We start from the raw sequence: 111,173 nt of genomic DNA on the forward strand, positions 1-111,173 counted from the left end.
TCTCGCTCAAGCCCGGGTCCATCCAGTCCTTCAACCACCTGGACCAGTCGAAGACGTACGACGTGGATGCGACCGCGGACAAGGCGGACGCCGACGGCTACGACGCGCTCGTGCTCCCCGGAGGCGTCGCGAACCCGGACTTCCTGCGGAGCGACCCGGACGCGGTGCGGTTCGTGAAGGCGTTCTTCGAAGCGGGCAAGCCGGTCGGGGTGATCTGTCACGGTCCGTGGACCCTGATCGAGGCGGACGTGGTGCGCGGCCGACGGATCACGTCGTGGCCCAGCCTGCGTACCGACCTGACGAATGCCGGCGCCACCTGGGTCGACGAGGAGTGCGTCACCGACGGCAACCTGACCAGCAGCCGCAACCCCGACGACCTCCCCGCCTTCTGCGAAAAGATCACCAAAACCTTCGCCTAACCCCCCTTTGCCTCGGTGATCAAGAGGTTTGCGTCAGCCTGGGCCGCGAAAATGACGCAAACCTCTTGATCACCGCTGTTGAGGGCGGGGGAAGGGTCCGCTGGGGTGGGTTTTTGGTGGGGTGGGCGCATGTTCTGCGGTGTGCGGGATAGAAGGCCACATGACCACCGAAGCCTCCGCCGCGCCGGTGCTGAATCGTCAGCAGATCCGGCTGCTCATGTTCGGCCTGATGACCGGAATGCTGTTGGCCGCACTCGACCAGACCATCGTCGGTACGGCCCTGCCCACCATCGTGGGCGAGTTGGGCGGGATCAACCACTACTCGTGGGTGGTCACCGCGTACCTGCTCGCCTCGACGGCGTCGACGCCGCTCTACGGCAAGATGGCCGACCTGTACGGCCGCCGTCCGGTCTTCCTCTTCTCGATCGGCACGTTCCTGGTCGGGTCGCTGCTGGCCGGGCTGTCGCAGAACATGACCCAGTTGATCATCACCCGGGGCATCCAGGGTCTCGGCGCCGGCGGTCTGCTGACGCTCGCGTTCACCATCATCTCGGACGTGGTGTCACCCCGGGAACGCGGGCGCTACCAGGGTCTCTTCGGTGCGGTCTTCGGGATCTCGTCGGTGGCCGGGCCACTGGTCGGCGGGTACTTCGCGGAGACCGACTGGCGGTGGATCTTCTACATCAACGTGCCGCTGGCGATCCTGGCCATCGTGGTCTGCTACCACGTGATGCGGCTGATCCCGTTCGAACGGCGGGACCACTCGATCGACTGGCTCGGTGCCGGGCTGCTGGTCGCCGGGGTGAGTTCGCTGCTGCTCGCGCTGAGCTGGGGTGGCAACGAGTACGCCTGGGGATCGGGTGTGATCATCACGCTCTTCGTCGTCGGTGCGGTGCTGGGGGTGCTCTTCGTCCTTCAGGAGGCCCGGGTGGCCGAGCCCATCCTGCCGCTGCGGCTGTTCCGCAGCGCCACCTTCGCCCTGGCCAACTCGGCGCTTCTGGTCATCGGTCTGGTGATGTTCGGTTCGATCATCTTCATCCCGCTGTACCTGCAGATCGTCAAGGGCGCCTCGCCGACCCGCAGTGGTCTGCTGATGCTGCCGATGATGGCCGGCATCATCATCACCTCGATCCTGACCGGTCGCGCGATGACCCGGATCGGTCGGTACAAGTGGTTCCCGGTGGCCGGGTCGGTGACGCTGCTGGTCGGCATGTTCCTGTTCACCCGGCTGGAGGTGAGCACCTCCCTCTGGGTGGCGTTCGGGTTCATGGTGGTGATCGGCATCGGTCTGGGTCTGTGTATGCAGTCGCTGATCCTGGCGGTGCAGAACGCGGTGTCCGTCCGCGACCTGGGCGCCGGCACATCCTCGGCGACCTTCTTCCGGTCGCTGGGTGGTTCGTTCGGTGTGGCGATCCTCGGCACGGTGCTCTCGTCCCGGCTGGCCAGCGGGCTCGGTGACCGGCTGCCCGGCGCGATCGCGCAACTGCCGCCGCAGGAGCAGGCCGCCGTGGCGGCCAGTGGCGGCACCAACATCTCGATCAACGATCCGGCCACCATCCTGGCCCTGCCGGGGCCGGTGCGCGCGGCCATCCAGGGCGCCTTCGTCGACGCGCTGGACATGGTCTTCCTGACGGCTGGCCTGATCGCCATCGTGGCGGTGGTGGTCACCCTGGCGTTGCCCAACACGCAGCTGCGCGGGGCCGGGCCGAAGGGCGCCACCGGTGGTGCCGACCCGCTCGGCGGTGAGGCCCCGGCTCCCGGCGGCAAGCCGTTGACCCGCGAGTCCAAGGAGGAGGCCGCCGCCGACATGGAGGCCAAGTCCCAGACGATGATCTGAGCGTCTCGACACCGACCGCCCCGGACTGCTCCGGGGCGGTCGGCGTCAGCCGGCCACGAGGCGGAGCGGCTGCGGGTGTCGACTGTCGAGGCGGTCGAGCGCGTCGGAGGTCGCCGTATCGGCGGGCAGGTACACGATCAGACGCTGGTCGTCGTCCGCCGGGAGTTCGAGGGTCTCGTACGCGAGCCGGAGCAGACCCGCCTCGGGATGGGCCAGCCGGACGATGCCGCTGGCCTTCGGCAGGCTGGGCACTGTGTCGACGCGCCGGGTGAAGGCGTCGCCCGCCGTGATGGTCAGCTCGTCGGCCAGGGCGGCCATCGGCGGGTAGGCCCGGAACGGACCCTGCTTGAGGGCGGCGACCTGCTCGTCGGCCAGGTGGTCCCAGTCGGGGTACGCGCTGCGAGCCCGGGCGTCGCCGAGGATGAACCGGGCGAGGTTGGCCGGCGTCGCGTCCAGCAGACCGATCGGACCGACCAGCCGCACGTACCCGGCGGTGTGGGCGAGGACGTCGCTGAGCCGGTTGAGCAGCACCGCCGGTGCGGGTCCGAGACGGTCGAGCAGCGCCCGCACGGTCGGACGTACCTCGCCGCTCGGGGGGATGCGGCCCCGGCAGGTGTAGCTGGGATCGGCGGCCTTGGTGAGGTGGTGCAGGTGGGCCCGTTCGTGCCAGTTCAACCGGAGTGCGTTCGCGAGCGCGGCGAGCACCTGCGGGGACGGTCGACGGTCGCGGCCCTGTTCGAGTCGCGTGACGTATTCGACGCTCACGTCGGCGAGGGCCGCCACCTCGGATCGGCGTAGCCCCGGGGCGCGACGGCGCGGCCCGGCGGGGAGCCCCACCTCGGCCGGTGTCACCGCTTCCCGGTGGAGGCGCAGGAACAACCCAAGCTCGTTGTCGCTCACCATCCGAAGGTAACAACGCCGGCCGATCGGATGGTGTCCCTGCCACTACCAGCCTTGGTCCGGTCTCCCTGGGCTCCCGCCGACTGACGACCGTGCAGGGAGGCGCTCGACAGCTGTCGGGCGGAAGTTCTGGTGGGTTGGAGTTGGGTCATGAGTCGTACGGTTGCGGTCGTCGGCGGCGGCTACGGGGGTACGGCGGTCGCCAAGGCGCTGGAGTCGGTGGCCGATGTCGTCCTCATTGATCCTCGGGACGCGTTCGTCAACGTCGCCGGGGCGCTGCGGGCGCTGGTCCGGCCCGAGTGGGCAGGCAACATCTTCTTTCCCTTCGACACGGTGCTCACGCGGGGCACGGTGATCCGGGATCGAGCGGTCTCGGTGGATCCCGGTGGTGTCACGCTGGCCTCGGGTCAGCGTGTCGCGGCGGACTATCTGGTGCTGGCCACCGGTTCCAGCTACGCCTACCCGGCCAGGCCCACCGCCGACTCCGTCGACGCGGCGCTCGACGACCTGCGTCAGACCAACAAGGAGTTGGCCAGCGCCGAACGGGTCCTGATCCTCGGCGCCGGGCCGGTCGGACTGGAGTTGTCCGGTGAGATCAAGGAGGTCTGGCCGGACAAGCACGTCACCCTCGTCGATCCGGCCGAGCAGCTGCTGCCCGGCTTCGCGCCCGAGATGCGCGATGACCTGCACCGGCAACTCGACGAGTTGGGCATCCAGGTGCGGCTGGGCACCAGCCTGGCCGCACCGTTGACGACCGACGCCAATCGGGCCGCGACCGTCACGGTCACCACCACCGACGGCGACAAGATCACCGCCGACATCTGGTTCCGTGCCTTTGGTCTGCGGACCAACAGTGACTACCTCGGCGACGGCCGACTGACGACGCTCACCTCGCAGGGGCAGGTGGCCGTCACGGAAACCCTCAACGTCCGCGGGTCCGACGACATCCTCGAACACGTCTACGCGATCGGCGACCTCACCGATGTCGCGGAGGACAAGATGGCCGCGTACGCGTTGCAGCACGCCGAGGTCGTGGCGCAGAACATCACCGCGCAGTTGGGTGGCGGGCTGCCGACGGCCACCTACCAACCGAAGCCCCATCCCATGATCCTGATCCCGCTCGGATCGCGACACGGTGTCGGCCAGATGCCCACGCCCGACGGCCCGGCCGTCGTCCCCGCCGCGACGGTCGCCGAGTACAAGGGCGTGGACCTGTTCACCGGGCGCTTCACCGAACAGTTCGGTCCGACCGCCGCCTGAGGCCGGCCCGCGCCCTTGATCAACACGAGATCACGGAAGTCGGGGCGTCCTTCGCAGTGGGACACCCCGACTTCAGTGAACACGAGTCGATCAGGGCCTTACGGGTCACCAGTTGCCGTCGGTCTCCGAGATCGGCGAGATCTACAACGTCGCACGCTCGACGGCCTATCGCGCCGTGAAAGAGCTGCACGACCGAAACCTGGTCTATGGCCAGCAGGGCCAGGGCGTGTTCGTGGCGGAAGCGGACTAGTTCGGCCCTGTGCTAGAGGGGTTGTCGGGAGAAGCCGAGCGACCAGCGCCAGGTATCAGGCGCCAGACGAGAGGTGACGCCCGTCAGGCGGGGCGGCGGTAGACGCCGTACCACCAGGTCGCGGCCAACTCCCGGGCGGCCGCCGCGTCGGTCTCGGGGTCGGCCGAGGTGGCGCTGACGTGCTCGGCGAGGAAGCGGTCACCGCCGATCACGATCAACCGGCTCGCGGTCTCCGCGTGCATGCCCGCGGGGGTGCGCCCGGCCTCCTGCTCGGCGCGCAGCGCCTGCGCGGTGCGGGTGACGAACTGCTCCAACCCCGTCGCCCAGTACTCCCGGACCACCTCGTCGTACGCGGCGACCTCGCTGATCGCCGCCAGCACCGGGGCATACGTCCGGTATATCCGGATCACGTCGGCGAAGATCTCGGTGAGCACCGCGAGCGGGTCGCGGGGGTCGCCGGGGTGCCACTCGCCGGTGCGCCCGAATGCGCTCTCCCGCATGGTGCCGGCGAGGCGCATGAGCAGCTCGCTCTTGTCCCGGAAGTGGGTGTAGAAGGTCGACCGCGCCACCCCGGCCTCGGCGGCGATCCGCTGGACGCCGAGGTCGGTGAAGCGAGCCCCCTGCTGGAGCAGTCGCTCGGTGGCCGCCAGCACCCGCGCCTCGACGGCGGCTCGTCCGTCGGGGTTGCTCGGGCGGCGGCGGGTGATGGAGGGCATAGCCGGAATCCTAGGTGGCCGGGGGTCGGATCGGCGACGTACGCTCGGCGCCGGACACACTGTCCGACACTATGACCACGGAGTGCCTGACCTCGGCCTCCGAACCCCGCATCACGAGGAGCGACACGTGAAGTACCGACTGCTGGGCACCACCGGGGTGTACGTCTCGGAGATCTCGCTCGGCGCGATGACCTTCGGCGGCAACGGGCACCCGATCTACGGGGGTCTGGGCGGGCTGGCGCTGCCCGAGGCGCAGCGAATGGTGGACACCGCGTTGGACGCCGGGGTCAACTTCGTCGACACCGCCGACGGCTACAGCGACGGCGAGAGCGAGGAACTGCTCGGCAGGGCGCTCGGCAGGCGACGTCGCGACGTGGTGCTGGCCACCAAGGTCCACTCCCGGACCGGCCCCGGCCCGAACGACGTCGGCACCTCCCGACTGCACATCATGCAGAACCTCGAGGACAGCCTGCGGCGGCTCGGCACCGATCACATCGACCTGTACCAGATCCACAACTTCGACCAGGTCACTCCCATGGAGGAGATGCTGCACGCGCTCGACGACGCGGTCCGGCAGGGCAAGGTCCGCTACATCGGCGCCGCCAACTTCGCCGCCTGGCAGTTGTCCAAGGCGCTGGGCATCTCCGCCCGGGAGAAGTTGGCCGGCTTCGTCTCGGTGCAGGAGTACTACTCCCTGCTGGGTCGCGACGTCGAGCGCGACGTGGTGCCGATGGCACTCGACGCGGGCATCGGGCTGACCGTGTGGAGCCCACTCGCCGGCGGTTTCCTCTCCGGCAAGGTCAGCCGGGACGGCGCCGTCGCCGACAGTGGCGCCCGTAGCGCCCAGCCCGGCTACGCCAGCTTCACGCCGTTCGACCCCGAGACCGCCTTCGGCGTGGTCGACGTGCTCAAGGGCGTCGCGGAGCGGCACGAGGTGAGCCCGGCCCGGGTGGCGGTCGCCTGGCTGCTGTCCCGGCCGGCCGTGACCAGCGTGATCGTCGGTGCCCGCAAGCACGAGCAGTTGGTGGACAACATCGCCGCCGCGGACCTCACGCTCACCGCGCAGGATCTCAGCGAGCTGGACGAGGTCAGCAAGCTGCCGGTCGCGTACCCGAACTGGATCCAGGAGGGGTTCTTCGCCGGGATGCGCTACCCGCAGTGAGGCAACGCCCTACTTGAGGATGAGCCGGTTGGTCTGCTCGAAGACGTCCAGGTCGGCGAGGGTCTCGGTGACCGAGGTGGAGAGCGGGGCGGGGAAGCGGTCGCGGGGAAAGAAGCCGGCGTCGGTGGTCTCGTCGGTGACCCGGGCGAGCTGCCCGTCCCACTCCTCCACCCGGAAGGCCGTGGTGAAGACCTGGTAGGTGTGCCCGTACATGTTGGTGCTCGTCCGGTCCGGGCCGGTGTAGAGGGCGAACGCGCAGACCCGCAGCGCACGGAGCCCGGTCTCCTCGCGGACCTCGCGGACCGCGCAGTCGGCGATCGACTCGCCCAACTCCATCGCCCCGGCCGGCATGGCCCACTGGCCGTTGTCCGAGCGTTGGATCAGCAGGATGCGTCCCGCGTTGTCGCTGACCACGGCGCGGGCACCGACGAACATCAGCGTCCGATCCCCGGCGAGCGCGCGCAACTGCCCCACGTACGAGTCGGCCCAGGAAATGCTCACCTGCGACAATTTACGGGGGTTCCCAACGTGTGACCGCCGACACTAGCTTGTTACCCATGCGTAGCACGATGATGGACGCCCCTCTGCAGGTCTCCCGGATCCTCGATCACGGCGCAGGAGTGCACGGCTCTGCCGAGGTGGTCACCTGGACGGGCGCCGAGCCCCGCCGGATGACGTACGCCGAGGTGGGTCGCACCGCCGCCCGGCTGGCACACGCGCTGCGCGACCAGTGTGAGGTGACCGGCGACGAGCGGGTCGCCACCTTCATGTGGAACAACAACGAGCACCTGGTCGCCTACTTCGCGGTGCCGAGCATGGGTGCGGTGCTGCACACGCTCAACATCCGGCTCTTTCCCGACCAGGTCGTCTACATCGCCAACCACGCCGAGGACCGGGTGGTGCTCGTCGACAGCACGCTCATCCCGCTGCTGGCCCGGGTGATCGGTGAGCTGACCACGGTGCGGCACGTGGTGGTGGTCGGTGGCGGCGACCCCGCGCCGCTGGTGGCGGCGGCCGGTGACCGGATCACCGTGCACCACTGGGACGCGCTGCTCGCCGACCGGCCCGAGGTGTACGACTGGCCCGAGGTGGACGAGCACGACGCCGCGGCGCTCTGCTACACCTCCGGCACCACCGGCAACCCGAAGGGCGTGGCCTACTCGCACCGGTCGATCTACCTGCACTCGTTGCAGGTCTGCATGCCGGAGGGCTTCGGTCTCGCGCCGACCGACCGGGAGCTGGCCATCGTGCCGATGTTCCACGCCATGTCGTGGGGTCTGCCGTACGCGGCGTTCCTCTCCGGCGCGTCGCTGATCATGCCGGACCGGTTCCTCCAGGCCGCGCCGATCGCCGAGATGATCGCCGCCGAGCGGCCCACCCTGGCCGGCGCGGTCCCGACCATCTGGACGGATCTGCTGGCCTACCTGGACACCCACGACGTGGACACGTCCTCGCTCACCGAGGTGATCGTCGGCGGCTCGGCGTGCCCGCCGGCGCTGATGCACGCGTTCGACGAGCGGCACGGAATCGACGTCATCCACGCCTGGGGGATGACCGAGATGTCCCCGCTGGGGTCGGTCTCGCGCCCGCCGGCCGGTGCGACCGGTGAAGAAGCGTGGCGCTACCGCTACACGCAGGGGCGGGTGCCGGCGGGCGTGCGGGCGCGGATCGTCGGCCCGTCCGGCGACCCGATGCCCGCCGACGGCACGGCCGTGGGCGAGTTGGAGGTCCGTGGGCCGTGGGTGACCGCCCGGTACGTCGGTGAGGACGCCCCGGACGAGGAGAAGTTCCGCGACGGCTGGTTGCGCACCGGTGATGTGGGCACGCTCTCGCCGGACGGCTACATCACCCTGACCGACCGCGCCAAGGACGTGATCAAGTCCGGCGGTGAGTGGATCTCCTCGGTTGAGTTGGAAAACGCGCTGATGGGCCACCCGGCGGTGCTGGAGGCGTGCGTGGTGGGTGTGCCGGACGAGCGGTGGGACGAACGCCCGCTGGCCACGGTGGTGGTCCGGGAGGGCGCCTCGGTGACCGCCGAGGACCTGCGGGACTTCCTGGCCGGCTCGGTGGCGCGCTGGCAGCTGCCCGAGCGCTGGGCGTTCATCGACACGGTGCCGAAGACCAGCGTGGGCAAGTTCGACAAGAAGGTCGTCCGTTCGCGGTACGCCGACGGCGAGCTGACTGTCCGGGAGCTGACAGCGCCGTAACGTTTCCCCCGGCACTGTCGCAGGGCGGCGTGGAGTGCCAGTCGACATTCCTCGCAGGGGCGGCCCCGGCGTTCGCACCGCGCCGGGGCCGCCCGTTCCACGCGGGGTGACCCGCATAGCCATTGTTGCGAAACTTGTTCGCCTCTGTCCTGATGACGGGGAAATCAGGTGGTCAGCGACCCGATCAGGCGTCGCTCGTGGCGATGAGCACCTTGCCCACCGTCGAATCCTCCACCGCCTGGTGCGCTGCGGCCGTCTCGGCCAGGGAGTAGCGGTGTAGCGGCAGGCCGGCATCGGCGCCGACCCGCAGACCGCCCTGGTTGGCCGCCGCCGCCACGTCCTTGACGCCCTGCGCCTTGGCCGCCTTCGGCTCGGTGTAGACCAGCACGAACTGCCACCTGGCGTTCGGCACCATCATCGCCCGGATCGGGATGCTCACCTCGTCGCCGCCGTCGTCGGCGTACATGCAGACCGCGCCGCCATGCCGCAGCACCTGAGCGTCGATCGCGGCGTTGGCCGAAGGGGAGACCTCCACGATCGTGTGCACCCCGTCGGGAGCGATCTTGCGGACCTCCTCGACCACGTCCTGCTCGCGGTAGTTGACCACGTAGGAGGCACCGGCAGCCGCCGCGAGCTGTGCCTTCTCGGCGCTGCTCACCGTGGCGACCACCGTGGCGTCGGCCCAGCGGGCGAGCTGGATCGCGGCGTTGCCCACCGCGCCCGCCCCGCCCTGCACCAGCACCGTGTGGTCGGCCAGCGCACCGGCACGCAGCGTGTCCGGCATGAACTCGCCGGCGGTCAGGCAGCGGTGCGCGGTGAGGAACGGAATGCCCAGCGCGGCCCCCAGCTCGAACGGGGCGTCGCCGAGGCGTACCGCCTGTCGGACCGGCACCAGCGTGTATTCCGCCGCCGTGCCCCACGGCCGCTGCCAGGCGGCTTCCCAGATCCAGACGCGCTCACCGATCAGGTCAGGGTCGACCCCGTCGCCGACCGCCTCCACCACCCCCGCGCCGTCCTGCCCGGGAATCTGCCAACCCTTCGGCGCGGAGGAGCGCCGGGACTTCCAGTCGGTCGGGTTGACCCCCGACACCGCCATCCGGACCAGGACCTCACCAGCCCCCGGCTCGGGCACCGGCCGATCGACCAGCTCCAGCACCGAAGGGTCGCCGGTCTGCTCGTACACGATCGCTTTCATCCGTGGTCTCTACCCCTCTCGACTGGCGTCAACCCAGGCTCTCCACCAGCTCCGGGGTCAGCTCCCCGATCGCCCCCAGTGTCACCACGGCGAGCCGCGCGGCGTCCGGGTCGAGCGGGTACGACAGGTGCGGCACCGCCACCACCCGCATCCCCGCCGCGGCGGCCGAACGCACCCCGTTCGACGAGTCCTCCACCGCCACACAGCGGGCCGGGTCGACGCCGAGGCGCTCAGCGACGCTCAGGTAGACGTCCGGTGCCGGCTTGCCCCGCTCGGTCTGCTCGGTGGAGAGGGTCGCCCCGAACGCGTCGGTCAGACCGGTGGCGGCCAGCGCCGCCTCGATCAGCCGGGTCGGCGACGAACTGGCCAACCCCAGCGGCCACCGTACGGCCAACCGGCGGACGACCTCATCGGCGCCGGCGATGAGGGGTACGTGGTCCCGGTAGCGTCGGGTCATCTCCTCGACCACCTCGACGGCGACCTGCTCGGCGGTGCGGCCGACGCCCAGCTCGCCGCTGAGATAGTGGGCCCACTCGCCGGTGCTCATCCCCATCAGCCGACGTTGCGTGTCCGGCTGCCACGTCCCGCTGTGCGTCGCCACGTACGCCCGGCGGACCTCCTCCCACACCGGCTCGGAATCCACGATCACGCCGTCCAGGTCGAAGACCACCGCATCAGTCACGCGCCCATCCTGCCCGATCGGCGGGTGCCCGGTCAGCCGGGCAGCGCGGGCAGGGCGAGCGGGCTGCCCGCGGGGAGCAGGGTGTGGCCGGACCTGGCGATCGGCTCCAGCAACTCCCGGAGCCGGTCCGTGCCGTCCGGGCCGAGCGCCTGCCACGGGTGGGCAGCCGCCCGGTCGGTGGCGTCCTCGATGGCCTGGAACCCGGCCCGGGCGTGGTCGGTGGCCGCGCCTTCCCCGGTCAGCCAACCTCGCTCGGTGAGCCGCTTCCGGGCGGCGTGCCACTGTTCCTCGGACCAGCCCCGGCCCAGCAGGTACTGCGGCGACGAACCGTCCAGAGCGACCCGCCCGGTCAGCGTCTCCACCGGGTCCAGGCCGGCGGCCACCAGCGCCGCGACGTGCCCGTCCCCCCGGTGCTCACGAAGCGTGGTCGCGGCCTGCCAGAGCCGGGCCAGCGGGTATTCCCCGACCGGCAGCGCCGCGTTGACCGCGCCGAGCACCCGACCGGCGGTCTGCGCCGCCGAGGCGGCCCGTTCCAGCAGGTCGGCGGCCTCCGCCAGGTGCGACTCCGGTAGCTCGTAGGTCAGCTCGGCCAGCGCCTGCACGGCACCGGTCAGGCGGGCGCGCAGCGCCTCCTGCGGGGTGGCCAACCGCCACACCGCCGGCAGCGCGCGGGCCACCATCGGCGGCGCGAACGTGAAGAAGGCGGCGATCACCGGGGCCGCCTCGGCGGCTCCCAGCGGCGCGGCCCGACCGGCGAAGTAACCGCGCCAGTAGCCGCGCAGCCCGACCGCCTCGTACGCGGCCCGGGCCCGAGGGTGCAGATAGGTGACCGCGTGCACCGGCTCGAAGTACGCCCACGTCGACCGGGCGGTCCGCCCCGGCTCGTCCAGCGCCGTCATCTGCACCTCCGCGTCGGAGTCCCGGATCACCCCGGGCGGCGAACCGCCCGGGGTGACGCCGAACCTACTGCCGCTGGGTGACGGGCCGAAAGCCCCATGTGAACAACTCCATCGCGGCCCGGCGACAACCGGGGCGATCCGGACGGGGTCACTGGGCGGCGAGCACGTCCACCACGAAGCGCAGCGGGCCGGTCGGGCGTCCACCGGCCTTGGCGGCGTCGTTGCCGTACGCCAGCTCGCCCGGGATGTCGAGCTGCACCCGGCTGCCCACGGTCACGCCGACCAGGCCCTGGTCCCAGCCGGGGATGACCTGGCCCACGCCGATCGGGAAGGTGGCCGGCTGCCCGGACTGCCAGGAGGAGTCGAACTCCTTGCCGTCCTTGAAGAACACCCCCACGTAGTTGGTGGTGATGTTCTGGCCCTGCTTCACGGCCGGGCCGGTCCCCTTGATCAGCGGGGTGACCGCGAGCTTCTTGAGCTCGCCCGTGCCCGGCTTCACCGTCGGCTTGCTGCCCAGCGCCGGGTCGGCGCCGGCCGGCAACTGCGGAGCGGGGGGCGCGGCGGGCTCGTCGGGGGCCGGGACGGTCGCGGACGGGGTCGCGTCAGCCTGGTTCTTGGGCTTGTCGTCGCTCCCGCCGCCGATCGTCACGAAGACGGTGATCAGCACCCCGACCACGGCGACGGCGGCGAGGCCACTGGCCCACGCGTTGCGCTTACGCTTCCGGTCGGCCGCCTTCTTCGCCGCCAACTGGGCGGCCAGCCGGCGCCCCGACTTGGTCGCCGGGCTCTGGTCCTGGTCCGCCGGCCGGTTCTGCTGCGTCCGCTCGCTCACGTCGTCGACTCCCTGCTGCGAAGTGTGGCCGGCACCCGGTGCCGGGGGGAAAGCCGACGCACACGGTACCCGCACCACGGCCCACCGTGCCGGCCACGGACACCTCGGATCGCCCAGCGCGGCAGTTCCGGGGCGTTCCCGGGCGGTTATCCCGGGATGACCATGAAGTCGGTCACGAACGAGGTGACCCGGCCGTCGGCGGTACGCCCGATCCAGGTGCCGTAGCAGCCGTCCCCCCAACCGGTGGCCACGGTGACGACGTTGGCCCCGCTGGCCTCGTCCAGGACGGCGGTGATCAGCCTCGGGACCGGGGACGAGGGTAGGTCGTCGGGCATGAAGGCCTGCTCGACCCGGTCGTGGTCCCAGCCTTCCAGCACACCGAGCGCGGTCGGGTCGGCGAGGGTGCCGGTGCCGGCGTCCACCCCGTACCCGAAGTAGTCGTCCGCGCCGAGCGTGGCGACGTCCTGGTCCCCTGCGACTGCCGGCTCCCACCGGGTGGTCGGCTCGGCGGAGACGACCAACTCCAGTGCGGCCACCCGCCGGTCGACCTCGGCGTCCTCCCGGAGCACCACGGCCACCCAGGCGCGGGCGGGATAACGCCCCGGCGGCACGGTCACCGTGAACGGCTCGGCGTCCGGGCAGACCAGCGGGTCACACCCGACCACCTGCCCGGTGGGCAGCACCACGTCGTCCACCGGGTGGACCTCGATCAGGTACGCGCCGTGCTGGTCGGTGAAGCGGGCGCCGGGCGTCAACAACCGGTCCAGGTCAGGGGTGTACGGCATAGGGGCTCCTCCGGTGGCCAGCGGCCGGCGGAGCGTACCCGGCCCGCCGGACATCGCCGTCGCTGCCGTACCTCCTCAGGCGCTCTTGCGGGGTGCGCTCTTGCGGGCGGCCGTCTTCTTCGCCGGCTCCGTCTTCTTCGCGGCGGTCTTCTTCGCCGGCTCGGCCTTCTTCGCGGCGGTCTTCTTCTCAGCCGGCTTCTTCGCCGCGGTCTTCTTCGCGGGGGCCTTGGCGGCCTTCTCCGCCGCCTTCTCCGCCGCCTTCTGCGCCGACCGGGCCGACGAGATGGGTGTCGGCTCGCCGCCACCACCGCCACCACGGGCGGGTTGCTCGCCGCGGGCCGCCTTGGCCCGCTCCACCGAGGCCTTCAACGCGGCCATCAGGTCCACCGCCGCGGCCGGGGCCTCCTCGACCTCCTCCGGCTGGACGACCTCCCGACCCTCCACCTTGGCGTCGATGACCTCCTGCAACGCGGCCCGGTAGTCGTCGGTGAAGACGTCCGGCTCGAACTCGCCGGTCATCGAGTCGATCAGGGAACTGGCCATCGCCAACTCCGGTGGGCGCACCTTGAGGTCCTCGTCGAGGAAACCGAAGTCCGGGGTACGGATCTCGTCCGGCCAGAGCATCGTGTTGAGCAGCAGCACACCCTCGCGGACCCGCAGGGTGGCGAGCTGCTCCCGCTGGCGCAGCGCCACCTTGACGATGGCCACCCGCTCCGAGTCGATGAGCGCGTCGCGCAGCAGCACGTACGGCTTGGTGGCCGTGCCCTCCGGCTCGAGAAAATACGCCTTGTTGTAGAGGATCGGGTCGACCTGCTCGGCCGGCACGAACTCCAGCACGTCGATCGCGCGGGAACTGGTCAACGGCAGGTCGGCGAAGTCCTCGTCGGTGAGGATCACCATCTCGCCGCCGCCGATGTCGTAGCCCTTGGCGATGTCGTCGTAGGTGACCTCCTCGCCGCAGACCGAGCAGGTGCGCTTGTAGCGGATCCGGCCACCGTCCTCACGGTGCACCTGGTGGAACCGGATGTCCTTCTCCTCGGTCGCGGAGTAGAGCTTCACCCCGATCGAGACGAGCCCGAACGACACGGCTCCCTTCCAGATGGCACGCATCCTGCGCTCCCTTCCCCGGTATCGACCATGCTCGCATCCGAAAGAACATGACGCGAGGTGTTCGGCCTGCTACTACAGTCGGGTCGTGCCCGGCGCGCCGCTCAAGCCGATGCTCGCGATGACCGGGCCGCTCCCGGCGGGTGACGGCTGGGCGTACGAGTTCAAGTGGGACGGGGTCCGCGCGCTCGCCGACATCTCCGGCGGCGACCAGCACCTGTACGCCCGCTCCGGCGTGGAGATCACCGCCGCGTACCCCGAGCTGGCCACTCTTCCGGAGCAGGTCGACGACGCGCTGCTCGACGGCGAGGTGGTGCTGCTCGGTCAGGGCGGGCAGCCGTCGTTCACGGCGTTGGCCGAGCGGATGCACGTGCGGGACCGGGCCAAGGCGGCCCGATTGGCGGCGGTCATGCCAGTGACGTACATGATCTTCGACCTGCTGCGGCTGAACGGGGACGACCTGACCGGCTGGCCGTACGAGCGCCGCCGGGAGGCTCTGGACGCGCTCGCCCTCGGTGGTCTCCGGTGGGCGGTGCCGCCGATGTTCGCCGACGGCCCGGCCACCTACGAGGCGGCCGGTGAGCACGGCCTGGAGGGAGTGATGGCCAAGCGGGTCGGGGCCGTCTACCGCCCGGGGGTGCGCTCGCCGGACTGGGTGAAGGTCAAGCTGGAGGTGACCGGCGACTTCGTCATCGGCGGCTGGCGACCGGGCGCGCGTCGGATCGGCGGGCTGTTGGTCGGGGTGCCCGGTCCGGACGGCCGGCTGATCTACCGGGGTCGGGTCGGCGGCGGGATCGGGGCGGCCATCGAGCGGCAACTCCTCGCCGAGTTGGAGCCGCTGCGCTCCGGCGTGTCACCGTTCGCACCGGGTGTGCCGCGCGAGGATGCCCGGGGTGCCATCTGGGTAGCACCTCGGGTGGTGGTGGAGGTGAAGTACGGCCAGCGCACCCCGGAGGGCCGGCTGCGCTTCCCCCGGGTGCTGCGGTTGCGCCCGGACAAGCCGCCGGAGGAGGTCGACGATGCCGGCTGAGCGGCTACGGGTGGACGTCGAGGGCCGCCCGCTGGAGCTTTCCAACCTGGACAAGGTGCTCTACCCGGCGGCCGGTTTCACCAAGGGTGAGGTGATCGACTACTACACGCGGATCTCGCCGGTGCTGCTGCCGCACCTGCGCGACCGGCCGGTGACCCGGATCCGCTTCCCCAACGGGGTCGACGACAAGTCGTTCTTCGAGAAGAACACTCCGGCCGCGACCCCGGACTGGGTGCGGGTGGAGAACCTGCCCGCGCCCGGGTCGACGAAGGGCCGGGAGACCATCGACTACGTGGTCGCCGACGACCTGCCCACCCTGGTGTGGCTGGCCAACCTGGCCGCGTTGGAGCTGCACACGCCGCAGTGGAAGGTCGGCGAGCACCCGGACATGATGGTCGTCGACCTGGACCCGGGGCCGCCGGCCGGGCTCGCCGAGTGTTGTCCGGTGGCGGTGTTGATGCGCGACCGGCTCGCCGACGACGGCATCGACTCGTACCCGAAGACGTCCGGCAAGAAGGGCATGCAGCTCTGCTGTCCGATCGCGGGCACGCAGTCGTCCGACGACGTCTCCGCCTACGCCCGGCGGATCGCCCAGGAGTTGGAGCGGGAGCACCCGAAGCTGATCGTGTCGAAGATGGCGAAGAACCTGCGCCCGGGGAAGGTATTCATCGACTGGAGTCAGAACAACGCGGCGAAGACCACTGTCGCGCCGTACTCGTTGCGGGCGCAGTCGGTGCCGTCGGTGTCGACGCCGCTGACCTGGGACGAGGTGGAGGCCGGCGCCCGTGGCAGCAAGCCGGCCGTCCGCCAGTTCACCGCTGCCGAGGTCCTGGCCCGGGTCGAGGAGTACGACGACCTGCTCGCCCCGCTGCTCGACGGCGGCCCGGAACTGCCCGCCAGGAGCTAGGCCCGCCACCACCGGCGGTAGCTACGGACGACGAGGAGCACCACGACGGGCAGCAGCCACGCGTACTGGGCGGCGGCCGTACTGACGAACGCGATCGGGATCGAGATCGCGAAGGCGAGCACCGGGACCGCGATGGCTCGCGCGGTGCCCGGCACCGTTCCCGGCGCGGCGTCCGAGCGGAACAGTTCGGCGCGGTGGAGCTGCCAGAGCAGCAGGAGCAGGCTGACGCCGACGGCGACGACCACCGTGGCGTACACGACGACCCCTACCTGCTCAGCGCCCTCCTCGCGGTGCAGCCGGGTGGCGAGTGGCAGGACGACGATGGTGAACAGGAAGAACAGGTTCAGCCAGGCGATTCCTGGGCCCAGCCGGGCCACCCGCTGGAAGAGCCGGTGGTGGACCAACCAGAAGGCCCCGATCACCACGAAGCTGAGCAGGAACGACAGATACTCCCCGGTGAGCAACTCGCCGAGAGAGCGCCAGCGGGCGTCGTCGTCGTCGCCCTCCGGCAGTGGCAGCTCGATCGCGAGCAACGTCATCGCGATCGCGATGACCGCGTCGGAGAAGAAGACCAGGCGTTCCAGCCCTCGGTCCGTGCCCTCGGTCTCGCTCGACGGGGCACTGTCGCGGGTCACTGCCGTCACGGCGCTCAGTCTGCCACCCGGGCGCCGCCGGTCCCGGCTGGGCTGACGGGCGCCGACAACGTCCGGGAGACGTGACAACCTTCGGCGATGCTGCCGCGTGTAAGGCGCGTGACCGACCAACAGAAACCACTGTCCGCGGCGGACCGGTCCTACGTCGCGTTCGTCGAGGTGGCGTGGCAGCGACACATCCGGCTGGCCATGCTGCTCAGCGGCGACCGGTGGCGGGCCGAAGAGCTGCTCCAGGACAGCCTGGTCAAGGTCTACGAGCGGTGGCGGCGGCTGTCCCGGCTCGGCGACCCGCACGCCTACCTACGCCGGGCCCTGGTCAACAACCACACCTCGGTTTGGCGGCGGCGTCGCCGCGAGAGTCTCTTCGCGGACCTCCCCGACCGGGCCACCCCGGCGGACGTCATCGGCCCGGACGCCGTCGTGCTGCGCCGGGCGCTGATGTCGCTGCCGGCCAAGCAGCGGGCGGTGGTGGTGCTCCGCCACTACGAGGACCTGAGCGAGCGCGAGGTCGCCCAGGTATTGGGTTGCTCGCTCGGCACCGTCAAGAGCCAGAACGCCCGCGCGCTGGGCAAACTGCGCCACCTCCTTGAGGGATCCTTCGACTCGGTAAGCAGGTGATAGTCATGAACAACATCGATGACCGTCTCGCCCATCGACTGCACGACATCGTCGACGGTGAGACGGACTCCGTACCCCCGGTGGGTGCGCTGATCGAGCGCGGCCGGCGGGCCCGGCGGCGCCGGACCACCGTGCTGGTCGGTAGCACGTGCGCGCTGCTCGCGCTGGGCGTCGGCACCGCCGTGACCCTGCCGGCCAACTCTCCGTCGGGTCGGTCCGGCGTAACCACGCAGGCCGCACGACCGGAGCCGGTCTCACCGGCGATGCGGCTCGTCTCGGCCGCTGCCGCCAGCGAGAACATCAGCTACCGGCTGCGGCTGACCAACTCGGGCCCGGGCGGGCTGAAATACGAGGGTGCGTTCGACCCGAGGACCGCGACCGGCTACGTCCGCGCGCCGCAGGACGATTCGGTCATGACCGAGCTGCTGATCAACGGCACCAGGTACCAGGGCGGCGAACGCCCGCTGGGCCCGCTGCCGGCCGACAAGGGCCCGGGCGAGACGTACGGCCGGTACGGGCAGTACCCGGGCACGTACGACCGGCTCTCCCTGCACGGCGCCGGGAACGACGTGCTGGGTTCCGCCGAGCCCGACCCGGCCGCCCTGTTCGCGGCGTTGAAGCGGCAGAACGCGACAGTCACCGAGAACTCGGACGGCTCGCTGCACTTCAGCTACGCCGAAACCGGCAGGGACGGGTCGAGCAGCACGACCGGTGACGTCACGCTGGATCGCGACGGTCGGATCGCGACGGTGGCGCTCACCTTCACCTGGCAGTCGACGGCGAAGGGCCGCCTCGACACGGGGACGTCCAACTCGACCCTCGAGTTGTTCGACTACGGCACCGCAGTGACCGTCGAACGCCCGACCGACGTCGTGATGGTCAAGGAGTAGGAACCGCGCGGCCCGGCGTCCAGAAGTGTGGACGCCGGGCCGGGTCGGCTGGTGGATCAGCGGCGGCCGAAGATCTTTCGGCTGGAGCCGAGCCGCAGCAGTACCGTCTCGCCGGTGGCGTCCTGCACCCCGTCGTTGTCGGTGATCGCGTACACCTCGCCGTCGCCGGCCACGGTCAGACCCTCCAGCTTCTCCTGCGTCCAGCCGTTCGTGGCGCGCAGCGCGGGCAGCACGTCGACGGCGAGCGTTTTCGGCAGCACGGTCAGCGGGCCGGTCGCCGCCGCGCCGGGCAGCGGCACCGTGTAGATCCGCTTGACCGTGGCGGCCGGACCGTTCAGCTTGTCCCGCTCGATGACCGCGAGCCGGTCGCCGACCACGGTGATCTCGGAGAGGCCCATCCAGTCGCCGGAGACGGAGGTGGTGTTCAGTTGGTAGCCGAACCAGCTCCAGGTGCCCGCGGTGACGTCGTAGCGGCCGAGCCGGACCACGCCGGCCGGGTCGGTGCTCAGCTCCCGCTGCACGGCCACCCAGACGATCTCCCGGCCCTGCCGGTCGGTGGTCGCGGTGACGCCCTCCAGGCCCTGCTTGCCGAGACCTGCGGCGACCTCCGCGGGCAGTGCGACGGTCTGCCGGGTCACCCCGGCGGCGTTGAGCCGGACCAGCTTGTTCTCCGCGCCCTTGGCACCCTCGACGGCGAGCCAGAAGCCACCCTGCGGGCGGGCGAAGATGCCCTCCGCGTCGTACCCGACGGGTGTGCCGGCGGCGTCCCGCACCGGCAGCGCGTCGGTGATCACGGCGGGCGTCCGCTTCGCGTCGATGGTGAGGATGCGGGTCTGGCTGTATGCCGCGTCGGTGACGCTGTAGAGCTGGTCCCGCTTGCCCGGCACCGCGCTCAACGCGCCGAGCGCGCCCCAAGCGATCGAAGCGCCGGTGCGGTCGGTGTCGGACACGATGCTCGGGAACGCCGGGGTGGCCTTGCCCAACTGGAAGAGCGACACCGACGCGCGGACGTTCACCGACGCGTCGTCCTCCTCACTGGAGACCGCGAGCAACCCGCGCGACGGGATGGGCAGTAGCCCCTCCGGCCCGTTGGTGGTCGGCAGGACCTGCCGGAACACCGGCTTGGTGGGGTTGCACAGGTCGTAGACCGCGACGAAGTTGCTGCGCTCCGAGCCGACGAACGCGTACCGCACGCCGTCGTACTCGGCGACCGCCACGCCCTCCGGCTCGGTGCCCTTCTTGCCGGCCCGGTCCTCGTTGTGCAGGCCGTAGGTGACGGCGAGCCGTTCGAAGGTGTTGTCGGCGTCCCAGGCGACCCGGCCGGTGCGGCTGTCGAAGATTGACCAGCCGCGGCTGCCGCCGTGCCAGTCACCCTCGTTGGCCGTGGCCAGGTAACGGTCGTCCACCCAGGCCACCGCGTCCGGCTCGCGGGGGACGTCGGTGATGCTGCCGGTCAGGTCGATGACCCCGTCCTTCACGGTGTCGATCCCGCTGATCGTGGCGGTGCCGGCGCTGAACACCCCGGTGATCCGCCCGGTGGGCAGGTCGACGAGGACGATGCCGTTGTTCTCCTGGAGCGTCACGGCCAACTGGTTGCGGCTGTTGATCGAGACGTACTCCGGCTCCGGGTCGGTCGGCGCGGCGGGGCCGGCCTGGACCAACGCGGGCAGCGCGCCGCCGTCCGCACCGGTCAGCGCGACCGGGCGCAGCCGCCAACCGGCCGGGGACTTCCCGGTCAGGTCGACGATCTGCACGAAACCGGCGGGCGCCTGGGGCAGGTCGCCCTCCTCGCCACCGGGCGGGGTGGCCTCCTCGTCGCGCTCGTTCTCGATGGCGATCGCGGCGTACCGCTTGTCCTTGCTGATCGCGATCGAGTCGGGCTGACCACCGAGGTCGAAGCTGGCCACCCGCTCGCGGCTGGCCAGCTCGATCACGTCGAGCCGACCCGACGGCTCGGTGAAGCTGGCGCTGGTGTTGACCACCACCAGCACGTACCGACCGACCACCGCGACCGAGGTGGGCTCGTCCTCGGCGTCGCCGAGCTGCGCCAGGGAGAGCGTGCCGAGGCCGCGCGGCCGGTCGGCGCGGGAGATGTCCAGGAAGCCGATGCGCTTGGCCAGCGCGTCGGTGTGGATGAGGGTGCGGCCGTCCTCGCTGACCGCCGAGATCTCGGCGACCGTCGCGGTCGCCGGGTCCTCGCCGGCCGGGCGGTTCTGGAACACCGGATACGTGGCAACCCGGTCGAAGGCCAGCGACGGGTGGTGGTGCCCGCCGGCCGACACGGGGGTGGCCCCGGTCAGGCTGGCGGCGGCGACACCGGCTGCGGTCAGCACGGTGAATGCTCTTCTGAGTGTCAAGGACTTCCTCCGTCAGTTCGTACCCGCACGGAGGCTGACAGTTGTGGGGGAGCGTCAGCTTGCGCCGACATGAACAGTCGGCGAAGCCCGTCGCAGCCGCCACCAGGCACCGCCGACCAGGGCGACCGTGACGACGGTGACCGCGATGTCGCCGGCCAGGGCCGCCGCCGGGCTCGCCGGGGAGTACGGCGGCACCACGTACGCGAACGCGGCGGCCATTACCAGTCCCGCGCTGCCGGCGACAAGCACGTGCCGCTGCCCCCAACCGCTGCGCGACGACAGGTAGGCGATCAACCCGCCGGCGGCGGCCGCGAGCGCCAGCGCGATTGCCACCCCCGCCCAGCCGGGCATCAGGTCGGAGCCGAGGCGGACGAGGACGACCGGCAGACCAACCCAGAGCGGATGCGGCGCCCGACGGGCCCGGTGCGGGTGGGGACGGCGCCAGCGGGGCAGCAGCGCCGTTGCGACGAGCGCGAGGACCGCCACGGCGGTGACTGTCAGTTGGAGCGGGCTGGCCAGGAAGCCCTTGTCCTCCTTGATGTTGAAGAAGATGAACAGGCTGCCGAGCAGGTAGATCAGACCGACGACGAGGAGACCGGGTCGGCCCAGCCACGGCCGGAGCCGGCGGTCCGGCCCGAGGAACGACTCGATCAGCACGATCGGGGCGCAGATCGTCAGCACGATGTGGTTGCCCACGTAGTCGAGGGCCTGCCGGAGGCTGAATTCGAGCCCGGGCACCAGCGTCGCCTCGGCGGCGGCCCGGGTGTCGGCGTACTGGGTGTCGTCGAGGAAGTCGGGGTTGAACAGCGACTGGTCGACCAGCCCGGCCTGGAGCACCCCGAACGCGGCGGCGAGCAGCACGATGGTCGGCCAGCTCGCGCCGAGGTGCCGGGCGGTCTCCCGGATGAGGATCGCCGCGCCGCCGTACATCGGGCCCAGGAAGATCAACACCGGGAGGAAGTCGTCGATGGCGAAGCCGCCCCACGAGCACTCGGCCGCCCAGGGCGCGAGCAGCAGCAACGCGATCACCGGCAGGAGCCGCCGGCGCAGCGGCAGCCGCGTGGTGGCGACCGGCTGGTCAGCGGCGGCCGGGTGGTCGGCGGTGGCGGGGTGGTCGGCGGTGGCGGGGTGGTCAGCGCCGGCCGGGCGGTCGGCGCTCGCGGGCCGGTGGGTGGTGGCGGTGCTGTCGGCGGGGTCGGGTCCGGTGGGCACGGGCGCTCCTCGGCGTCTCGGGGTCACCTCGTACCGTGCGCCGGCCACTTGGTCACCCGATACGGCCATCGGCCGACGACCGGCGCGACCAAAGTCGTTGAGTAGGGTGGTGCCGACGTCGCACTCGGGGAGCCTGGAATGCAGCCAACCGGCACGGCCGAAGCCGACTACCCGCTGCTCAGTTACCGCGACGAGGCGACCGGCGAGCGCGTCGACCTGACCGCACAGCAGGTCGGCTCCTGGGCGGCGCGCAGCGCGAGCCTGCTGCGCGACGGTTGCGGTCTCGGCCCCGGCAGCCGCGTGGCGGTGCTGCTGCCGCCGCACTGGCGTACCGCCGCGGTGTTGTTGGGCGCCTGGGCCTCGGGCCTGGCGGTGTCGTTCCGACCGCGCGCCACCGCGGGCCTGGCGGTGCTGGAACCGGGCGGCGACCGGCCGTTCGACGCGGTCCTGGTGACCCCGCAGCGGCAGGACGACTGGCTGGAGGACGTCCCGGACGCACCGCACCGCTACCTCGTCGGCACCGGCCCGGGGCGGTTGAACGACGTGCCGCTGGGTTGGTTGGACTGGTCCGCCGAGGTGCTTCGGCACGGCGAGGCGACGCCCGAGCACACCGCCATCCACCCGTCGGACCCGGCCACCGCCGACGGCACCACCTACGGGCAGTGGGGCGCGATCGCCCAGGAGTACGCGAAGATGCTGGGCCTGCGCACCGGTGATCGGCTGCTGGTCGACGCCGCCGAGCACGAGGAGCCGTTGAAGTGGCTGCTCGCGCCCCTCTCGGCCGGCGCGTCCGTGGTGATCAGCGCCAACCTCGACCCAACGCGGCGGGACGCGGTCGTCGCCGCCGAACGAGTGACCCGCGTCCTCTGATCAACTCGGCTTTGGTAAAACCGGGGCATCAACCTGTCCCGGACGCCGCGACTTCCTGAAAACCGAGTCGATCAAGGCCGTGTCACCCGTCCGGTGGAGGCCATCAGTTCCGCCCGCTCTCACGTTTTTCCTGCTCCTACGCTTCGCCGAAGGCACGCGCGTGGTCAGTGCGCCGGCCACTGTGCGCGTTGGCGGAGGGGGACATGGCGTCGAGGCGTACCCGTCGGACTGTGGTTTCGGCAGTGGCCGGCGGCCTGTTCGCCCTCGGGATGATCGCGCCGGGTCCGGCGGCGGCGCCGCTGCCCCGCGTGGCCCAGGCCGACGGCTCCACCGCCCCCGACCCGCGCGAGCCGCGCCCGCCGCTGCTGCCCGCCGACTTCCAGGGCACCGGCCGGTACATCGTGCGGGACCTCGGCATCGAGGTGCCATTCAGCTGGCAGGGCCGCAACGGCAACAGTCAGATGATCGCCGGCGGCCCGGAACATCCGATCTGGTTCACCAACCTGATCTACGAGAACACCCTCTACACGCTCACCTACAAGTGGCCGAACATCCCGCTCTTTCCGCCCCGCGCCTGTAGCAAGGTTCCGGGGTTCTTGAACCGGCAGATCTTCAACGACAAGCTGAAGACCGCGCGGTACGTGGGGCCGGAGATTCTGCAGGGTGACCAGGACCGGCACGTCGACCACTGGCGGGTCGGCGTCGTCGGGGGTTCCACCGTGCCGGGGGAGTTCTTCCGGTTCCCGCTCGCGCTCGGCGACATCTACGTTGACCAGCGGGACCCGACCCGCTGGTGGCAGGTGTTGCAGTTCGGCCTGCAGAACCTCTTCGACCCGGAGTTGGACGAGTGGTTCACGCTCGACGTCTTCGACCTCCGCCCCGGCGATGTCGCTCTCCCCGACCGCTGCCCACCACCCACGTCGTAACCCATCGACTGTGTTGATCAAGAAGTTTGCGTCATCGATCGGCCTGATGATGACGCAAACCTCTTGATCAACACAGTCGATGGGTTTGGGGAGGGGTCGGTTACAGGGCGAAAAGCAGGACGGCGTTCAGGAGGACGACGAGGGCGGTGGCGAAGTGGATGCCGAATGCCACAGCTTTCGTCCCACCGTTCCGTAGCACGATGACTGTGTCGCCCAGCGGGACGAGCGCGACGATCAGCATGAACCACGCGACCGCGTCGGCGGTGGTGAAGGCGATCAGGGCGAGGCCGAGCAGCCCGAACGTGAGGTCCTTCAACCCTTTGACCGTCAGGTAGGCGGGGTCACCGTCCGGGCGGGCCGGTACGCCGTATCCGGCGGCCGCGGCCTGCGGCACCAGCAGGAACCGCGCGCCGATGAAGGCGACGAAGAGGCTGAGTACGACGGCGAGCCCGTAGGCGAGGGGGGTCAGCATGAGTCTGCTCCATTCCTAGCGGTGCTAGATATGTGAGCGACGCTAGCAGAGCACTGACAGGATCGCTAGCGGTGCTAGGATCGCTGCCATGTCGACACAGGTGCGCCGGGAGCGTGAGCGGGCTGAGCGGGAGCAGGCGATCATCACCGCGGCACGGGACCTGGCGTTGGCCGAAGGCTGGGACGCGGTAACCACCCGCCGGCTCGCCGCCGAGATCGAGTACAGCCAGCCGGTCCTCTACAGCCACTTCAAGGGCAAGGACGCCATCATGGCGGCGGTCGCCGTCGAGGGCTTCGCCGAGCTGGCCACCGCGCTCGCCTCGGCCCGCGCCTCGGCCGCTGATCCCCGCCAGGCGGTTGCCGACGTGGCAGCCGCGTACGTCGCGTTCGCCGAGCGGCGTCCCGCGCTCTACGACGCGATGTTCACCCTCGCCGTGGACCTGCCGTTCGCCAGCCAGAGCGTCCCGACCGACCTGGCCCGAGGCTTCGCCGAGCTGGCCGAGACGGTGCGCCCGGCCGCCGGGGACGACGACCTGGAGACGTTCACCGAGACGTTCTGGAGCGGTCTGCACGGTCTGGTCACGCTGATGCGCAGCGGCCGGCTCCGCCGCGCCGGCCACCAGCAGCGGCTGGCCGTGCTCGTGCGCGGCTTCTGCCGCTGAGCGGTCTGGCTAGGTGTCAGGTGCCTGCGTCGAAGTGGCTCATCGGTTGGAAAAGTTGCGGGAGGAGGTCGTGCTGGTCGGCCGTCCGGGGCGCGCAGGCGGCGACGGCTTCCCGCTTCTGCATGAATCCGGCCGCTGTGCCCGTGCTGGCGCTGGCGCTGTCGCTCGCAGCCTTCCTCGGGGCCAACCGCGAGACACGCTGTGGCGAGATGCCGAGGAGTGCACCCGCGTCGCGGACCGTGTAGCCCTTCGTCAGGAGTGCCTGTGCGGCGGCGGCAACCGCCTCCTCGGCGGACCTCTCGGCCTTGCGCAGGGCGCTTCGGGCTCTGCGGGCGCGGGTTACCTCTTGCGGCAGGTCGGGCGCCACCTCGACGTCGAAGCTGTGTGGCTCGACGTCGAGCATCAGCGCAATGGCCGCACGTGTCGTCGCCTCTACCTGATCGAGGCGACGTGCCTGGGAGACAACACCCTTGATCTCCGGCACGGTGATGGCCCACCAGTGACCTGCACGTACGCACTGCGCGGTGTACTTCATCGGCGAGCGACCCCTAACTCAAGCCCAGGCTGCGGAGGATACCCCGCCCCGTCAATGCGTTGATCTCCTTGGGACGAGGTCGCCGCCCGCACGGCGCGAGGTGGTCGACCGGCAGGGCGCACCGCGCGCCGTGCGGGCAGCGGCCGGTCACCGAACACCCAATGTCGTACGCCCTGCTGGTCCTCCGCCGAGACGGTCACCCCGCCGGGCTCGACCCGCGCACTGAGCCGGGCCAGCACCCGAGCTGCGGTACGCGCGAAGATCCGGGCGCGCAGCAGGTCCGGCGCGGTGATCGGCAGGTGGATCACCCAACGCTCGCTCATCGGTGACTGCCCTTCGTCGGATGGGATCGATGTGCAGGGCGGCCTCCGACATCAGCTCCATGGCGAGCGCGAGAGACACGCCGCGCATGGCCCAGGACGGGGCGTTGATCGACTCGGCTTTCATGAAGTCGGGGCATCAGCCTGCCCTGGACACCCCGACTTCCTGCAAACCGAGTCGATCATGAGCGCCGAGCGCCGAGCGCCGAGCGCCGAGCGCCGAGCGCCGAGCGCCGAGCGCCGAGCGCCGAGCGCCGAGCGCCGAGCGGCGTGCGGTCAGTCGAAGGTCGGCAGGGACGGGCCGAGCACGTCGTCGGCGTCGACGATCGTGTACGCGTACCCCTGCTCGGCGAGGAAGCGCTGCCGGTGCGCCGCGTACTCGGTGTCGATCGTGTCCCGGGACACCACCGTGTAGAAGTGCGCCTGCCGCCCGTCGGCCTTCGGCCGGAGCACCCGCCCCAACCGCTGCGCCTCCTCCTGCCGCGACCCGAACGTCCCCGACACCTGAATCGCCACCGCCGCCTCGGGCAGGTCGATCGAAAAGTTGCCGACCTTCGAGATCACCAGGGTCCGCAGCGAGCCGGACCGGAACGCGTCGAACAGCCGTTCCCGCTCCTTGTTCGTGGTCGAACCCTGGATGATCGGCGCGTCGAGATATTCGCCGAGCTGGTGCAGTTGGTCGATGTAGGCCCCGATCACCAGCACCTGGTCGTCCGGGTGCCGGTCGACGAGCGCCTTCACCACCGGCAGCTTCGTGCGGGCGGTCGCCGCCATCCGGTAGCGCTCCTCGGCCTCCGCCGTCGCGTACGACATCCGCTCCGCGTCGGTCAGGGTCACCCGGACCTCGGTGCACTCGGCCGGAGCGATCCAGCCCTGCGACTCGATGTCCTTCCACGGCGCGTCGTACCGCTTCGGGCCGATCAGGCTGAACACGTCACCCTCGCGGCCGTCCTCGCGGACCAGGGTCGCGGTGAGGCCCAGCCGGCGGCGGGCCTGAAGGTCCGCGGTGAACCGGAAGATCGGCGCGGGCAGCAGGTGCACCTCGTCGTAGACGACCAGGCCCCAGTCGCGGGCCCCGAACAGGTCCAGGTGGGTGAACGCGCCGCCGCGCCGCGAGGTGAGCACCTGGTACGTGGCGATGGTGACCGGGCGGATCTCCTTGCGCTCCCCGGAGTACTCCCCGATCTCCTCCTCGGTCAGCGACGTGCGGGCGATCAGCTCCCGCTTCCACTGCCGGCCCGCCACCGTGTTGGTGACCAGGATCAGCGTGGTCGCCTTCGCCTCGGCCATTGCCGCCGCGCCGACCAGGGTCTTGCCGGCGCCGCACGGCAGCACCACCACACCCGACCCGCCGGCCCAGAACGCCTCGACGGCCTCCCGTTGGTACGACCGCAGCGTCCACGGCTTGCGCCCGTCCTTGCCGGCCTCGGCCAGCTCGATCGGGTGCGCCTCACCGTCCACGTAGCCGGCCAGGTCCTCCGCCGGCCAGCCCAGCTTGAGTAGCGCCTGCTTGAGCCGGCCCCGCTCGGACGGGTGCACCCGGATCGTGTCGTCGTCGATCTTGTCGCCGAGCATCCCGGCGAGCTTCTTGCTCTTGGCCACCTCGATCAGCACCAGCCGGTCCAGTGCGCGCAGCACCAACCCGTACGCGGGGTCGTTGGCGAGTTGGAGTCGCCCGTACCGGTCCATCGTGTCGGCCACGTCCACCAGCAGCGCGTGCGGCACGGGATAACGGGAGTACTTGAGCAGCGAGTCGACGACGCCCTCCGCGTCGTGCCCCGCCGCCCGGGCGTTCCACAGGCCCAGCGGGGTCAGCCGGTAGGTGTGCACGTGTTCCGGGGAGCGCTCCAGCTCGGCGAACGGCGCGATCGCCATCCGGCAGGCCTGCGCGTCGGGGTGGTCGATCTCCAGCAGCAGCGTCTTGTCCGACTGCACGATCAGTGGTCCACCGCTCACGCCAGCGTCCTCTCCTCGGTTGGTCGCCCGGCTGGAACGGGTGCATACCCGCCGCTGGCCGACCATCCAGTGTTGCACGATGTGGGATCCCCGAAGAAAGATGCGCACCGGCCGCAACCGTGACGGCACTCACGAACGTCTAGTAAAGGGACGATGGCTGGGGAGGTTCCAATGCAACGAGTCCGGATCACCTCCCGACTGGTCGCCCTGACGGTGGTTGTGCTGGTCGGCGCCGGTGCGTGCGCGTTCGATCCGCAGTCCGGTGGGAGTGGTGGCGGGGGAGCCGCCCCAGCCGGTGCTGCGGAACAGGCAACGGGGGCGAGCGCCACGCCCGGCCCGGACCAGCGCGGCCGGCCCACACCGGCCGCACCCAGCCCGACGCCGAGGGCAACCCGGCCCCCGGCGCCGAAACCCACAGGCAGCGCGACGCCGAAGCCGACGACCACCGGCACCGGTACGCCGGCGGTGGCCGGCTGCCCCCAGGGGCAGCACCAGCGCGAGGTGGAGACCTACCTGGCCCGGCTGGGCGGATTCGGGGCGGTGACCGTGGACGGGCGGCAGTCCGCTGCCGACTGCGCCGCGATCAAGAAGTTCCAGAAGAGGTACGGCATTCGCCCGGTCGAGGGTCGCGCCGGACCAACCACGTACGACGTGGCCCAGCGCCTCGCCACCACCGACCCGACGCGGTGCAAGGCCGGCACGGGCACCACGTTCTGCGTGGACCTGACCCGGCAGACCGTCTGGGCGGTCCGTGGCGGCAAGGTGATCATGCCGCCGACGGTGACCCGCACCGGGATGTCCGGCTATCGCACCCCGGCCGGCACGTTCACCGTCAACTTCCGCAACCCGAAGGAGTGGTCCGACCCGTACGAGGTGTGGCTGCCGTACTGGCAGCACTTCACCCAGGGCATGGGCTTCCACGAAACCACCACCTACCTGCACGACAAGTCGATCGGCTCGCACGGCTGTCTCAACCTGCTGCACGCCGACGCCGTCCGGATGTGGGAGTTGGGCAGCGTCGGCACCCGGGTGGTGCTGATCGGCCGCCGGCCCGGCACCTGACCGACGCCTGGCGAATCACGGGGGACAACCCCCTGTCCGACCTGTCCAACGAGTGTCACGCTGGGAGGCCAGGGCCGGATCGGGCGGGGAGGCTGGGCATGACGGTCGACCGTGAGGTGATCCCGGAGCACGAACACGCTCCACCCGACGAGGTGTCCCGTGCGACAGTGCTCGCCTATTCCGTCGCCGCGACGCTCCTCGTCGGGTGGTTCCTCTTCGGCTGGCTGGTGCTGCGCCAGGGCTTCGTCGACTCGGTCGGGGAGTCCGCCGGCGCCGGCTTCGCGCTGCTGCTGGTCATCTCGGTGGTCGGCACCGTACGCCGCAGCCGCCGCTGACCGACCAGCCCAACGACCTCGCCCCGCTCAGTCCGCCAGCACCGCCGCGGTGATCCGGTGCAACGCGAACGTGTGCAGCATCTCGGTCCGTTCGTCCTCGGCGCGTAGGTAGCCCGCACCGATCGACACCGGTTTGACCAGCCGGGACGCGGTCGCCCCGTGCGCGTCGACGTAACCGACCCAGACCAGCGCCTTGTCGCGGACCGCCTGCTGGAGCACCGCCAGAGCCTCGCTGTGCGTGTGCGCCGGCACCGGGCCGCCGCCCAGCCCCGCCGCCCCGCCCCGCACCACAGCCGGTGCCCGCCGGGCCGCCCGCGCCGCCGCGTCACCCCGCCGGATGTGCTCCACCACCCCGAGCAGTCGGGGCATGGGCAGCTTCGGGACGGCCAGCGGATCGAGTGTCCGGGTGGTCATCGACACCCGGGCCGGGGCCCGGCGGATCCGCGGCCGGGCCAGCACGGTGCTGCCGGTGCCGTCCTCCTGCACCGGGGCGAACCCGGCGTCGCGCAGCGCGCCCAACAACCGACCAACCTGGTACGGCGTGCACAGCACCGTCGGCGCGAGCCGGCGCAGAGCCAGCGACTCCAACCGGCGGTCGGCCAGCACCTCACTGATCAGCGTCTCGTCGTCGCTGCGCAGGTACGCACCGGCCAGCCCCACCCGTAGCCCACCGTGCTTACGGGCCACGTCGTCCACCAGGTAGGTGAGCCCCTGCGGCACCGGGGTACGCGACCGTCGCCGGAAAACGTCGTGCAGGTCGTCGGCCGTGTAGCCGGAATCCAGGGCGCGCCGCACGCTCGCCGTGGTGACCCGGTGCACGCTGGCCCCACCTGCCGATTCGAGTTCGGTCATCGCCTCCAGCTCGGCGGCGAGCGCCGGCTCGGGTGGGCCGGGCACCACCACGGTCAGGTCGGCCTGCACCAGGAAGTGGTCGACCGGGGCGGGCAGCAGCCTGTCCAGGGCGCGGGCGGTACTGGACGGGTCACCGCTCTCCACGTCGGCGTGCACGCCCAGCGGGTCGTCGTCGCCCCGCTCGTCGGCCGACGTCAGGTCACCGAGCAGCAGCCGACCGTACGACGTGAGCGCCCCCAGCCCGGTCACGCCGAGCTGCGCCGCCTCGGCCAGCACCTCCCGGTGGGCGGCGTCCCGGCCCCGGCTGCGCCGCGGCGCCCGCCAGTCCAACAGGTCCTGCACCTCTTCCGCGGTTGGCGCGGTCGCCGGTTCCAGGTCGGCGAGCACACCGAGCACCGCCCGACGGGTGGCCGGCGCGCTGGCCCGTTCGGCCTCGGCGGAGAGCGCGGTGATGGGCCGGTCCCGGTCGTCGCGGCGGCCGACCAGCCCGACCTGGCGGCTCATGCTCAGCCAGGCGCGGGCGAGCTGCTCCCAGCGTTGGGCCAGCGAAGCGGCCCGCCACACCTCGTACCCGCCGGTCGGCAGCACCTGCTGGTCCGCCCCGTACCGGCTGGTGGTCGCACCCGGCATCTCCAGCTCACCCGCGAGCCCCGCCGCGTACGCCACCTCGAGCAGCAGCGCGGTCGTCGACTCGTCCAGCCCGGCGGTACGCGCCAGCCGCCGCAGGTCCCGTACACCGATGCCACCCGAGCGCAGCACCGGCGCCGGCTCGTCGGCGAGTTGCTCCAGCAGTCCTTCGGTGTGCCGGACCACCTCCATCGTCTGCCCGGCGCCGGCCGAGTCGACCGCCTTCGGCTCACGCGGCGCGGCGGTCACCGGCGGTGGGCTGGTACGCAGCGGCCCGAGCGGTCCGCTGTCGCGGCGCAGCAGCAGGCCGACCTCACGGGGCAGCTCCACCGTGCCGCTGGCCGTCGGTGAGCCGGTCGCCACGGGGACCAGGAGCCGGTTGTCGACGAGCCAACGCACCGGGGAACCGGTCGGGGCGCCACCGTTGGTCGGGTCGGCGAGCACCGGGTCCTCCGCACCGAGCGGCGGCGCCTGTAGGGCGCCCGGGGGCACGCTGCCCACGGGCGGGCCAGCCGCCAACCGGTCCAGGATCGCCCGGGCCGAGGGCGGGGCGGCGAGCAGCGTCCGTCGTAGCTTCGCCGGGTCCGCGCAGAGTGCGGCCGTGCGCGGGTCCAGCTCCGCCGCTGGCCGGCCGAGCCCGGCGGGGTACGGCGAGACCTCGTTGACGGCGGGCACCACGTGCAGCGCGTGCTCCGGGCCGTACAGCAGGAAGAGCGCGCGCAGCCGGCCCACGGCGGCTCGGACGGCGGTCGGCGCGGGCGGGTGCGGCCCGGTGGTCGCCATGGCCAGTACGGCGTCGGTGGCCGTGGTGCCGTCGTCCGGGTCCCGGGTGAGGCGGGCGGCGTCGAGGATCTGCTGGGTGAACTGGTCCAGCCCGTCCAGCGCGCGGGCCACCGACACCCGGGACTGTGCCCGGATGGACAGGGCCCAGATGTCGGCTGGCACGGGCACGACGAGGTCGGGCCGTAGCTGGAGGAGCGCGGCAAGTGACTCGTCGGGCAGCGACCGCAGGTGGTCGGCGAGTGAGGTGGTCATCGTGTTTCCACGCTAGCCCGGCAGGGGGCTTCCGCGCCCCTCGGACGTCCGGCCGACCGGGGGTCGCCGGGTAGGTTTCTCGACATGCCCGCACTGACCGTCGGATTCGACCTCGACATGACCCTGGTGGATTCCCGCCCCGGCATCGCCGCGGCCTATCGGGCGCTGACGGCGAGGACTGGTGTGCCGGTGGACGCCGAGTTGGCGGTGTCGCGGCTCGGGCCGCCGCTGCGTACCGAGATCGCGCACTGGTTCCCGCCGGAGCAGATCGAGTCGGCCGTGCGGGTGTACCGCGAGCTGTACCCGGCGTACGCGATCACCCCTTCTGTCCTGCTGCCGGGCGCGCGGGAGGCCATCGACGCGATCCGTGCCCGGGGCGGACGTGTGCTGGTCGTCACGTCCAAGATCGGCCGGCTGGCCCGCCTGCACCTGGACCACCTGGGCCTCGCGGTCGACGAGTTGGCCGGTGACCTCTTCGCCGAGCAGAAGGCGACGGCCCTACGGGAACACCAGGCCACCCACTACGTCGGCGATCACGTCGCGGACATGGTCGCGGCGGCGACCGCCGGGGTGCCCGGCATCGGTGTCGCGACCGGCCCCTGCTCCCACGATGAGCTGCGCGCGGCCGGGGCGAATGTGGTGTTGGACGATCTCAGCGAATTCCCGGCGGCGCTCGACGGCATGATCCAGCTAGCCTTGGAGCAGTAGCGGCTCAAGTGAAGCAGGGGTTTTCAGGTGCCTACGGGTCGAGTGAAGTGGTACGACACGGCCAAGGGATATGGCTTCGTCACCAGTGACGAGGGCGGCGACGTGTTCCTGCCCAAGGGTGCGCTGCCGGCGGGTGTCACCGACCTCAAGGGTGGCCAGCGGGTCGACTTCAGTGTGGTGGACAGTCGCCGGGGCGCGCAGGCCATGGGAGTCAAGCTGCTGGACGCGCCGCCGTCGATGGCGGAGTTGCGCCGTCGGCCGGCCGAGGAGCTGCACGGCCTCGTCGAAGACATGATCAAGGTGCTGGAGGCGAAGGTCCAGCCGGACCTGCGCCGCGGTCGGTACCCGGACAAGAAGGCGGCGCAGAAGATCGCTCAGCTCGTCCACGCGGTCGCACGCGAGCTGGAGGTCTGAGGCACCAGGCCGGCGGTGGCGGCTCGGTCGAGCAGTGCCGCCACCGCGGCGAAACCAGCCTCGCCCAGGTCCGCGGTGAACTCGTTGACGTAGAGGCCGATGTGCCGGTCCACCACGTCGAGTTCCATCTCCTGGGCGTGCGCCAGCACGTACTCCCGGCTGGCCGCCGGGTCCGCCCAGGCCTGGCGGACCGACTCGCGGACCCAGCCGGCCGCGGCCTCCGGGTCCACCGCGCCGCGGCGGGCCAGGATCGCGCCGAGGGGAATGGGCAGCCCGGTGTCGGCCTCCCACCACTCGCCCAGGTCGACCAGGGCGGTCAGACCGTGCCGGTGGTAGGTGAACCGGGCCTCGTGGATGACCAGCCCCGCGTCGTAGCGGCCCGCCGCGACGCCCGGCATGATCTCGTGGAACGGAACCACCTCGACCCGGGCCGGCGGCCGTCCGGCCGACCAGAGCCGGAACAGCAGGTACGCGGTGGTCCGGTCGCCCGGCACCGCCACCGTGGCACCGGTCAGGGCGGTGCGGTCCGGCCCGCCGTCACGATCGCTGCGGGTGAGCACCAGCGGGCCGCAGCCGCGACCGAGTGCGCCGCCGCAGGGCAGCAGGTGGTAGTCGTCGAGCAGCCAGGGCAGCGCCGCGAAGCTCACCTTCACCAGGTCGAACGCGCCCCGCTCGGCCGCCGTGTTGGTGACGTCCACGTCGGCGTACGTCACCTGGACCGGTGGCGCGCCGGGCACCCGCCCGTGGACCAGGGCGTGGAAGACGAACGTGTCGTTGGGGCAGGGCGAGATCGCCAGAGAGAGCGCCACGCCCCTCACGTTAGCCCCGCCCCAGCGTGTCCACTCGGCGCGGTCCGGTGCCTGTGACCTGTCGGGCAGTCGCCGCCTGTCCGCGCTCCGCCGCCAGACTGTGGCCGCCGATTGTCCGCGAGCCGCGGTCGGGGCTCGGTGGTCAGCTCTACCGGCGCTGACGAAGGGATGTGCACAGCGGCAGAGACGCTGTCCACAGGGTTATCCACAGGTGGGCCGATGTTGTTGACGGCGCGAGCTGAACGGAAAACCATGGACGGGTGGCTGCCGACAAGGGTGCGATCGACGTGGGGGCGACCCTGCGGGATCTTCGTCGACGCGCCGACTTGAGCCAGCGCGAGTTGGCCGAGCAATCCGGTGGCAAGGTGCTCGTACTGCTCGCCTGCGGGTTCGAGACACAGGCGGGTCGGCCGTCGGCGCTCACGCTCGAAGTCCGTCCCCTCGGTGACAGTCAGCGCAGCGCCGGGGCCGCCGCCGTGAGGGCGGTGAGGGCTTCGCGCAGGCGCCAGCCGTCGCGATCGCGGGGGCCGATCGGGTTGGAGATGGTGCGCAGCTCGGCGAAGGGCACGCCGGCCTGCGCTGCGGCGACCGCCACGCCGTACCCCTCCATGGCCTCGGCGACTGCCTCCGGATGCCGGCGGCGCAGCCCTTCGGTGCTGGCGGCGCTGCCGGTGACCGTGCTGACCGTGAGCACCGGGCCAGCCGTGGCCCCCGGAAGGGCGGCCCGCAGTGCGGCCAGCAGGACCGGGTCGGCCGGCACGACGCTGCCGGTACCGAGCAGCGCGAGTGGCATGCCCAACTCGTCGACGGGGATGAAACCGTCAGGTGACTCCGCGCCCAGGTCGGCCGCGACGCTTGCGGTGCCGAGCACCGTGGCGCCGACCTCGGCCCGGCCGGTGAAGCCACCGGCCACGCCGGCGCTGACCACCGCGCGGTACGGCCGTCCGGCGGCCTCGGCCAGCACCAGCAGGCGTGCGGTGGCGGCAGCGGCGGCGGCCGGACCCACACCGACCGGGGCGACGGTCACGGTCGGGTCGGTCAGCCCGGCGCGGACCGCGTCCGCCTCGGCCGGTACCGCCGTCACCACCAGCAGACCGGTCACGAGAGCGAGCCGGGGGACTCGCGGCGGGTCTCCTCGTCGGCGCCGCCACCCGGGCCGCCGACGGCGGAGGACGGCCGGTAGATGTGGTAGCCCGGCGGGGCCGGGCTCGGATCCTCGTACGACGGGGGGCTGCTCTGCGCCGGTGCGGGCGAGGTGGGCGTGGAGTCCTCTGGCTCGTCGGCCGACTCGTCCTCGGTCAGCTCGTCGTCGCCGAGTGGTCGGCCGGCCAGCTTCTCGCCGCGCAGTCGGGCGGCGACCAGCACACCCCGGATCGCGGCCAGGACGCCCACGCCGGCGGCCACCGCGATACCCACCCGGCCGTCGAACGGCACCAGGCCGAGCCCGCCGCCGGCGACGAAGGCGAGCATCAGCGCCGTCTCGGAGTGGGCGAAGGAACTCGCTCGCAGCCGCTCCGGGATGCGCTCCTGGATCGAGGCGTCCACGGCCAGCTTCGAGATCCCGCTGACCAACGCCGCGACCAGGCAGAGCAGGGCGACCATCACCAGCGAGAACTGGATGACGGTGAGCACCGCCACGCCCGCCACGATGATCATGCTGCTGGACTGGATGGCGGTCGGTCGGTGGATGCGCAGCCGGGTGCCGACGGCGGTGGCCAGGAAGGTGCCGACCGCGAGCGCGCCGCCGACCAGCCCCAACGCCCATTCGGCGCCCAGATCCCGGCCGAACGCCACGGTGGTCAGGTCGCCTTTCTTGATCGCGAAGGCGAGGAAGAGCAGCAGGAAGCCGTACACCGCGCGTAGCGTCGCGGAACCGATCAGGGTGGCGATCACCAGCCGGCCGGCGGGCCGCCCCCGACCCAGTGGCCGGTCGCCGCGGTGTCCTCCCAGCGCCCGCAGCGGCCGGGGGACCCGCTCCGGCGGCTCCGAGTCGGCCTTCGGCGGCAACCGGAGCGAGATCACCATGCCGATCAGGAAGATCACCGACGCGACGCGAAGCGGCCACTGCGGGCCGAACCAGAACGCGGCCAACCCGATCGGCGCCACCAGCGCACCCGCGACCGTGCCGTAGACACTGGCCCGGGCACCCACCTGGGACAGGCCGAGCCCTTCCGGCAACAACCGGGGCACCGCCGCGGAGCGGGCCACCCCGTACGCCCGGGACAGGGCGAGCACCCCGAACGCGGCCGGATAGAGCCCGAAGCCGTGGATGTAGTCGGAGATCAACCAGGCCAGGAACGCGCGGCCGAGCATCGTGGCGGCCAGCGCGTAGCGCCGACCGTGCCGGAAGTGGTCCAACAGCGGACCCACCACGGGAGCGAGCATGGCGAACGGCACCATGGTCACCAGCAGGTAGAGCGCGACCTTGCTGCGGGCCTCGCCCAGCGGGACGTTGAAGAAGATCGTCCCGGCCAGGCCGATGGCGATCAGCGTGTCACCGGCGCAGGAGACCGCGTGCAGGTCGAACAGGCGAACCATGCCGACCTCGCCGCCAGCACCCCGGGTCCGGGCCCGACCGGCCCGCCTGGTCACCCAGCGGCCGCTGCCCACCGAACCACGCAGCAGCAGGCGAATGGCGCGAATGCCGGTGCCGACGGTTCGCCCGAGGACGGATCGCCCGGAGCGGGAGTACGACGGCATGTGCACCATCCTCGCCCATCTGATCCGGGTACGCCGCACCACCGCGGGGAAAGGTTCCCCGGGAGTCACTGTCACCCCTGCGGGGCGCATGGGGAACAATGGTCAGGTGACCAGGCCCGCCTCCACCCGTGCCGCCCGTCTCGACCAGGTCTGCGCCGCCGCCGTCGAGGTGGCCCGCGCTGGCATCACCGAGGTGGACGCCGACGACGTCGGTGACCACCTGCAGGTCGTAGCCGAAGGTGAACGGTTGGTCAGCCACTACTTCGAATGCCGCCTCGCCGGCTACGACGGCTGGCGCTGGGCGGTGACCGTCACCCGGGTGTCGCGCAGCAAGACCGTGACCATCTGCGAGACGGTGCTGCTGCCCGGCCCGGACGCGCTGCTCGCGCCCGGCTGGCTGCCCTGGCAGGAGCGGCTCAAGCCGGGCGACCTGGGTCCGGGCGACCTGCTGCCCAGCTCGCCGGATGACGATCGACTGGTCCCCGGTTATCTGCTTTCCGACGACCCGGCGGTCGAGGAGACGGCGTGGGAGTTGGGCCTCGGGAGAGCGCGCGTGCTCTCCCAGGAGGGTCGCATCGAGGCCGCGCAGCGCTGGTATGACGGCGACCACGGCCCCGCCGCGCCCATCTCCACCGCAGCCCCGGCCGCCGCCCGCTGCGGCACCTGTGGTTTTTACCTGCCGCTGGCCGGCGCGATGCGGCAGGCGTTCGGGGCGTGCGGCAACTTCTACGCCCCGGACGACGGGCGGGTGGTGAGCGCCGACCACGGTTGCGGCGCCCACTCCGAGACGCTGATCGAGGTGGCCGAGACCGCCGTCGAAGAGCTGCCCGTGGTGTATGACGACAGCGCGGTGGAGGCCATGTCGGTCAGCCGCGACCCGGCTCCGGTGGAGGCCGGCGAGCTGGCGGAGCCGTACGGGCACTCCTGATCGGTTGCCTCGGGGCGGCCGGCGCGGTGGTTAGGTCAGCTCGCTCGGCGGCGGCGGTTGGCGTCGTGCCGCAGCATCACGGCGAGGCCCGGGAAGCCCCACAGGAAACCGGCGAGGCAGGTCCAGAGCCAGTTCTGGTGATCGTGATCGGTCAGCCAGCCCCGAAAGAAGATCAGCAGGACCAGCCCGGCCACCGCCCAGGCGACCAACCCGGCGAGAGCGAACGGCACCATCGGTGGGTCCAGTGGTGCCGGCCGCGGTGGCTGCTCGTTCGGCATTCGGCAAGCGTACGCGATCCACTTCCCCTGCCCGCTGGTGATCTGGGACGATGCGCGCGACAACCGGAAGATCACCTGCGAGGACCTGATGGCAGTAGCGCCGCCCGAGACCGGCACACCTCCCAACCCCGCTCACCCGCGTAACAGTTTCGACCGGTTCTTTGAGATCTCCGCCCGTGGCTCGACGCTGAGCCGTGAGGTACGCGGCGGCTTGGCGACCTTCTTCACGATGGCGTACATCGTGGTGCTCAACCCGCTGATTCTGGGTGGTGCCGTCGACGGTGACGGCAAGACCCTGCCGATTGCCGCGCTGGCTGCCGGGACCGCGTTGGTCGCCGGCCTGATGACGATCCTGATGGGTGTGGTCGGCCGATTCCCGCTGGCGCTCGCCGCCGGTCTGGGTGTCAACGCGCTCGTCGCGTACGAGATCGCTCCCGAGATGACCTGGGCCGACGCGATGGGCCTGGTGGTGATCGAAGGTGTGATCATCGCGGTGTTGGTGCTGACCGGTCTGCGGACCGCCGTGTTCCGTGCGGTGCCGACGCAGATGAAGACCGCGATCGGGGTCGGTATCGGGCTCTTCCTGACCATCATCGGTCTGGTGGACGCCGGCTTCGTCCGGCGGCTCCCGGACGCCGCCAACACCACGGTCCCGGTTGGCCTGGGCATCGGCGGCAAGCTGGTGAGCTGGCCGCTGCTGGTCTTCGTGGTGGGTCTGCTGATCACCCTGGTGCTCCTGGTACGCCGGGTGAAGGGCGCGATCCTGATCGGCATCCTCGCCTCCACCGTGCTGGCGGTGATCGTGGAGGCGATCGGCAACATCGGCCCGTCGTTCGTGGACGGGAAGCCCAACCCCAAGGGCTGGGCGTTGAACGTGCCGGAGTTGCCGAAGACGGTGGTCGACCTGCCGGACCTGTCGCTGCTCGGCAAGTTCAACGTGCTCGACTCGTGGGGGCGGGCCGGCTGGGTCGTCGTGCTGATGTTCGTCTTCACGCTGCTGATCACCGACTTCTTCGACACCATGGGCACGATGGTGGCGGTGGGCCAGGAGGGTGGCCTGCTCGACGAGCAGGGCACCCCGCCCCGGGCCAAGGAGATCCTGCTTGTCGACTCGATCGCGGCGGCGGCCGGCGGTGCGGCCAGCACCTCCAGCAACACGTCGTACATCGAGAGTGCCGCCGGTGTCGGGGAGGGTGCCCGGACCGGCGTGGCGAGCCTGGTCACCGGCGTGCTCTTCCTGCTGGCGATGTTCCTCGCGCCGCTGGTGGTGATCGTGCCGTTCGAGGCGGCCTCGACGGCCCTGGTGGTGGTCGGTTTCCTGATGATGACCGCGGTCCGGACGATCGACTGGTCCGACTACGAGATCGCCATCCCGGCGTTCCTCACGATCGTGCTGATGCCGTTCACCTACTCCATCTCCAACGGGATCGGTGCCGGCCTGATCACCTTCGTGGTGCTCAAGATGGTGCGGGGTAAGGCCCGGGAGGTCCACCCGCTGCTGTACGGGGTGGCCGCGCTGTTCGTGCTGTACTTCCTGCGTGGACCCATCGAATCACTCGTGCTCTGACGTGTCTCCGGGCGGGGAGTCGAACTCCGATTCCCCGCCCGGAGCAGCACTAACCTCCTCGTGAGCCTGGTCATAACCGATGTCGTTAGCCATGCTCATTAGTTAAGCTAACTACTGTGACGGAGCGGACGGTGACGGCGAAACGCGTGCCACCGGCGCAGCTGGCCCCCCAGTTGCGTGATGCGATCACCCGACTCAACCGGCGGGTCCGCCAGGCCCGACCGGTCGGCGACCTCACGGTCACCCAGGTCTCCGCGCTCACCAGCCTGCGGCTGGCGGGTGCGATGACCCCCCGGGAACTGGCCGACGTCGAGCGGGTGCAGCCACCGACGATGACCAAGATCGTCGGAAAGTTGGAGGACCGGGGCCTCGTGCGGCGGACACCCCATCCGACCGATGGTCGGCAGGTCATCCTCGCGGCGACCGAGGGCGGGCACGCCGTGCTCGACCAGTTCGAGCGGGCCCGCGACGAGTGGCTGGCCCACCGGCTGGCCGCGCTCGACGAGGACGAACGGGAGACCCTGCAGAGGGCCGCCGAGATTCTTCAGCAGCTCGCTCGCGCCTGAGCCGCACACTGCCCCACCGGGCCGTGCCGTCACCTGTCGATGACGCGTACGTCCAAGGAGGCGCACCAAGAGTGCAGGCCAAGCTGAGCACGATGTTCCAGTCCCTACAGGTTCGCAACTACCGGCTCTTCGCATCCGGGCAGCTGATCAAGTTGATCGGCGTCTGGATGATGTTCATCGCCCAGGACTGGCTCGTCCTCGACCTCTCCAACAATTCGGCCACCGCGCTCGGGGTGGTGACCGCCTGCCAGTTCACCCCGGTGCTGCTGCTCACCCTGCTCTCCGGCCGGCTGGCCGACCGGTACGACAAGCGGGTGCTGCTCTTCGCCGCCAACGCCTTCTGGAGCCTGCTGGCGCTCGGCATGGCCCTGCTGGTCCTCACCGACCTGGTGCAGCTCTGGCACGTCTTCGCCTTCGCGGCGCTGCTCGGCACGGCCAACGCCGTAGAGACCCCGGTCCGCCAGGCGTTCGTCTCCGAGCTCGTCGGCACGCCCCTGCTGCCCAACGCACTGTCGCTGAACGCCGCCGTGTTCAACTCGGCCCGGATCGTCGGCCCGGCCGTCGCCGGCCTGGCCATCGCCGCGTTCGACGTCGGCCCGGTCTTCCTCTTCACCGCCGTCAGCTCCATCGCACCCCTGGTCAACGTCGTCCGGATGCGGACGACCGAGCTGGAGCGCGACGCCCTGCTGCCGCGCGACGAACGGGCGTCCGCACGGGTCATCGACGGGCTGCGGTACGTGTGGCGTCGACCCGACCTGCTGTTGCCGATGGCGGTCATGTCGGTGATCGGCATGTCGCTCTTCAACTTCCAGCTCACCCTGGCCGCCCTGGCGAAGACGGTCTTCCACACCGGTGCCGCCTCCTTCGGCCTGTTCAGCACGGCGCTTGCCGTCGGCGCGCTCGGCGGTGCGCTCAGCGGCACCGGTCGGCGCAGTCGCCCGTCGGTCTGGCTGGTGCTCGGCGCCGCGATCGCCTGCGCCAGCTTCGGCACCCTGGTTGGCCTCGCGTCGGCGTACTGGCTGGTCGTGGTGCTGCTGGTGCCGACCGGCTTCTTCATGGTCTTCTTTGCCCAGGCCGCCAACCAGCGGGTTCAGTTGGGTGTGGATGCGGCCTTCCGGGGTCGGGTGATGTCCCTGTGGGTGCTCGTCTTCCTGGGCACCAATCCGGTCGGCGCGCCGCTCATCGGCTGGGTCGCGGAGCACTTCGGCGCCGGCGCCAGCATCTGGATGGGTGCGTTGATCTCGTTGGCCGCCGCACTGATCGCCCTCACCTGGCAGCTGCGTCGCTCCGGCGCCCGGCTGCGCTTCCGGGTGCTCCCGATGCCCCGCTTCTACGTGACCTCCGCCGACTGCTGAGGTTTAGCGCCAACTCGGACCGCGGTGGGTTGATCGGATTGTGCGGATGCGGCCAAATGGCTGGCGACTCGGCACGGCGGGGCTTAGCGTCGATACGTGGGAGTCGGACGCGCGCTGGTGCTGGCCTTGGCGTTTCTTGCCGTCGCCAGTCTGCCGGCGGCATTCGCCCTGCTCTTCTGCTATGACGAGATCCTCGACCGGGTCGTCTGTGGCTGGTCCGAGTGGCGGGAGCGCAGACGGGAGAAGCGCACCATCGCCCGCCTGGACCGGGCCGTCGAGGCCGACGCGCTGACCCGCGACATCGACCTCAGCGCGTTCGACCGGGTCGACCGTCGCCCCCTGGAGCAGCTCGCCGCCGACCTGCGCCGCCTCGGCGGTCAGCGGCTCGGCGGCAGCGGGCGGTCGATGGTCTGGCACGGCGCGCTCCTGCAGGCGTACGACGACCGGCTCCGGCTGGCCTGCCGCGCCCTCGGCATCGACGAACACCTCGCCGACCTTGAGGGCGTCGACCAGGAGATCGAGCGGGTCCGGGTGGAAGGTGTGTTGCACGCCGCCGGGCTGGCCCTCCCGGCGGCGAGGGCCGGGCACCGGCAACGGCACCGCTGAGCGCACGACGGTATGCGGCTCTTCGTCGCGGTCAACCCGCCCGTCGCGGCGATCGATCACCTCGGCGCACAGGTGGCCGGGCTGCGCGTCACGGCGGCGAACGCCGCCGGCATCAACGTCCGGCTCGTCGCCTGGCCGCTCTGACTCGTCGAGCCGGGCAGCCGGAACTCGTGATCCACTCGGGTTTTTGGAAGTCGGGGCTTCTTGTTCGGATCGATGGCCCGGTTTCCTTGAAGCCGAGTTGATCAAGAAGTGACTGCCGTGCGTCGGCGGTAGCGGTCAGCCGACCGCCGACCGCCGACGTCCAGCGTCAGGAAGACTCGCGCGCGGCCGGCCCGCTGCCGAAGAGCACGTCGTCCCAGCTCGGCAGGCGCTTACGCGGCTTGCCGTTGGCGTCGGTGGACTCGCCACCGGCGGCTGCCGCCGCGCCCGTGCGGCGGGGCCGCAGCACCGCCAGCGACGGCACGGCCGGCACCTCCTTGGGCGCGTCCGAGTCGTCGTCGAAGGCCGACCCCTGGCCGCCGCCGAGCAGCGCGGCGGCACCCCCGCCGACCGGCCGCTGCCGAGGCGCGTCCGAACCGGCAAGAGCAGCCGGGGTACGCGGCTCAAGGCCACGACCCGACGAGGCGCCGAGCGGACGGTCCAGCGAGGCGAGCAGCGCGTCCCGCCCGGCCCGGATCGGGTCCCGGCCAGGGCGCGGATGCTCGGACGCCGCCGGCAACCCGTGCCCACCACGGCTCGGCTCGCCGCGCGAGGGACCGTGCAGGCCGTGCCCGCTCCGCTCCGGCGCCGGCTCCTGCCCGAGGATCGGCGTGGGTCGCTCGGCGCACAGGTATTGCGCCATGTCGTCGTGCGGGGCGACCGACTGCCGGGTCTTGTCGAGATCCCAGATGGCCTGCGCGGTGGCCTTGCCCGACGGCCAGGTGGCGATGATCCGCCAGGTGCCGTCGTCCCGCCGGTACGCGTCCCAGGAGATCTTCTCGGTGTCGATGCCGTGCTGGCTCAGCCGACCGTTGACCACCTCGGCGAGCGGGGTGGGCTTCTCCGCTCCCTTGAGGCGGGTGCGGCGGGCGTGCTGGGCGAGCATCGCCCGCTCCTGGAGCACCGGGCCGGCATAGCGCAGCACCCGGTCGACCGGCACGCCGGCGATCCGGGCGACGTCCTCGGCGGACTCACCGGAGCGGATGCGAGCCTGAATGTCCCGAGGGGACAGGGACGGAATCGGGTCGGCGGTGGCCGGTGCCGCCGGCAGCGGCGGCGCGCCGGGCTCGGCGTGCAGCGCACCCGAGATCCGGTCGTCGATCGGCAGGGCGAGCAACCGCCCGACCTCGTCGGCGAGAACCAGGGCATGGCCGTCCTCGGAGAGGGCGACGAAGCGTACTGGGCGCATAGCGTTGCCTCCGTCCCGCTTCGCTGGCCGCACGCCACGAGTCGGCCACCCAGGCGTCTCGGACCACCGTACGCGCATCTGTCTCGGGGTGGGGGAAGCGACACCCCGCATGTCGCGACTGAGCTGCAACGATGATCACGGTCGGTGTCCGTGGAGGCCCCCACGAACACCGACCGTGACGAACATCAGAGTCGCTCGACGACGTAGTCGATGGACGCGGTCAACGCCTCGACATCCGAAGGCTCGATTGCCGGGAACAGCGCCATCCGCAGTTGGTTGCGGCCGAGCTTGCGGTACGGCTCGGTGTCCACGATGCCGTTGGCGCGCAACGCCTTCGCGATAGCGGTGGCGTCCACCCCGTCGGCGAAGTCGATCGTGGCGACCACGTTGGAACGCAGTGCCGGGTCGGTGACGAACGGGGTGGCCACGCTGGACCGGTCCGCCCAGCCGTACACCGTGGCGGCGCTCTCGGCGGTGCGCTTGGCCGCCCAGGCCAGGCCACCCTGCGCGTTCATCCAGTCGGTCTGCTCGGCGGCCAGGAAGATGGTGGCCAGCGCCGGGGTGTTGTAGGTCTGCTCCAGCCGCGAGTTGTCGATCGCGGTGACCAGGTCGAGGAAGGCGGGGATGTAGCGCCCGGACGCCTTGATCTCGGCGGCACGGTCCAGCGCGGCCGGTGACATCAGAGCCAGCCAGAGACCACCGTCGGAGCCGAAGCACTTCTGCGGAGCGAAGTAGTAGACGTCGGTCTCGCCGACGTTGACGTCCAGGCCACCCGCGCCGGAGGTCGCGTCGACGAGCAGCAGCGCGCCGTCGTCCGCCCCGGCAACCCGGCTGATCGGGACGGCCACGCCTGTCGACGTCTCGTTCTGCGGAGTCGCGTAGGTGTCCACGCCGGACTCGGCGACCAGGGTGGGCGCGCTGCCGGCCTGGGCCTTGCGAACGGTCGGCTCACCGAGGAAGGGCGCGTCCTTCACCGACTTGGCGAACTTGGCGCCGAACTCGCCGAAGCTGGCGAACTGGGCCCGGTCGCGAACCAGGCCGAAGGTGGCGACCTCCCAGAACGCGGTGGTGCCGCCGTTGCCGATCACGACCTCGTAACCCTCGGGCAGCGAGAAGAACTCGGCGATGCCGGAGCGCAGCCGGGCCACCTGGTCGCGGACCGTCTGCTGCCGGTGTGAGGTGCCCAGGTAGCTGGTGGCGACCTCGCTGAATGCGGACACCGCCGCGGGGCGGACCTTGGACGGGCCACAGCCGAAACGTCCGTCGGCGGGCTTGAGGTCATCGGGAATCCGGATGGTCGGTGCGTCAGCCACGGTCTTGAAGATCCTTCCGCAAGGGCGAGGGCGGGCCCGGCGACACTGCCGGCCCTCATCCTCGCACTCGGACCCATCGGTGCAAGCCGGGCCCCCGAGGGCGGGGCTGAGTCCTTCGCCACACCTCGACGGCGCCCACCGGTAGACGCACGGGAGCGCCCCTCCGCCACGGCGGACGTGGCAGAGGGACCCAACGCGGCTGGTCAGACGCCGTGCGGAATGGCGGCCCAGCCTTCGACGCCGGACGGCTTGCGCGGCTCCGGACCGATGTATCGGGCGGACGGGCGGACCAGCCGTTGCAGGCGCTTCTGCTCCAGGATGTGCGCGCTCCAACCGCCCATCCGCGCGCAGGTGAACATCGAGGTGAACATGTGTGCGGGCACCTCGGCGAAGTCCAGCACGACGGCCGACCAGAACTCGACGTTGGTGGCCAGCACCCGGTCCGGGCGGCGGGCCTGCAACTCGGCGAGCGCGGCCTTCTCCAGCGCCTCGGCGATCTCGAAGCGCGGCGCGCCCAGATCTTTGGCCGTGCGGCGGAGCACACGGGCGCGCGGGTCCTCGGCCCGGTAGACCCGGTGGCCGAAGCCCATCAGCCGTTCGCCGCGATCGAGCACGCCCTTGACGTAGCCCTCCGCGTCGCCGCTGCGCTCCACGGCCTCCAGCATGCTGAGCACCCGGGACGGCGCGCCACCGTGCAGCGGGCCGGAGAGGGCGCCGATGCCCGACGAGATGCAGGCCGCCGCGTCCGCTCCGGTGGAGGCGACGATGCGGGCGGTGAAGGTGGAGGCGTTCAGGCCGTGCTCGGCCGCCGAGATGAAGTACGCGTCGACCGCCTTGACGTGCCGCGGGTCGGGCTCGCCGCGCCACCGCTTCATGAACCGCTCGACGATGGTCTGCGCCTTGTCGATCTCCTTCTGCGGCACCGCCGGCAGGCCGAGGCCCCGGGCCGACTGGGCGACGAAGGAGAGCGCGGTCACCGAAACCCGGGCAAGGTCCTCGCGGGCCTGCTCGTCGGAGATGTCCAGCAGCTGGTTGAGACCCCAGTACGGGGCGAGCATGGCGACCGCGGACTGCACGTCGACGCGGATGTCACCGGAGTGCACCGGCACCGGGAACGGCTCCGCCGGCGGCAGGCCCGGCCCGAACCGGCCGTCGACCAGCAGTGCCCAGACGTTGCCGAACGACACCTGGCCGATCAGATCCTCGATGTCGACTCCGCGATAGCGCAGCGCACCGCCCTCACGGTCAGGTTCGGCGATCTCGGTCTCGAAGGCGACGACGCCCTCCAGCCCGGGTTTGAAATCGGCCATGTCGCTCTCCTGGATCTGGTCGGTGTGCCCGGTCGGCTCATCCGGCCCGGTCGGCCGAGCGCCCTAGGCGACCCGCAGGGATGTGTTCGGAACATCTTGCCTGCTGAGCAACCGGATACGCGACCCACGGCGACTGTGCTGCACACGACATCCCCGGACGCGCATTCTCCGCCGGACTCGGTGAGACTGGGCGGTGCGGGCTGGCCAGCGCGGGAGGGCGCCGCCGGACCTGCCGAAAAGGAGTGGGGACGTGACCGGCGACACAACCGCCCCGGCCGCGATGCGTAACGAGTACGCCGCGGACCTGGGCCTGACCGAAGCTGACCTGGCCGCCGACTGGCACACCCAGTTCGGCACCTGGTTCGCCGACGCGGTGGCCTTCGGGCTGCCCGAGGTGAACGCGATGGTGCTGGGCACCGCGGACCCGGCTGGCCGGCCGAGCGGTCGGACGGTGCTGCTCAAGGGGTACGACCCGGACGGCTTCGTCTTCTTCACCAACCACAGGTCCCGCAAGGGCGTCGAGGCGACCGCCAACCCATACGCCAGCCTGGTCTTTCCGTGGTTTCCCATGCAGCGGCAGGTGGTCATCGCCGGGCAGGTCGAGCCGGTCGACCGCGCGACGAGCGCGGCGTACTTCGCCAGCCGACCGCGCGGCTCCCAACTGGGCGCCTGGGCCAGCCCGCAGTCCCGCGTGGTGCCGGACCGGGCGGCGCTGGAGGAGAGCTACCGGGAGGTGGCCGAGCGGTTCGCCGACGAGGCGGAGATCCCGATCCCGCCGCACTGGGGTGGGTTGCGGGTCCGACCCGAGTCGGTGGAGTTCTGGCAGGGCCGGGCCGGTCGGTTGCACGACCGGCTCCGCTTCCGCCTCGACGAGGGTGGCTGGACCGTCGAGCGGTTGGCGCCGTGACGGGTGTGCGGGAGGCCCGGCCGCGCGGAGCACGCCGCTGGGCGATCGACGTACGTCCGCTGCGGGTGCCCGCGTACCGGCGGCTCTGGCTCGGCAACACCGTGGCGATGTTCGGGTTCCAGTTCACTGCCGTCGCGGTGCCGGTGGAGATGTACGCCCTGACCCGGGACTCGTTCTGGGTGGGCCTGCTGGGTGTGGCCGCCTTCGTACCGTTGCTGATCTTCGGGCTCTGGGGTGGCGCGATCGCCGACGCCCACGACCGTCGTGCCGTGCTGCTCGGCGGGTCGGTCCTGCTCTGGGCGTCCACCCTCGGGCTGCTGGTCCAGGCCCTGCTGAACGTGGGCAGCCCGGTGTTGCTGCTGGCGTTGATGGCGTTGCAGTCGGTGGCGTTCGCGATCACCTCGCCGGCCCGCAGCGCCATGCTGCCCCGCCTGGTGCCGGACGACCTGGTGCCGGCCGCCAGCACCCTGAACTACACGACCTTCACGGCGGCCTCGGTCGCCGGCCCGCTCGCCGCCGGCCTGATCCTCTCCGCCTCGGCCGACACCACAGTCGTGCTGCCCATCGCGTACGGGGTGGACGCGGTGCTGTTCACCGCGATGCTCTGGGCGGCGCTGCGCCTGCCCGCGCTGCCGCCCGAGCCGACCGCCGACGGTGAGCCCCGTCGCGCCGGCCTGGCCAGTGTGGTCGACGGATTCCGCTACCTGGCCACGACGCCGGTGCTGCTGCTGTCCTTCGGGGTGGACCTGATCGCGATGATCCTCGCCATGCCCCGCGCGCTCTTCCCGGAGATCGCCCACGAGAGGTTCGGCGGCGGTGGAGCTGTCGGCCTGCTCTACAGCGCCATCGCGATCGGTTCGATGATCGGTGGGTTGACTTCCGGCTGGATCGGCCGGCTCCGCCGGCAGGGCCTCGGCCTGGTGGTAGCGGTGGTCGCCTGGGGAGTCGCGATCGCCGCGGCCGGGCTCGCCCACCAGCTCTGGCTGATGGTCCTCCTGCTCGCCGTGGCCGGGGCCGCGGACCTGGTCAGCGCGGTGCTGCGCCAGTCGATGATGCTTGTCTACGCACCGGACCGGATGCGCGGCCGGCTCCAGGGCGTCAACACGGTCGTGGTGGCCGGTGGTCCTCGGCTGGGCGATCTGCGGGCCGGAACGATGGCCGCCGGGTTCGGCGGCGGGGTGGCCTGGGTGGCCGGCGGACTCGCCTCGGCGGTGCTCGTCGTGGTGCTCGCGGTCGCGTTCCCGGCGCTGCTGCGCTACCGGGCGGCGGCGTCGAGCGGCGACCGGACGTGACCGGTTAGGGTCGCCGACATGGAAAGCCCCGAGCAGCGCGCGTTCTCCGGCGCCCAGTGGACCATCTCTGCCGCCGGCCACGAGGCCGTCATCGTGGAGGTGGGTGGTGGGCTGCGGACGTACCGGCACGACGGTGTCGACCTGGTCGACGGTTACCAGACCGACGAGGTCTGCCCCGGCTGCGCCGGACAGGTGCTGGCGCCCTGGCCGAACCGGATCCGCGATGGCCGCTACCCGTTCGGCGAGCGGACGCACCAACTCCCGCTGACCGAGCCGGAGCGGCACGTCGCGATCCACGGGCTGGTCAACTGGGTGCCGTGGCAGTTGCTGGAGCAGTCGGCGGACGCCGTGACCCTCGGCTACGACCTGCCGCCGCAGCCCGGCTACCCGTGGCCGTTGCGGCTGGTCAGCCGGTGGAGCGTCGGCGCGGACGGGCTGCGCGCCGAGCACGAGGTGACGAACATCGGTGGCGAGTCGGCGCCGTTCGGCTTCTCCGTGCACCCGTACCTGCAACTGCCGGGCGTCGCGGTCGACGACCTGGTCATGCGGCTGCCGACCCGTACCCGGATGCTCGTCGACGGCCGGCTGCTGCCGATGGGCGCGACGCCGGTGGCCGGCACCGAGTACGACTGGACCAGCCCGCGCCGGATCGGTGCCGCCGAGCTCGACCTGTGCTTCGGCGAGGTGATCCGCGACGCCGACGGCGGCTCGTCGGTGAGCCTGTCCGCCCCGGACTCCTCGGCCGGTGTGAGCATCTGGGCCGATGCGGAGTTCGGCTGGTGGCAGGTGTTCACCGGGGACGCGCTCACCGGTGTGCGGCACCGCCGTTCGGTGGCGATCGAGCCGATGACCTGCCCGCCGGACGCGTTCCGGTCGGGGAGGGACCTGCTCTCGCTCAAGCCCGGCACGACCTGGCGGGGTGCCTGGGGCATCCGGCCCGGAGCCTGATGGAGTTCGCCGAGGTCGTCCGGCGTCGGCGGATGGTGCGCAACTACGACCCGGACCGCCCCGTTCCGCCCGACGTGGTGGACCGGCTGCTCGACCACGCGATCCGTGCCCCGTCGGCCGGCTTCGCCCAGGGCTGGGGCTTCCTGGTGCTGGAGGAGCCGGCCGACCGGGAGCGGTTCTGGGCGGCCACCACCCCGGACGGCGGTGGACGGGAGCGCTGGCTGGCCGGGATGCGCCGGGCGCCGCTGATCGTGGTACCGCACGCGAACGAGTCGGCCTACCTGCGGCGCTACGCCGAGCCGGACAAGGGCTGGACGGACCGGTCCACCGATCGGTGGCCGGTGCCGTACTGGCACGTGGACACCGGCTTCGCGGCGTTGCTGATGCTGCTCACCGCCGTGGACGAAGGGCTGGGGGCCTGCTTCTTCGGCATCGCGCCGCAGCGGCTGGCCAGCTACCGGGACGCGTTCGGCGTGCCCACCGAGTACCAACCCATCGGTGCCGTCACAATCGGTTACGGCGCACCCGACCATCGGTCACCATCGCTGCGCCGTGGGCGTCGGGGAGTGGACGAGGTTGTCCGGCGCGGCAGGTGGAGCTGAGCATGAATGTCCCGTTCATCCGGTTGAGGATCGGACGAGCGGTAGCGAAACTGACATCAGGGAGCAGAACGCAGCCGGCAGTGGGCGGCTAGGCTGGCACGGTCATCGGTGCCGCGCCGCGCGGTGCCCGCCGCGGCCCGGCTCGGCGCTGTCGGTCGGCCCGGCCACGGGGAGGGGAGCGTGCCGTCGTGATCTTCAGAGCGGTCCGGGACGGGCGTCCCTACCCGGAGCACAACCTGACCCTGAAGCAGTGGGCGGAGATCCCGCCCCGTCCGCTGCGCCTGGATCAGATGATCACCACCAAGCGCGAGTTGGCGCTGGACAAGCTCCTCGCCGAGGATTCCACCTTCTACGGCGACCTCTTTCCGCACGTCGTGCAGTGGAACGGCGGGCTCTACCTGGAAGACGGGCTGCACCGCGCGTTGCGCGCCGCCCTGCAGCAGCGCAACCAGATCCACGCTCGGGTGCTGGTGCTCGCGGAACCGATCGAGTGACGAGCCCTTCTTCCGCGCGCTGAACCTTCGTTAAGGTGGCGTCCATGACCGCTCCGCTCGATCTGCTCGACCTGGACCAGTCGCTCAGCGAGGAGGAGCGGCAGATCCGCGACGTCGTCCGCCAACTCGTCGACGACCGGGTGCGTCCGCACGTCGCCGACTGGTACGAGGACGGCCAGGTGCCCGCCCGGGACCTGGCCCGCGAGTTCGGCAAGCTCGGCCTGCTCGGCATGCACCTGAGCGGCTACGGCTGCGCCGGCGCGTCCGCGGTCGCCTACGGACTCGCCTGCCAGGAGCTGGAAGCCGGGGACTCCGGCCTCCGTTCCCTGGTCAGCGTGCAGGGCTCGCTCGCCATGTACGCCATCTGGCGCTACGGCAGCGAGGAGCAGAAGCAACACTGGCTCCCGTCCATGGCCACCGGCGAGGCGATCGGCTGCTTCGGCCTGACCGAACCGGACCACGGCTCCGACCCCGCCTCGATGACCACCCGGGCCCGCCGCGACGGCGACGACTGGCTGCTCACCGGCGGGAAAATGTGGATCACCAACGCGCCGATCGCCGACGTCGCGGTGATCTGGGCGCGCACCGACGAGGGCGTGCGCGGTTTCGCCGTACCCATGGACACGCCAGGTGTCACGGCCCGGGAGATCCGCCGCAAGATGTCGCTGCGCGCGTCCGTGACCGGTGAGATCGTGCTCGACGACGTCCGCCTCCCGGCGGACGCCCAACTACCCGGGGCGGTCGGGCTCAAGGCGCCGCTGAGCTGCCTCACCGAAGCCCGCTACGGCATTGTCTGGGGCGCGATTGGCGCCGCCCGGGACTGCCTGGAAACCACCCTGACGTACGCCACCACCCGCACCCAGTTCGGCCGCCCGCTGGCCGGCTTCCAGCTCACCCAGGCGAAGCTCGCCGACATGGCCGTCGAGTTGGTGAAGGGGCAACTGCTCGCGCTGCACCTGGGTCGGCTCGCCGACACCCACCGGCTGCGGCCCGAGCAGGTGAGCGTCGGCAAGCTGAACAACGTCCGCGAGGCCCTGGCCATCGCCCGGCAGTGCCGGACCATCCTCGGCGCCAACGGCGTCTCCGGCGAATACCCGATCATGCGGCACGCCAACAACCTGGAGAGCGTGCTGACGTACGAGGGCACCTCCGAGATTCACCAGCTCGTCGTCGGGCAACGGCTCACCGGCCTCTCCGCGTTCGCCTGACCTGCCCGAATCCGCAGTCCCGGCGCTCAACGCGCGACTGTCGCAGTGGGGCCGTACCGTCATCGGCAGACGACGTGTCTGACGAGGACGGTGAGCGTGATGGCCCGCGACGCTGGCAACAACGAGCCCACGAGGGAGTTCCCCGGTTACCCGACCGGCGACGATCTCCGGGAGCGGTCGACCACTACACCCGAGCCGACCACCGATACACCGGGCGGCTTTGGAAGTGCTGGCGGTCCGGGTGGGCCCGGTGGCCCTCCGGCCGGTCCTCCCGGTGGCCCGACGGCCGGTGGCGACGGCGGTGGTGGTGGGGCCGCTCGCGGCCTGCTCCTGCTGCTCGGCGCCGCCGCGCTGGCCGTGGTGGTATTGCTCGGCATCCAGGCGACCGGCTTCCTGCCGGAGTTCCGCAACCCGTTCGCCAAGGAGCAGACCGACCGCAGCCAGCCACCCCTGCTGAAGTCGATCCAGGACCTCAGCCGCTACGTGGCCGCGGAGGGCAACTTCCAGGTCGTCGTCGACACCCAGAACGACAGGCGCAACGTGCCGGACTTCCTGCTCAACGAGCGCACCCTGTTCGTCGGAGCCGGGAGTATCGAGGCGTACGTCGACTTCACCAAGATCAGTGACGGCGCCATCGTCCGGTCCGCCGACGGCAAGTCCGTCGAGATCAAGCTGCCCGCGCCGCAGCTCGGCGAGACAAACCTCGACATGGAGAAGAGCTACGTCTTCGCGGAGCAGCGCGGTCTGCTCAACCGGCTCGGTGACCTGGTCGGCAACGACCCCAACCGGCAGCAGCAGGTCTACCAACTCGCGGAGGAACGGATCACCGCCGCCGCCCGGGACAGCGGGCTCTCCGCGCGAGCCGAGGAGAACACCCGCAAGATGCTGGAAGGGCTGCTGCGATCCCTTGGCTATGAGCAGGTCACCGTTACCTACACGGCCCCCTGACCTGGCGATTCCGTAATGCCGAGCGCCCGCCCCGACCTCCGTCGGAGCGGGCGCCGCGGTTTTCCGGCACCGCCCGCTCCCGTCATGATCCACTCGACATCAGCAGAAACGGGGTGTCCCGATGCCTCGGACACCCCGCCATCAGCGATGTCGAGTGGATCTACAGCTGGGTCGAGAAGGCATCCGTCGGGGGTGCCCTGTGCGCCGGGGGCCGGGCGTGCGGGCGTGCGGGCGTCGGCTGGCGCGCTGGCGTGGGCCGTGCTGGCGTGCCGGTGGGGGCGGCGGGCGTAATCGGGCAGGCGGGTGGTGTGTGGCGCGCTCATGGGGCGGTGCGTGCGTGGTCGGGCAGGCGGGTGCGTGTGAGCGCGCAAATTGGGGCGGTGCGTGCGTGGTCGGGCAGGCGGGTGTGGACCGGGCATGGGTGCCCATGGGGGCGTGCTGGCGTGGGGTATTGGCGTGGGCGGGCGTGCCGCGTCTCCGCCTATCCCCGACCCCTCCCATGCTCAAGATCCGCGCAACCTCAGGGATGGTGCTGCCTCCGCCGCTCGTGCGGCAGCAACTTCACCGAAGTTGCTGCCGCACAGCCTGGGTGAGGCGGGTTGGGGTGGCGTTTGGAGGGCGTCGGTGGGTCGGCACGGCGCCAACCTTGCAGACCGGCGGGCTTCGGCTTCGCGGAAGGCCACCACGATCATGGTGTGGTGGCCTTCCGGACGCGATGTGGCCCCGGACGCGGGCGGTGTGCGGCGAGCGTCAGTGCTGGGTGGAGGCCAGGTAGCGGTCCTCGTTCGGCATGAGCACCCAGAGGACCAGGTAGACGATCACCTGGGTGCCAGGCAGCAGCAGGGACAGCAGGAACAGCAGCCGGACCATCCCGGCGGACATGCCGAACCGTCGACCAAGGCCGGCGCAGACACCGGCGAGCATGCGCCCCTCGCGGGGCCGGACCAGTTTGCGACTCATCGTCGTACTCCCACTCTGCGGCGGTGCGCCGCGTCTGCAATCCACGGTAGAAGGGGGTGGCCACCTCGCCCTCCGTCCCGAGGATGAGCGGCGACCCGTGGACCCGTAGGTGCTTTACCCGGGCAGCCCCTCGCTGACGCCTCCCTGAGCTCGCCTGCCGCCGCCCGCCGCGTCCGTCGGCAACGTCGTCCGTGCAAACCAGGCGAACATCCCGCTCGATCCTGGTTGTAGGGGCATCGAGGATCGAAGGAGAGCACTACCACCAGGACAACGCCGTTGCGTTGGGGCTGTGGCCGACGGGTCAACCCGCTGCTGACTGTCGGGGCTTGTAGAGCAAGCCACGTCGAGCAGAAGAATCGCGCCGATCTTGCACTTTCTGTCGCCGATTTAGGCGGGATTGAAAACTAATGTCGGGGCAGGAAGTGCAAGATCGCGATGCAGGCTTGGTTGATGAGCAGTCATTCCGCCTGACGCAACGGTGTTGACAACCAGGATCGAGCGCGGGGCGGGGGGCGGGGCGGGGGGCGGGGGGCGGGGCGGGGGGCGGGGCTGCGGGGTGGTCGTGGCGGGCGGGCGGGCGGGGGGTGGCGGTGGGGTGGCGGGCAGGTGCACACTCCCGGTGGTCGGGTGGGGCGTTGAGCTGGGCGGGTAGGCTGACAGATCGGCCACCCACACCCCGGCGGCCGGAACTCATACCCCGGTTGTCACGAGCAGGGCTGCCAGACCGGCGGTCCTGGGGCGGCCGGGTCCCGTACGCCGGGACGACGGCGAGGAAGCGCAGCCATGATCAGTGTTTTCGACCTCTTCAGCGTCGGTATCGGGCCGTCCAGCTCGCACACGGTGGGGCCGATGCGGGCCGCGCGGACGTTTGTTGCCGGGCTCAAGGCCGACGGACTGCTCTCCGACGTCGCACGGGTGCAGGCTGAGCTGTTCGGCTCGTTGGGTGCCACCGGGCACGGCCACGGCAGTGGTCCGGCGGTGTTGCTCGGGTTGGCGGGCGAGTCGCCGGAGACGGTCGACACGGACAGCATCGGTCCTCGGGTCGAGCGGATCCGGGCCGAGCGGCGGATCAGCATCCTGGCCGCGCACGAGATCGACTTCGACCCGGATCGGGACCTGACCCTGCACCGCCGTCGTTCGCTGCCGTACCACCCGAACGGGATGACCTTCGCGGCGTACGACCACAAGGGTGCCGAGGTGCGCAGCCGCACCTACTACTCCGTCGGTGGTGGGTTCGTGGTGGACGAGGCCGCGGCCGGCGCGGACCGGATCAAGCCGGACAGCACGCGGGTGCGCTATCCCTTCCTGACCGGGGGGCAGCTCCTCGACATCACCACCTCCACCGGTCTGTCGATCAGCGAGGTGATGCTGGCCAACGAGCGTTCCTGGCGCAGCGAGGCGGACATCCGGGCCGGCTTGCTGGAGATCTGGCGGGTGATGCGGGAGTGCGTGGAGCGCGGCTGTGAGCGCGACGGCGTACTCCCTGGTGGGTTGAAGGTTCGGCGGCGGGCGGCGGAGCTGCGGCGTGGCCTGGAGGCGGACGCCGGGACGGCCGACCCGCTGCACGCGATGGACTGGGTGACGCTGTTCGCCCTCGCGGTCAACGAGGAGAACGCGGCCGGTGGCCGGGTGGTCACGGCGCCGACGAACGGCGCGGCCGGGATCATTCCGGCGGTTTTGCACTATTACACCCGGTTCGTTCCGGGCGCCAATGACGATGGTGTGGTGCGGTTCCTGCTGACGGCCGGCGCGATCGGCGTGCTGTTCAAGGAGAACGCGTCGATCTCCGGCGCGGAGGTCGGCTGCCAGGGTGAGGTGGGCTCGGCGTGCTCGATGGCGGCGGCCGGGCTGGCCGAGGTGCTCGGCGGCACCCCGGAGCAGGTGGAGAACGCGGCCGAGATCGGGATGGAGCACAACCTCGGGTTGACCTGTGACCCGGTGGGTGGCCTGGTCCAGATCCCCTGCATCGAGCGCAACGCGGTGGCTAGCATCAAGGCGATCACGGCCGCCCGGCTGGCGCTGCGCGGCGACGGTGTGCACAAGGTGTCGTTGGACAAGGTCATCAAGACCATGCGGGAGACGGGCGCCGATATGAAGGTCAAGTACAAGGAGACGGCGCGTGGCGGTCTGGCCGTCAACGTGATCGAGTGTTGAGTCCGGCGGATTCGGGGCATTCGTTCACCGACTGCTAACCTGTCGTCCGTTTCAGGAGGCGGGAGGCTCGCGGTGACCTCTGGCGTCGCGGCGTTGTGGTCGCACCGCAACTCGCTGCGTATCCTGGTCCGACGGGATCTGGCGGTCAAGTACCAGCAGTCGGTGCTCGGCTACTTCTGGTCGTTGATCGAGCCGCTCGGCATGGGCGCCATCTACTGGTTCGTGTTCGGGGTGCTCTACTCCTCCGACACCGGCCGGCATCTGGGCGAGGCGGCCGGGTCGTACCCGTTGTTCCTGATCACCGGGATCTTCGCCTGGATGTGGACCAGTTCGGCGCTGAGCGAGGCGACGAACGCGCTGACCGGCCAGTCCCGGTTGATCACCACGATGAACGTGCCGCGGCAGGTCTTCCCGATCGGCCGGGTCACCGGCCGGTTCGCCGAGTACGCCGCCGGCCTGCCGATCCTGATCGCCATCGCGGTGATCTACGCGGTGCACGGTCGGATCCACCCGGGCTGGTCGCTGCTCGCCCTGCCGCTCGCGGTGGCCGTCCAGGCCGTCCTGTTGACCGGGCTGGCCCTGCTGCTGTCCGCGTGGAACGTGTTGATGCGCGACGTGGAACGGTTCCTGCGGCTGATCATTCGGGTGCTCTTCTACGCCACGCCGATCATCTATCCGCTCAGCCTGGTCCGGGAGTCCGAGCTGCCCGGCTGGCTGAAGCTGGTGTACGAGCTGAACCCGCTGGTCGGGATCTTCCAGTTGCACCACGCGATCTGGTACCCGGACGAGTTCCCGAACGCCCGACTGCTCGCCACGACCGTCGTCGGCAGCGTGCTGGTGCTGGCCGCCGGCTGGTGGTCGTTCCGTCGGTTGGAACCCGCCGTGCTCAAGGAACTCTGACGTGGCCGCGCCGATCATCGAGGCCGACGGCCTGGGCATCCGGTTCGTCCGCAACCGTCGCCGGCAGCTGCGGCTGCGGGAGTTGTTCATCCACCGGGGCGGGCGCGGCGCCCTGCCCGGCCAGTTCTGGCCGCTGCGCGACGTGTCGTTCACCGTCGAGCCGGGCGAGACGGTCGGGGTGATCGGCCGCAACGGTACCGGCAAGAGCACCCTGCTGCGGCTGATCGCCGGGGTGCTCATCCCGGACGAGGGCAGCATCCGGGTGCACGGCGCGGTGGCGCCGTTGCTGGAGTTGTCCGCCGGTTTCGCCAACGACCTGACCGGACGGGAGAACCTGCACCTGGTCGGTGGGCTGCACGGGCTGTCGACGGGCTACCTGAAGCGGCACTTCGACGAGATCGTCGAGTTCGCCGGTGAGCAGGTGCAGGGTGCCATCGACACGTCGGTGCGGCACTACTCGTCGGGGATGAAGGTGCGGCTGGGCTTCGCGATCATCTCGCACCTGCCGCACCCGATCCTGCTGATGGACGAGGTGACCGCGGTCGGAGACGCGGAGTTCCGCAAGAAGTGCTACGCGACGATTGATCGTCTGCTCGGGGAGGGGCGCACGCTGGTGCTGGTGTCACACAACGAAAAGGACCTGACCCGGTTCTGCCGTCGGGGGTTGTACCTCGACGCGGGCCGGTTGACGCTCGACGGCACCATCGCCGAGGCGCTCGACGCATACCACGCCGCGGTTCCGCGGTGACGCTCGCGATCGTGCTCGCCGCCGGGACGCCCGCGGCGGGCCTGACCACGTCGACCGGCGAGCTCCTGACCGAGCGGCTGGCCGCCCAACTGCGCCGGGCCGGCGCGGACGAGGTGCGGTTCGCCGGCGACCTCGACGAGCTGGCCGCGCTTGTCGACGCCGCCGCCGGCCCACTGCTGATCACCGGCGCCGACCTGGTCGCCCACACGGCCGTGCTGCGGCACCTGGCCACCAGCCCGGTCGGGCCGACGGTGGCGTTGGTGCTCACCGACCCGCCGGTGCCCGGTCGGACCGCTGTGCGGGAGGAACGCGGCCAGGTGGTGGACGCCGGCCCGCTGGAGGCCCTCGACGGCGACGCCACCGGTGTGTTCGGTGGCGCGCTGCGGGTCGGTGTGGACGACCTGCCGACGCTTGCCGCCGCCGCCCGCGCCGCCGCGTCCGGGGTGCTCCCGATCGGTGCGGTCGGCGACGTGTCGCCGCTGCCGGCTGCCGGGGGAGCCGGGCACGGCGTCCCCTCCTCCGCCGTGGACCGGCTCGTCGCGGGTCTCGCGGCGCTCGGCACCCTGATCTTCGCCCAGCGGGTACGCCTGCTCGTCGCGCACCGGGTTACGGACGCATCCGGGTTGGCGGCTGCCGAAGCCGCGGTTACCGCTGTCGACGAGGACCGGGCCGAGCTGCGGCTGTCGGTCAAGGAGAAGGACGACTTCTTCTCCACCTACTTCGTCAGCACCTGGTCGCCGTACGTGGTCCGGCTGTCGGCCCGGCTCCGGCTCACCCCGACCGGGGTGACGGCGATCTCGGTGCTGTTCGCGCTGGCCGCGGCGGTGCTGTTCGGGGTCGGCGGGCGACCCGCCCTGGTCGGCGGCGCGGTACTGCTCTATCTCGGCTTCGTGCTGGACTGCGTGGACGGCCAGTTGGCCCGCTACACCCGGCACTTCAGCGCCTGGGGCGGCTGGCTGGACACCATGGCGGACCGCGCCAAGGAATACCTGGTCTACGCCGGCTTGGGCTTCGGGGTGAGTCACGCCGGGTTGGGCAACGGTTGGGCGTTGGCGATCGCCGCGATGACGTTGCAGACCGTCCGGCACATGACCGACACCTGGTACGGGGTGCTGCACGACGAGGCAGCCCGCCGACCCCGGGCGGCGGCGGGCGCCAGCGGCGGCATCGGCGACCGGTTGAACGCGGCGTCGACCCGGGTGCAGGCGGACACCGGCTCGGTGTCGTACTGGCTCAAGCGCACGGTGGTCTTCCCGATCGGTGAGCGCTGGGCGTTGATCGCGGTGACCGTGGCGCTGTTCAATCCGCTGGTCAGCCTGATCGCGGTGCTGGTCTGGGGGGTGCTGGCGTTCGCGTACACCGGGGCTCTGCGGACGCTGCGCGCCCGCTGGATGTGGGTGCCGGTGCTGGACACGGTCGATGCCACCCTGCACCGCGACGACGGGCCGTTGGCCCGGCGGCTGCCCGTGGTCCGCCCGATGGGGCCGCTCACCCTTGCGGTGCTCGCCGCGCTCGGCCCGGCGGTGCTGCTAATCGTCGCGCTGCTGGGGGATGCGTCGGGCGGGCTGCGCTGGGCGGTGCCGGTGGCGCTGCTGGTGCTGCTGGCCGGCGGTCTGGGTGCCGGGGCGGCGCACAACGGGCCGTTGGACTGGCTGGTGCCGGCGGCGCTGCGGGCGGCCGAGTACCTGTTCGCCATCGCGGTGGGCGTGGTCGGCGACGTACCAGGTTGGTTGATCTTCGGGTACGTCTTCGTGCTCACCGTGCACCACTACGACCTGACCGCCCGGCTGGAGAAGCGGCAGGCGGCACCACCGCTGCACGCGGCCACGTTGGGCTGGGAGGGACGGTCGGTGCTGCTGGCCCTCGCGGCGATTGCCGGCATGGCGGGTATCGGGCTGGCTACACTCGGTGCGTACCTTCTCGTGCTTTTCGTGGTGAGCGTCGTCCTGGCCTGGTTCGTCCGACCGGCCCGTAGCGCGCGGGCGCTTGTCGCGCCGGTGAGCGCCGGAGGTGCCGCGCCACGCTGACGGAGGGACGGCCGGATGACCCTGATCAGCTTCGTGGTGCCGGCCTTCCGGGTGCAGGGATACCTGCGCGAGTGCCTGGACTCCATCCTCGGTCAGCCGGAGACCGACATCGAGGTGATCGCCGTCGACGACTGCTCGCCGGACGCCAGCGGCGACATCATCGACGAGTACGCGGCCCGCGACCGGCGGGTCCGGTCGGTCCGGCTGCCGGAGAACGTCGGCCTCGGTCCGGCTCGCAACATCGGGCTGGACCGGGCCGTCGGCGAGTACGTGTGGTTCCTCGACGGCGACGACTGGCTGGCGCCGGAGTGCCTGTCGGAGGTCGCCGAGCGGTTGCGGGTGACCCGCCCCGACGTGCTGCTCGTCGACCACGTCCGGACCCACTGGAACGACACCGCCACCCGCAGCGCGATGGCCGAGGTGTTCCCCGAGTCGCCCGGCGCGGGCACCTTCCGGTTGCGGGACCGACCGGCGGCGATGCACCTGCTGCACACCGCGTGGAACCGGTTGGTCCGCCGGGAGTTCCTGACCGACCTGGGGCTACGGTTCGCGCCCGGCTGGTACGAGGACGTCTCGTTCAGCTACCCGGTGCTGATGGCGGCGCAGCGGATCGGCGTACTGGATCGGGTCTGCGTCAACTACCGGCAGCGCCGCGCCGGCGCGATCACCCGGACCCGGGGGGACCGGCACTTCGAGGTCTTCCCGCAGTGGCACCGGGTCTTCCACCTGATGGACGCGTGGGGCTCGGCGACGGCTTCCCTGCGCCCGGCGGTCTTCGAGCGGATGATCTGGCACTACCTGACCGTGCTCGGCAATGGTCAGCGGATCGCCCCGGAGTTGCGGCCGGCGTTCTTCGCGCAGATCACCGCCGACTACGAACGCTGGTTGCCCCCCGGCGGCTATCCGGTGCCGGACGGGGTGGAGGGGCTCAAGCACCGGCTTGTCGCTTCCGGTCGGTGGCACACCTTCAGTGCGTTGCGGGCCGCGAGCCGGGCGCGGGACACCGCCCGCCGGAAGGCCCGCACTGCCCGGCGCCGGGTCGGCCCGGTCGCTCGGCGCGGTGCGCGGCTGACCCGCGACGGGTTGCTGCGCGAGTACTACCGGGCCGAGCTGCGGCGACCTGTCGATCCGAGCCTCGCCGTGTACGCCGCCTACTGGTACCGGGGTTACTCCTGCAACCCGGCGGCGATCTACGAGGTCGCCCGCCGGCTGGCGCCGGGGATTCGCGGTGTGTGGATCGTGCGCCGGGACCGGGTGGACGCCGTACCGGCCGGGGTGGAGTACGTGGTCGCCGGCACCCCGGCGTACTACCGGGTGCTCGCCCGCGCCCGCTGGTTGGTCAACAACGTCAACTTTCCGGACTTCGTCCGTAAGCGACAGGAGCAGGTGCACCTGCAGACCCACCACGGCACTCCGGTGAAGGTGATGGGGCTGGATCAGCAGCGCTACCCGATCGGTGCCGGCCGGATGGACTTCGCCGGGCTGCTGCGCCGGGTGGACCGCTGGGACTACAGCGTCAGCGCGAACAGCTTCTCCACCCAGATGTGGGACCGCGCGTACCCGGCCACGTACACGACCCTTGAGGTGGGTTACCCGCGCAACGACCGGCTGGTCACCGCCGGCCCGGACGAGGTGCGCCGACTGCGCGCGGAGTTCGGCCTCGGCCCCGACGAGCAGGTCGTGCTGTACGCCCCGACGCACCGCGAGCACCTGCCCGGCTACCGGCCGCCGTTCGACCCGGACCGGTTCGTGCGGGCGCTCGGTGACTCGGGCCGGCTGTTGATGCGCAGTCACTACTTCCACGACCGTGATCGGCGTCCCGGTCGACCGGCGGACTGGGAGCGGGTCCGCGACGTCAGCGGCCACCAGCGGGTGGAGGATCTCTACCTGGTGGCAGACGTACTGGTCACCGACTATTCGTCGGCGATGTTCGACTACGCGGTGCTGGATCGGCCGATCGTGTTGTACGCCCCGGACTGGGCGGCGTACCGGCTGGCCCGTGGTGTCTACTTCGACGTGACGGCCGAACCGCCGGGTGCGGTGGCCACCACCTTCGACGATCTGCTCGACCTGTTCCGGACCGACGCGGTGCGGTCGGATGCGGCGGCCAGGGCGCGCGAGCATTTCCGGGGTCGGTTCTGCACATTGGACGACGGGCACGCGGCGGAGCGGGTGGTGCGTCAGGTGTTCCTCGGCGAGCCGGTTGAACGGTCCGGAAGCTGCTGATCGGACTTTTGTCGCTTAATAGCAGCGTCACCGACTGAACATAGGACGTTTACCCGATGTCCTAAACCAATGATCCTGGTCACAGTCTTCAGGGGTTCGGCCGACCAACTGGGGGGGACGACGGTGAGTACCGTCACGCTCAAGGATGTGACCAAGGTATTCAGAGATGGCACCATGGCCGTCGACAGCATCAATCTCGATGTCAACGACGGCGAGTTCATGGTGCTCCTCGGACCGTCCGGTTGCGGAAAGTCCACCGTGCTGCGGATGATCGCCGGGTTGGAGGACCCGACCAGCGGGGCCGTCCTGCTCGACGGCGAGCTGGCGAACGACCTGCCCCCACGGGACCGCAAGATCGCCATGGTCTTCCAGGACTTCGCGCTCTACCCGCACATGACCGTCGGCGACAACATCGCCTTTCCGCTGCGGCTGGCCGGGGTGGAGCCGGAGCCGCGCGGTGAGCGGGTCGGCGACGTGGCCAGCGCGCTGGGCATCGGTGACGTGCTGGCCCGCAAGCCCGGCCAGCTCTCCGGTGGGCAGCGGCAGCGGGTGGCGATGGGCCGGGCGATCGTCCGCCGGCCCGGCCTGTTCCTCATGGACGAGCCCCTGTCGAACCTGGACAGCGGCCTGCGGGCGGAGTTGCGCGCGGAGATCTCGGGGCTGACCCGGGAGTTGGGCGTCACCACCGTCTACGTCACCCACGACCAGGCCGAGGCGCTCACCATGGCCGACCGGGTGGCCATCATGCGTAAGGGCGTCCTCCAGGACGTGGGCACACCCACCCAGGTGTACGGCCGGCCGGCGACGCTCTACGTGGCCGCCTTCCTGGGCAGCCCCCGGATGAACCTGTTGGAGGCCTCGGTCTACGTCCACCTCGACCGGTACGTCACGCTCAACCTCGGTGAGCAGTCGCTCTACCTGCCCTGGAACGACATTCGCAGTCGGGCGGTGGCGCACTACCACGGCGAGCGGATCGTGGTCGGCATGCGGGCCGAGGCGCTCACCCCGGTCGCAGCGGACAGCCCGGGCGACGTGCTGCGCGGGCGGATCCGCTACCTGGAGCACCACGGGCACGAGTCGCTGGCGTTCCTCGACATCGGCGCCACCGCGATCATGGTCGACGAGATGGGTGCGCCGCTCGACCCGCCGCCGGTGGGCCAGCGCGGCCTGCGTCGGTTCGGCTCGGTGATGCAGCGACTCACCGGTAAGCCGGTAGAGCCCCAGGAGGTGCCGAGCAGTGGCACCCAGACCAGTGTGCTTCCCGATCCGGGCCGGCACCACCGCCGCCCGGCGGAGCTGGCGGTGCGGTTGGCGCCGTACCCGGCGGTGACCGCCGGTCACCCGCTCGCCGTCTCGGTTCGGATGGACGCGCTGCACTTCTTCGACGAGCGGGGTGCCCGGATCGATGTGGGGTGGCGTTGAGGACTCACCGGAGCAGGGTGGCGGCCCGGCCCGGGGTGCCCTACCGTCTGCCCACCAGTCCACAGTGAAAGACCACCGAAAGAGGTGCGCCCGTGTCGGGTGACCGTCCCAGTCCGCTCGTCATCGAGCGCATCCTGCGTGATCGTGAGGGCATCTGGCAGCAGATCGTGGCCGAGGGTGACCTCAACAAGCTGACCGGGCGGATGCTGACCAGCTCCGCCATCGCGTTGGCCTGCTACGGGGCGGTGCTGGGCTTCTTCCACAGCCCGCTGATGGCGCTGACCTCGGCGCTGAAGCTGCCGCTGCTGTTCCTGGTCACCCTGGTCATCTGCCTGCCCACGCTCTACCTGTTCAACCTGGTCTTCGGCGCCCGGCTCTCGGTGCGCCAGTCGTTGGCACTGGTGATGGTGGCGATCACGGTCACCTCGATGCTCGCGGTGGCGTTCGCGCCGATCAGTCTCTTCTTTCTGATCACCGCGAACGACTACGGGTTCTTCAAGCTGCTCAACGTGGCGATCCTGGCCCTGTCGGCACTTGTCGGGCTGCGCTTCCTGACCAGCGGCATGCAGGTGCTCAACGAGCACGGCCTGCTCGCCGCGCCGTCGACCGCCAACGCCCAGGTCAACGCGCACGCCACCGCCCCGGCTCCGGCGGCGCCGACCGGGGTGCCCACCGCCTCGGCGCCGGCAGCCGCTCCGGCCGTCCCTGCGGGTGCCGCGCCGGCGACCGTACCGGCCGCGGTCGCGGTGGCCGAGCCCGCACCGAACGGCGCGAGCGTCGCGCCGGCGCACGTTCCGGCGCAGGGGAGTGGCCAGGCCGCCGGTGCGCCTCCGGTGAGCACGCTGCCGCCCGGTTACCCGCACTCCTGGAACGACCGCTCGATTCGACGGGGTGAACCGACGCAGCGGCCGGCGAGCATGACCCTGCTCTACATCTGGATCCTGCTCTTCGGCTTCGTCGGCACCCAACTGGCGTGGACGCTGCGCCCGTTCTTCGGCGACCCGGGTCAGGATTTCGCCTTCTTCCGCAGCATCGACGGCAACTTCTACGCCGAGATCCTGCGGACGATCGGCAACCTCTGAGCCTCGGCCGAAGGTGAGAAAACGCCTGTTGCCGGCCTGGTTACCGGCTAGTAACGTCGACTCATGACCATCGACTCCCGCCAGGTGGCGGCCGGCATACTCGAAGCGGTGCCCTTCGCCCGTACGCTCGGGCTCGAATTCGTCGAGGTGGCGCCCGAGGCGGCGGGCGGGGTCCGGGCGGTCGTCCGGATGCCCGACTCGCCGGCCACCCACAACCACGTCGGCGGCCCGCACGCGGGCGCCCTCTTCACCCTCGGCGAGACGGCCTCCGGCGCGGTCGTGCTGGCGGCCTTCGGGCACCTGCTCGACCGGGCCGTGCCGCTCGCCGTCCGAGCCGAGATCGCCTACCGCAAGCTCGCCATGGGTCCGGTGCGGGCCACCGCGCGGCTCGGCCGGCCCGCCCTCGACGTGATCGAGGAGTTCGAGTCCGGCCGGCGGCCGGAGTTCGGGGTCGACGTGGAGATCGCGACCGAAGACGGCACGCCGACGTCGGCCCTGACGGTGATCTGGACGCTGCGACCCAACTGAAACCGTGCCAAGGAGGCCGAAACGGGTTTGCGGGCCCAGCGGGGTGGATAGATTCGTACCGTGCTGGGCCTACCTGCTCACGTGACCGCCTGTCTCTTCGATCTGGACGGTGTGCTGACGCAGACCGCCCGCGTGCACAACGCCGCCTGGACGCAGACGTTCGACGAGTTTCTCCGGCAGCGCGCCACCGTCTCCGGCGAACCGTTCCAACCCTTCGATCCTGGGCCGGACTACAACCGCTACGTCGACGGCCGACCCCGCGCCGACGGCGTCCGGACGTTCCTCGCCTCCCGTGGCATCGTGCTTCCCGAGGGCAGTCCGGACGACCCACCGGACGCCGACACCGTCAACGGCGTGGGCAACCGCAAGAACGTGCTGTTGCTTCGGCACCTCCGCGACAGCGGCGTCGAGGTCTACCCGGGATCGGTGCGCTACCTGCAGGCGGCGGCCGCCGCCGGGCTGCGCCGGGCAGTGGTGACCGCGAGCGCCAACGGAGCCGAGGTGGTCGCCGCGGCAGGGCTGACGCCGCTGCTGGAGGCCCGGGTCGACGGGCTGGTGGCGCGGGCCGAGGGGCTGCGCGGAAAGCCGGAACCGGACACGTTCCTCGCCGGGGCCAGGCTGCTCGGCGTGGACCCGACACAGGCCGTCGTCTTCGAGGACGCGCTCTCCGGGGTGGCCGCCGGCCGAGCGGGCGGCTTCGGTTACGTGGTCGGCGTCGACCGGGTCGGGCAGGCCGACGAGTTGCTCGCGCACGGCGCGGACATCGTGGTGCGGGACCTGGCCGACCTGCTCGACGCCGCCGATCCGCCGGAGCCGGCGCGCACCGCTGCCCCGCACCAGCCGAGCGCCCGACGGGACCAGACGTGATCCGGGAGAGGGCCTATCCGGTCGAGCCGTGGCACGTCCGCGAGACCCGGCTCGACATGGACGTGCTGGCCCAGTCGGAGTCGGTCTTCGCGCTCTCCAACGGGCACGTCGGGCTGCGCGGCAACCTCGACGAGGGCGAGCCGCACGGCCTGCCCGGCACCTACCTCAACTCGTTCTACGAGTTGCGCCCGCTGCCGTACGCGGAGGCCGGCTACGGCTTCCCCGAGTCCGGGCAGACGATCGTCAACGTCACCAACGGCAAGCTGATGCGGCTGCTCGTCGACGACGAACCACTCGACGTGCGGTACGGGGAGCTGCTGGCCCACGAGCGGATCCTCGACATGCGGGCCGGCACCCTGCACCGGGAGTTGCACTGGCGCTCGCCCGCCGGCCGGGAGGTCAAGGTCCGCAGCACCCGCCTGGTCTCGTTCACCCAGCGCTCGGTCGCCGCGATCAGCTACGAGGTGGAGGCCGTCGACGGCCCGCTTCGGCTGATCGTGCAGTCCGAGCTGGTGGCCAACGAGTCGCTGCCCGCGCAGAGCAAGGACCCCCGGGTCGCCGCGGTGCTGGAGTCACCCCTACAGGCGGAGGAGGAGCTGACCACCCCGGACGGGGGGCAGCTGATCCACCGCACCAAGGTCTCCGGGCTGCGGGTCGCCGCCGCGATGGAGCACGAGGTGCACGGCCCGGACCACACCACCATCGAGTCCGAGGGCTACCAGGACTGGGTGCGCACCACTATCGCCTGCGTGCTCAAACCCGGCGAGAAGCTGCGGGTGATCAAATATCTGACGTACAGCTGGTCGAGTCGGCGGTCCCTGCCCGCGCTGCGCGACCAGGTCGGCGCGGCACTGGCCGGCGCCCGCCTCGACGGCTGGGACGGCCTGCACCGGGAGCAGCGCACCTACCTCGACGCGTTCTGGGACGCGTCCGACGTGCTGGTCGAGGGCGACCCGGAGGTGCAGCAGGCGGTCCGGTTCGGTCTCTTCCACGTGCTCCAGGCCGGCGCGCGGGCCGAGCAGCGGCCGATCTCGGCGAAGGGGCTTACCGGTCCCGGTTACGACGGACACGCCTTCTGGGACACCGAGATGTTCGTGCTTCCGGTGCTCACGTACACCCAGCCGAGCGCGGTGCGCAGCGCGTTGCAGTGGCGGCACAGCACGCTGGACTCGGCGCGGGAGCGTGCCGAGACGCTCAACCTCAGGGGTGCCGCGTTCCCCTGGCGGACCATCGAGGGGCCGGAGTCCTCCGGCTACTGGCCGGCCGGCACGGCGGCCTTCCACATCGCCGCCGACATCGCCGACGCCGCGCGCCGCTACGTGATGGTCACCGGAGACACCCAGTTCGAGCGGGACATCGGGCTGGAGCTGCTGGTGGAGACCGCCCGGCTGTGGCGTTCGATCGGCCACCACGACCGGCACGGCCAGTTCCACATCGACGGTGTCACCGGCCCGGACGAGTACACCGCCGTGAAGAACGACAACATCTACACCAATCTGATGGCACAGCGGAACCTGCTCGCGGCCGCCGACGTGGTGATGCGCTACCGGGACGAGGCGTTCCACCTCGGGGTCACCGACGAGGAGGCGGCGAGCTGGCGGGATGCCGCCACCTCCATGCACGTCCCGTACGACGAGGAACTCGACGTGCACCAGCAGGTGGAGGGCTTCACCCGGCTACAGGAGTGGGACTTCCCGCACACCCCGGCGGAGAAGTATCCGCTGCTGCTGCACTACCCGTACTTCGAGCTGTACCGCAAGCAGGTGGTCAAGCAGGCCGACCTCGTCCTCGCCATGCACTGGCGAGGGGACGCGTTCACCCCCGAGCAGAAGGTCCGCAACTTCCTCTACTACGAGCGCCGCACCGTACGCGACTCGTCGCTGTCGGCCTGTACGCAGGCGGTGCTCGCCGCCGAGGTGGGCCACCCGGAACTCGCGCACAGCTACCTGCGTGAGGCCGCCCTCATGGACCTGCACGACCTCAACGAGAACACCCGTGACGGCGTGCACATGGCGTCGTTGGCCGGTGCCTGGCTCGCCCTGGTCAGTGGACTCGGCGGGCTCCGGGACCACGACGGCGAGTTGTCCTTCGCGCCTCGGCTCTCCAGCCGACTCAGCCGACTGGAGTTCTCCCTGCAGTGGCGGGGGCTGTCGCTGCGGGTGGATGTCCGCCCGCACCAGACGACGTACTCGCTGCGTCACGGCGGTCCGGACGACGTGGTGGAGCTGCGCCACCACGACCAGGTGCTGCGGGTGACCTGCGACGAACCGGTGACGGTGCCGGTGCCGCAGGCCGAGCCGGCCGGTCCGCCGCCGGAGCAGCCACCGGGCAGGTCACCGCTGCTGCGGCTGCCCGAGCGCGCGAACGCGCAGTGACGGTCGGGGCGGGAGTGCTCCCGCCCCGACCGCCGCGACCACGTCACGTCAGACAGGTTCGCCGGTCGACGGCCGCCCGATCGCGTCTCGGGGCGCCGCGGCCTTCGGATCGTCGGGCAGGCGGGCCGAGGCGGCCTGGTCGCCGAAGTCCGGGTCGCGCTCGGCGTCCTGTTCACGCCGGGCCTGCTCGGTCGTCTGCTGCTGTTGCTGGGAAATCTGCTGCTTGGCCATGGCGATCCTCGCGATCCGTCGGGGCGCGGTTGCGCCGACACGGTCTGCGGTCGTTCGTCGCCTACCCGATGGTCCGTCTGGCAAACGAGGCCGACGGCGAGGGCTCGCTCGGGCGCGTGCGCTGCGGTGGGTGGGGTATCCGGGGCGGCAGACGAGCGCTCCGGAGGTGTGCATGGACGAGCAGCGCGGCACGGTGACCATCCCGGTCGGGGACGTTCAGCTTCCCGCCGACCTGATGCTGCCCGCCCAGCCGGCCGGCGTGGTGCTCTTCGCGCACGGCAGCGGCAGCTCCCGGCACAGCCCGCGCAACGTGGCGGTGGCCCGTACGCTGCACGACCGCGGGCTCGGGACAGTGCTGGTGGACCTGCTCAGCCCCGGCGAGGACGAGGTGGACGCCCGCACCGCCGAGCTGCGGTTCGACATCGGGCTGCTGGCCAGCCGGCTGGCCGGGATCATCGACTGGTTGGCGGTCGAGCGTCCCGCCGGTGACGTTCCGATCGGTTTGTTCGGGGCCAGCACGGGAGCCGCCGCCGCCCTGGTCGCGGCGGCGTCCCGCGCGGATCGGGTGGGCGCCGTGGTCAGCCGGGGCGGTCGGCCGGACCTGGCCGGTGCCGCGCTGGCCCAGGTGCGTACCCCGACGTTGCTGCTGGTGGGCGGTCTGGATGAGGAAGTGATCACGCTGAACGAGCGGGCGCTCGCGGAGTTGGGGGAGGTCGGTGAGCTGCGGGTGATCCCCGGTGCCACCCACCTCTTCGAGGAGCCCGGCACCCTGGAGCAGGTCGCCGAGCAGGCTGGCGCGTGGTTCACCACACGGCTGCGCTGACGATCACCCTCAGGACGTGAGGGCCGAGGCGGCCCGGCGCTGTTGGACGGTGTCGATGACGCGCCAGAGGACCGCGGTGATCGGGACACTGACGAACGCGCCAGCGATCCCCGCGATCAGCGTGCCGGCGGTCACCGCCACCAGGATCACCGCTGGGTGCAACCGGACCTGCCGCTTCATGACCAGCGGCTCCAGCAGGTTGCCCTCGATCTGCTGGACGGCGATCACGGCGGCCAGGGTGAGCAGGGCGGTGGTGGGGCCGTTCGCGGCCAGCGCCACCAGCACCGCCACCGCACCGGCAACCGTCGCTCCGATGATCGGCACGAAACCGCCGAGGAAGGTGATCAGCGCCAGCGGCAGGGCGAGCGGCACCCGCAGCACCACAAGCGCCAACCCGATGCCCAGCGCGTCGATGGCGGCGATCAACATCGTGCCCCGGCTGTACGCACCCAGGGTCTGCCACCCGGCCCGGCCGGCCTCGGCCATCACGGGCTGGGTCGCGCCGGACATCCGGGACACCAGCCAGTGCCACATCGACCGGCCATCCTTGAGCAGGAAGAAGAGCAGCACCAGGGCGAGCAGTGCGGAACCGAACACCTCGGTGGCCGTCCGGGCGCCCGCCACCGGGTCCGGCGAGCTGCCGCTGAGCCCCTGCCGGGCCTGGTCGACCAGCCGGTCCAGCTGTGCCTCGCTCACCGGCAACGTGGACGTCACGAAGTCCCGGCTGCGCTCGACGCCCTGTGTCAACTCCTGGCTGAGCTGGTCGAACTGACTGGCGGTCAGGTTCCACACCAACGCGCCGACGCCGACCAGGATGCCGAGCAGCAGCAGTACGGTGCACAGCGCGGCCAGTGCCGCCGGCAGACGCAGCCGACGCAGCAGGAGCAGCACCGGGTCGAGCAGTGCGGTGAGGAAGATGGTGGCGGCCAGCGCGATGGCCAGCGGCGCCAGCAGGACGGCAATCTTGCCCAGCAGGTAGAGCCCGGCGACGATCACCACCAGGCAGGCGCTCCACAGCACGGCCGTCCGGACCAGCCAGGGCAGCGCCGCCCACGCGTGGCGCCCTCCGGCGCCGTCCGTTGTCTCCCCGGTGCCCGCCCCGGAATCCTCTGTCGCCATGTCGGTCCTCCTCGATCTCGGCGAGTCGGTACCCGCCCGGGCGCACGCCGACACCCCGTCGCACCAACGCTGGATGATCGGCCGGCGTGGCGGGTTGCGTCAGGACGGTCCGGGCCAGGCCGCCAGGGAGCCGGTGCCCCCGGCGGGCGGGCCGCCGGACCGTACGTCGCGGATGCGCCAGAACGGTGCCTTGTCCAGCCGGGCCGCGGCCACCGCCGTCCCGGAGCCGGCGGCGACCCCGCGTACCGCGCCGGCGACGACCGTCCAGGTGGGACGTCTCTGCAGGTCCGCCGACAGCACCAGCACCCAGGCATTCCCACCGGCGTACGGGGCGAGACGGTCACCGCCGAGGGCGGCCTGGCCGCGGCCGGCGATCTGGTACGCCGACCCGCCGCCGACGTACTCGTTGGCCATGATCGCGTACGGCGTGCTGGTGTTGCCCCGGTTGCCGTCGGCGTTTGTGCTGGCTGACCCAGGGAACGAAGGGAGAAGGACGAATTCGAGGAGGATCGCCGTGGGTGACTTCATGGACAAGGCCAACGACTTCGCGGACAAGCACGACAAGCAGGTCGACCAGGGTGTGGAGAAGGCCGGTGACATGGCCGACAAGCGCACCGGCGGCAAGTACGACGACCAGATCGACAAGGGCGTCGACCAGGCCCAGGCACGTACCGGCGAGGGTGATCAGGTCCGCTGACGTAGCCGACATCTCCCGGGCCGCCGACACCTCGGCGACCCGGGAGTGTCCGTTCCGGACCGGGCGCGGTCAGCGCTGCTGCTTCTCGCGCAGCTCGCTCATCGAGGTCGGTCGGCCGCTCAGCGCGTCGCGCAACCGGTCGATCATCCCGGTGCCCGGGTTGAGCAGCTTGTTAGCCGGCGGGTGGTCCGGTGCGTCCGGATGTGGTCGGGTGGGCGCGACCTTCTTGAACGCCGTCACCTTGGCGGCCAGCTCGACGAGTTCCTCGCGGGCCGTGGCGGCACGCAGCCGGGGGAACAACTCGTTCTCCTCGTCCTGCACGTGGTGCCGGATGGTGCTCGTCAGGTGGGCGAGCAACTCGTCGAAGCGAGGGTCGGACGGGTCGAGCGACTCCAGGTCCTTCATGGTCCGCTCGGCGTCGGCGTGTTCGGTGATCTCGTGATCGGCGATCTCGTCGCCGTCGGGGAGTGTCTTGCGTGCCGTCGGGTAGACGTACGCCTCCTCGGCGACGGCATGTCGGACGAGCTCGGCGATCACCACGTCGACGAGTTGGCGGCGGTACTCGGGGGTGCCCTGCCGGGTTTCCAGCTCGACGAAGAGTGTCTCGACCTCACGGTGGTCGGCGACCAGGATGTCGACGACGTCCTGGTCGTCTTCGGTCGGTGGGTTGGTCATGTCACGGCCCCTTACCGGTTGCGGATCGGTGGGAGGTGTGTGGCCCTGGTACCCCCACGGGGCTGCGCAAACCTCCGGATGTCGATGGGCTGCACGGTGCCGGTGGTGTCGGTGGGGCGCGACCGGCACGATTGCGTGGCCGATGCCGGGGTAACCGCCGCCATGGCCGACGACCGCCCAGCCGACCGCGAGCAGTCGCGGCTCGACGACGCCGCCCAGCGGAGCGGTCGGGCGGTCCGACGGGTGCGACACCGCAGCGGGCAGGCGGGCCGGATCCGGGCCCGGCAGTGGGAGGTCACCCTGGTGATCTCACTCCAGGCCGGGTTGGCCGCCGCGATCGCCGCGCTGCTCGCCAAGAATCTGCTCGGCCCCGGATCGCACGTCTTCGCCCCCGCCGCCGCCGTCGGTACGATCGCCACCGCCATCGGGCAGCGGGCGAGGCGCACCTTCGCGCTGCTGGCCGGAGTGGCCCTCGGCATCGTCATCGGCGACACGTTGCGCTTCCTGCTCGGCTCTGGCCCGTGGCAGACCGGCGTGGTGGTCGCGCTGGCCATCGCCGCCGCGTTGCTGGTGGCCGGCAAGGGCGGCCCGCTCGTCGGTCAGGCCGGCGGTACGGCCGTGCTGATCGCCACGCTGGCCCCGATGGAACGAGGGCTGGAGGTGCCCCGGATCTTCGACGCGCTCGTCGGCGGGGTGGTGGGTCTGGTGGTGGTGGCGCTGCTGCTGCCGATCAACCCGATGCGAGTGCTGGACCGGGCCGCGGCGCCGATCTACGCGATCCTCTGCGCGCAACTCGGCGATCTGGCGACCGCGTTGCGGGCGCGCGACGGCGACGGGACGTTGCGCGTCCTGGAGCGGCTGCGTGGCACCGACGACGACCTGGGTCGGCTCCACGACGCCCTCAGCGGCGCGGAGGAGGTGGTGACGATCGCGCCGGCCCGCTGGCACCGCCGCGAGCAGTACCACAGGTACGCCCGCAGCGCGGATCACCTGGAGCGGCTGCTGCTGGACACCCGCGCACTGGCTCGCTGGGCGACGACCGCACTCCAGTACGACGAGCCGATCCCACCCGAGTTGCCGGACGCGATGAGCCGGTTGGGTCAGGCGGTGGTAGAGATGCGCAGGGAGTGCCGGGTGGGTGATGATCCCCGGCGCACCCGCCGGTTGGTCGAGGAGAGCGCCGAGTTGGCCGGGCGGGCCTCGGCGAGCGGGGTCAGATCGTTCGGTGAGTCGCTCGTCACCGGGTTGCGGACGTCGGCGAGCGACCTGCTCCGGGCCTCCGGTTGCGAAGCCGAAGACGCCAACCGGATCGTGCGCCGGGCGGCCGGCGTCGGCGTGGCCGAAGTCCACCCACCGGTCCGGCGACAACTGCGGCGGGTCCGTCCGACCCGGGCCGCCCGGGTTCGTCGTCGTGCGCACCTGGCCGCCCGGATGCGCGACGACAGCCGGGCCGGCCGCCCCGTGACGGAGCGACCGGCCCGGTGAGCCGTTCGGGTTGCTCAGGAGGAGTAGCCGCGCTCGGCGATCCAGTTGGCGACCTTCGGCAGGCTCATCCAGTACTCCCCGAGCGCCGGGTCGGCCGGGTCGGCGACCCGGATGCTGTCGCCACCGTCGCCGTAGCCGACGAGGGCCACGTAGTGGCCACCCTCGTACGAGTGCGGGTTGCCGTCGGTGTCCACCGTGGTGCCCTTGATGTTGGCCACCACCGGTCGGCCGGCGTCCACCGCTGCCCGCACGTTCCGGCGTAGCTGCTCGACCTGGTCCGGGCGGGCCACCGAGTCACGAATCTCCGTGGTCCGGTACTTACCGCCGGTCAGCTCGTTCAGCACCCGGGTGGTGTCCAGCGCCGACGGGGTGCCCGCCTCGGTGGTGCCGAGCAGCTTGGCCACCTCGTCCTGGGAGAGCGACTTGCCCTGGGCGGACAGCGCGATCCGGGTGGCGGCTGGGCCGCAGTAGAAGAAGTTCGGCTGCGCCTGGTAGTCCACGCTCAGGACCCGCTCGGCGGACCGGTCGCTCTGGCTCGACGAGGTCGGCGCGGCCGGAGCCGGTGCGGCCTGGGCGGCCATCGCCGGGCCGAGGGCACAGCCGCCGGCGACCAGCATGCCGACGACGGACAGGCCGCTCTTCTGGATGATCGGGTTCATGGTCGAGTCTCCGTTCGGGGGTTGGCGCCTCCAACTGGCGGAGGGCGCAGCACCGGGAATGGCGCTCGGCTCAGCACCGGGGCGACGACCAGCGGCGGTCTGAACCGCTGCCGTACCGGGGGCGTAACGACCCTGCTCCGGCGGGCATTCCGCCGGCCGCGGAGGTACGGGCGTCACGAGAGGTGCAACGGCCGCCGGTTGGGCGGGATTCCTGCGCACCGCGGGGGTCAGAGGCTACCGAGCAGCCCGGTGACGGTGATCTCGATGACGACGCGTTCCGGATTCGGACGGGGGGTGCGATACCGCTCGGCGTAGCGGCGCTCCGCCTCCGCCACGGCGGCCCGATCCGACCGCAGCACCGCGCGGCCCTCAATGGTCAGCCAGCGGCGGCCGTCCACGTGGCAGACCGCCACCGCCGCGCCCGCCGCACCGGCGGCGGCCACCTGACGGACCTTGCGGGAGCTGCCAGAGGTGATGACCCGGGCCAGCCCGGCCGCCGGATCGAGGGTCACCCCGACCGGTACGACGTGTGGGGTCCCGTCCGCACGAATGGTGGTCAGGGTCGCGAGGTGCCGTTCCGCGCAGAAGGCGACGACACGCTCGTCGTGGACGTCCAACCGATGATCGCCCGCCATGCCCGTCCCCTGTTCACTGAACCGACCCCGATCGTGGCACCTGACGGCGTGCCCGCTCCCGATCGGTCGACGAATCGGGCTGCCCGGGCAGTTGGTGGGCGGCCGCCCGGCGCTTGTGCACCAGCCGGGTGAGGTAGATCAGCGCGCCGGCCAGGACACCCATGTCGTCCAGGTAGATCGGGTCCGGAAGGACGTCGATCGGGAAGATCGTGTAGATCAGCGCGCCGTAGAAGGCGACCTTGCCGCCGGTGCCGAGCCCGGTCAACATCCGCCGCGTACGCACCACCCGCACCGCCAGCACCACGGCACCGACAAGTGTGGCGATGGCCAGGATGCCGGCGATCACCACGAGGACCCACGCCTCTCGGGACATGCCGTCACGCTAACCCACCGGGGGCCGCGCGGCTCAGAACGCGGGCACCGCCGCGCGGCCTCGAGCGGTCACCGTGTTTTCCCGGCTCTGCTCGACCGACGGCTTGACCACCTCGCTGAGCGGCAGCACCGACGCCGACTCCGCGACCCGGCGCCCGGTGGCCGCGTGGGCCTCCTCGCGCAGACTGCGGGCCGCCGCGACGGCCAACTCGGCCGCCCGCCAGGCAATCTGCTCCTGCTCGCGGGCCGCGGCGTGCCGGGCCGCCAGGTTGTCGCGAATCGCCCGCCGCAGCACCAGCTCCTGTGCGACCGGGTGCAGCCGCGGGTCCCAGCCGTCGCGGTGCGCGAAGACGTCGCTGAGCTGCTCCACCGACAAATCCCGCCGCCAGTACGCGTCCAGCGCGGCACGGTGCAGGTAGCGCTCGCGGTCCGCGTACTCGGCGGGGGTGCGGGCGGTCTGCGGCAGGGGCATGGCGGCTGCCGCGTCGAGTCGCCGGACAGCCGCCTCGGCCGCCTCGTACGTCTGCCAGGCTGCCTCGACCGCCTCCTGCGTGGCCACCCACTCCGTTCGGCGGCGCTGAGCGGTGGTGGTCGCCCGCGTCGCGGCCACGGCGACCTCCTGCGCGTAGCGGCTCTGCTCCCGCTCCTCCTGCGCCTGTTCGAGTTGGCTCGGCATGGCCGCGCGGCGGATCCGGGCGCCCGGATCGAGGCGGAGCCGGCCGGGCCGTACCAGCAGAGCGGAGACGGCGACGCCGACGAACCCGAGCAGGCTCAGCCAGATGACGGCGGCTCGGGACAGGTCGGGCAGAGCGGCGGAGAGGATGGTTTGCATGATCAGCACCTCGCGGTCGAAGGCGGGTATCGACGGGTGGCAGGAGGAGCCCGGCGGCAGCGGGCGGCCGGGCGACGGTCATCCCGTCGGGGGGCGACTCAGCTGCTGCGACGGACTACCCGGGGCCGGGCAGGGCCCCGGGGTCACCGGGCCAGGCTCAGCGGACGGGTGGACCGCGTCGCGTGGGGGTGCCCCGGCCGGGATCGATGGCCGGGGCCTGACCCCGGCTCTCCGCGATCGGCGAGGTCAGCGCGGTGGTGCCCGCCGGGTCAGCCGGCCGGGCGGCAGCGGGCTGGGCCGTCCGCTCGGTGGCCGGCGCGGCATCGGGACGGACACTCGCCACCCGGCTGCTCACGGCACTGGGCCGTAGCTGCGTCGAGGCGGGCGGTGGGGTCGCGGCGAGGGCGCCGCCCAGGCCGACCGCGAGCACCAGCGCGGTGATCGCCAGTCGGGTCAGCTCACGCAGTGACCGCAGCACAGCCCAACGGGCCGGGCGGACCAACACTGCGGACGACACCCGACCAACCTAACGCCTGCTCTGCCGTGGCGCAGCACGGCGACGGCCCGGGTCGACGTGACCGCCACCACCAGGTGCACTGTGGACGGTGGGTGTCCCACCTGGCGTCGCGTGGGTCAGACCTGGGGGTCGACCTCCGTGGTGGGCGTTTCGGCGAACAGCGCGAGCAGGTCGCCGACCTGGCGGTCGGCCTCGGCGGGGTGCCGGAACCGGCCGGCCGGGTTGAGGGTGTACTCGTTGCGCCGTCCGACGCGGGTGCGGTGCAGGTAGCCCTCCGCCTCCAGGTCGGCGACGATTGCCTGCGCGGCCCGTTCGGTCACCCCGACCTCGGCCGCCACGTCGCGTAGCCGGGCGGTGGGGTCGCGGGCGATGGCCAACAGCACGTGCCCGTGGTTGGTGAGGAACGTCCAGTTCCGCCCGCCGCCAGTGGCGCCCGTCGCCGTGCTCGCCATCGTGTGACCGCCTCTCCGGGCGTCCGCCCTGCCCCCGGGAGTCTCGCCCGTCGTGCGTTCGGTGCGTCACCCAGGGGTCGAACCGATGTCAACGTATGAAATCTAAATCACGCATACCTTGACGCATTTTACGGTGCGTGTGACGGTGGAGCCCGAGCCAGCGCCGCCGCCGGCCCGCTGATAAGCCCTCTGAGCAGGTCAGACGCATGAAGACGAGGTGCGGGGATGAGTCTTCCTGGAACTCCCGGCGGGCAGCCGGGTCCGCAGCGGATCGCCGAACGGGCGTCCGCACCCACCGAGCCGGCCCGGGCGTACGCCGAGCTGACCGCCGGGAACCGGCGCTTCGTCAGCGGCGACCCGCGCCACCCCAACCAGGACGCCGGGCGCCGGTCCGCCGTGGCCGACGGGCAGCATCCGTTCGCGGTGATCGTCGGCTGCTCCGACTCCCGCCTGGCCGCCGAGATCATCTTTGATCGAGGGCTGGGTGACCTGTTCGTGGTCCGCACGGCCGGGCACACGGCCGGTCCGGAGGTGCTCGGCAGCGTGGAGTACGCGGTGACCGTCCTCGGCACCCCGCTGGTGGTGGTGCTCGGCCACGACTCGTGCGGGGCGGTGCAGGCCGCGCGGGAGACCGTCGTGACCGGCAACCAGCCTCCCGGGCACCTGGGCGCGGTCGTCGATGCCGTGCTGCCCAGCCTGCGCCGGGCCGAGACCGAGGGCGTGGACGACATCGACGGTATCGTCGACATCCACATCGCGCAGACCGTCGAGACGCTGCTCGGCCAGTCGCCCGTGCTGGCGGCCGAGGTAACGCAGGGGCGGTGCGCGGTGGTGGGTTTGTCGTACCGGCTCGCCGCCGGGGTGGTGCGCCCGGTAGCCGCCGTGCCGGCCGGCTTCGCGACGCTCGGCGTGCCGACCGGGTCGGCCGACCGGTCGCTGCCGCCTGACACGTCGAGGGCCGCCCCGCTTCGTGCGGAGCGGCCCTCGACGGAGGATCCAGTGGGTCAGAGCAGCGACATGTGTACGTGGTCGGTGTGGTTCGACGGCCCGCTGTACGACTTCCAGCCGCTCGCCGGGAACCAGATCTGCCGGTTCCAGATCACGTAGTAGATGCCGAGCCGGTCCGCGTTGCGGATGAGGAACGCGGCGACGTTGTTGCCGTACGTCCGGGTGTCCTCGTTGTGCCAGGGTGCGAAGCCGCTCTTCTGTAGCGACCAGTCGCAGGCTTTGCCCTTGGGGTGCTCCCACGGCCCACCGGAGCGGTAGCAGCCGACGAACCGGTTGAAGCCGGCCGCCTTGACCTCCTTGTACGCGTGCAGGGTGCGGGGCGTGATGCAGCCGGACGTGGTCGGGTCGTTCTCACTGCACGACTGCGCCTTCCAGTCACCGTCGGCGGTGCGACCCGGGCCGATCTTGGCGACCTTCGAGGTGGCGTCCACCAGGCCACCGGTGAAGCCCTTGCCGCCGACCAGGGAGAGCGCCTTGTCGGCCTCGTTCTTCCGCTTGGCCATCACGGCGGTCTGCTTCTGCTGCTCGCGGACCTCGGTGTCGAGGAGCAGCTTGGCCTGCTCGGCACGGGCCTTCACCGCGTTGACCTCGGCGAGCTTGTTCTCGTTCACCATGTTGATCTCGTCGAGCATCGCGGCGCGCTGCACGAAGGTGTCCGGAGCGTTGCTTTCGAGCAGCATCGCGAGCGCGCCGATCCGACCGGTCCGATACGACTGGGCGGCGATCTGCCCGACCTGTGGCGCCAGCGCGTCCAGGTCGGCCTTGGCCCGGTCCACCTCCAGCGCCAACTCCAACTGCCGCTTCTTGGACTTGTCCAGTTTGGACTTGGCGGCGGAGTAGTCGCGGTTGGCCTGCTCGATGACGTCGTTGAGCAGCTTGGGCTCGCCGTCCTCCTCGTGCCCGGACGGCGTGGGGGTCGTCGGGGCGGCGTGGGCCGGGAGGGGGCCGGCGAGCACGGTCAGTGCGGCGATCACGGCCACCACGGGTGTCATCCAGCGGCGTAGGGGTGCCGTCACAATGTTCCCTTCCGTCGACCGCCGACCGGGTTAGCTGACGGGTTCGGGGCGGAAGTGGCCCCTACCGCTGACGCGGATTCACCCCACACACCTGGGTCCCCGGCTCGCCGGTTGGCGATTGGGCGGTGGCACCGCAGGCGCCGCTTCGCGCCTTCATCGGTAACCGGCAGCGAGGTTACCCGAGAGTCGACTGGCTGAGCTACGCCTGGATACTGACCAAAAGTGTCATATCGCCATAGCGTTGGGTAACCAGTGACGCGGTTCTCAGGGGGGAGGCCCGATCTGGTCACGCTGAGGAGTGTCACCATGCCGTATCCGTGCTCCTGTTCGACTCCGGCCACCCGTCGGTGGCGGTGGATGGGGGCCGGGTCCGCGTCTGGTCCGGCTCGTCGGGTCGCCGCGATCGCGGCGCGTTGAGGGCAGCCAGTGCCTCCGCCCGGCCGTCCGCCTGGGGGCGCGACCGGGTGGCATCGACGGACGGCGTGGTCTCGGCGCGCCCGGCGGCGGTCACGATCGCGGCCAGCCCGGTGGTCAGTGGCACGGCGGCGATCAGCCCGAGGGTGGCGACCGCGCTGCGAACGATCTCCTGCGCGAGGAACTCGCTGGTGAGCAGCTGCCCGATCGGCCGCGCGTCGGCGGTGAGCAGGAGCAGCAGGGGCAGCGACGCGCCCGCGTACGCCAGCACGATGGTGTTGACAGTGGAGGCGATGTGCGCCCGGCCGACGCGGGTCGCCGCACGGTAGAGCTGCAAGCGGGTCAGCCCGGGATTGGCGTTCGACAGCTCGGTGACGGTGGCCGCCTGGGTGACCGTCACGTCGTCGAGCACCCCGAGCGAACCGATGATGATCCCGGCGAGCAACAGGCCGTGCAGGTCCACGTCACCCTGGAACATCGACAGTGTCGTGGCGTCCTCACTGCCGAAGCCGGTGAGGTGGGTTGCCGCGGTGGCGACGGTGGCGAGCGCGCCGGTCAGCACCAGGCTGCCCAGGGTGCCGAGCACCGCGACCGAGGTCTGCGCGGTGACGCCGTGGGTCAGATAGAGCACCACGAACATGATCAGGGCGGCACCGACCACCGCCACCAGGAGCGGTGACCGGCCGGCGCCGATGCCCGGCAGCACGAAAGTGAGCAGGATGGCGAAGCTGGCCGCCAGTCCGGCGAGCGCGGCCAGCCCCCGCCACCGGCCGAAGGCGACGATCGCGGCGGCGAAGACCACCGCCAGCCACACCAGCGGGGTGCCGCGCTGATGCTCGGCGATGTTCCAGTTGCTGAGCGTGGGATCGGTCGGATCGGTCAACTCGACCAAGATGATCTCGTCGCCGACGTCGACACGTGGCGCGCCCGGGCCGTCGGGCACCGGTGTCCGTACCTGCTGGCCGGCGGCGGGTCCCTCGTCCACGCGGACGTCGACAGTGCCGCACGGCCCGGTGCCGACTCTGGGTGTGCCCTCGGGGCTCGACGGCAGCGGCGGGCACGGCTCGGTCACCACCCGGGTCACCGTGCCGGCGTAGCGCGGCACGTCCGCTCCGCCGTCGGTCTGCGGTGCTCCTCCGCGCGGCCAGAGCAGCGCCGCGGCGACAACGGTGGCGACGAAGAGCGGCACCACGGTCATGACGAGGATCCGTCGCACCCGGGGTGGGGCGGACGGAGTGGGACGGGCGTGGTCGGAACCCAAGTCGAGACTCCCAACGATCCGGTCCGGGATACGTGTCAGCGCGCCGCGCGGTTCAGTGTCCTCGCCGAAAGGCGACGCGAGGCGCGGCGGATCGCGGACCGACGACCGTGTGATCACGGACGGTCAGTGCCCGGCCCGGGTTGCCCGGGAACCGGCCCCGCGCCCGCGGGTGCCGGCACCCGGTTGTGTCGTCAGCCGCGCTTCATCAGCCGGCCGACCGCCGCCATCATCTCGGTGGCCATCTCGTCGGCCCGGCCCTCGGCGGCCCCCTCGTGCATGCAGTGCCGGGCGTGCCCGTCGAGCAGCCCCAGCGCCACCTTGTCCAGTGCGGCCTGGATCGCGGAGATCTGGGTGAGCACGTCGATGCAGTAACGGTCGTCGTCGACCATCTTCTCGATGCCGCGGACCTGACCCTCGACTCGGCGGAGTCGCGCGAGCAGTTGGTCCTTGCTGGCGGTGTACCCGCGGATCGGGGTGGGTGCGCTCATGCCGACCAGGATAGCCTACCCCTGGGGGGTATGATACGGTGCAGTCCGGTGGTGATACCCCCACCGGGTACCGGTACGGCGAAGGAGACGATTCGATGGTCAACACGACGTTCCAGGTGCAGGGAATGACCTGTGGGCACTGCGTCAGCGCGGTGAGCGCCGAGGTCGGCGCCATCGCGGGAGTCGGCGACGTCCAGGTCGACCTCGCGACCGGGCAGGTCACCGTGAGCAGCGAGCAGCCGCTGGATGTTCAGGTCGTCCGGGCCGCTGTCGACGAGGCCGGCTACGACCTCGTCGACGCGTGAGCCCAGGGGCCGACATGCGTACCGGGACAAGACTTGTCGGATTTGCTGTCGGCCTCGCGTCGATCTTCGGAGCGACGTACGGCATCGGCCGGGTGGTCGACCGCACTCCGGTCGCCGAGAGCCGGCACGACGGGGGCACGGAGAGTCGACACGACAGCGCCGCCGTCCCGGCGACGGGCGAGGGTGGCGACCCGGCCGACCGGATTCCCGGTGGGCTGCTCGTCTCCGACCGCGGCTACACCCTCGACCCGGTCGACGCCCCGGCCGACGAGTTCGCCTTCCGGGTCACCGGTCCGGACGGCCAACCGGTGACCCAATACGACGTGGCGCACGACAAGAGGATGCACCTGATCGTGGTCCGACGGGACCTCTCCGGTTTCCGGCACGTGCACCCCGACCTCGCGCCGGACGGCACCTGGCGGGTCGGCACGCCGCTGGCCGGCCCCGGGCAGTGGCGGGCCTTCGCCGACTTCGCCCCGACCGGGGGTGAGCCGCTGACGCTCGGCGTCGACGTGACAGTCCCCGGTGAGCTGACCGAACGACAGCTGCCCACCCCGGCGACCAGCACCACCGTCGACGGCTACACGGTCACCCTGACCGGCTCGCCGCAGCCCGGCCGCACCGCCCCGCTCACCTTCACCGTCAGCCGGGACGGTCGACCGGTCACCGACCTGGAGCCCTACCTGGGCGCGTACGGGCACCTGGTGGCACTGCGCCGGGGTGACCTCGCGTACCTGCACGTGCATCCGGACGGGACGCCGGGCGATGGGCGGACCCGGCCCGGTCCGGCCGTCGGCTTCCTCGCCGAGGTGCCCTCGGCCGGCAGCTACCGGCTCTACCTCGACTTCCAGCACGGCGGGACGGTGCACACCGCCGAGTTCACAGTCGTTGCCGGCACCCCGCCGACCGCCGCCACCCCGCCGACCGGGACCAACCCGAGCGGACCCGCGCCGAGCGGTGGCGCCGAGCACGGCACCCCCGGACACGGGCACAACTGACGGGACCACACGATGACCACCACCAGCAGACCGCTGCCCGAGGCGCCCAACCGGATCGAGTTGGCGATCGGCGGGATGACCTGCGCCGCCTGCGCCGCCCGGATCGAGAAGAAGCTCAACCGGATGGACGGGGTGAGCGCCACCGTCAACTACGCCACCGAGAAGGCCACCGTCCGGTACGACGACGGCGTCACGCCGGACGACCTGATCGAGACCGTCCAGAAGACCGGCTACACGGCGGTGCTGCCGGCTCCACCGACCGCCGAGCCGGCTGTCGACCCGCTGCGCGGCCCGCGTACCCGGCTCTGGGTCTCGGTGGCGCTCAGCGTGCCGGTGGTCCTGCTGGCCATGGTCCCGGCCTGGCAGTTCGACTACTGGCAGTGGCTGTCGCTGACGCTGGCCGCCCCGGTGGTGGTCTGGGGTGGGCTGCCGTTCCACCGGGCCGCCTGGACCAACCTGCGGCACGGCGCGGCGACGATGGACACGCTTGTCTCGCTCGGCACCCTGGCCGCGTTCGGCTGGTCGCTCTGGGCGCTCTTCCTGGGTGACGCCGGCATGCCCGGGATGACGCACCCGTTCCGCTTCGACATCACCCGCTCCGACGGCGCCGGCAACATCTACCTGGAGGCGGCCGCCGGGGTGACGGTGTTCATCCTGGCCGGGCGCTACTTCGAGGCCCGGTCCAAGCGGACCGCCGGTGCCGCCCTGCGCACCCTGCTCGACCTCGGCGCCAAGGAGGTGTCGGTGCTGCGCGACGGGGTGGAGACCCTGATCCCGGTGGACCGGCTCGCCGTCGGTGACCGGTTCGTGGTCCGTCCCGGCGAGAAGATCGCCACCGACGGGGTGGTCGACGAGGGCACCTCCGCCGTCGACGCCAGCATGCTCACCGGTGAGTCGGTGCCGGTCGAGGTCGGTCCCGGCGACGGCGTGGTCGGTGCCACCATCAACGCGGGCGGACGGCTGATCGTCAAGGCGACCCGGGTCGGCGCGGACACCCAACTCGCCCGCATGGCCGACCTGGTCGAGCAGGCGCAGAGCGGCAAGGCCGCCGTGCAGCGCCTCGCGGACCGGATCTCCGGTGTCTTTGTACCGATCGTCATCACCCTCGCCGTGGGCACGCTCGGCTGGTGGCTCGGCACCGGGGCCGGCCCGACCGCCGCATTCACCGCCGCCGTCGCCGTGCTGATCATCGCCTGCCCCTGCGCGCTGGGCCTGGCCACCCCGACCGCGCTGCTTGTCGGCACCGGTCGGGGCGCCCAACTCGGTGTGCTGATCAAGGGTCCGGAGGCGCTGGAGTCGACCCGCCGGGTGGACACCGTCATGCTGGACAAGACCGGCACCGTGACGACCGGCCGGATGACCCTGGTGGACGTGGTCCCGACGAGTGGCGCGGATCGGGGCGAGCTGCTCCGGCTCGCCGGTGCGGTCGAGGCTGCCTCCGAGCATCCGATCGCCCGCGCGGTCGCGGCGAGCGCCGCCGAGGAGGGGTCGCTGCCCCCGGTGACGGGCTTCGGCAACCTCGAAGGGCTGGGCGTGACCGGCACTGTCGACGGAAGGGTCGTGCTCATCGGTCGGGTCCGGCTGCTGCGGGAGCGGGACATCGACGTACCGCCGGAGGTCGAGTGGGCCGTCCGCGACGCGGAGGCCGCCGGCCGTACGGCGATCGTCGCGGCCTGGGACGGGCGCGCCCGGGGCGTGCTCGCGGTCGCCGACGTGGTCCGGCCGACCAGCCGGGCGGCGGTGGCCCGGCTGCGGGCGCTGGGGCTCACCCCGGTCCTGCTGACCGGGGACAACGCCACGGTGGCCCGCGCGATCGCCGCCGAGGTGGGCATCGACGAGGTGATCGCCGAGGTGCTGCCGGCCGGCAAGGTCGAGGTGGTCAAGCGGCTCCAGGCGCAGGGGCGGTCGGTGGCGATGGTCGGTGACGGGGTCAACGACGCCCCGGCGCTGGCCCAGGCCGACCTGGGGTTGGCAATGGGCACCGGCACCGACGTGGCGATCGAGGCGTCCGACCTCACCCTCGTGCGGGCTGACCTGGACGCCGTCGTCGACGCCATCCGGTTGTCCCGCCGCACGCTGGGCATCATCCGAGGCAACCTGTTCTGGGCGTTCGGCTACAACGTGGCGGCCCTGCCGCTGGCCGCCGCGGGGCTGCTCAACCCGATGATCGCCGGCGCCACGATGGCGCTCTCCTCGGTCTTCGTGGTGGCCAACAGTCTGCGGCTGCGGCGGTTCCGCCCGGCCGCCGTTGGTCGCGGACTGTGACGGCGGTAATGGTTGAACCGGTGAGGGTGGGGGTACTGGTGGAGTTGTAGCGACGCTTGCAATGGAGGTTGGCAATGGGATTCGACGACAAGATCAACAACGCCACCGAGGACGCGACCGGCAAGCTGAAGGAAGGCGCTGGTCGCGCCACCGATAACGAGCAGCTCGAGGCCGAGGGTCGCGCTGACCAGTCCACGGCCAAGCTCAAGCAGGCCGGCGAGAAGATCAAGGACGCCTTCAAGAGCTGACGCACGACGTAACCCGCACGCCGGGTCGGTGATCATTCACCGGCCCGGCGTGTCTGTGTGTCCGGCCTTCTCCCGTGACCCTGAGATACCCCTGATTCCGCCCGCGGCCCGCACCTTCGCAGCGGCACACCTGCTAGCTTCTCTTTGCATGTGCGACGGCTTGTTATGAGCAGTGCCCCACCGCCGACCGGCGACGACCTGGTACGGGTGCTGGCCGCCCTGGCCAACCCGCATCGTTTACGGATCGTCGCCGCGCTGGCCCGCGAGCGTGCCTACGTCAGCGGGCTGGCCCGGCAACTGGGCATCAGCCGAGCGCTGTTGCAGGTCCACCTACGGAAGCTGGCGGCGGCCGGGCTGGTCACCGCGAGCCTGGAGTTGTCGGAGGACGGGAAAGCCATGAACTACTACGAGGTGCAGCCGTTCGTGCTCACCCTCACCCCCGAGATCATCGCGGCGGCGGCCGAGACGCTGACCGTGCCCGACTCGGCCGAACGACCAGGAGCGGACCGATGACCGGAATGAGCGATCACGACTGGACCGAGGTGGTCGGCGCGATCGGCATCTTCGCCTTCCTGGTCAGCGTGGCCACGGTGACCATCGTGCAGCTCGGTAAGACCCGGCGGGCCCGGTACGAGGCGGCCCGCGCGGACGACTACCGCCAGCTCGCCGAGACGGCGGCCCAGACGCAGGCGGAGAACGCCCGGCTGCTCGCGGCGATGGACGGCCGGCTGGGCGGGATGGAGACCCGGATGACCAAGCTCGAACGGGTCCTGACCGAGGTCGACTGACCACGGCCGAAGGCCCCGGGCCGTCGAGCGGCTACTCGACGGCCCGGGTGAAGGGCATCACCCCGCCCAGTGGGCGGGTTTCACCGGCAACGTTCCTTCACGGAGAGGACAGCACCTCATGCTGCAAGTCCGCAAATCAACTGTCGGCTGGGCGACCGCTCTGGCCCTTACGGCAGCCGGGCTGACCCCGGCCAGCCCGGCCAGCGCCCGCCCCACCATCGAGTGGCAGCCCTGCGTCAAGGACACCCCCGCCCAGGACACCCCAGTCGAGGAGACCCGCGCCGAGTGCGGCACCCTCTCGCTGCCGGTCGACTGGAGTCGGCCACGGGGGGAACGCTTCGACCTGGCACTTGCCCGCCGGGTCGCCACCGACCCGTCTGCCCGACAGGGCACGCTGGTCTTCGGCCCCGGCGGGCCGGGCGACAGCGGCGTCGACCGGGTGGTCAACGGCAGCTCCCGGTTCAGCGCCGACCTGCGCCGCCGGTTCGACATCGTCAGTTTCGACCCGCGCGGCACCGGTGGCAGCCACCCGGTGGTCTGCGCCCGGGATCTGCTCGCCCGGCAACCGCAACTGATCGCCGACCAGGCCCAGTTCGACGCCACCCTGACCAACAACGCGCTGCTGCGCGCCGACTGCCGGGCCCGCACCGGGCCGCTCTACGACCACGTGGACACGACAAGTGCCGCCCGCGACCTGGACGCGATCCGCGCCGCGCTCGGCGAGCGGCAGTTGACCTTCCACGGCAGCTCGTACGGAACTCTGCTCGGGCAGCGGTACGCCGAGCTGTACCCCGACCGGGTCCGGGCCATGGTGCTGGAGGCCACGATGGACCACAGCGTCGACACCCGCGCCTTCCTCGACAGCCAGGCCGCCACCGTGCAGGGCGCGTTCGACGAGTTCGTCGCCTGGTGTGACAGGTCCAGCGCGTGCGCCCTGCACGGGCGGGACCTCCGGGCGATCTGGGCCGGGCTGCGCGATCGGGCCGAGCGCGGCGTGCTGACCGATCCGAAACGCCCCGGCGTCGCACTGACGCCGTTCGAGCTGGTCCGGCTCACCCACAAGGAGTTCTACGACACTGTGCGCTGGCCGGGGCTGGCCGGTTGGCTCGGCGCAATGGACTCCGCCACCGTGCCGGCCACCGCGCCGGCCACCGTGCCGGCCACCGCGCTCCCCACCGACGCCAGGGCGGCGGGTGACACCGTCGCGTCGTACCCCTTCGCGGTCTTCTGCCAGGACTGGAGCCTGCCGGTCCGGGACTACCGGGAGTACGCCGCGCACCTGGGCCGGGCGGCCCGGCTCGCACCCGACCTGCGGTATCCGCCGGCCCTGTTCGCCATCGCCACCTGCCTGGGCAGCCCGACGCCGGTGGCCAACCCGCAACACCGGCTGCGGGTCCACACCAAGGTGCCACTGCTGATCGCCGCCACCGTGCACGACCCGGCCAGCGGGTACGACTGGTCCCGCAACGTGGCTCGGCAGCTGGGCCGGCACGGCGTGCTGCTCACCTACCAGGGGTGGGGGCATGGCAGCTACACCACGAGCGTCCCCTGCGTGGGTGCGACGGTCGACTCGTACCTGATCGACCAGGTGGTGCCGGCCCGGGGCGCCACCTGCCCGGCCGTCGACCCCGACGTGTGACCGCGCGCCGCCGGCCGTCGGGGGTCAGCTCCGTCCGGTGGCCGGCGGCGGTCGGCCAGCGCCGAGCCGGGCCGCCCGCAGTTCGAGATACCGCTGCTCGGGCCGGCTCGTGGTGCCCCGGGCCGCCGTCAGGTACGCCTCCCGCGCCGCGCCGGGCTCCCCGGCCAGCTCCAACAGGTGCGCCCGGACGGCGGCGAGGCGGTGGTGCCCGGCGGTGCGCTCGTCGGCGTCCAGGGACGTGAGCAGGGCCAGCCCGGCCCGTGGCCCGTCCACCATGGCCACCGCCACCGCCTGGTTGAGGGTGACAAGCGGGTTCGGCGCGACCCGGGCCAGCAGCCGGTAGAGCGCGACGATCTGCCGCCAGTCCGTCTCCGCCGCCGTCCGGGCCTCGGCGTGCACCGCGGCAATCGCCGCCTGGAGTTGGTACGGCCCGGGCGGCGACCAGGTCAACGCGTCGGTGATCAGCGCGATCCCCTCCGCGCTGGCGGCCACGTCCCACCTGGTGCGGTCCTGCTCGGCGAGCGGCACCAGCTCCCCGTCCGGGCCGAGCCGGGCCGCCCGGTGCGCGTCGGTGAGCAGCATCAACGCCAGCAGCCCGCTGACCTCGCCGTCGTCGGGCAGCAACCCGTGCAGGATGCGCGCCAGCCGGATCGCCTCGCCGGTCAGCTCGGCCCGGTGCAGGTCCGGGCCACTGGACGCGGTGTAACCCTCGTTGAAGATCAGGTAGAGCACCCGGAGCACCGTGCGCAGCCGCTCGTCCCGTTCGGTGGGACCGGGCATGGTGAACCGGGCGCCGGCGGCCTCGATCCGCTGCTTGGCCCGGCGGATCCGTTGACTCATCGTCGCCTCCGGCAGCAGGTGCGCCCGGGCGATCTGGGCGGTGCTGAGACCGCCGACCGCGCGCAGGGTGAGCGCCACCTGCGCCGACCCGGTCAGCGCCGGATGGCAACAGAGAAACAGCAGGGTGAGGGTGTCGTCGGCGTCCGCCACCGCGGGCTCCGCGTCGGCCGCCGGTGCCACCCCGGCGTACGCCGGCTCGCGCAGCGTCACCGCCAACTCGCGGTCCCGGCGGGCGTTCTCGCTGCGCCACTCGTCGGTGAGCCGGCGGGTGGCCACGGTGAGCAGCCACGCGCGCGGACTGTCCGGTACGCCCTGCGTGGGCCACTGCGTCGCGGCGGCGAGCAGCGCCTCCTGGACCGCGTCCTCGCACCTGTCGAACTGGCCGTGCCGGCGAACCAGCAGGCCGAGGACCTGCGGCGCGACCGTGCGCAGCAGATCCTCGACCGTCCGGTCGGTCACATCTCCGCTCCGGACTCGTCCATGATCGGGCGAACCTCCATGGCGCCGCCGAAGCGCACGTCCGGCCAGCGGGCGGCGATCTCGGCGGCCCGCTGCGGGCTGTCGCAGTCGACCGCCAGGTAACCGGCGAACTGCTCCTTGCTCTCCATGAACGGCCCGTCGATGACCTCGGCCCGGCCGTCGACGGCCCGAACCGTCAACGTCTGCGACGGGTTGGCCAGCGCCTGGCCGCCGATCAGCTCGCCGGTCTCGGTCAACTCCTTCATGATCTCGTCGACCTCGCCGAACAGGGCGGTGCGGTCCTGCTCGGAAAGCTCCTCGGTGAAGCCGGGCCGGTTCCAGATCAGCAGCATGTACTTCATCGCGACGCTCCTTGCGACTCGTGTCGCACCCCGGTCGGGGCGCGACTCACCGGAGGGTCGGAGCCGACAACCCGTTCCCTACGACGTAGCGAAGAAGATCGCAGATATCGCCGCCGGTGGTGGTCCCACGCCGGGCGGTTCAGCGCCGATCGGGTCGGCCCGGCACCTGGCGGGGCTTCCGCCCGCCGCCGACGTCCAGCGACGCCCGGTCGGCGGCCGAGGTGCCCGACGACCAGCCCTCGGCGTCGCGCACGCTGAGTCGGTGCCGGGTGACGCCGGGAAAGAGCGTGTCCAGCCGCTCCCGGACCGCCTCGCCCCGGGCGGCGAGCACCGGCAACAGCCGCTCCGCGCCGGCCGTCTCGGCCGCCGCCTGGTCCGCCGCGTCGGTTGCCGCCTCGGTGGCCGCGCGCAGCCGTTCGCCGATCCGCAGCGCGAACGCGTTGAGGAACGACTCGTCCCAGACCTTTGTCCGCCGCCCGGACCCCTGCCGACGCTCGACCCGCCCGCGCAGCATGGCGGCGGTGGCCTGGACCAGCAGCGAGGTGTAGAGCAACTCCACCGCCACCAGGTCGGCCGGCCAGCCCAGCACGGTGGCGAAGCCGAGATCGTCGGACCAGACCGCCTCACACCTGTTCGCCGCCGCCACCTCCTGCACCAGCAGTGCCTTCGCGCCCGCGTACGGGGTGTCGGTGCTCAGGCGTACCCCACCGGGCACGTCGCCGCGCTCCGCCCCGGCGGCCAGCAACGCCTCGTCGATGCTGTGCCGGGCGATCAGCTCCTGCGCCTTACCGGTAAGCGCCTCCGCCTCGGCCGGGAAGGTCGTCGACTCGGCCTTGGCCAGCAGCGCCCGGACCCGATCCAGCATCGGCGACCCGCTGCGCGCCGGACCGGCCGACCGGGCGGCCGCCGCCCCGCTCGACCCGGGTGGCGGGCGCAACACCGCGATCGGTGGCAGGCTCTCCACCAGCGCGAGGACGTCCACGGCCGTACGAAGCGCGTCGACCCGGTCCAGCGTCTCCCGGGCGGACCAGCCGGACAACACCCGGTCGTCGTCCGCCCGCACCTCGGCGGCCAACGCCCGCAACTGCTCGTCGAACCAGGCCGGGACCGGATCCGACTGCTGGCGCCGCTGCACGGCCATCGCGTCCCGGACCAGTCGCGCCGCGCGGCCGTCGAGCCGCCGCCCGGTGATCCGGTCCACGTCGACGGGCTGCCAGCCGCGCGGCCAGAGCCGCGCCAGGCCACGGACCAGGCGGCGCAGCAACGCCGCGTCGACCGCCGTGGTGCCGTCCGCCGCGCCGGTGCCGACCATCAGTTGGTCCAGCTGCCGTTCGGCCTGCCGTACGTCGGTGCCGCGCACCGCCGCGAGCGCGTTGGCGACGAGTTCGTCCGCGTCCGGCACTGGCACCTCCTTCTCGGGTTCCGCTGCCGGCGAGGCTGCCCGACCCGCCCCAGCTCCATGATCATGCCGCGCGAGGCCCCGAAGGCGCGAAACGGGGATGTTGCCGCCGGCCGCGCGCGGCGCTCGCCCTGCGCCGCGCTCACCCTGCGCGGCCGCGCCGATCTTGCAGTTTCTGTCGCCGATTTGAGCGGTAATGCACCCTAATGTCGGGGCAGAAAGTGCAAGATCGCGATGCAGGCGCGGTTGACGAACAGTCGTTCCGTCTCGCGCAACGGCGTTGACCTTCAGGGGTGGGCGTGTCGCCACGCCGGCTTTGGTGGCCGCTAATCACCGTGTTTGGGGGTATTTTTGCCTCGACCGGTGGATGCGAGGTGTGTGGTGGCCGAGTCGAGCGCGCCGGGGGCACGTACCGTCGACGTGCGGGCCGCCATCCTCGCCGGCGTCCTGATCGGCGTCGCGATCATGGCTGCGGTGGACGAGATCGTCTTCCATCAGTTGCTGGCCTGGCACCACTTCTACGACAGGTCGACGCCGTCGGTGGCATTGCTCTCCGACGGGCTGCTGCACGCGGCCGAGGTGATCGCCCTGGTCGCCGGGTTCTTCTGGTTCGCCGACCTGCGCCGGCGACACGCCCTGTCGGCCCGGCTCGCCTGGGGTGGCCTCCTGCTCGGCGCCGGGGGGTTCCAGCTCCTCGACGGGCTGGTCGACCACAAGGTCCTCCGGCTGCACCAGATCCGTTACGGGGTGCACCTCGTGCCGTACGACGTGGTGTGGAACGTGGCCGGCGCGGCACTGCTGCTGGCCGGCGCCGTGCTGATCTGGCGTGCCAGGTCGCGCGACGGCCGCCGATGACGGTGTCGCTGCCGGCTCCGCCCGCCTGGTCCGTTCCGCCGTTCGCGCACGGCGGGCAGGCGGCGGATGCGTCGTCCTGGCTGCCGCTGTTCCCGGTCGCGCTGCTGGCCGGCGGCTAACTGCTGGCCACCGCGCGCGACCCTCGTGGTTGGGATCATCGCCGGACCGCCGCCTGGCTGGTCGGGTGCGGAATGCTGGCGGTCGCCGTCGGGCCGTTGGCCCAACTTTCCGGCGATCCGCGCGGGCATCTGGCGCAGCATCTGCTGCTCGGCATGCTGGCCCCGCTCGGGCTGGTGCTCGGTGCCCCGGTCACCCTGCTGCTGCGGGTCGCGCCGCCGCCGGTCCGCCGGGCGGTGGGCCGGTTGCTGCGTGCCCGCCCGCTGCACCTGATCGCGCACCCGGTCACCGCCGCGCTGCTCAGCACGGGCGGGCTGGCGCTGGTGCTGCTCACCCCGCTCTACGCGGCGGCCGAGCGTCAGCCCGCGCTGCATCACGCCGTACACCTGCACTACCTGGCCGCCGGCTATCTCTTCGCCTGGTCCCTGGCCGGACCGGACCCGGCGCCGCGCCGCCCGGGCCTCGCGGTACGGGTCGGCGCGCTCCTGGGTGCGGCAGCCGGACACGCCGTACTGGCCAAGTACCTGTACGCCCAGGCCGAAACCCTCCCACCGGGCCTTACCGACCGGGACCCGGAAGCGTTCCGGTCGGCCGCCCAGCTCATGTACTACGGCGGCGACCTGGCCGAGTTGCTGCTCGCGACAGCCCTCTTCGCCAGCTGGTACAACCGCCGACCCCGCCCGGCGGCCAAGCGGTCCGCGTCATCGGAGCGTGGGTCCCTGTCGCAGATCTCTTGATCAATGGGGCCGGGGTGCGGAGGTGCGCTCGCGGAGCGCGGTGGCGAGCTGGCGGAGGAACGTACGGATGCTCTCCTCGCTGTGCGGCGTCTCGATCTCGTCGTTGAGCGGGATCGTGGACCGTAGCGCCTGCTCCAGCGCGTCCAGGGTCGTGGCCCGGTCGCCCGGGTATCGCCCGTCGGTCACGTCCCCGGCGACCCGGGCCACCACCGAGTCGTCAAGCGCGCGGTCGAACTGGACCCCGTAGAGGATTCCGTTGATGTGGCCCTTCCACAGGTCCCTGGCCATGCTCGTCGACTCCCTGGGAAGAAGCGGCTCCGTCCCGGCCGGGATCGGCTCCGCTGAGCCTGCCACCACTCCCCGGGACGCGCAGACCCGTCAGGTCCGTCGCGGCCAGTCGGCGAGAATCTCCGCCGCCGGTAGGCGGTCCTGCTCCGGGTCCGGTGCCGGGGTCGGCCGGTCGGCCGGCGTCCGGCCGAAGCGGGGTGCCGGGGCCGGTTGGATCTCGCCACCGACCTCGACGAAGGTGCCCCGCGCGGCGTTGTGCGGGTGTTGGTGCGCCTCAGCGGGGGCGAGCACCGGCGCGACGCAGGCGTCCAGGTCGGTGAAGATCGCCGTCCAGTCGTCCCGGGTCCGCTCGGCGAACCGTGCGGTGAAGCGCTGGCGCAGCTCATCCCAGCCGCTCGGGTCGTACTGCGCCGGCAGGTCGGGCTCGTCGGCCAGGTCGAGGCCGGTGAGGAGTACGTCGTAGAAGGCCGGTTCCATCGCGCCGACGGCCATGAATCCACCGTCGGCGGTGGCGTACGTGTCGTAGAACGGCGCACCGCCGTCGAACATGTTGCGCCCGCGCGGTGCGGCCCACAGGCCACTGCCGAGCAGCCCGTGCAGGAACGACGTGAGCAGCGCCGACCCGTCCACCATCGCCGCGTCGACTACCTGGCCGACACCCGAGCGTTCCCGTTCCAACAGCGCCGCCAACACGCCGACGGCGAGCAGCATGCCGCCCCCGCCGAAGTCGGCGAGCAGGTTCATCGGCGCGTACGGGCGCTCGCCGACCCGAGCCAGCGGCTCCAACGCCCCTGCCACCGCGATGTAGTCGATGTCGTGCCCGGCCCGGGACGCCAGCGGGCCGTCCTGGCCCCAGCCGGTCATCCGCGCGTACACCAGCCCGGGGTTGCGCCCCTGGCACACCTCCGGGCCGAAGCCGAGCCGCTCGGCGACCCCCGGCCGGTACGCCTCGACCAGCACGTCGGCCCGTTCGACGAGGCGCAGCAGGTCGGCCACCCCGGCCGGGGACTTCAGGTCCAGCGCGGTCACCCGCCGGCCGCGCTGCAACGGCCCGCCGGTCGGCGCGGCCAGCCGCCCCGCGCCCGGGGCACCCGGCCGGTCCACCCGCACCACGTCCGCCCCGAGGTCGGCGAGCACCATGCAGCCGAACGGGGCCGGCGCGAGGCTCGCCAACTCGACCACCCGCACCCCGGCCAGCGGCCCGCCGCGCGTCGAACCGCCCGGCGTGGCGCCCGGGTCGTCGTGCCGTGTGGCGCCCGGGTCGTCGCCCTGTGCGGCGTCCCGGTCGTCGCTCCGTGCGGCGTCTGGGTCGCTGGCCCCACCCGGTCTGCCGGGGCTCGGCCAGGAGGCCGTCATGCGACGCCAGCCGGTTCGGCCGGACCAGCGGCGAGCCTGTCGACCAGGTCGGCCGGGGGTGTGAACCGGTCGCCGTACCTGTCGGCCAGTTCAGCGGCCCGGGTCGCGAACCCGGCCGGGCCGCCCGCGTACTGCCGGACGTAGCGGATCACCCCTCCCGTCCACGCGGGGAAGCCGATGCCGAAGATCGAGCCGATGTTGGCGTCGGTCTCGGTGCGTAGCACCCCCTCGTCGAGGCAGCGCAGCGCGTCCAGCGCCTCGGCGAAGAGCATCCGCTCCTGGAGGTCGGTGAACGGCACCGCCCGGCCGGCGTCGGTGACCAGGTCGGCGAGGCCGGTCCACAGCCGGCCCCGGGTGCCGTTGTCGTAGGAGTAGAAGCCGCGACCGATCGCTCGCCCCGGCCGGTCGTACGCGTCGGCCAACTCGTCGACGAGCCGGTGCGCGGGCAGCGGCAGGTACTCCTCGCTGGCCGCCTCGAACTGGCGGCGGATCCGCTGGATCAGGGTGAGGCTGACCTCGTCGGCAAGTGCCAGCGGCCCGGTCGGGTAGCCGGCCTGCAACGCGGCCTGCTCCACCGATGCGGCGGGGACACCCTCGGCGACCATGCCGACCGCCTCGTCGAGGAACCGGCCGATCACCCGGCTGGTGAAGAAGCCCCGGCCGTCGTTGACCACGATCGGGGTCTTGCCGATCCGCCGACCCAGGTCGAACGCCCGCGCCAGGGCCGTGTCGCTGGTCTGCTCGCCGACCACGATCTCCAGTAGTGGCATCCGGTCCACCGGGGAGAAGAAGTGCATGCCGATGAAGTCGCTCGGGCGGTCCACTCCCTCGCTCAGCCCGGTGATCGGCAGGGTGGAGGTGTTGGACGCGAGCAACGCGTCGGGTGCCAACACCGGCAGCACCTCGGCGAAGACGGCCTGCTTCAGCACGGGGTCCTCGAAGACCGCCTCGATGACCGCGTCGCAGCCAGCGAGGGCGTCCAACTGGTCGGTGGTGGTGATCCGGTCCAGTACGGCACGGGCGTCCGCCTCCGTGGCGCGGCCCTTGCGCACCCTGCGGGCGAGCAGCCGTTCGGCGTGCTCCCGGGCACGGCCGGCGGCCTCGGGCGTGACGTCCCGGACCACGACGTCCAGGCCGGCGCTGGCGCAGGCGTACGCGATGCCGGCTCCCATCATGCCGGCGCCGAGCACGGCCACCCGGCGCACCGGCGGGGCGTCCACGCCGGACGGTCGTGCGGCGCCACCGTTGACGGCCTTCAGGTCGAAGAAGAACGCGCCGATCATGTTCTTGGCGACCTGCCCGGTGAGCAGGCCGATCAGGTGCCGGGTCTCCACCGTCAGGGCGGTGTCCAGGTCGACCTGTGCGCCCTCGACGGCGGTCGCCAGGATCGCCTCGGGTGCGGGCAGCCGGGCACCCTTGAGCTGCTTGCGCAGGGTGGCCGGAAAGGCGGGCAGTTGGGCGGCCAGCGAGCGGCCCGCCGGTGTGCCGCCGGGCATCCGGTAGTCCGGTCGGTCCCACGGCTGGGCCGGGTGCGGGTTCGCCACGATCCAGGCGCGTGCGAGGTCCAGCATCTCGGTGGGCGTGGCGACCACCTCGTCCACGATGCCCGCGGCCAGCGCCTCGGCGGGGCGCATCCGCCGACCGGTGAGCAGCACCGTGGTCAGCGCACCGGCCAGGCCGAGCATTCGTACCGTCCGGGTGATGCCGCCGGCCCCGGGCAGCAGGCCCAGGGTCACCTCCGGCAGCCCGAGCCGGCTGTCCGGCGCGTCCAGCGCGATCCGGTGGTGGCAGGCGAGGGCGATCTCCAGGCCGCCGCCGAGCGCGGAGCCGTTGACCGCGGCGACCACCGGTCGGCCCAGCGTCTCCAGTCGCCGCAGGTCCCGTTTGATGGTGCCGAGCAGCTCGGCGAGAGCGGGCGCGTCGGCGTGGGTGGCCCGGATCATCTCGGGCAGGTCGCCGCCGGCGAAAAAGGTCGACTTCGCGCTGGTGACGATGACGCCGACGAGGTCGTGCTCGGCCTCCAGCCGGTCCAACGTGGCGCTCATCGAGGCGGCGTACGCGCGGTTCATGGTGTTGGCGGACTGCTCGGGGTCGTCCAGGGTGAGCGTGACGATGCCGTCGGCGGCGCGGTCGTACCGGATGGTGGTGGTCATCTGTCTTTCCCCCCGGGTCAGCAGCGCTCGAGAACGGTGGCGACGCCCATGCCGCCGCCGATGCAGAGGGTCACGAGGGCACGGCGCAGGTCGCGGCGCTCCAACTCGTCCAACGCGGTGCCGAGCAACATGGCTCCGGTGGCGCCCAGCGGGTGCCCGAGCGCGATCGCGCCGCCGTTGACGTTCACCCGGTCCGGGTCGAGGCCCAGGTCGCGGACGTACTTGAGCACCACGGCCGCGAACGCCTCGTTGATCTCGAACAGGTCGATGTCGTCGACTGCCAGCCCGGCGACGGCGAGGGCCTTGTGGGTCGCCGGGATCGGGCCGGTGAGCATCAGCGTCGGATCCGCGCCGGTGACCGCCGCGCCGGCGATCCTCGCGCGCGGGGTGAGGCCGAGGTCCCGCCCGACCTGCTCCGAGCCGATCAGCACCAGCGCCGCGCCGTCCACGATGCCGGACGAGTTGCCGGCGTGGTGGACGTGCTCGATGGCCTCCAGCCAGTGGAACTTCTGCAAGGCGACCGCGTCGAAGCCGGCCGCGTCGCCGATCGTGGCGAAGGACGGGGTGAGTCGGGCCAGCGCCTCCCGGGTGGTCTCCGGGCGCGGGTGCTCGTCGACGGTGAGGATGTCCAGCCCGTTGCCGTCGCGGACCGGGACCACCGAGCGGGCGAAGTGCCCGCCGGCCCACGCCTTGGCGGCCCGCTCCTGCGACCGCAGCGCGTAGCCGTCCACGTCGTCGCGGGTGAATCCCTCCAGGGTGGCGATCAGGTCGGCGCTGACGCCCTGCGGCACGAACGACGTGGCGAGCGCGGTCTGCGGGTCGGTGGCCCAGGCCGCGCCGTCGGAGCCCATCGGCACCCGGGACATCGACTCCACCCCGCCAGCGAGCAGCAGGTGCTCCCAGCCGGAGCGGATCCGCGCGGCGGCGGAGTTGACCGCCTCCAGCCCGGAGGCGCAGAACCGGTTGAGCTGCACCCCGCCCACCTCGTCGGGCAACCCGGCCAGCAACGCGGCGGCCCGCGCCAGGTCGCCGCCCTGCTCGCCGACCGGGGTGACGATCCCGAGCAGCAGGTCCTCCAACCTACCGACGTCCAGGCCGGGGTTGCGCTCGCGCAACGCGTCGATCAGGCCGACGAGCAGCGAGATCGGCTTGACCCCGTGCAGCGCGCCGGCGTCCCGGCCGCGTCCGCGCGGGGTGCGGACCGCGTCGTAGACGTACGCCTCAGAGGGCACGGGCGATCAGCTCCTTCATGATCTCGTTGGTGCCGCCGTAGATCTTCTGGACGCGGGCGTCGGCGTACATCTGGGCGATCGGGTACTCCGTCGTGTAGCCGTAGCCGCCGAAGATCTGGAGACAGCGGTCGATGACCTCGCACTGCCCGTCGGTGAGCCAGGACTTCGCCATCGCCGCGGTCGCCACGTCCAGGTCGCCGCGCGCGTGCCGGACGATGCAGTCGTCGAGGAAGACCCGGCCGACCCGGGTACGGGTGGCGCACTCGGCGAGCACCATCCGGGTGTTCTGGTGGCCCATCAGCGGTTTGCCGAAGGCGGTGCGCTGCTTGGCGTACGCGACGGTCAGCTCGACCGCCCGTTCCATGGCCGCGACCGCGCCGACGCCGATGACCAGCCGTTCCTGGGGGAGTTGCTGCATGAGCTGGACGAAGCCCAGCCCCTCGGCGTCGCCGAGCAGGTTGGCCGCCGGCACCCGGAACCCGTCGAAGAACAGCTCGGCGGTGTCGTTGGCGTGCAGCCCGATCTTGGACAGCAGTCGGCCCCGGCGGAAGCCCTCCGGATCGCCGCCGACCTCGCACACCAGCAGCGAGACACCTGCCGCCCGCTGCTCGGGATCGGTCTTCACGGCCACGATGACCAGATCGGCCAGGCCACCGTTGGTGATGAACGTCTTCGCGCCGGTGATCAGGTAGTCGTCTCCGTCGCGGACGGCCCGGGTGCGCATCGCCTGGAGATCGGAGCCGCCGTCCGGCTCGGTCATCGCGATCGCGCCGACCAGCTCACCGCTGCACAGGCCGGGCAGCCACCGTCGCTTCTGCTCCGCGCTGCCGTACGCGACCAGGTAGCCGGTGACGATGCCACTGTGGACCGCCAACCCGAGGCTGCCCTCCCCGGTGTACGCCTGCTCGTGCAGCAGCACGGCCTCGTGGGTGAACCCGCCGCCCCCGCCGCCGTACTCCTCCGGGACAGACAGGCCCAACAGCCCCAGCTCGCCGGCGCGGCGGTAGTGCTCGCGGTCCGGGTGCCCCTGCGCCAGCAGGCGGTCGGTGTGCGGCAGCACCTCCTTGGTGAAGAAGGTGCGGGCCAGGTCGGCGAGGTCGTCGTGCTCCGGTTCGCGCCAGGGCGAGGGGGGACCGTCGGGCGTCGGCATGGGCACCACCCTCGCGCGCTGTTGGCAGCATGTCAATAAGTCGCGACCGGCAGCCCCGGAGGCGCCGCGGGCATGCTGCGACGCCGCCCCCCCACCAGCGCGACGGGCGCGCTGACCGGGGGCGGCGTGACTGGGCTGCGAACTAGCGCCTCGGCGGCCGGGGCGGCGGATTCGGGCGCCTTCCGGCCAGCGTGGTTACGTCCTGGCGTAGCTGGCCGAGGTACGGGTGGAAGTAGTCGCCGGGGCACTCGGTCGCACCCGCCCCGATGCTCGCCCAGTCCCGGTGGCCCGAGATGACTGCCACGTTGCCACCCACCCCGCTCACCGGATTGACGTATCCGGTCCGGCCGGTGGGGTTGAGTCGACTCGTGAGGCTGAGACCTGCCAGGACGAGCGCCAGCGACCGTTGCGCGGCGGGGCCGGGCAGGCGGGACGTGTACCGGCCCAGCAGGCAGATGCCGATGTTGCCCGCGTTGTACCCGCTCACGTGCGCCGCGTTGACCATGAGCGGCCGACCGTCGCCACCGAAACCCGGGCCGTAGACCGGCTGCGGCCCCGGGTCGGAATAGCGCCCCTCGTAGACCCGCCCGGCCTCGTCGATCAACAGGTGGTAACCGATGTCGCCGAACTCCTGCAGTACGCACTGGTCGTAGTAGATGGCGCGTACCGTGGCCGCCGGATCGGGGTCCTCATTGTGCTGGTACACCCCACTGTGGTGGACCGTCAGCGTCTGCACCGGGAAGAACTCGGTGGGCCACCGCTGGCTGCCGTTCGGGGCGAGCCGGAGCGACTCGTCAGCTCCCCAACCGGACCGGGGCAGGTACGTCGGCTTCCGCCTGGTGCCGGGCGGCAGCGGAAGGTTGTTCGTTTCCGCGCTCGCGACCGCCCGCCGCGCCCCATCGACCATGTTCAGCTCGACGACTGTGGCAGCCGAGCCGTCGGCGACCTGGACCTCGTACCCGGTCGCGCCGTCGACGACCACGATGTCGGACTGGGCCGACACCGCCCGACCGTCGCGACCGTTCGGGCACGCGCTGATCTCCAGCCAGTCGCTCCATCCCTTGCCGGTGCGAAGGCGCACCGCCGCCGCCGGACCGCTGTGCGCGACGGACAGGTGGGTCAACGGAATGGCCGGGGTCGTCACCACAGTTCGGCTCATCAGCCGACCACGGCGGGCCGCGAGCGGCGACGTCACGGTGGTGGTGGACGGTGCCGCCGTCGCCGACCCGGCGAACGTACCGGCGGCCGAGAGACCGACAGCCGCACCGGCCGCGCCAGACAACACTCGACGTCGAGAAACCAAGGCATTGCTCCCTTGCTCAGTTGATCTCGTCCGCCGGTATGGACGGCCGAGGCCGGGCCGGTCGGACTGCCACTGATCAGTGGCAAGGGTAAGACAGGAGGGCGGATCACCGCAGGCCGCTCGAACGGCGTACCCCGTCCCGGGACTGTCCTGAACCGACCCGCGCCGGGCGCGTTACTCGGCCTCGTCGCCGTCCGTGGGACGCGGCGGGCGATGCTCGGCGATCCACGCCTCCACCTCAGCGCGCAGCCACACCGTGGTGCCGTGGAGGCGCTGGAACGGTGCGGGGAAGGTCGGGTAGCGAATGAGCTGACGCATTCGGGTCCGGCTCACGCCGAGCAGATCTTGCAGCTCGTGCGGACCGACCAGCGGACCCGGGACCTCACCCATGACCTGAAGGTAGGGCGATCGGGCATGCCGAATTGCGTCTACCTACTTGCGCAGTCCTCCCGAATGGGTGAGGGTGAAGGTGACGTCCCGGCCAGTGGTCCGGGCTACCTGGCAGCGATCGCGAGTGATGGGAGAGCCCGATGGATCAGGCGACGGAGTTGGCGTGGCTGCGGGAGCGGGTCGGGGGACTGGAGACGGCGTTGCGCTGCGCACGGAGGGAGCTGTTCGATCTCCGTTGTCGTCTGACGCTGATCGGCCGGGTGGTTCAGGACGTGGACCGGGTGCAGCGAGCGCCCGGGGTTGCCCTCGGTGCGATCAACGCGGCGCTCTACTCCGAGACGTCAAACCTGGGGCAGGTCGCCCGGCACCTGGTTCGGCGACGGCGCCCGGTCCGCTAATCAGGTGATGAAAAAGGTCAGAGGCGGTCCCGGCACCTCCTTCCCAGCACCTGATCACGGTGCGGGCGGGAAGCGGTCGATAGGGTCGGGCAGATGAGTGTCGAGACGGCTCCGCGCCGCCGCCGTCTGGAGCCGGACGCCCGGCGTGGGCAGATCCTGGCCTGCGCGGTCCGGCTGTTCGGCGACCGCCCGTACGCGGACGTGTCGACCACCGACGTCGCCCGCGAGGCTGGTGTCGCGCGTGGTCTGGTCAACCACTACTTCGGTACGAAGAAGGACCTCTACCTGGAGGTCGTAAGGGTCATGGTGACCATTCCGGAGGTGGCCCTCGAACGGTTGCCCAAGGGTGACCTGCGGACCCGGGTCGACGCCAGTGTCTCCTGGTTTCTCGACGTGGTGTCCCGGCACAGCACCTCCTGGCTGGCCGCGGTCACCGCCCGGGGGATGGGCGGCGACGCGGACGTGGAACGGGTGCTCGCCGAGGCCGAGGAGGTCGCCGCGGACCGCATGCTCGTCGCCGTCGGCCTGGCCGGCGAGGCCGAGCACCGGGAGGAGTTGCGTGCCATGGTTCGCGCGTACGGCGGGCTGGCCACGTCGACCGCCCGGGAGTGGCTCCAGCGCGGGGCGTTGACCCGCACCCAGGTGCACCTGCTGCTCGCCACCACCCTGCTGACCATCGTCGAACAGGTCATTCCGCAGGCCATCGCCGGCGACGAACCAGCTCGCCGAGCAGAGTGAGGGAACCGCTCACGCGGCGCGGCGTCCGCCGGCCCGCCCGACCCGCGCGGAGCGGTCGGCACGCGCCGCCGGGGCGGCATCATCGGCACGCGCCGCCGGGGCGGCGTACCGGTCGGCGGCCTGCGCCGGGTACGACTCGGGGCGGACCACCCGCAGCGGCCGGTCCACCTCGTCGGTGCCGAACCGCCAACGCGACGGTGCTGGCTGCCGCTGCGGCGAAGGTCCACCGGGGCGCAGGCCGGGCCGGGACAGCAACACGGTGATCAGGTAGCCGACCACCAGGAACCCGTGACTGACCAGCCGCTCCCCGCCCACCGATCCGGTGGCCAGGTCGTTGACCGAGAGCAGCAGCAACGTGCCGACGAACGCGCTGAGCATCGGCAGCAGCCCGGCCGGCGGGCTGCGGCGGACCGCCACGAAGAGGAAGCCGGCACCTACCGCCACGTTCCACGCGGCCGACTCGTGCCAGAGGTGCTGGCCGGCCGGATGCAGGTGATCGGCGGTCGCGCCCCGGCCAACCTGGGCCAGCCCGAGCACCAACTGCACCGCGCCGAGCAGCCCGAGCGCCGCGCGCAGCCCGGCGACCAACCCGGCGCGCCCGAACGCCGCGCGCAGCCCGGCGCGCCCGAACGCCGCGCGCAACCCGGCGCGCCCGAGCGCCGCGCGCAGCCCGGCGACCGAGCCACCGCGCCGCCACCGCGACCGGCGGACCGGCTCCGCCGCGACGGCGGCCAGGATCGCCGCGGTCCGGTCGGGCACATCGGCCACCAATCGGGTACGAACCCGACGCGTCACCGCAGCCGCCGCCGTGAACCAGGCCCGACAATCGGCACACCCGTCCAGGTGCCCCTGCACCGCCGTCAGTTCGGCGGCGGTCTCCTCCCCGTCCAACTGTGCGGACAGGACCTCCCGCCACTGCTCACACCCCATGTACCGGTAGTCGCTCCGGGGGCCGCTCCGGTTCCCGGCGACCGGGGGCTGTTGTGGAATACTCGCCCGATCATGACGCGTTACGGCCTGCTGATCCTGCCCGCCACCAACCGGGTGTACGCCCGCTCCGCCATCGACCTCACCCGGGCCGAGCTGGAGATCTTCGGCCGTTCGGCCCTCGACGGCCAAATCGGCGAGCTGGACACCGAGGTGGTCGGTGGGGCGTCCTACGTCACCTTCACCGGTGACGGGTTGACCGAGCGGGACCTGGCCGCCCTGGGCAACCTCTCCGCCGGGTACGCGCTCTTCGAGATCGTCGGTGAGCTGCTGCGGCCGATCGAGTGGAGCCGACTGGACCGCTACGACGACGACCTGCTCACCATCCAGAAGTACCCGGGCAAGACCAACGAGCAGTTCACCAAACTTCTGCTCAACGTCACCCTGCTCGCCTCGGACTGGGCCGGTGAGCTGACCACCCGTCGGTTCCGGGTGCTCGACCCGCTCTGCGGCCGGGGCACCACCCTGAACCAGGCCCTGATGTACGGGTTCGACGCCGCCGGCATCGAGCGCGACCAGAAGGACGTCGAGGCGTACCGGGCGTTCATCACCACCTGGCTGAAGCAGAAGCGGGTCAAGCACCGCGTGCTGGAGTCGGGGCCGGTACGGCGGGAGCGCAAGGTGGTCGGCCGGCGGGTGCGGATCGAGTTGGCCCCGACCCGCGAGGAGCACAAGGCCGGCCAGACCCAACTGCTGGACGTGGTCAACGCCGACACCGCCCGCTCGGCGGAGTTCTTCCGCCCGGAGACCGTCGACCTGGTCGTCGCCGACGCGCCGTACGGCGTGCAGCACGGCAGCCGTACCGCCGACAAGGGCCTGACCCGCGATCCGCTGGCGTTGCTCGCGGACGCCGCGCCGGTCTGGGCGCGGCTGCTGCGTCCCGGCGGTGCGCTCGGGATCTCCTGGAACACGCACGTCGCCAGCCGCGAGGACGCGGCGGCGGCGTTGGCCGACGCCGGCCTGACCGTGGTCGACAGCGAGCCCTATCGCGCGCTGCGGCACCGGGTCGACCAGTCGATCATGCGCGACGTGCTGGTGGCCCGCCGCCCGGCCTGACCCGGCCCCGCACCTCCGCCCGCGCTGCACCGGGCCGCCGCCCGGTCCGGGCCGCGGACGGTCTCTCCGCGTCCTTTGCTCTGCTTCAACCAGCGCAACGGTCAGGCCGCCTCATTGTTGCGCCCGCTGAAGCAGAGCAAAGGACGCGCAACTGGCTCCCACCCCGGACGAGCCCCGGGGTCTGTGCCGCATTTCACCTGTTCGGTGGGCGGTGTGAAAACCACGTCAAGAAAAGGTTCGGCTCCGTCATGGTCGCGTTATGACCCCTGCCGTCCGGCGGGTGGTGGGGCTTTGATTGCCCGGCGCGACCGGAAGGCGGTCGCGACGAACCTTTCCGGTAAGAGGAGTCAGCGTGTCTGACGTGGTGTTCGTGGTCCTGACGGTGGTGCTGTTCGCAGTGCTCGCCCTGGTGGTCCGGGCGGTGGAGAAGCTGTGAACGCGGTAAACGCCGTCGGTCTGGTGCTCGCGATCGTCCTGGGCGCGTTCCTGGTGTTCGCCCTGCTGTTTCCGGAGCGCTTCTGATGACCATGACAACAGCGGGCGTCATCTTCATCGTGACGCTGGTGGCGGCCCTCGTCGCCGTCTACAAGCCGTTCGGCGACTACATGTTCCGGGCGGTCGCCGGCACGAAGCAGTCCCGGGTCGAGCGGGGAATCTTCCGGCTGGTCGGAGTCAACCCGGCCACCGAGCAGACCTGGGGCGTGTACGCCCGCAGCGTGCTGGCGTTCTCCGCGGTCTCGATCCTGTTCCTGTACGTGTTCCAGCGTGTGCAGAACCACCTGTGGCTGTCCCTTGGCTTCGACCCGGTGGTGCCGCACGGCGCGTGGAACACGGCCGTGTCGTTCGTGACGAACACCAACTGGCAGTCGTACTCGGGTGAGTCGACGATGGGCCACCTGGTGCAGATGGCCGGCCTGGCCGTGCAGAACTTCGTGTCGGCGGCGGTCGGCATCGCGGTGGCGGTCGCGCTGGTACGCGGCTTCGCCCGCAGCCGGACCGGGCAGCTCGGCAACTTCTGGGTCGACCTGACCCGGATCGTGCTGCGGATCCTGCTGCCGATCGCGGTGCTCGGCGCCATCGCGCTGATGATCGGCGGCGTGGTGCAGAACCTCTCCGCCGGCACCGACGTGAGCACGCTGACCGGCGGCGCCCAGACCATCACCGGTGGTCCGGTCGCCAGCCAGGAAGTGATCAAGGAGCTGGGCACCAACGGTGGCGGCTTCTACAACGTCAACAGCGCGCACCCGTTCGAGAACCCGACCACCTGGACGAACTGGCTGGAGATCTTCCTGATCTTCCTGATCCCGTTCAGCCTGCCCCGGGTCTTCGGCCGGATGGTCGGGCAGAACCGGCAGGGCTACGCCATCGCCGCGGTGATGGGCATCCTCGCGTTCCTCAGCGTCGCCATCACCAACATCTTCGAGCTGGCCGGCCACGGCACGGTGCCGCAGGCGGTCGGCGCGGCGATGGAGGGCAAGGAGGTGCGGTTCGACGTGTCGAACTCGGCCACCTTCGCTGCCGCCACCACGCTCACCTCGACGGGTGCGGTGAACTCGTTCCACGACTCGTTCACCTCGCTCGGCGGCATGATGACAATGGTCAACATGATGCTCGGCGAGGTCGCGCCGGGCGGCACCGGTTCGGGTCTCTACGGCCTGCTCATCCTCGCGGTGATCACGGTCTTCGTGGCGGGCCTGATGGTGGGTCGCACCCCCGAGTACCTGGGCAAGAAGATCGGGTCGCGCGAGATCAAGTTCGCCTCGCTCTACTTCCTGATCACGCCGATCCTGGTGCTCGTCGGTACGGCGGCCGCATTCGCCACCGGCAACAACTCCACGGCGCTCAACGTCGGCCCGCACGGCCTCTCCGAGGTGCTGTACGCGTTCACCTCGGCCAGCAACAACAACGGCTCCGCCTTCGGCGGCATCACCGTCAACACGACCTGGTGGGACACCGCCCTTGGGTTGTGCATGCTGCTGGGCCGCTTCCTGCCGCTCATCTTCGTGCTCGCGTTGGCCGGCTCACTGGCCCGCCAGGCACCCACCCCCGCGTCCGAGGGCACCCTGCCGACCCACCGACCGCTGTTCATCGGCATGGTCGTCGGCGTCACGGTGGTCCTCGTCGCGCTGACCTTCCTGCCCGCGCTCGCGCTCGGCCCGCTGGCAGAGGGGCTCTGACCATCATGAGGAACGAGGACATGTCCGTCACGTCCGCCCCAACAGAGCAACTCCCCGGTACGCCCGCCACCCAGGGCAACCGGATCGGCGGGGGCCTGCTCGACCCCCAGCAGCTCATCCGGTCCCTGCCGGACGCGGTACGCAAGCTCGACCCCCGCACGCTGTGGCGCAACCCGGTGATGCTGATCGTCGAGGTCGGCGCGGCCTTCACCACCGTCCTGGCGGTGCTCGACCCGTCGGTGTTCGCCTGGGCGATCACCGTCTGGCTCTGGCTGACGGTGGTCTTCGCCAACCTGGCCGAGGCGGTCGCCGAGGGCCGGGGCAAGGCCCAGGCCGCCACGCTGCGGCAGGCGAAGAAGGACACCATCGCCACCCGGCTGATCGACTGGAAGCCGGGCGCGAGGGCCAACACCTACCGCGACGAGGCGGTGCCCGCGCCGGAGCTGCGCCAGGGCGACGTCGTGCTGGTCGAGGCGGGCGGCACCATCCCCGGCGACGGCGACATCGTCGAGGGCATCGCCAGCGTCGACGAGTCGGCCATCACCGGCGAGTCGGCTCCGGTGATCCGGGAGTCGGGCGGTGACCGCAGCGCGGTCACCGGCGGCACCAAGGTGCTCTCCGACCGGATCATCGTCAAGATCACGCAGAAGCCGGGGGAGAGCTTCATCGACCGGATGATCGCCCTGGTCGAGGGCGCCAACCGGCAGAAGACACCGAACGAGATCGCGCTGAACATCCTGCTCGCCGCGCTCACGGTCATCTTCCTGCTGGCCGTGGTCACCCTCCAGCCGCTTGCCATCTTCTCCAAGGCGTACCAGGCGGCCGCACCGGACAGCGGCGCGATCACCAGCTCCGGCGTCACCGGGGTGGTGCTGATCTCGCTGCTGGTCTGCCTGATCCCCACCACCATCGGCGCGCTGCTCTCCGCCATCGGCATCGCCGGCATGGACCGGCTGGTGCAGCGCAACGTCCTCGCCATGAGCGGCCGGGCCGTCGAGGCGGCCGGTGACGTCAACACTTTGCTGCTGGACAAGACCGGCACCATCACGCTCGGCAATCGGCAGGCCGCCGAGTTCGTACCTGTCGAGGGGGTCGACCCCGCGGCGCTTGCCGACGCCGCGCAGCTGTCCAGCCTGGCCGACGAGACCCCGGAGGGGCGCTCGGTGGTCGTCCTGGCAAAGAACGAGTTCGGGATGCGCGAGCGTGAGCCCGGCGTGATGCCGCACGCCACGTTCGTACCGTTCACCGCGCAGACCCGGATGAGCGGCGTCGACCTGACGCCGGACGGCAGCGTGGACGGCGGCGCGGTGGGCACGGCCCGCCGGGTCCGCAAGGGCGCCGCCGCAGCGGTGATGAAGTGGGTACGGGAGAACGGCGGCCACCCGACCGAGCAGGTCGGCGAGATCGTGGACGCGATCAGCGGCACCGGTGGCACCCCGCTCGTGGTCGCCGAGCACGTCGACGGTGAGCCCGCCCGCGCCCTGGGCGTCATCCACCTCAAGGACGTCGTCAAGTCCGGCATGCGGGAGCGGTTCGACGAGATGCGCCGGATGGGAATCCGGACCGTGATGATCACCGGCGACAACCCGCGCACCGCGAAGGCGATCGCCGACGAGGCCGGGGTGGACGACTTCCTGGCCGAGGCGACGCCGGAGGACAAGCTCGCGCTGATCAAGCGGGAGCAGGAGGGCGGCCGGCTGGTCGCGATGACCGGTGACGGCACCAACGACGCCCCGGCGCTCGCCCAGGCCGACGTCGGGGTGGCGATGAACACCGGCACGTCGGCCGCCAAGGAGGCCGGCAACATGGTCGACCTCGACTCCGACCCGACCAAACTGATCGAAATCGTGGAGATCGGCAAGCAACTGCTGATCACCCGGGGCGCGCTGACCACGTTCAGCATCGCCAACGACATCGCGAAGTACTTCGCGATCATCCCGGCCATGTTCGCCGGCCTCTACCCGAGCCTGGACGCGCTGAACATCATGCGACTGTCCAGCCCGGAGTCGGCGATCCTGTCCGCTGTCATCTTCAACGCCCTGGTGATCATCGCGCTGATCCCACTCGCCCTGCGGGGCGTGCGGTACCGGCCGGCCGCCGCGTCGAAGCTGCTCGGCCGCAACCTGCTGGTCTACGGGCTGGGCGGCATCATCGTGCCGTTCATCGGGATCAAACTCATCGACCTGCTCATCCAGTTCATCCCGGGGATTTCGTGATGCGCCTACCCACCTGGATCGCCCAACACCTCGCCGCGCTGCGCGCCGTACTCGTCTTCACGGTGCTGCTCGGCCTCGTCTACCCGCTGGCTCTGGTCGCGCTCGGTCAGCTGCCCGGCCTCCACCACAAGGCCGACGGCTCGCTGATCACCGCAGGCGGGAACACCGTCGGCAGCGCGCTGATCGGCCAGTCCTTCACCGACGCGGACGGCAACCCCGTCGCCCGCTACTTCCAGTCCCGCCCCTCCGCCGCCGGCGACGGCTACGACCCGACGGCCACCTCGGCCAGCAACCTGGGCCCGGAGAGCGTCGTCGACACCATCGCCACCGACCCGGAGGAGTCCAGCGAGAGCCTGCTCACCCAGGTGTGCGGGCGCAGCAAGTCCGTCGGCGAACTGAACGGCGTCGACGGTCGGCGACCGTACTGCACCGACGACGGGGTGGGGGCCGTGCTCGCGGTCTTCCGCGCCGACGGTCTGACCGGCCGGGTCACCCGGGTGGTAAGCGTCAACCAGGCCGCCCCGGCCACCCCGTTCGTCTCCTCGTACCAGGGGGTGACGGTGGAGCCGGCCCAGCCCGGCGAGGACTACGTGGCCGCCGGCGGGGTGGTCACTCCGATCCGGGGCGACGCGCCCGCCGAACCGGCGGTGCCCGCCGACGCGGTCACCGCCAGCGCCAGCGGTCTCGACCCGCAGATCAGCCCGGCGTACGCCGAGTTGCAGGTGAACCGGGTCGCGCGCGAGCGCGGCGCGGACCCGGCGGCGGTCCGCGACCTGGTCGAGGAGCACACAGCAGGGCGCGGGCTGGGCTTCATGGGTGAGCCCGGGGTCAACGTGCTGGAACTCAACAGCGCTCTCGACAAGCAGTTCGCCGCGCGCTGAGCGCAGTCGCGGGCGGGGCCGTGCCGACCGGGCGCGGCCCCGCCCCGCGATCTGACCAGGGAGGATGGTCCCCGTGCCACGCGGAGAACTGCGCATCTATCTCGGGGCCGCCCCCGGCGTCGGCAAGACGTACGCCATGTTGGAGGAGGCCCAGCGGCGGGCCGCGCGCGGCACCGACGTGGTGATCGGCTTCGTGGAGACCCACGGCCGCCAGCAGACCGCCGGGATGCTCGGCGACCTGGAGCAGGTGCCCCGCCGCACCATGGACTACCGGGGCGCCGAGTTCACCGAGATGGACCTGGACGCGGTACTGGCCCGCCGGCCCGAGATCGCGATCGTCGACGAGCTGGCGCACACGAACGTGCCCGGTTCCCGGCACGACAAGCGCTGGCAGGACGTCCAGGAGCTGCTCGACGCGGGGATCGACGTGCTGTCCACGGTCAACGTGCAGCACCTGGAGTCGGTGAACGACGTCGTCGCCCAGATCACCGGCACCACTCAGCGGGAGACCGTGCCGGACGAGATCGTCCGCGCCGCCGAGCAGGTCGAGCTGGTCGACATGACCCCGGAGGCGCTGCGCCGGCGGATGGCGCACGGCAACATCTACCGACCCGACAAGATCGACGCCGCGTTGGGCAACTACTTCCGGGTCGGCAACCTCACCGCGCTGCGCGAGCTGGCGCTGCTCTGGCTGGCCGACAAGGTCGATGAGCAGCTCGACCGCTACCGCAGTCAGCAGGGGATCGCGGCCACCTGGGAGGCCCGGGAACGGGTCGTGGTCGCGTTGACCGGTGGCCCGGAGGGCGAGACGCTGATCCGCCGGGCGGCCCGGGTCGCGGCCCGCAGCAAGGGCGCCGACCTGCTCGCCGTGCACGTGGCCCGCAGCGACGGCCTGGCCGGCGCGGACCCGGCCCAACTGGCCCGCCAACGAGTCCTCGTGGAGAGCCTGGGCGGCACGTACCACCAGGTGCTCGGCACCGACGTGCCGGCCGCGCTGCTGGACTTCGCCCAGGGCGTGAACGCCACCCAACTGGTGCTCGGCGCGAGCCGGCGCGGTCGCCTCGCGCAGATCTTCGCTCGGGGCGTCGGGGTCACCACCACCGCGCTCTCCGGGTCGATCGACGTGCACCTGGTCACCCACAAGCAGGCCGGCAAGGGCCGTCGGGCGGCGGCCGTGCCGGCGGCGCTGTCCCGACGCCGCCGACTGCTCGGCTTCGGCCTGGCGGTGCTGGGCATGCCGCTGCTCACCCTGCTGCTGAAGACGCTGCCCGACCTGACGCTCACCAACGACATCCTGCTGTTCCTCGCCGGGGTCGTCGGGGTCGCGCTGGTCGGCGGGGTGTGGCCGGCCCTGGTCGCCGCGCTCGGCGGATCGCTGCTGCTCAACTGGTTCTTCACCCCGCCGTACCGGACGCTGACCATCGCCGAGGCGGACAACCTGCTCGCCCTGGCCGTCTTCGTCGGGGTGGCGCTCGCGGTGAGCTGGATCGTCGACGTGGCCGCCCGGCGGACCCGGGAGGCCGCGCGGGCCGCCGCCGACGCGCAGACCCTCGCCGCCGTCGCCGGTGGTGTGTTGCGCGGCGAGCGCCCGCTGCCGGCCCTGCTGGATCAGCTCCGGGAGACGTTCGGTCTGCGCGCGGTGAGCGTGCTGGAACTGGCCGAGGAGGCCAGTGGGCGTCCGGAGCGCGCCCGCGAGGAGCACGCCTGGTGTGTCGTGGCCAGCGTCGGTGAGCAGCCAGCGTGCACGCCCGACGCCGGCGAGACGGCGGTACCCGTCGACGAGCGGATCACCGTCGTGCTCAGTGGCCGCCGGCTGGAGGCCGCCGACCGGCGCATCGTCGAGGCGTTCGCCGCCCAGGCCGCCGTCGCGCTGCGTCAGGAACGGCTCGCCGAGGAGGCCGCCACCGCCCGGCCGCTGGCCGCCGCCGACCGGATGCGCACCGCGCTGCTCGCCGCGGTCAGCCACGACCTGCGTACGCCGCTGGCGTCGGCGAAGGCCGCCGTGACCAGCCTGCGCAGCCACGACATCGAGTTCGACGAGTCCGACCGCGAGGAGTTGCTGGAGACGGCCGAGGAGTCGCTGGACCGGCTCGCCCGCCTGGTCGGCAATCTGCTGGACATGAGCCGGCTCCAGGCGGGCGTCCTGGGCATCACGGCCACCACGATCGGCCTGGAGGACGCCGTACCCCTGGCGTTGGACGAACTTGGCCCGGCGGCCGCGACGGTCGGCACGGACATCCCGGCCGACCTGCCCGCCGCCACCGCAGACCCGGGCCTGCTGGAACGGGTGCTCGTCAACATCGTGGCCAACGCGCTGCGCTACAGCCCGCCGGACCAGCCGCCCACCATCACCGCCAGCGCGCACGCCGGCCAGGTGGAGTTGCGGGTGATCGACCGGGGGCCGGGCATCCCGGAGGACCAGTGGGAGCACGTCTTCCTGCCGTTCCAACGCCTCGGTGACCGGGACAACCAGACCGGTGTCGGTCTCGGGCTCGCCCTGTCCCGGGGGTTGGCCGAGGCGATGGGTGGCAGCATCACCCCGGAGACCACCCCCGGAGGTGGGCTCACCATGGTGTTGCGGCTGCCAGCCGCCGCGCAGACCAGCTCGGAGGGGCCGCAGGAATGACGCGCATCCTGGTCGTCGACGACGAGCCGCAGATCCTGCGTGCCCTGCGGATCAACCTGCGCGCCCGCCGGTACGACGTGGACGTCGCCGACACCGGGGCCGCCGCGTTGAAGGCCGCCGCCAGCCACCCACCCGACCTGGTGGTGCTGGACCTCGGCCTGCCCGACATCGACGGCGTGGAGGTGATCCGCGGCCTGCGCGGCTGGACCACCGTGCCGATCATCGTGCTCTCCGGCCGGGCCGGCAGTGAGGACAAGGTCGCCGCCCTCGACGCCGGCGCCGACGACTACGTGACGAAGCCGTTCGGGGTGGAGGAGCTGCTGGCCCGCATCCGTGCCGTCACCCGTCGTCTCGGTGGCCCCAGCGAGGCGGTGCCGGCGTTGCGGATCGGCCAGCACACCGTCGACCTGGCCGACCACCGCGTGCGGCGCGACGACGGCACCGAGGTCAAGCTGACCCCCATTCAGTGGAGCGTGCTGGAGAAGCTGTTGCGCCACCCGGGCAAGCTGGTCAGCCAACGTCAGCTCCTCCAGGACGTGTGGGGGCCGGAGTACCAGAACGAGACCAACTACCTGCGGCAGTACCTGGCCCAGCTGCGGCGCAAGCTGGAGGACGACCCGGCCCGTCCCCGCCACCTCATCACCGAGCCGGGAATGGGCTACCGCTACCGCCCCTGACCCGTTGACACCCGCCGGCAGACATTGAAGAATCTCGTTCGCAGCGGCAGCGGCGTGCTTCTGTAACCGTCCCCTCCACCGGTTACCCCTCGGGAGCCCCGCCGTGTCTGAGCCCCTGTCCCGTCGTCGGCTGCTGACCGCCGGCGGTGCCGGCCTCGTCCTGGCCGGCCTCACCGACCCGTTCCGCGCCGGCCCCGCCCGAGCCGCCGTCACCACCGCCGATCTGGTCGTCTACGGTGCTACCTCCGGCGGGCTGGCCGCCGCGATCACCATGCGCCGACTCGGTCGCACCGCCGTGGTGGTGGAACCCAACAGCCACGTCGGCGGGCTGAGCACCGCCGGTCTGGGCGCCACCGACACCGGCGTCCAGGCGTCCATCGGCGGCCTCGCCGCCGAGTTCTACCGCCGGGTGTACGTGAGGTACCACGGCGGGACCCTCTCGCCGACGTCACCGCTGCGGATGACCTTCGAACCGCGCGTCGCCGCCGCCGTCTTCGCCGAGATGTTGGCCGAAGCGGGCGTGCCGGTGATCGTCGATGCCCGGCTCAGCAGTCTCGGCCGCAGCGGCGACCGGATCACCGAGCTGCGCACCGAGGACGGCTCGATCTACCGGGGCGGGGTGTTCGTCGACGCCACCTATGAGGGTGA

Annotated in this window: 111 protein-coding genes, 2 pseudogenes and 1 riboswitch (2 of these 114 only partly in view); of the genes and pseudogenes, 64 read left to right on the plus strand and 49 right to left on the minus strand. The window is 71.6% G+C overall.

Annotated features, from left to right (window positions below):
* Both ACFYPM_RS01535 and ACFYPM_RS01540 read left to right on the plus strand, forming a co-directional pair.
* On the plus strand, positions 1-419 hold the 3' portion of the coding sequence (locus ACFYPM_RS01535; protein ID WP_387190052.1) for a type 1 glutamine amidotransferase domain-containing protein. Its footprint begins 118 nt before the window's first position; the window shows 419 of its 537 coding nt (coding positions 119-537); the start codon falls outside the window, past its left edge; its stop codon occupies positions 417-419.
* 160 nt (positions 420-579) lie between these two features.
* On the plus strand, positions 580-2,256 hold the full coding sequence (locus tag ACFYPM_RS01540; protein ID WP_387190055.1) for an MDR family MFS transporter: 1,677 nt from the start codon (positions 580-582) through the stop codon (positions 2,254-2,256).
* Between the two features lie 45 nt (positions 2,257-2,301).
* Here the strand turns inward: ACFYPM_RS01540 and ACFYPM_RS01545 are convergent, their stop codons facing one another.
* Positions 2,302-3,159 (minus strand): helix-turn-helix domain-containing protein, encoded by an 858-nt coding sequence (locus ACFYPM_RS01545; RefSeq protein WP_387190057.1) that lies wholly within the window; start codon positions 3,157-3,159, stop codon positions 2,302-2,304.
* Positions 3,160-3,306: 147 nt separating this feature from the next.
* Between ACFYPM_RS01545 and ACFYPM_RS01550 the strand changes: the two genes are divergently transcribed.
* Positions 3,307-4,416, plus strand: a complete 1,110-nt coding sequence (locus ACFYPM_RS01550; protein ID WP_387190060.1) for an NAD(P)/FAD-dependent oxidoreductase — start codon at positions 3,307-3,309, stop codon at positions 4,414-4,416.
* 112 nt (positions 4,417-4,528) lie between these two features.
* Complete coding sequence (locus tag ACFYPM_RS01555) at positions 4,529-4,666, plus strand: GntR family transcriptional regulator (RefSeq protein WP_387190063.1); 138 nt, start codon at positions 4,529-4,531, stop codon at positions 4,664-4,666.
* Between the two features lie 83 nt (positions 4,667-4,749).
* On the opposite strand, the gene ACFYPM_RS01560 is transcribed toward ACFYPM_RS01555, so the two are convergent.
* Entirely contained in the window at positions 4,750-5,382 is a 633-nt protein-coding gene (locus tag ACFYPM_RS01560; protein ID WP_387190065.1) for a TetR/AcrR family transcriptional regulator, read from the minus strand.
* Between the two features lie 127 nt (positions 5,383-5,509).
* Between ACFYPM_RS01560 and ACFYPM_RS01565 the strand changes: the two genes are divergently transcribed.
* Positions 5,510-6,544 carry an aldo/keto reductase gene (locus ACFYPM_RS01565; protein ID WP_387190067.1) on the plus strand — a complete coding sequence of 345 codons (1,035 nt, stop codon included), beginning with the start codon at positions 5,510-5,512 and terminating at the stop codon, positions 6,542-6,544.
* Positions 6,545-6,553: 9 nt separating this feature from the next.
* Here ACFYPM_RS01565 and ACFYPM_RS01570 read toward each other — a convergent pair whose 3' ends face one another.
* Positions 6,554-7,045, minus strand: a complete 492-nt coding sequence (locus ACFYPM_RS01570) for an NUDIX domain-containing protein (RefSeq protein ID WP_357812105.1) — start codon at positions 7,043-7,045, stop codon at positions 6,554-6,556.
* 71 nt (positions 7,046-7,116) lie between these two features.
* Here ACFYPM_RS01570 and ACFYPM_RS01575 point away from each other — a divergent pair, with 71 nt between their 5' ends.
* Complete coding sequence (locus ACFYPM_RS01575; RefSeq protein ID WP_387191416.1) at positions 7,117-8,751, plus strand: fatty acid--CoA ligase; 1,635 nt, start codon at positions 7,117-7,119, stop codon at positions 8,749-8,751.
* A gap of 184 nt (positions 8,752-8,935) precedes the next feature.
* Here the strand turns inward: ACFYPM_RS01575 and ACFYPM_RS01580 are convergent, their stop codons facing one another.
* The 6 genes from ACFYPM_RS01580 to ACFYPM_RS01605 all read right to left on the minus strand — a co-directional run bounded on the left by ACFYPM_RS01580 (position 8,936) and on the right by ACFYPM_RS01605 (position 14,254).
* Positions 8,936-9,946 carry an NADPH:quinone reductase gene (locus tag ACFYPM_RS01580; protein WP_387190069.1) on the minus strand — a complete coding sequence of 337 codons (1,011 nt, stop codon included), beginning with the start codon at positions 9,944-9,946 and terminating at the stop codon, positions 8,936-8,938.
* 28 nt (positions 9,947-9,974) lie between these two features.
* Entirely contained in the window at positions 9,975-10,628 is a 654-nt protein-coding gene (locus ACFYPM_RS01585; protein ID WP_387190072.1) for an HAD family hydrolase, read from the minus strand.
* Positions 10,629-10,660: 32 nt separating this feature from the next.
* A complete protein-coding gene (locus ACFYPM_RS01590) occupies positions 10,661-11,527 on the minus strand; it encodes a hypothetical protein (RefSeq protein ID WP_387190075.1) in 867 nt (288 codons plus the stop codon).
* Positions 11,528-11,675: 148 nt separating this feature from the next.
* A complete protein-coding gene (locus ACFYPM_RS01595) occupies positions 11,676-12,359 on the minus strand; it encodes an FKBP-type peptidyl-prolyl cis-trans isomerase (RefSeq protein ID WP_387190078.1) in 684 nt (227 codons plus the stop codon).
* Positions 12,360-12,505: 146 nt separating this feature from the next.
* Positions 12,506-13,144, minus strand: coding sequence for a DUF4241 domain-containing protein (locus ACFYPM_RS01600; RefSeq protein WP_387190081.1), 639 nt, complete (start codon positions 13,142-13,144; stop codon positions 12,506-12,508).
* Between the two features lie 75 nt (positions 13,145-13,219).
* The gene (locus ACFYPM_RS01605; RefSeq protein ID WP_387190083.1) at positions 13,220-14,254 is read right to left on the minus strand and encodes a Ku protein; all 1,035 of its coding nucleotides are present in this window, start codon (positions 14,252-14,254) and stop codon (positions 13,220-13,222) included.
* Between the two features lie 85 nt (positions 14,255-14,339).
* On the opposite strand from ACFYPM_RS01605, the gene ligD (ACFYPM_RS01610) reads away from it, so the two are divergent.
* Together ligD (ACFYPM_RS01610) and ligD (ACFYPM_RS01615) are read left to right on the plus strand one after the other, a co-directional pair.
* On the plus strand, positions 14,340-15,281 hold the full coding sequence (ligD, locus tag ACFYPM_RS01610; RefSeq protein WP_387190085.1) for a non-homologous end-joining DNA ligase: 942 nt from the start codon (positions 14,340-14,342) through the stop codon (positions 15,279-15,281).
* Positions 15,271-16,188 carry a non-homologous end-joining DNA ligase gene (gene ligD, locus ACFYPM_RS01615; protein WP_387190087.1) on the plus strand — a complete coding sequence of 306 codons (918 nt, stop codon included), beginning with the start codon at positions 15,271-15,273 and terminating at the stop codon, positions 16,186-16,188. The genes ligD (ACFYPM_RS01610) and ligD (ACFYPM_RS01615) overlap by 11 nt, the downstream gene beginning before the upstream one ends.
* On the opposite strand, the gene ACFYPM_RS01620 is transcribed toward ligD (ACFYPM_RS01615), so the two are convergent.
* On the minus strand, positions 16,185-16,832 hold the full coding sequence (locus ACFYPM_RS01620; protein WP_387190088.1) for a TMEM175 family protein: 648 nt from the start codon (positions 16,830-16,832) through the stop codon (positions 16,185-16,187). The genes ligD (ACFYPM_RS01615) and ACFYPM_RS01620 overlap by 4 nt on opposite strands.
* 108 nt (positions 16,833-16,940) lie before the next feature.
* Between ACFYPM_RS01620 and ACFYPM_RS01625 the strand changes: the two genes are divergently transcribed.
* Positions 16,941-17,459 carry a SigE family RNA polymerase sigma factor gene (locus ACFYPM_RS01625; protein WP_387190091.1) on the plus strand — a complete coding sequence of 173 codons (519 nt, stop codon included), beginning with the start codon at positions 16,941-16,943 and terminating at the stop codon, positions 17,457-17,459.
* Between the two features lie 5 nt (positions 17,460-17,464).
* Positions 17,465-18,349, plus strand: coding sequence for a hypothetical protein (locus tag ACFYPM_RS01630; protein ID WP_387190093.1), 885 nt, complete (start codon positions 17,465-17,467; stop codon positions 18,347-18,349).
* A 56-nt stretch (positions 18,350-18,405) separates the two neighbouring features.
* Here the strand turns inward: ACFYPM_RS01630 and ACFYPM_RS01635 are convergent, their stop codons facing one another.
* On the minus strand, positions 18,406-20,706 hold the full coding sequence (locus tag ACFYPM_RS01635) for an esterase-like activity of phytase family protein (protein ID WP_387190095.1): 2,301 nt from the start codon (positions 20,704-20,706) through the stop codon (positions 18,406-18,408).
* 54 nt (positions 20,707-20,760) lie between these two features.
* Positions 20,761-21,918, minus strand: coding sequence for a hypothetical protein (locus ACFYPM_RS01640; protein WP_387190097.1), 1,158 nt, complete (start codon positions 21,916-21,918; stop codon positions 20,761-20,763).
* A 138-nt stretch (positions 21,919-22,056) separates the two neighbouring features.
* Here ACFYPM_RS01640 and ACFYPM_RS01645 point away from each other — a divergent pair, with 138 nt between their 5' ends.
* Positions 22,057-22,788: a TIGR03089 family protein gene (locus tag ACFYPM_RS01645; protein ID WP_387190100.1), complete on the plus strand. Its 732-nt coding sequence runs from the start codon at positions 22,057-22,059 to the stop codon at positions 22,786-22,788.
* A gap of 203 nt (positions 22,789-22,991) precedes the next feature.
* Positions 22,992-23,714, plus strand: coding sequence for a hypothetical protein (locus ACFYPM_RS01650; protein ID WP_387190102.1), 723 nt, complete (start codon positions 22,992-22,994; stop codon positions 23,712-23,714).
* A 100-nt stretch (positions 23,715-23,814) separates the two neighbouring features.
* Here ACFYPM_RS01650 and ACFYPM_RS01655 read toward each other — a convergent pair whose 3' ends face one another.
* Positions 23,815-24,186, minus strand: coding sequence for a DUF4267 domain-containing protein (locus ACFYPM_RS01655; protein WP_387190104.1), 372 nt, complete (start codon positions 24,184-24,186; stop codon positions 23,815-23,817).
* An 88-nt stretch (positions 24,187-24,274) separates the two neighbouring features.
* On the opposite strand from ACFYPM_RS01655, the gene ACFYPM_RS01660 reads away from it, so the two are divergent.
* Positions 24,275-24,847 (plus strand): TetR/AcrR family transcriptional regulator, encoded by a 573-nt coding sequence (locus ACFYPM_RS01660; protein ID WP_387190106.1) that lies wholly within the window; start codon positions 24,275-24,277, stop codon positions 24,845-24,847.
* Positions 24,848-24,863: 16 nt separating this feature from the next.
* On the opposite strand, the gene ACFYPM_RS01665 is transcribed toward ACFYPM_RS01660, so the two are convergent.
* From ACFYPM_RS01665 to ACFYPM_RS01675, 3 genes and pseudogenes are all read right to left on the minus strand, one after another.
* Positions 24,864-25,382, minus strand: a complete 519-nt coding sequence (locus ACFYPM_RS01665) for a hypothetical protein (RefSeq protein WP_387190108.1) — start codon at positions 25,380-25,382, stop codon at positions 24,864-24,866.
* Between the two features lie 13 nt (positions 25,383-25,395).
* Positions 25,396-25,705: pseudogene (locus tag ACFYPM_RS01670) on the minus strand (hypothetical protein).
* A 273-nt stretch (positions 25,706-25,978) separates the two neighbouring features.
* Positions 25,979-27,658: a DNA repair helicase XPB gene (locus tag ACFYPM_RS01675; RefSeq protein ID WP_357072701.1), complete on the minus strand. Its 1,680-nt coding sequence runs from the start codon at positions 27,656-27,658 to the stop codon at positions 25,979-25,981.
* A 171-nt stretch (positions 27,659-27,829) separates the two neighbouring features.
* On the opposite strand from ACFYPM_RS01675, the gene ACFYPM_RS01680 reads away from it, so the two are divergent.
* Positions 27,830-28,720 carry a L,D-transpeptidase family protein gene (locus ACFYPM_RS01680; protein ID WP_387190110.1) on the plus strand — a complete coding sequence of 297 codons (891 nt, stop codon included), beginning with the start codon at positions 27,830-27,832 and terminating at the stop codon, positions 28,718-28,720.
* Positions 28,721-28,818: 98 nt separating this feature from the next.
* A complete protein-coding gene (locus tag ACFYPM_RS01685; RefSeq protein WP_387190111.1) occupies positions 28,819-29,055 on the plus strand; it encodes a hypothetical protein in 237 nt (78 codons plus the stop codon).
* Between the two features lie 27 nt (positions 29,056-29,082).
* Here the strand turns inward: ACFYPM_RS01685 and ACFYPM_RS01690 are convergent, their stop codons facing one another.
* Complete coding sequence (locus ACFYPM_RS01690) at positions 29,083-31,569, minus strand: helicase-associated domain-containing protein (protein WP_387190113.1); 2,487 nt, start codon at positions 31,567-31,569, stop codon at positions 29,083-29,085.
* Between the two features lie 84 nt (positions 31,570-31,653).
* Here ACFYPM_RS01690 and ACFYPM_RS01695 point away from each other — a divergent pair, with 84 nt between their 5' ends.
* Complete coding sequence (locus ACFYPM_RS01695) at positions 31,654-32,277, plus strand: HAD family hydrolase (RefSeq protein WP_387190115.1); 624 nt, start codon at positions 31,654-31,656, stop codon at positions 32,275-32,277.
* Positions 32,278-32,304: 27 nt separating this feature from the next.
* Positions 32,305-32,691: a cold-shock protein gene (locus ACFYPM_RS01700; RefSeq protein WP_074316242.1), complete on the plus strand. Its 387-nt coding sequence runs from the start codon at positions 32,305-32,307 to the stop codon at positions 32,689-32,691.
* On the opposite strand, the gene ACFYPM_RS01705 is transcribed toward ACFYPM_RS01700, so the two are convergent.
* The 3 genes from ACFYPM_RS01705 to ACFYPM_RS01715 all read right to left on the minus strand — a co-directional run bounded on the left by ACFYPM_RS01705 (position 32,652) and on the right by ACFYPM_RS01715 (position 36,200).
* Complete coding sequence (locus tag ACFYPM_RS01705; protein WP_387190117.1) at positions 32,652-33,500, minus strand: 1,4-dihydroxy-6-naphthoate synthase; 849 nt, start codon at positions 33,498-33,500, stop codon at positions 32,652-32,654. The genes ACFYPM_RS01700 and ACFYPM_RS01705 overlap by 40 nt on opposite strands.
* 451 nt (positions 33,501-33,951) lie before the next feature.
* Positions 33,952-34,602 carry a futalosine hydrolase gene (locus ACFYPM_RS01710; protein ID WP_357571973.1) on the minus strand — a complete coding sequence of 217 codons (651 nt, stop codon included), beginning with the start codon at positions 34,600-34,602 and terminating at the stop codon, positions 33,952-33,954.
* Positions 34,599-36,200 (minus strand): MFS transporter, encoded by a 1,602-nt coding sequence (locus ACFYPM_RS01715; protein ID WP_387190119.1) that lies wholly within the window; start codon positions 36,198-36,200, stop codon positions 34,599-34,601. Before ACFYPM_RS01715 ends, ACFYPM_RS01710 begins: the two co-directional genes overlap by 4 nt.
* Here ACFYPM_RS01715 and ACFYPM_RS01720 point away from each other — a divergent pair.
* Entirely contained in the window at positions 36,199-37,128 is a 930-nt protein-coding gene (locus ACFYPM_RS01720; protein ID WP_387190121.1) for a DUF3027 domain-containing protein, read from the plus strand. The genes ACFYPM_RS01715 and ACFYPM_RS01720 overlap by 2 nt on opposite strands.
* A 35-nt stretch (positions 37,129-37,163) precedes the next feature.
* Here ACFYPM_RS01720 and ACFYPM_RS01725 read toward each other — a convergent pair whose 3' ends face one another.
* Positions 37,164-37,406 carry a DUF2530 domain-containing protein gene (locus ACFYPM_RS01725; protein WP_387190123.1) on the minus strand — a complete coding sequence of 81 codons (243 nt, stop codon included), beginning with the start codon at positions 37,404-37,406 and terminating at the stop codon, positions 37,164-37,166.
* 88 nt (positions 37,407-37,494) lie between these two features.
* Here ACFYPM_RS01725 and ACFYPM_RS01730 point away from each other — a divergent pair, with 88 nt between their 5' ends.
* The 5 genes from ACFYPM_RS01730 (at position 37,495) to ACFYPM_RS01750 (ending at position 41,644) form a co-directional block, all read left to right on the plus strand.
* Positions 37,495-38,973, plus strand: coding sequence for an NCS2 family permease (locus tag ACFYPM_RS01730; protein WP_387191418.1), 1,479 nt, complete (start codon positions 37,495-37,497; stop codon positions 38,971-38,973).
* Positions 38,974-39,089: 116 nt separating this feature from the next.
* A complete protein-coding gene (locus ACFYPM_RS01735) occupies positions 39,090-39,539 on the plus strand; it encodes a MarR family transcriptional regulator (RefSeq protein WP_357251878.1) in 450 nt (149 codons plus the stop codon).
* Positions 39,540-39,610: 71 nt separating this feature from the next.
* Positions 39,611-40,894: an MFS transporter gene (locus tag ACFYPM_RS01740; protein ID WP_387190126.1), complete on the plus strand. Its 1,284-nt coding sequence runs from the start codon at positions 39,611-39,613 to the stop codon at positions 40,892-40,894.
* 96 nt (positions 40,895-40,990) lie between these two features.
* Positions 40,991-41,500 (plus strand): hypothetical protein, encoded by a 510-nt coding sequence (locus ACFYPM_RS01745; RefSeq protein WP_387190128.1) that lies wholly within the window; start codon positions 40,991-40,993, stop codon positions 41,498-41,500.
* Between the two features lie 12 nt (positions 41,501-41,512).
* On the plus strand, positions 41,513-41,644 hold the full coding sequence (locus ACFYPM_RS01750; protein WP_387190130.1) for a hypothetical protein: 132 nt from the start codon (positions 41,513-41,515) through the stop codon (positions 41,642-41,644).
* A gap of 166 nt (positions 41,645-41,810) precedes the next feature.
* Here ACFYPM_RS01750 and sepH read toward each other — a convergent pair whose 3' ends face one another.
* From sepH to ACFYPM_RS01765, 3 genes are all read right to left on the minus strand, one after another.
* Positions 41,811-42,890 (minus strand): septation protein SepH, encoded by a 1,080-nt coding sequence (gene sepH, locus ACFYPM_RS01755; protein WP_387190132.1) that lies wholly within the window; start codon positions 42,888-42,890, stop codon positions 41,811-41,813.
* A 185-nt stretch (positions 42,891-43,075) separates the two neighbouring features.
* Positions 43,076-44,203, minus strand: a complete 1,128-nt coding sequence (gene serC, locus ACFYPM_RS01760) for a phosphoserine transaminase (RefSeq protein WP_387190134.1) — start codon at positions 44,201-44,203, stop codon at positions 43,076-43,078.
* A gap of 203 nt (positions 44,204-44,406) precedes the next feature.
* The gene (locus ACFYPM_RS01765; protein ID WP_387190136.1) at positions 44,407-45,513 is read right to left on the minus strand and encodes a citrate synthase 2; all 1,107 of its coding nucleotides are present in this window, start codon (positions 45,511-45,513) and stop codon (positions 44,407-44,409) included.
* A gap of 280 nt (positions 45,514-45,793) precedes the next feature.
* Here ACFYPM_RS01765 and pdxH point away from each other — a divergent pair, with 280 nt between their 5' ends.
* The 7 genes from pdxH to ACFYPM_RS01800 all read left to right on the plus strand — a co-directional run bounded on the left by pdxH (position 45,794) and on the right by ACFYPM_RS01800 (position 51,912).
* Complete coding sequence (pdxH, locus tag ACFYPM_RS01770) at positions 45,794-46,420, plus strand: pyridoxamine 5'-phosphate oxidase (RefSeq protein ID WP_387191420.1); 627 nt, start codon at positions 45,794-45,796, stop codon at positions 46,418-46,420.
* Positions 46,417-47,712: an MFS transporter gene (locus tag ACFYPM_RS01775; RefSeq protein WP_387190138.1), complete on the plus strand. Its 1,296-nt coding sequence runs from the start codon at positions 46,417-46,419 to the stop codon at positions 47,710-47,712. The genes pdxH and ACFYPM_RS01775 overlap by 4 nt, the downstream gene beginning before the upstream one ends.
* A gap of 18 nt (positions 47,713-47,730) precedes the next feature.
* Positions 47,731-48,660, plus strand: coding sequence for an aldose 1-epimerase family protein (locus ACFYPM_RS01780; protein WP_387190141.1), 930 nt, complete (start codon positions 47,731-47,733; stop codon positions 48,658-48,660).
* Complete coding sequence (locus ACFYPM_RS01785; protein WP_387190144.1) at positions 48,660-49,262, plus strand: nitroreductase family protein; 603 nt, start codon at positions 48,660-48,662, stop codon at positions 49,260-49,262. Before ACFYPM_RS01780 ends, ACFYPM_RS01785 begins: the two co-directional genes overlap by 1 nt.
* A gap of 188 nt (positions 49,263-49,450) precedes the next feature.
* Positions 49,451-49,756, plus strand: coding sequence for a type II toxin-antitoxin system VapB family antitoxin (locus ACFYPM_RS01790; RefSeq protein WP_357251917.1), 306 nt, complete (start codon positions 49,451-49,453; stop codon positions 49,754-49,756).
* Positions 49,757-49,800: 44 nt separating this feature from the next.
* Complete coding sequence (locus ACFYPM_RS01795) at positions 49,801-50,964, plus strand: acyl-CoA dehydrogenase family protein (protein ID WP_387190146.1); 1,164 nt, start codon at positions 49,801-49,803, stop codon at positions 50,962-50,964.
* A 99-nt stretch (positions 50,965-51,063) separates the two neighbouring features.
* On the plus strand, positions 51,064-51,912 hold the full coding sequence (locus tag ACFYPM_RS01800) for a DUF4230 domain-containing protein (protein WP_387190148.1): 849 nt from the start codon (positions 51,064-51,066) through the stop codon (positions 51,910-51,912).
* A gap of 750 nt (positions 51,913-52,662) precedes the next feature.
* On the opposite strand, the gene ACFYPM_RS01805 is transcribed toward ACFYPM_RS01800, so the two are convergent.
* Positions 52,663-52,872 carry a PspC domain-containing protein gene (locus ACFYPM_RS01805; protein WP_088951236.1) on the minus strand — a complete coding sequence of 70 codons (210 nt, stop codon included), beginning with the start codon at positions 52,870-52,872 and terminating at the stop codon, positions 52,663-52,665.
* A gap of 783 nt (positions 52,873-53,655) precedes the next feature.
* Here ACFYPM_RS01805 and ACFYPM_RS01810 point away from each other — a divergent pair.
* The 10 genes from ACFYPM_RS01810 (at position 53,656) to ACFYPM_RS01855 (ending at position 67,201) form a co-directional block, all read left to right on the plus strand.
* The gene (locus ACFYPM_RS01810; protein ID WP_387190151.1) at positions 53,656-55,026 is read left to right on the plus strand and encodes an L-serine ammonia-lyase; all 1,371 of its coding nucleotides are present in this window, start codon (positions 53,656-53,658) and stop codon (positions 55,024-55,026) included.
* A 72-nt stretch (positions 55,027-55,098) separates the two neighbouring features.
* On the plus strand, positions 55,099-55,926 hold the full coding sequence (locus tag ACFYPM_RS01815) for an ABC transporter permease (RefSeq protein WP_387190153.1): 828 nt from the start codon (positions 55,099-55,101) through the stop codon (positions 55,924-55,926).
* 1 nt (position 55,927) lies between these two features.
* Positions 55,928-56,674 (plus strand): ABC transporter ATP-binding protein, encoded by a 747-nt coding sequence (locus ACFYPM_RS01820; protein WP_357251932.1) that lies wholly within the window; start codon positions 55,928-55,930, stop codon positions 56,672-56,674.
* Positions 56,671-58,701 (plus strand): DUF5941 domain-containing protein, encoded by a 2,031-nt coding sequence (locus tag ACFYPM_RS01825; protein ID WP_387190156.1) that lies wholly within the window; start codon positions 56,671-56,673, stop codon positions 58,699-58,701. Before ACFYPM_RS01820 ends, ACFYPM_RS01825 begins: the two co-directional genes overlap by 4 nt.
* Positions 58,702-58,716: 15 nt before the next feature.
* The gene (locus tag ACFYPM_RS01830) at positions 58,717-60,927 is read left to right on the plus strand and encodes a CDP-glycerol glycerophosphotransferase family protein (protein ID WP_387190158.1); all 2,211 of its coding nucleotides are present in this window, start codon (positions 58,717-58,719) and stop codon (positions 60,925-60,927) included.
* Between the two features lie 123 nt (positions 60,928-61,050).
* On the plus strand, positions 61,051-62,349 hold the full coding sequence (locus ACFYPM_RS01835; RefSeq protein ID WP_387190161.1) for an ABC transporter ATP-binding protein: 1,299 nt from the start codon (positions 61,051-61,053) through the stop codon (positions 62,347-62,349).
* A gap of 92 nt (positions 62,350-62,441) precedes the next feature.
* Complete coding sequence (locus ACFYPM_RS01840; protein ID WP_387190163.1) at positions 62,442-63,431, plus strand: hypothetical protein; 990 nt, start codon at positions 62,442-62,444, stop codon at positions 63,429-63,431.
* A gap of 63 nt (positions 63,432-63,494) precedes the next feature.
* On the plus strand, positions 63,495-63,959 hold the full coding sequence (locus tag ACFYPM_RS01845) for a DUF4442 domain-containing protein (protein ID WP_387190165.1): 465 nt from the start codon (positions 63,495-63,497) through the stop codon (positions 63,957-63,959).
* Positions 63,960-64,019: 60 nt separating this feature from the next.
* A complete protein-coding gene (locus tag ACFYPM_RS01850) occupies positions 64,020-64,826 on the plus strand; it encodes a beta-phosphoglucomutase family hydrolase (RefSeq protein WP_387190166.1) in 807 nt (268 codons plus the stop codon).
* Entirely contained in the window at positions 64,823-67,201 is a 2,379-nt protein-coding gene (locus ACFYPM_RS01855; RefSeq protein ID WP_387190168.1) for a glycoside hydrolase family 65 protein, read from the plus strand. Before ACFYPM_RS01850 ends, ACFYPM_RS01855 begins: the two co-directional genes overlap by 4 nt.
* A gap of 48 nt (positions 67,202-67,249) precedes the next feature.
* Here ACFYPM_RS01855 and ACFYPM_RS01860 read toward each other — a convergent pair whose 3' ends face one another.
* Entirely contained in the window at positions 67,250-67,432 is a 183-nt protein-coding gene (locus tag ACFYPM_RS01860) for a hypothetical protein (protein ID WP_357251953.1), read from the minus strand.
* Between the two features lie 172 nt (positions 67,433-67,604).
* On the opposite strand from ACFYPM_RS01860, the gene ACFYPM_RS01865 reads away from it, so the two are divergent.
* On the plus strand, positions 67,605-68,255 hold the full coding sequence (locus ACFYPM_RS01865) for a dienelactone hydrolase family protein (protein ID WP_387190170.1): 651 nt from the start codon (positions 67,605-67,607) through the stop codon (positions 68,253-68,255).
* A gap of 9 nt (positions 68,256-68,264) precedes the next feature.
* Here ACFYPM_RS01865 and ACFYPM_RS01870 read toward each other — a convergent pair whose 3' ends face one another.
* Together ACFYPM_RS01870 and ACFYPM_RS01875 are read right to left on the minus strand one after the other, a co-directional pair.
* Positions 68,265-69,374, minus strand: a complete 1,110-nt coding sequence (locus tag ACFYPM_RS01870; protein ID WP_387190171.1) for an AI-2E family transporter — start codon at positions 69,372-69,374, stop codon at positions 68,265-68,267.
* Positions 69,375-69,473: 99 nt separating this feature from the next.
* Positions 69,474-69,902, minus strand: a complete 429-nt coding sequence (locus ACFYPM_RS01875) for a hypothetical protein (protein ID WP_387190173.1) — start codon at positions 69,900-69,902, stop codon at positions 69,474-69,476.
* On the opposite strand from ACFYPM_RS01875, the gene ACFYPM_RS01880 reads away from it, so the two are divergent.
* Complete coding sequence (locus ACFYPM_RS01880) at positions 69,901-70,071, plus strand: antitoxin (protein WP_387191422.1); 171 nt, start codon at positions 69,901-69,903, stop codon at positions 70,069-70,071. The genes ACFYPM_RS01875 and ACFYPM_RS01880 overlap by 2 nt on opposite strands.
* Before the next feature lie 69 nt (positions 70,072-70,140).
* Here the strand turns inward: ACFYPM_RS01880 and ACFYPM_RS01885 are convergent, their stop codons facing one another.
* Positions 70,141-70,746: a hemerythrin domain-containing protein gene (locus ACFYPM_RS01885; RefSeq protein ID WP_387190175.1), complete on the minus strand. Its 606-nt coding sequence runs from the start codon at positions 70,744-70,746 to the stop codon at positions 70,141-70,143.
* Between the two features lie 162 nt (positions 70,747-70,908).
* Here ACFYPM_RS01885 and ACFYPM_RS01890 point away from each other — a divergent pair, with 162 nt between their 5' ends.
* Positions 70,909-72,231, plus strand: coding sequence for an FUSC family protein (locus ACFYPM_RS01890; RefSeq protein WP_387190177.1), 1,323 nt, complete (start codon positions 70,909-70,911; stop codon positions 72,229-72,231).
* A 14-nt stretch (positions 72,232-72,245) separates the two neighbouring features.
* On the opposite strand, the gene ACFYPM_RS01895 is transcribed toward ACFYPM_RS01890, so the two are convergent.
* From ACFYPM_RS01895 to ACFYPM_RS01920, 6 genes are all read right to left on the minus strand, one after another.
* Positions 72,246-72,890, minus strand: coding sequence for a C39 family peptidase (locus ACFYPM_RS01895; protein ID WP_387190178.1), 645 nt, complete (start codon positions 72,888-72,890; stop codon positions 72,246-72,248).
* A 227-nt stretch (positions 72,891-73,117) separates the two neighbouring features.
* A complete protein-coding gene (locus ACFYPM_RS01900; RefSeq protein ID WP_387190180.1) occupies positions 73,118-73,525 on the minus strand; it encodes a pyridoxamine 5'-phosphate oxidase family protein in 408 nt (135 codons plus the stop codon).
* A gap of 13 nt (positions 73,526-73,538) precedes the next feature.
* A complete protein-coding gene (locus ACFYPM_RS01905; protein WP_387190183.1) occupies positions 73,539-73,898 on the minus strand; it encodes a hypothetical protein in 360 nt (119 codons plus the stop codon).
* A 33-nt stretch (positions 73,899-73,931) separates the two neighbouring features.
* Positions 73,932-74,729: a hypothetical protein gene (locus ACFYPM_RS01910; RefSeq protein ID WP_387190186.1), complete on the minus strand. Its 798-nt coding sequence runs from the start codon at positions 74,727-74,729 to the stop codon at positions 73,932-73,934.
* Positions 74,730-74,886: 157 nt separating this feature from the next.
* Complete coding sequence (locus tag ACFYPM_RS01915; RefSeq protein WP_387190189.1) at positions 74,887-75,246, minus strand: hypothetical protein; 360 nt, start codon at positions 75,244-75,246, stop codon at positions 74,887-74,889.
* A gap of 116 nt (positions 75,247-75,362) precedes the next feature.
* On the minus strand, positions 75,363-75,698 hold the full coding sequence (locus ACFYPM_RS01920) for a helix-turn-helix transcriptional regulator (protein WP_387190192.1): 336 nt from the start codon (positions 75,696-75,698) through the stop codon (positions 75,363-75,365).
* Between the two features lie 225 nt (positions 75,699-75,923).
* On the opposite strand from ACFYPM_RS01920, the pseudogene ACFYPM_RS01925 reads away from it, so the two are divergent.
* Positions 75,924-76,637 (plus strand): annotated as a pseudogene (locus ACFYPM_RS01925) (carbonic anhydrase); the annotation flags it as partial.
* Between the two features lie 65 nt (positions 76,638-76,702).
* On the opposite strand, the gene ACFYPM_RS01930 reads toward ACFYPM_RS01925, so the two are convergent.
* The 3 genes from ACFYPM_RS01930 to ACFYPM_RS01940 all read right to left on the minus strand — a co-directional run bounded on the left by ACFYPM_RS01930 (position 76,703) and on the right by ACFYPM_RS01940 (position 79,885).
* Complete coding sequence (locus ACFYPM_RS01930; protein WP_387190194.1) at positions 76,703-77,722, minus strand: coiled-coil domain-containing protein; 1,020 nt, start codon at positions 77,720-77,722, stop codon at positions 76,703-76,705.
* A gap of 4 nt (positions 77,723-77,726) precedes the next feature.
* Positions 77,727-77,857: riboswitch (cyclic di-AMP (ydaO/yuaA leader) on the minus strand.
* 166 nt (positions 77,858-78,023) lie between these two features.
* Positions 78,024-79,397: a YibE/F family protein gene (locus ACFYPM_RS01935; RefSeq protein WP_387190196.1), complete on the minus strand. Its 1,374-nt coding sequence runs from the start codon at positions 79,395-79,397 to the stop codon at positions 78,024-78,026.
* Positions 79,398-79,588: 191 nt separating this feature from the next.
* Complete coding sequence (locus tag ACFYPM_RS01940; protein WP_355027247.1) at positions 79,589-79,885, minus strand: metal-sensitive transcriptional regulator; 297 nt, start codon at positions 79,883-79,885, stop codon at positions 79,589-79,591.
* A gap of 95 nt (positions 79,886-79,980) precedes the next feature.
* Between ACFYPM_RS01940 and ACFYPM_RS01945 the strand changes: the two genes are divergently transcribed.
* From ACFYPM_RS01945 to ACFYPM_RS01975, 7 genes are all read left to right on the plus strand, one after another.
* Positions 79,981-80,190, plus strand: a complete 210-nt coding sequence (locus ACFYPM_RS01945) for a heavy-metal-associated domain-containing protein (protein ID WP_387190198.1) — start codon at positions 79,981-79,983, stop codon at positions 80,188-80,190.
* A gap of 14 nt (positions 80,191-80,204) precedes the next feature.
* Positions 80,205-81,188 carry a hypothetical protein gene (locus ACFYPM_RS01950; protein WP_387190200.1) on the plus strand — a complete coding sequence of 328 codons (984 nt, stop codon included), beginning with the start codon at positions 80,205-80,207 and terminating at the stop codon, positions 81,186-81,188.
* 12 nt (positions 81,189-81,200) lie between these two features.
* On the plus strand, positions 81,201-83,453 hold the full coding sequence (locus ACFYPM_RS01955; protein ID WP_387190203.1) for a heavy metal translocating P-type ATPase: 2,253 nt from the start codon (positions 81,201-81,203) through the stop codon (positions 83,451-83,453).
* A 74-nt stretch (positions 83,454-83,527) separates the two neighbouring features.
* A complete protein-coding gene (locus ACFYPM_RS01960; RefSeq protein ID WP_036410891.1) occupies positions 83,528-83,701 on the plus strand; it encodes a CsbD family protein in 174 nt (57 codons plus the stop codon).
* A 165-nt stretch (positions 83,702-83,866) separates the two neighbouring features.
* Positions 83,867-84,214: an ArsR/SmtB family transcription factor gene (locus ACFYPM_RS01965; RefSeq protein WP_387190205.1), complete on the plus strand. Its 348-nt coding sequence runs from the start codon at positions 83,867-83,869 to the stop codon at positions 84,212-84,214.
* The gene (locus tag ACFYPM_RS01970; RefSeq protein ID WP_387190207.1) at positions 84,211-84,489 is read left to right on the plus strand and encodes a hypothetical protein; all 279 of its coding nucleotides are present in this window, start codon (positions 84,211-84,213) and stop codon (positions 84,487-84,489) included. Before ACFYPM_RS01965 ends, ACFYPM_RS01970 begins: the two co-directional genes overlap by 4 nt.
* A gap of 118 nt (positions 84,490-84,607) precedes the next feature.
* The gene (locus ACFYPM_RS01975; protein WP_387190209.1) at positions 84,608-86,128 is read left to right on the plus strand and encodes an alpha/beta fold hydrolase; all 1,521 of its coding nucleotides are present in this window, start codon (positions 84,608-84,610) and stop codon (positions 86,126-86,128) included.
* Positions 86,129-86,152: 24 nt separating this feature from the next.
* On the opposite strand, the gene ACFYPM_RS01980 is transcribed toward ACFYPM_RS01975, so the two are convergent.
* The 3 genes from ACFYPM_RS01980 to ACFYPM_RS01990 form a co-directional block, all read right to left on the minus strand.
* The gene (locus ACFYPM_RS01980) at positions 86,153-87,427 is read right to left on the minus strand and encodes an RNA polymerase sigma factor (RefSeq protein ID WP_387190210.1); all 1,275 of its coding nucleotides are present in this window, start codon (positions 87,425-87,427) and stop codon (positions 86,153-86,155) included.
* On the minus strand, positions 87,424-87,789 hold the full coding sequence (locus ACFYPM_RS01985) for a YciI family protein (RefSeq protein WP_357252017.1): 366 nt from the start codon (positions 87,787-87,789) through the stop codon (positions 87,424-87,426). The genes ACFYPM_RS01980 and ACFYPM_RS01985 overlap by 4 nt, the downstream gene beginning before the upstream one ends.
* Before the next feature lie 139 nt (positions 87,790-87,928).
* A complete protein-coding gene (locus tag ACFYPM_RS01990; RefSeq protein ID WP_387190212.1) occupies positions 87,929-89,191 on the minus strand; it encodes a DUF2786 domain-containing protein in 1,263 nt (420 codons plus the stop codon).
* A gap of 378 nt (positions 89,192-89,569) precedes the next feature.
* Between ACFYPM_RS01990 and ACFYPM_RS01995 the strand changes: the two genes are divergently transcribed.
* From ACFYPM_RS01995 to ACFYPM_RS02005, 3 genes are all read left to right on the plus strand, one after another.
* Positions 89,570-90,043: a DUF2243 domain-containing protein gene (locus ACFYPM_RS01995; RefSeq protein ID WP_387190214.1), complete on the plus strand. Its 474-nt coding sequence runs from the start codon at positions 89,570-89,572 to the stop codon at positions 90,041-90,043.
* Positions 90,040-90,162: a hypothetical protein gene (locus ACFYPM_RS02000; protein ID WP_387190216.1), complete on the plus strand. Its 123-nt coding sequence runs from the start codon at positions 90,040-90,042 to the stop codon at positions 90,160-90,162. The genes ACFYPM_RS01995 and ACFYPM_RS02000 overlap by 4 nt, the downstream gene beginning before the upstream one ends.
* Before the next feature lie 72 nt (positions 90,163-90,234).
* Positions 90,235-90,897 (plus strand): cytochrome c oxidase assembly protein, encoded by a 663-nt coding sequence (locus ACFYPM_RS02005; protein WP_387190219.1) that lies wholly within the window; start codon positions 90,235-90,237, stop codon positions 90,895-90,897.
* Here ACFYPM_RS02005 and ACFYPM_RS02010 read toward each other — a convergent pair whose 3' ends face one another.
* The 7 genes from ACFYPM_RS02010 to ACFYPM_RS02040 form a co-directional block, all read right to left on the minus strand.
* Complete coding sequence (locus ACFYPM_RS02010; RefSeq protein WP_387190221.1) at positions 90,898-91,185, minus strand: hypothetical protein; 288 nt, start codon at positions 91,183-91,185, stop codon at positions 90,898-90,900.
* A 90-nt stretch (positions 91,186-91,275) separates the two neighbouring features.
* Complete coding sequence (locus ACFYPM_RS02015; RefSeq protein ID WP_387190223.1) at positions 91,276-92,541, minus strand: CaiB/BaiF CoA transferase family protein; 1,266 nt, start codon at positions 92,539-92,541, stop codon at positions 91,276-91,278.
* Positions 92,538-94,694 (minus strand): 3-hydroxyacyl-CoA dehydrogenase NAD-binding domain-containing protein, encoded by a 2,157-nt coding sequence (locus tag ACFYPM_RS02020; protein ID WP_387190225.1) that lies wholly within the window; start codon positions 94,692-94,694, stop codon positions 92,538-92,540. The genes ACFYPM_RS02015 and ACFYPM_RS02020 overlap by 4 nt, the downstream gene beginning before the upstream one ends.
* A gap of 17 nt (positions 94,695-94,711) precedes the next feature.
* The gene (locus ACFYPM_RS02025; RefSeq protein ID WP_387190227.1) at positions 94,712-95,926 is read right to left on the minus strand and encodes an acetyl-CoA C-acetyltransferase; all 1,215 of its coding nucleotides are present in this window, start codon (positions 95,924-95,926) and stop codon (positions 94,712-94,714) included.
* Entirely contained in the window at positions 95,916-97,076 is a 1,161-nt protein-coding gene (locus ACFYPM_RS02030; protein ID WP_387190229.1) for an acyl-CoA dehydrogenase family protein, read from the minus strand. The genes ACFYPM_RS02025 and ACFYPM_RS02030 overlap by 11 nt, the downstream gene beginning before the upstream one ends.
* 142 nt (positions 97,077-97,218) lie before the next feature.
* Complete coding sequence (locus tag ACFYPM_RS02035; RefSeq protein WP_387190232.1) at positions 97,219-98,235, minus strand: N-acetylmuramoyl-L-alanine amidase; 1,017 nt, start codon at positions 98,233-98,235, stop codon at positions 97,219-97,221.
* Between the two features lie 318 nt (positions 98,236-98,553).
* A complete protein-coding gene (locus ACFYPM_RS02040; protein WP_387190234.1) occupies positions 98,554-98,769 on the minus strand; it encodes a helix-turn-helix transcriptional regulator in 216 nt (71 codons plus the stop codon).
* A gap of 140 nt (positions 98,770-98,909) precedes the next feature.
* Between ACFYPM_RS02040 and ACFYPM_RS02045 the strand changes: the two genes are divergently transcribed.
* Both ACFYPM_RS02045 and ACFYPM_RS02050 read left to right on the plus strand, forming a co-directional pair.
* Positions 98,910-99,167, plus strand: a complete 258-nt coding sequence (locus tag ACFYPM_RS02045; RefSeq protein ID WP_387190237.1) for a hypothetical protein — start codon at positions 98,910-98,912, stop codon at positions 99,165-99,167.
* Between the two features lie 93 nt (positions 99,168-99,260).
* Positions 99,261-99,905, plus strand: coding sequence for a TetR/AcrR family transcriptional regulator (locus tag ACFYPM_RS02050; protein ID WP_387190239.1), 645 nt, complete (start codon positions 99,261-99,263; stop codon positions 99,903-99,905).
* Between the two features lie 9 nt (positions 99,906-99,914).
* Here ACFYPM_RS02050 and ACFYPM_RS02055 read toward each other — a convergent pair whose 3' ends face one another.
* Entirely contained in the window at positions 99,915-100,835 is a 921-nt protein-coding gene (locus tag ACFYPM_RS02055; RefSeq protein WP_387190242.1) for a zf-HC2 domain-containing protein, read from the minus strand.
* Positions 100,836-100,907: 72 nt separating this feature from the next.
* Between ACFYPM_RS02055 and ACFYPM_RS02060 the strand changes: the two genes are divergently transcribed.
* The 8 genes from ACFYPM_RS02060 to ACFYPM_RS02095 all read left to right on the plus strand — a co-directional run.
* Positions 100,908-101,948, plus strand: coding sequence for a TRM11 family SAM-dependent methyltransferase (locus tag ACFYPM_RS02060; RefSeq protein ID WP_387190244.1), 1,041 nt, complete (start codon positions 100,908-100,910; stop codon positions 101,946-101,948).
* Between the two features lie 432 nt (positions 101,949-102,380).
* A complete protein-coding gene (gene kdpF, locus ACFYPM_RS02065; RefSeq protein ID WP_036390805.1) occupies positions 102,381-102,470 on the plus strand; it encodes a K(+)-transporting ATPase subunit F in 90 nt (29 codons plus the stop codon).
* A complete protein-coding gene (gene kdpA, locus ACFYPM_RS02070) occupies positions 102,470-104,125 on the plus strand; it encodes a potassium-transporting ATPase subunit KdpA (RefSeq protein WP_387190246.1) in 1,656 nt (551 codons plus the stop codon). Before kdpF ends, kdpA begins: the two co-directional genes overlap by 1 nt.
* Before the next feature lie 20 nt (positions 104,126-104,145).
* Positions 104,146-106,341 (plus strand): potassium-transporting ATPase subunit KdpB, encoded by a 2,196-nt coding sequence (gene kdpB / locus ACFYPM_RS02075; RefSeq protein WP_387190248.1) that lies wholly within the window; start codon positions 104,146-104,148, stop codon positions 106,339-106,341.
* A complete protein-coding gene (locus ACFYPM_RS02080; RefSeq protein WP_387190250.1) occupies positions 106,341-107,222 on the plus strand; it encodes a potassium-transporting ATPase subunit C in 882 nt (293 codons plus the stop codon). The genes kdpB and ACFYPM_RS02080 overlap by 1 nt, the downstream gene beginning before the upstream one ends.
* 73 nt (positions 107,223-107,295) lie before the next feature.
* A complete protein-coding gene (locus ACFYPM_RS02085) occupies positions 107,296-109,848 on the plus strand; it encodes a DUF4118 domain-containing protein (protein ID WP_387190252.1) in 2,553 nt (850 codons plus the stop codon).
* Positions 109,845-110,525 carry a response regulator gene (locus ACFYPM_RS02090; protein WP_387190254.1) on the plus strand — a complete coding sequence of 227 codons (681 nt, stop codon included), beginning with the start codon at positions 109,845-109,847 and terminating at the stop codon, positions 110,523-110,525. Before ACFYPM_RS02085 ends, ACFYPM_RS02090 begins: the two co-directional genes overlap by 4 nt.
* A 103-nt stretch (positions 110,526-110,628) precedes the next feature.
* Positions 110,629-111,173, plus strand: the beginning of a protein-coding gene (locus ACFYPM_RS02095) for an FAD-dependent oxidoreductase (protein WP_387190257.1). It continues 1,465 nt past the right edge of the window; 545 of the gene's 2,010 nt are visible here — the first part of the coding sequence; its start codon is at positions 110,629-110,631; the stop codon falls past the right edge of the window.

The organism is Micromonospora sp. NPDC005203 (assembly GCF_042872705.1).
Classification (GTDB): Bacteria; Actinomycetota; Actinomycetes; order Mycobacteriales; family Micromonosporaceae; genus Micromonospora.

Excerpts from the sequence above, each read along its gene's own strand:
- ACFYPM_RS01540 (WP_387190055.1), top strand. The coding sequence starts at position 580 with ATGACCACCGAAGCCTCCGCCGCGCCGGTGCTGAATCGTCAGCAGATC.
- ACFYPM_RS01545 (WP_387190057.1), bottom strand. The coding sequence starts at position 3,159 with ATGGTGAGCGACAACGAGCTTGGGTTGTTCCTGCGCCTCCACCGGGAA.
- ACFYPM_RS01550 (WP_387190060.1), top strand. The coding sequence starts at position 3,307 with ATGAGTCGTACGGTTGCGGTCGTCGGCGGCGGCTACGGGGGTACGGCG.
- ACFYPM_RS01560 (WP_387190065.1), bottom strand. The coding sequence starts at position 5,382 with ATGCCCTCCATCACCCGCCGCCGCCCGAGCAACCCCGACGGACGAGCC.
- ACFYPM_RS01575 (WP_387191416.1), top strand. The coding sequence starts at position 7,117 with ATGGACGCCCCTCTGCAGGTCTCCCGGATCCTCGATCACGGCGCAGGA.
- ACFYPM_RS01580 (WP_387190069.1), bottom strand. The coding sequence starts at position 9,946 with ATGAAAGCGATCGTGTACGAGCAGACCGGCGACCCTTCGGTGCTGGAG.
- ACFYPM_RS01590 (WP_387190075.1), bottom strand. The coding sequence starts at position 11,527 with ATGACGGCGCTGGACGAGCCGGGGCGGACCGCCCGGTCGACGTGGGCG.
- ACFYPM_RS01600 (WP_387190081.1), bottom strand. The coding sequence starts at position 13,144 with ATGCCGTACACCCCTGACCTGGACCGGTTGTTGACGCCCGGCGCCCGC.
- ACFYPM_RS01605 (WP_387190083.1), bottom strand. The coding sequence starts at position 14,254 with ATGCGTGCCATCTGGAAGGGAGCCGTGTCGTTCGGGCTCGTCTCGATC.
- ligD (WP_387190087.1), top strand. The coding sequence starts at position 15,271 with ATGCCGGCTGAGCGGCTACGGGTGGACGTCGAGGGCCGCCCGCTGGAG.
- ACFYPM_RS01630 (WP_387190093.1), top strand. The coding sequence starts at position 17,465 with ATGAACAACATCGATGACCGTCTCGCCCATCGACTGCACGACATCGTC.
- ACFYPM_RS01645 (WP_387190100.1), top strand. The coding sequence starts at position 22,057 with ATGCAGCCAACCGGCACGGCCGAAGCCGACTACCCGCTGCTCAGTTAC.
- ACFYPM_RS01650 (WP_387190102.1), top strand. The coding sequence starts at position 22,992 with ATGGCGTCGAGGCGTACCCGTCGGACTGTGGTTTCGGCAGTGGCCGGC.
- ACFYPM_RS01655 (WP_387190104.1), bottom strand. The coding sequence starts at position 24,186 with ATGCTGACCCCCCTCGCCTACGGGCTCGCCGTCGTACTCAGCCTCTTC.
- ACFYPM_RS01660 (WP_387190106.1), top strand. The coding sequence starts at position 24,275 with ATGTCGACACAGGTGCGCCGGGAGCGTGAGCGGGCTGAGCGGGAGCAG.
- ACFYPM_RS01665 (WP_387190108.1), bottom strand. The coding sequence starts at position 25,382 with ATGAAGTACACCGCGCAGTGCGTACGTGCAGGTCACTGGTGGGCCATC.
- ACFYPM_RS01680 (WP_387190110.1), top strand. The coding sequence starts at position 27,830 with ATGCAACGAGTCCGGATCACCTCCCGACTGGTCGCCCTGACGGTGGTT.
- ACFYPM_RS01685 (WP_387190111.1), top strand. The coding sequence starts at position 28,819 with ATGACGGTCGACCGTGAGGTGATCCCGGAGCACGAACACGCTCCACCC.
- ACFYPM_RS01690 (WP_387190113.1), bottom strand. The coding sequence starts at position 31,569 with ATGACCACCTCACTCGCCGACCACCTGCGGTCGCTGCCCGACGAGTCA.
- ACFYPM_RS01695 (WP_387190115.1), top strand. The coding sequence starts at position 31,654 with ATGCCCGCACTGACCGTCGGATTCGACCTCGACATGACCCTGGTGGAT.
- ACFYPM_RS01720 (WP_387190121.1), top strand. The coding sequence starts at position 36,199 with ATGTGCACCATCCTCGCCCATCTGATCCGGGTACGCCGCACCACCGCG.
- ACFYPM_RS01715 (WP_387190119.1), bottom strand. The coding sequence starts at position 36,200 with ATGCCGTCGTACTCCCGCTCCGGGCGATCCGTCCTCGGGCGAACCGTC.
- ACFYPM_RS01725 (WP_387190123.1), bottom strand. The coding sequence starts at position 37,406 with ATGCCGAACGAGCAGCCACCGCGGCCGGCACCACTGGACCCACCGATG.
- ACFYPM_RS01730 (WP_387191418.1), top strand. The coding sequence starts at position 37,495 with ATGGCAGTAGCGCCGCCCGAGACCGGCACACCTCCCAACCCCGCTCAC.
- ACFYPM_RS01750 (WP_387190130.1), top strand. The coding sequence starts at position 41,513 with ATGCGGCTCTTCGTCGCGGTCAACCCGCCCGTCGCGGCGATCGATCAC.
- sepH (WP_387190132.1), bottom strand. The coding sequence starts at position 42,890 with ATGCGCCCAGTACGCTTCGTCGCCCTCTCCGAGGACGGCCATGCCCTG.
- ACFYPM_RS01765 (WP_387190136.1), bottom strand. The coding sequence starts at position 45,513 with ATGGCCGATTTCAAACCCGGGCTGGAGGGCGTCGTCGCCTTCGAGACC.
- pdxH (WP_387191420.1), top strand. The coding sequence starts at position 45,794 with ATGCGTAACGAGTACGCCGCGGACCTGGGCCTGACCGAAGCTGACCTG.
- ACFYPM_RS01780 (WP_387190141.1), top strand. The coding sequence starts at position 47,731 with ATGGAAAGCCCCGAGCAGCGCGCGTTCTCCGGCGCCCAGTGGACCATC.
- ACFYPM_RS01785 (WP_387190144.1), top strand. The coding sequence starts at position 48,660 with ATGGAGTTCGCCGAGGTCGTCCGGCGTCGGCGGATGGTGCGCAACTAC.
- ACFYPM_RS01795 (WP_387190146.1), top strand. The coding sequence starts at position 49,801 with ATGACCGCTCCGCTCGATCTGCTCGACCTGGACCAGTCGCTCAGCGAG.
- ACFYPM_RS01800 (WP_387190148.1), top strand. The coding sequence starts at position 51,064 with ATGGCCCGCGACGCTGGCAACAACGAGCCCACGAGGGAGTTCCCCGGT.
- ACFYPM_RS01805 (WP_088951236.1), bottom strand. The coding sequence starts at position 52,872 with ATGAGTCGCAAACTGGTCCGGCCCCGCGAGGGGCGCATGCTCGCCGGT.
- ACFYPM_RS01810 (WP_387190151.1), top strand. The coding sequence starts at position 53,656 with ATGATCAGTGTTTTCGACCTCTTCAGCGTCGGTATCGGGCCGTCCAGC.
- ACFYPM_RS01830 (WP_387190158.1), top strand. The coding sequence starts at position 58,717 with ATGACCCTGATCAGCTTCGTGGTGCCGGCCTTCCGGGTGCAGGGATAC.
- ACFYPM_RS01845 (WP_387190165.1), top strand. The coding sequence starts at position 63,495 with ATGACCATCGACTCCCGCCAGGTGGCGGCCGGCATACTCGAAGCGGTG.
- ACFYPM_RS01860 (WP_357251953.1), bottom strand. The coding sequence starts at position 67,432 with ATGGCCAAGCAGCAGATTTCCCAGCAACAGCAGCAGACGACCGAGCAG.
- ACFYPM_RS01865 (WP_387190170.1), top strand. The coding sequence starts at position 67,605 with ATGGACGAGCAGCGCGGCACGGTGACCATCCCGGTCGGGGACGTTCAG.
- ACFYPM_RS01870 (WP_387190171.1), bottom strand. The coding sequence starts at position 69,374 with ATGGCGACAGAGGATTCCGGGGCGGGCACCGGGGAGACAACGGACGGC.
- ACFYPM_RS01880 (WP_387191422.1), top strand. The coding sequence starts at position 69,901 with ATGGACAAGGCCAACGACTTCGCGGACAAGCACGACAAGCAGGTCGAC.
- ACFYPM_RS01875 (WP_387190173.1), bottom strand. The coding sequence starts at position 69,902 with ATGAAGTCACCCACGGCGATCCTCCTCGAATTCGTCCTTCTCCCTTCG.
- ACFYPM_RS01885 (WP_387190175.1), bottom strand. The coding sequence starts at position 70,746 with ATGACCAACCCACCGACCGAAGACGACCAGGACGTCGTCGACATCCTG.
- ACFYPM_RS01890 (WP_387190177.1), top strand. The coding sequence starts at position 70,909 with ATGGCCGACGACCGCCCAGCCGACCGCGAGCAGTCGCGGCTCGACGAC.
- ACFYPM_RS01895 (WP_387190178.1), bottom strand. The coding sequence starts at position 72,890 with ATGAACCCGATCATCCAGAAGAGCGGCCTGTCCGTCGTCGGCATGCTG.
- ACFYPM_RS01900 (WP_387190180.1), bottom strand. The coding sequence starts at position 73,525 with ATGGCGGGCGATCATCGGTTGGACGTCCACGACGAGCGTGTCGTCGCC.
- ACFYPM_RS01905 (WP_387190183.1), bottom strand. The coding sequence starts at position 73,898 with ATGTCCCGAGAGGCGTGGGTCCTCGTGGTGATCGCCGGCATCCTGGCC.
- ACFYPM_RS01910 (WP_387190186.1), bottom strand. The coding sequence starts at position 74,729 with ATGCAAACCATCCTCTCCGCCGCTCTGCCCGACCTGTCCCGAGCCGCC.
- ACFYPM_RS01920 (WP_387190192.1), bottom strand. The coding sequence starts at position 75,698 with ATGGCGAGCACGGCGACGGGCGCCACTGGCGGCGGGCGGAACTGGACG.
- ACFYPM_RS01940 (WP_355027247.1), bottom strand. The coding sequence starts at position 79,885 with ATGAGCGCACCCACCCCGATCCGCGGGTACACCGCCAGCAAGGACCAA.
- ACFYPM_RS01945 (WP_387190198.1), top strand. The coding sequence starts at position 79,981 with ATGGTCAACACGACGTTCCAGGTGCAGGGAATGACCTGTGGGCACTGC.
- ACFYPM_RS01950 (WP_387190200.1), top strand. The coding sequence starts at position 80,205 with ATGCGTACCGGGACAAGACTTGTCGGATTTGCTGTCGGCCTCGCGTCG.
- ACFYPM_RS01955 (WP_387190203.1), top strand. The coding sequence starts at position 81,201 with ATGACCACCACCAGCAGACCGCTGCCCGAGGCGCCCAACCGGATCGAG.
- ACFYPM_RS01960 (WP_036410891.1), top strand. The coding sequence starts at position 83,528 with ATGGGATTCGACGACAAGATCAACAACGCCACCGAGGACGCGACCGGC.
- ACFYPM_RS01965 (WP_387190205.1), top strand. The coding sequence starts at position 83,867 with ATGAGCAGTGCCCCACCGCCGACCGGCGACGACCTGGTACGGGTGCTG.
- ACFYPM_RS01970 (WP_387190207.1), top strand. The coding sequence starts at position 84,211 with ATGACCGGAATGAGCGATCACGACTGGACCGAGGTGGTCGGCGCGATC.
- ACFYPM_RS01975 (WP_387190209.1), top strand. The coding sequence starts at position 84,608 with ATGCTGCAAGTCCGCAAATCAACTGTCGGCTGGGCGACCGCTCTGGCC.
- ACFYPM_RS01985 (WP_357252017.1), bottom strand. The coding sequence starts at position 87,789 with ATGAAGTACATGCTGCTGATCTGGAACCGGCCCGGCTTCACCGAGGAG.
- ACFYPM_RS02000 (WP_387190216.1), top strand. The coding sequence starts at position 90,040 with ATGACGGTGTCGCTGCCGGCTCCGCCCGCCTGGTCCGTTCCGCCGTTC.
- ACFYPM_RS02005 (WP_387190219.1), top strand. The coding sequence starts at position 90,235 with ATGCTGGCGGTCGCCGTCGGGCCGTTGGCCCAACTTTCCGGCGATCCG.
- ACFYPM_RS02010 (WP_387190221.1), bottom strand. The coding sequence starts at position 91,185 with ATGGCCAGGGACCTGTGGAAGGGCCACATCAACGGAATCCTCTACGGG.
- ACFYPM_RS02015 (WP_387190223.1), bottom strand. The coding sequence starts at position 92,541 with ATGACGGCCTCCTGGCCGAGCCCCGGCAGACCGGGTGGGGCCAGCGAC.
- ACFYPM_RS02020 (WP_387190225.1), bottom strand. The coding sequence starts at position 94,694 with ATGACCACCACCATCCGGTACGACCGCGCCGCCGACGGCATCGTCACG.
- ACFYPM_RS02030 (WP_387190229.1), bottom strand. The coding sequence starts at position 97,076 with ATGCCGACGCCCGACGGTCCCCCCTCGCCCTGGCGCGAACCGGAGCAC.
- ACFYPM_RS02035 (WP_387190232.1), bottom strand. The coding sequence starts at position 98,235 with ATGAGCCGAACTGTGGTGACGACCCCGGCCATTCCGTTGACCCACCTG.
- ACFYPM_RS02040 (WP_387190234.1), bottom strand. The coding sequence starts at position 98,769 with ATGGGTGAGGTCCCGGGTCCGCTGGTCGGTCCGCACGAGCTGCAAGAT.
- ACFYPM_RS02045 (WP_387190237.1), top strand. The coding sequence starts at position 98,910 with ATGGATCAGGCGACGGAGTTGGCGTGGCTGCGGGAGCGGGTCGGGGGA.
- ACFYPM_RS02050 (WP_387190239.1), top strand. The coding sequence starts at position 99,261 with ATGAGTGTCGAGACGGCTCCGCGCCGCCGCCGTCTGGAGCCGGACGCC.
- ACFYPM_RS02055 (WP_387190242.1), bottom strand. The coding sequence starts at position 100,835 with ATGGGGTGTGAGCAGTGGCGGGAGGTCCTGTCCGCACAGTTGGACGGG.
- ACFYPM_RS02060 (WP_387190244.1), top strand. The coding sequence starts at position 100,908 with ATGACGCGTTACGGCCTGCTGATCCTGCCCGCCACCAACCGGGTGTAC.
- kdpA (WP_387190246.1), top strand. The coding sequence starts at position 102,470 with ATGACCATGACAACAGCGGGCGTCATCTTCATCGTGACGCTGGTGGCG.
- kdpB (WP_387190248.1), top strand. The coding sequence starts at position 104,146 with ATGTCCGTCACGTCCGCCCCAACAGAGCAACTCCCCGGTACGCCCGCC.
- ACFYPM_RS02080 (WP_387190250.1), top strand. The coding sequence starts at position 106,341 with ATGCGCCTACCCACCTGGATCGCCCAACACCTCGCCGCGCTGCGCGCC.
- ACFYPM_RS02090 (WP_387190254.1), top strand. The coding sequence starts at position 109,845 with ATGACGCGCATCCTGGTCGTCGACGACGAGCCGCAGATCCTGCGTGCC.